The 110,609-nt window shown below is 68.4% G+C and carries 112 protein-coding genes and 2 pseudogenes (1 of these 114 only partly in view); 47 read left to right on the top strand and 67 right to left on the bottom strand.

Annotated elements, in window-relative coordinates; translation table 11 throughout:
• Positions 1–86 precede the first annotated feature (86 nt).
• The 8 genes from BKE41_RS07355 to BKE41_RS07320 are packed head-to-tail and all read right to left on the bottom strand — an operon-like array spanning position 87 to position 7,301.
• Positions 87–419: a hydroxyisourate hydrolase gene (locus tag BKE41_RS07355; RefSeq protein ID WP_012318244.1), complete on the bottom strand. Its 333-nt coding sequence runs from the start codon at positions 417–419 to the stop codon at positions 87–89.
• Entirely contained in the window at positions 416–1,849 is a 1,434-nt protein-coding gene (locus BKE41_RS07350) for an amidase (protein ID WP_070998947.1), read from the bottom strand. Before BKE41_RS07350 ends, BKE41_RS07355 begins: the two co-directional genes overlap by 4 nt.
• Entirely contained in the window at positions 1,846–2,598 is a 753-nt protein-coding gene (locus BKE41_RS07345) for an aspartate/glutamate racemase family protein (protein ID WP_070998945.1), read from the bottom strand. Before BKE41_RS07345 ends, BKE41_RS07350 begins: the two co-directional genes overlap by 4 nt.
• An 18-nt stretch (positions 2,599–2,616) precedes the next feature.
• Positions 2,617–3,435: an ABC transporter permease gene (locus BKE41_RS07340; RefSeq protein ID WP_012318241.1), complete on the bottom strand. Its 819-nt coding sequence runs from the start codon at positions 3,433–3,435 to the stop codon at positions 2,617–2,619.
• Between the two features lie 18 nt (positions 3,436–3,453).
• Positions 3,454–4,359 carry an ABC transporter permease gene (locus BKE41_RS07335; RefSeq protein ID WP_012318240.1) on the bottom strand — a complete coding sequence of 302 codons (906 nt, stop codon included), beginning with the start codon at positions 4,357–4,359 and terminating at the stop codon, positions 3,454–3,456.
• On the bottom strand, positions 4,356–5,399 hold the full coding sequence (locus BKE41_RS07330) for an ABC transporter substrate-binding protein (RefSeq protein WP_012318239.1): 1,044 nt from the start codon (positions 5,397–5,399) through the stop codon (positions 4,356–4,358). The genes BKE41_RS07335 and BKE41_RS07330 overlap by 4 nt, the downstream gene beginning before the upstream one ends.
• A 52-nt stretch (positions 5,400–5,451) precedes the next feature.
• Entirely contained in the window at positions 5,452–6,546 is a 1,095-nt protein-coding gene (locus tag BKE41_RS07325) for an ABC transporter ATP-binding protein (protein ID WP_012318238.1), read from the bottom strand.
• Positions 6,543–7,301 (bottom strand): aspartate/glutamate racemase family protein, encoded by a 759-nt coding sequence (locus tag BKE41_RS07320; RefSeq protein ID WP_024830660.1) that lies wholly within the window; start codon positions 7,299–7,301, stop codon positions 6,543–6,545. Before BKE41_RS07320 ends, BKE41_RS07325 begins: the two co-directional genes overlap by 4 nt.
• 167 nt (positions 7,302–7,468) lie before the next feature.
• On the opposite strand from BKE41_RS07320, the gene BKE41_RS07315 reads away from it, so the two are divergent.
• Positions 7,469–8,197, top strand: coding sequence for a GntR family transcriptional regulator (locus BKE41_RS07315; RefSeq protein ID WP_024830661.1), 729 nt, complete (start codon positions 7,469–7,471; stop codon positions 8,195–8,197).
• Between the two features lie 114 nt (positions 8,198–8,311).
• Here BKE41_RS07315 and BKE41_RS07310 read toward each other — a convergent pair whose 3' ends face one another.
• The 4 genes from BKE41_RS07310 to BKE41_RS07295 all read right to left on the bottom strand — a co-directional run bounded on the left by BKE41_RS07310 (position 8,312) and on the right by BKE41_RS07295 (position 12,503).
• Positions 8,312–8,560, bottom strand: a complete 249-nt coding sequence (locus tag BKE41_RS07310; RefSeq protein ID WP_012318235.1) for a PilZ domain-containing protein — start codon at positions 8,558–8,560, stop codon at positions 8,312–8,314.
• Positions 8,561–8,766: 206 nt separating this feature from the next.
• Entirely contained in the window at positions 8,767–10,299 is a 1,533-nt protein-coding gene (locus BKE41_RS07305; protein ID WP_070998943.1) for a sensor domain-containing diguanylate cyclase, read from the bottom strand.
• Between the two features lie 127 nt (positions 10,300–10,426).
• Positions 10,427–11,833 carry an ATP-binding protein gene (locus tag BKE41_RS07300; RefSeq protein ID WP_070998942.1) on the bottom strand — a complete coding sequence of 469 codons (1,407 nt, stop codon included), beginning with the start codon at positions 11,831–11,833 and terminating at the stop codon, positions 10,427–10,429.
• Positions 11,826–12,503, bottom strand: a complete 678-nt coding sequence (locus tag BKE41_RS07295) for a response regulator transcription factor (RefSeq protein WP_029360411.1) — start codon at positions 12,501–12,503, stop codon at positions 11,826–11,828. The genes BKE41_RS07300 and BKE41_RS07295 overlap by 8 nt, the downstream gene beginning before the upstream one ends.
• Before the next feature lie 301 nt (positions 12,504–12,804).
• On the opposite strand from BKE41_RS07295, the gene BKE41_RS07290 reads away from it, so the two are divergent.
• The 4 genes from BKE41_RS07290 (at position 12,805) to BKE41_RS07275 (ending at position 17,960) form a co-directional block, all read left to right on the top strand.
• A complete protein-coding gene (locus tag BKE41_RS07290; RefSeq protein ID WP_029360410.1) occupies positions 12,805–13,002 on the top strand; it encodes a polyhydroxyalkanoate synthesis regulator DNA-binding domain-containing protein in 198 nt (65 codons plus the stop codon).
• 76 nt (positions 13,003–13,078) lie between these two features.
• Positions 13,079–14,434 (top strand): efflux RND transporter periplasmic adaptor subunit, encoded by a 1,356-nt coding sequence (locus BKE41_RS07285; RefSeq protein WP_083374307.1) that lies wholly within the window; start codon positions 13,079–13,081, stop codon positions 14,432–14,434.
• Positions 14,435–14,442: 8 nt separating this feature from the next.
• Positions 14,443–17,616 carry a CusA/CzcA family heavy metal efflux RND transporter gene (locus BKE41_RS07280; RefSeq protein WP_070998940.1) on the top strand — a complete coding sequence of 1,058 codons (3,174 nt, stop codon included), beginning with the start codon at positions 14,443–14,445 and terminating at the stop codon, positions 17,614–17,616.
• Between the two features lie 116 nt (positions 17,617–17,732).
• Positions 17,733–17,960 (top strand): hypothetical protein, encoded by a 228-nt coding sequence (locus tag BKE41_RS07275; protein WP_070998938.1) that lies wholly within the window; start codon positions 17,733–17,735, stop codon positions 17,958–17,960.
• A gap of 19 nt (positions 17,961–17,979) precedes the next feature.
• On the opposite strand, the gene BKE41_RS07270 is transcribed toward BKE41_RS07275, so the two are convergent.
• Positions 17,980–18,255 (bottom strand): hypothetical protein, encoded by a 276-nt coding sequence (locus BKE41_RS07270; RefSeq protein ID WP_058607239.1) that lies wholly within the window; start codon positions 18,253–18,255, stop codon positions 17,980–17,982.
• 207 nt (positions 18,256–18,462) lie between these two features.
• Here BKE41_RS07270 and BKE41_RS07265 point away from each other — a divergent pair, with 207 nt between their 5' ends.
• Entirely contained in the window at positions 18,463–18,753 is a 291-nt protein-coding gene (locus BKE41_RS07265) for a hypothetical protein (RefSeq protein ID WP_029360403.1), read from the top strand.
• Between the two features lie 448 nt (positions 18,754–19,201).
• On the opposite strand, the gene BKE41_RS30075 is transcribed toward BKE41_RS07265, so the two are convergent.
• Positions 19,202–20,449, bottom strand: a complete 1,248-nt coding sequence (locus BKE41_RS30075; protein WP_083374306.1) for a HipA domain-containing protein — start codon at positions 20,447–20,449, stop codon at positions 19,202–19,204.
• 690 nt (positions 20,450–21,139) lie between these two features.
• Here BKE41_RS30075 and BKE41_RS07260 point away from each other — a divergent pair.
• On the top strand, positions 21,140–22,030 hold the full coding sequence (locus tag BKE41_RS07260) for a hypothetical protein (RefSeq protein WP_070998937.1): 891 nt from the start codon (positions 21,140–21,142) through the stop codon (positions 22,028–22,030).
• Between the two features lie 568 nt (positions 22,031–22,598).
• Positions 22,599–24,323 carry an AAA family ATPase gene (locus BKE41_RS31990; RefSeq protein WP_245295917.1) on the top strand — a complete coding sequence of 575 codons (1,725 nt, stop codon included), beginning with the start codon at positions 22,599–22,601 and terminating at the stop codon, positions 24,321–24,323.
• A 1,001-nt stretch (positions 24,324–25,324) separates the two neighbouring features.
• On the opposite strand, the gene BKE41_RS07250 is transcribed toward BKE41_RS31990, so the two are convergent.
• A protein-coding gene (locus tag BKE41_RS07250) for an IS3 family transposase (protein ID WP_245295966.1) occupies positions 25,325–26,583 on the bottom strand; the annotation gives its coding sequence in 2 pieces (ribosomal slippage) (positions 25,325–26,214 and positions 26,214–26,583; 1,260 coding nt in all).
• 165 nt (positions 26,584–26,748) lie between these two features.
• Between BKE41_RS07250 and BKE41_RS31090 the strand changes: the two genes are divergently transcribed.
• Positions 26,749–27,873 (top strand): hypothetical protein, encoded by a 1,125-nt coding sequence (locus BKE41_RS31090; protein ID WP_159392727.1) that lies wholly within the window; start codon positions 26,749–26,751, stop codon positions 27,871–27,873.
• 748 nt (positions 27,874–28,621) lie between these two features.
• On the opposite strand, the gene BKE41_RS07235 is transcribed toward BKE41_RS31090, so the two are convergent.
• The 4 genes from BKE41_RS07235 to BKE41_RS07220 all read right to left on the bottom strand — a co-directional run bounded on the left by BKE41_RS07235 (position 28,622) and on the right by BKE41_RS07220 (position 31,650).
• Positions 28,622–28,951, bottom strand: a complete 330-nt coding sequence (locus BKE41_RS07235; RefSeq protein WP_043073386.1) for a hypothetical protein — start codon at positions 28,949–28,951, stop codon at positions 28,622–28,624.
• Positions 28,952–28,961: 10 nt separating this feature from the next.
• Entirely contained in the window at positions 28,962–29,714 is a 753-nt protein-coding gene (locus BKE41_RS07230) for an FkbM family methyltransferase (protein WP_070998934.1), read from the bottom strand.
• A 10-nt stretch (positions 29,715–29,724) separates the two neighbouring features.
• Positions 29,725–30,096 (bottom strand): hypothetical protein, encoded by a 372-nt coding sequence (locus BKE41_RS07225; protein ID WP_070998932.1) that lies wholly within the window; start codon positions 30,094–30,096, stop codon positions 29,725–29,727.
• Positions 30,097–30,234: 138 nt separating this feature from the next.
• Complete coding sequence (locus tag BKE41_RS07220; RefSeq protein ID WP_058607234.1) at positions 30,235–31,650, bottom strand: phosphomannomutase; 1,416 nt, start codon at positions 31,648–31,650, stop codon at positions 30,235–30,237.
• 213 nt (positions 31,651–31,863) lie between these two features.
• Here BKE41_RS07220 and BKE41_RS07215 point away from each other — a divergent pair, with 213 nt between their 5' ends.
• From BKE41_RS07215 to BKE41_RS07195, 5 genes are all read left to right on the top strand, one after another.
• The gene (locus tag BKE41_RS07215) at positions 31,864–32,316 is read left to right on the top strand and encodes a DUF4214 domain-containing protein (RefSeq protein WP_041372277.1); all 453 of its coding nucleotides are present in this window, start codon (positions 31,864–31,866) and stop codon (positions 32,314–32,316) included.
• A gap of 233 nt (positions 32,317–32,549) precedes the next feature.
• Positions 32,550–33,551: a GHMP kinase gene (locus BKE41_RS07210; protein WP_026605183.1), complete on the top strand. Its 1,002-nt coding sequence runs from the start codon at positions 32,550–32,552 to the stop codon at positions 33,549–33,551.
• 67 nt (positions 33,552–33,618) lie between these two features.
• The gene (locus BKE41_RS07205; RefSeq protein WP_070998930.1) at positions 33,619–34,551 is read left to right on the top strand and encodes an NAD(P)-dependent oxidoreductase; all 933 of its coding nucleotides are present in this window, start codon (positions 33,619–33,621) and stop codon (positions 34,549–34,551) included.
• Between the two features lie 79 nt (positions 34,552–34,630).
• Positions 34,631–35,218, top strand: a complete 588-nt coding sequence (locus BKE41_RS07200) for a D-sedoheptulose 7-phosphate isomerase (protein WP_071000651.1) — start codon at positions 34,631–34,633, stop codon at positions 35,216–35,218.
• 10 nt (positions 35,219–35,228) lie between these two features.
• On the top strand, positions 35,229–36,467 hold the full coding sequence (locus BKE41_RS07195) for an HAD-IIIA family hydrolase (RefSeq protein WP_245295916.1): 1,239 nt from the start codon (positions 35,229–35,231) through the stop codon (positions 36,465–36,467).
• Positions 36,468–36,523: 56 nt separating this feature from the next.
• Here BKE41_RS07195 and BKE41_RS31565 read toward each other — a convergent pair whose 3' ends face one another.
• Together BKE41_RS31565 and BKE41_RS07190 are read right to left on the bottom strand one after the other, a co-directional pair.
• The gene (locus BKE41_RS31565) at positions 36,524–36,673 is read right to left on the bottom strand and encodes a hypothetical protein (RefSeq protein ID WP_199825833.1); all 150 of its coding nucleotides are present in this window, start codon (positions 36,671–36,673) and stop codon (positions 36,524–36,526) included.
• A gap of 98 nt (positions 36,674–36,771) precedes the next feature.
• Complete coding sequence (locus BKE41_RS07190; protein WP_245295915.1) at positions 36,772–37,317, bottom strand: NUDIX hydrolase; 546 nt, start codon at positions 37,315–37,317, stop codon at positions 36,772–36,774.
• 212 nt (positions 37,318–37,529) lie between these two features.
• On the opposite strand from BKE41_RS07190, the gene BKE41_RS07185 reads away from it, so the two are divergent.
• The 3 genes from BKE41_RS07185 to BKE41_RS07175 are packed head-to-tail and all read left to right on the top strand — an operon-like array spanning position 37,530 to position 40,682.
• Positions 37,530–38,789, top strand: coding sequence for a class I SAM-dependent methyltransferase (locus BKE41_RS07185; RefSeq protein ID WP_245295914.1), 1,260 nt, complete (start codon positions 37,530–37,532; stop codon positions 38,787–38,789).
• Between the two features lie 2 nt (positions 38,790–38,791).
• Positions 38,792–39,769, top strand: coding sequence for an NAD(P)-dependent oxidoreductase (locus tag BKE41_RS07180; RefSeq protein ID WP_070998923.1), 978 nt, complete (start codon positions 38,792–38,794; stop codon positions 39,767–39,769).
• Positions 39,756–40,682 (top strand): NAD-dependent epimerase/dehydratase family protein, encoded by a 927-nt coding sequence (locus BKE41_RS07175; protein ID WP_070998922.1) that lies wholly within the window; start codon positions 39,756–39,758, stop codon positions 40,680–40,682. Before BKE41_RS07180 ends, BKE41_RS07175 begins: the two co-directional genes overlap by 14 nt.
• 177 nt (positions 40,683–40,859) lie before the next feature.
• On the opposite strand, the gene BKE41_RS07170 is transcribed toward BKE41_RS07175, so the two are convergent.
• The 10 genes from BKE41_RS07170 to BKE41_RS07135 form a co-directional block, all read right to left on the bottom strand.
• Positions 40,860–42,365 carry an IS66 family transposase gene (locus BKE41_RS07170; RefSeq protein WP_024827169.1) on the bottom strand — a complete coding sequence of 502 codons (1,506 nt, stop codon included), beginning with the start codon at positions 42,363–42,365 and terminating at the stop codon, positions 40,860–40,862.
• A 102-nt stretch (positions 42,366–42,467) separates the two neighbouring features.
• Entirely contained in the window at positions 42,468–42,815 is a 348-nt protein-coding gene (tnpB, locus tag BKE41_RS07165; protein ID WP_024827170.1) for an IS66 family insertion sequence element accessory protein TnpB, read from the bottom strand.
• Positions 42,812–43,228 (bottom strand): transposase, encoded by a 417-nt coding sequence (locus BKE41_RS07160; protein WP_070998920.1) that lies wholly within the window; start codon positions 43,226–43,228, stop codon positions 42,812–42,814. The genes tnpB and BKE41_RS07160 overlap by 4 nt, the downstream gene beginning before the upstream one ends.
• A 152-nt stretch (positions 43,229–43,380) precedes the next feature.
• Positions 43,381–44,208 (bottom strand): hypothetical protein, encoded by an 828-nt coding sequence (locus BKE41_RS07155; protein WP_245295913.1) that lies wholly within the window; start codon positions 44,206–44,208, stop codon positions 43,381–43,383.
• A gap of 44 nt (positions 44,209–44,252) precedes the next feature.
• On the bottom strand, positions 44,253–46,298 hold the full coding sequence (locus BKE41_RS07150) for a glycosyltransferase (RefSeq protein ID WP_070998917.1): 2,046 nt from the start codon (positions 46,296–46,298) through the stop codon (positions 44,253–44,255).
• Entirely contained in the window at positions 46,298–48,004 is a 1,707-nt protein-coding gene (locus tag BKE41_RS07145) for a glycosyltransferase (RefSeq protein WP_070998915.1), read from the bottom strand. Before BKE41_RS07145 ends, BKE41_RS07150 begins: the two co-directional genes overlap by 1 nt.
• Before the next feature lie 1,356 nt (positions 48,005–49,360).
• Complete coding sequence (locus tag BKE41_RS30070) at positions 49,361–50,377, bottom strand: DUF4214 domain-containing protein (protein WP_083374304.1); 1,017 nt, start codon at positions 50,375–50,377, stop codon at positions 49,361–49,363.
• Position 50,378: 1 nt separating this feature from the next.
• Positions 50,379–52,652 (bottom strand): glycosyltransferase, encoded by a 2,274-nt coding sequence (locus BKE41_RS30065; protein WP_083374478.1) that lies wholly within the window; start codon positions 52,650–52,652, stop codon positions 50,379–50,381.
• Positions 52,653–52,721: 69 nt separating this feature from the next.
• The gene (locus BKE41_RS07140) at positions 52,722–56,729 is read right to left on the bottom strand and encodes a glycosyltransferase (protein ID WP_083374303.1); all 4,008 of its coding nucleotides are present in this window, start codon (positions 56,727–56,729) and stop codon (positions 52,722–52,724) included.
• Between the two features lie 239 nt (positions 56,730–56,968).
• On the bottom strand, positions 56,969–57,571 hold the full coding sequence (locus BKE41_RS07135) for an acyltransferase (RefSeq protein ID WP_070998914.1): 603 nt from the start codon (positions 57,569–57,571) through the stop codon (positions 56,969–56,971).
• Between the two features lie 353 nt (positions 57,572–57,924).
• On the opposite strand from BKE41_RS07135, the gene BKE41_RS07130 reads away from it, so the two are divergent.
• Positions 57,925–58,446, top strand: a complete 522-nt coding sequence (locus BKE41_RS07130; RefSeq protein WP_070998912.1) for a hypothetical protein — start codon at positions 57,925–57,927, stop codon at positions 58,444–58,446.
• A gap of 61 nt (positions 58,447–58,507) precedes the next feature.
• On the opposite strand, the gene BKE41_RS07125 is transcribed toward BKE41_RS07130, so the two are convergent.
• Positions 58,508–59,941 (bottom strand): SDR family NAD(P)-dependent oxidoreductase, encoded by a 1,434-nt coding sequence (locus tag BKE41_RS07125; RefSeq protein WP_070998911.1) that lies wholly within the window; start codon positions 59,939–59,941, stop codon positions 58,508–58,510.
• A gap of 198 nt (positions 59,942–60,139) precedes the next feature.
• Between BKE41_RS07125 and BKE41_RS07120 the strand changes: the two genes are divergently transcribed.
• From BKE41_RS07120 to BKE41_RS07090, 7 genes are all read left to right on the top strand, one after another.
• A complete protein-coding gene (locus tag BKE41_RS07120) occupies positions 60,140–61,747 on the top strand; it encodes an HAD-IIIC family phosphatase (protein ID WP_070998909.1) in 1,608 nt (535 codons plus the stop codon).
• The gene (locus tag BKE41_RS31085) at positions 61,713–62,030 is read left to right on the top strand and encodes a hypothetical protein (RefSeq protein ID WP_012318195.1); all 318 of its coding nucleotides are present in this window, start codon (positions 61,713–61,715) and stop codon (positions 62,028–62,030) included. The genes BKE41_RS07120 and BKE41_RS31085 overlap by 35 nt, the downstream gene beginning before the upstream one ends.
• Positions 62,023–63,063, top strand: coding sequence for a ketoacyl-ACP synthase III (locus tag BKE41_RS07110; RefSeq protein WP_070998907.1), 1,041 nt, complete (start codon positions 62,023–62,025; stop codon positions 63,061–63,063). Before BKE41_RS31085 ends, BKE41_RS07110 begins: the two co-directional genes overlap by 8 nt.
• Positions 63,060–63,287 (top strand): hypothetical protein, encoded by a 228-nt coding sequence (locus BKE41_RS07105; protein WP_012318193.1) that lies wholly within the window; start codon positions 63,060–63,062, stop codon positions 63,285–63,287. Before BKE41_RS07110 ends, BKE41_RS07105 begins: the two co-directional genes overlap by 4 nt.
• 4 nt (positions 63,288–63,291) lie before the next feature.
• Complete coding sequence (locus BKE41_RS07100) at positions 63,292–64,029, top strand: SDR family oxidoreductase (RefSeq protein ID WP_245295912.1); 738 nt, start codon at positions 63,292–63,294, stop codon at positions 64,027–64,029.
• Entirely contained in the window at positions 64,026–64,685 is a 660-nt protein-coding gene (locus tag BKE41_RS07095) for an acetyltransferase (RefSeq protein ID WP_070998905.1), read from the top strand. The genes BKE41_RS07100 and BKE41_RS07095 overlap by 4 nt, the downstream gene beginning before the upstream one ends.
• Positions 64,686–64,775: 90 nt before the next feature.
• The gene (locus tag BKE41_RS07090) at positions 64,776–65,927 is read left to right on the top strand and encodes a DegT/DnrJ/EryC1/StrS family aminotransferase (protein ID WP_070998903.1); all 1,152 of its coding nucleotides are present in this window, start codon (positions 64,776–64,778) and stop codon (positions 65,925–65,927) included.
• A 30-nt stretch (positions 65,928–65,957) separates the two neighbouring features.
• On the opposite strand, the gene BKE41_RS07085 is transcribed toward BKE41_RS07090, so the two are convergent.
• The 5 genes from BKE41_RS07085 to BKE41_RS07065 form a co-directional block, all read right to left on the bottom strand.
• Positions 65,958–67,475: a glycosyltransferase family 61 protein gene (locus tag BKE41_RS07085; RefSeq protein WP_083374302.1), complete on the bottom strand. Its 1,518-nt coding sequence runs from the start codon at positions 67,473–67,475 to the stop codon at positions 65,958–65,960.
• A 62-nt stretch (positions 67,476–67,537) separates the two neighbouring features.
• Entirely contained in the window at positions 67,538–68,131 is a 594-nt protein-coding gene (locus tag BKE41_RS07080) for a GNAT family N-acetyltransferase (protein WP_070998899.1), read from the bottom strand.
• 110 nt (positions 68,132–68,241) lie between these two features.
• A complete protein-coding gene (locus BKE41_RS07075; RefSeq protein WP_070998898.1) occupies positions 68,242–69,339 on the bottom strand; it encodes a DegT/DnrJ/EryC1/StrS family aminotransferase in 1,098 nt (365 codons plus the stop codon).
• Positions 69,336–69,749 carry an FdtA/QdtA family cupin domain-containing protein gene (locus tag BKE41_RS07070; protein WP_070998896.1) on the bottom strand — a complete coding sequence of 138 codons (414 nt, stop codon included), beginning with the start codon at positions 69,747–69,749 and terminating at the stop codon, positions 69,336–69,338. Before BKE41_RS07070 ends, BKE41_RS07075 begins: the two co-directional genes overlap by 4 nt.
• A gap of 152 nt (positions 69,750–69,901) precedes the next feature.
• Positions 69,902–71,791 (bottom strand): glycosyltransferase family 61 protein, encoded by a 1,890-nt coding sequence (locus BKE41_RS07065; RefSeq protein ID WP_070998894.1) that lies wholly within the window; start codon positions 71,789–71,791, stop codon positions 69,902–69,904.
• A 221-nt stretch (positions 71,792–72,012) separates the two neighbouring features.
• On the opposite strand from BKE41_RS07065, the gene BKE41_RS07060 reads away from it, so the two are divergent.
• The 5 genes and pseudogenes from BKE41_RS07060 (at position 72,013) to BKE41_RS07040 (ending at position 78,117) form a co-directional block, all read left to right on the top strand.
• Complete coding sequence (locus BKE41_RS07060; RefSeq protein ID WP_070998893.1) at positions 72,013–72,774, top strand: hypothetical protein; 762 nt, start codon at positions 72,013–72,015, stop codon at positions 72,772–72,774.
• Positions 72,771–73,778, top strand: a complete 1,008-nt coding sequence (locus BKE41_RS07055) for an NAD-dependent epimerase/dehydratase family protein (RefSeq protein WP_058607941.1) — start codon at positions 72,771–72,773, stop codon at positions 73,776–73,778. The genes BKE41_RS07060 and BKE41_RS07055 overlap by 4 nt, the downstream gene beginning before the upstream one ends.
• Before the next feature lie 79 nt (positions 73,779–73,857).
• Positions 73,858–74,493 (top strand): annotated as a pseudogene (locus tag BKE41_RS31985) (DedA family protein); the annotation flags it as partial.
• A gap of 606 nt (positions 74,494–75,099) precedes the next feature.
• Complete coding sequence (locus BKE41_RS07045; RefSeq protein ID WP_070998891.1) at positions 75,100–75,516, top strand: hypothetical protein; 417 nt, start codon at positions 75,100–75,102, stop codon at positions 75,514–75,516.
• Between the two features lie 195 nt (positions 75,517–75,711).
• Positions 75,712–78,117: a glycosyltransferase gene (locus tag BKE41_RS07040; protein ID WP_070998889.1), complete on the top strand. Its 2,406-nt coding sequence runs from the start codon at positions 75,712–75,714 to the stop codon at positions 78,115–78,117.
• 49 nt (positions 78,118–78,166) lie between these two features.
• Here the strand turns inward: BKE41_RS07040 and BKE41_RS07035 are convergent, their stop codons facing one another.
• The 8 genes from BKE41_RS07035 to BKE41_RS07000 form a co-directional block, all read right to left on the bottom strand.
• Entirely contained in the window at positions 78,167–79,825 is a 1,659-nt protein-coding gene (locus tag BKE41_RS07035; RefSeq protein WP_070998888.1) for a GDSL-type esterase/lipase family protein, read from the bottom strand.
• A gap of 22 nt (positions 79,826–79,847) precedes the next feature.
• Positions 79,848–81,095, bottom strand: coding sequence for a hypothetical protein (locus tag BKE41_RS07030; protein WP_070998886.1), 1,248 nt, complete (start codon positions 81,093–81,095; stop codon positions 79,848–79,850).
• 79 nt (positions 81,096–81,174) lie between these two features.
• Positions 81,175–82,518: a coagulation factor 5 8 type domain-containing protein gene (locus BKE41_RS07025; protein WP_070998885.1), complete on the bottom strand. Its 1,344-nt coding sequence runs from the start codon at positions 82,516–82,518 to the stop codon at positions 81,175–81,177.
• A 118-nt stretch (positions 82,519–82,636) separates the two neighbouring features.
• A complete protein-coding gene (gene argC, locus BKE41_RS07020; RefSeq protein ID WP_012318177.1) occupies positions 82,637–83,587 on the bottom strand; it encodes an N-acetyl-gamma-glutamyl-phosphate reductase in 951 nt (316 codons plus the stop codon).
• A gap of 171 nt (positions 83,588–83,758) precedes the next feature.
• Positions 83,759–84,244 carry a 30S ribosomal protein S9 gene (rpsI, locus tag BKE41_RS07015; RefSeq protein ID WP_070998883.1) on the bottom strand — a complete coding sequence of 162 codons (486 nt, stop codon included), beginning with the start codon at positions 84,242–84,244 and terminating at the stop codon, positions 83,759–83,761.
• 2 nt (positions 84,245–84,246) lie between these two features.
• Positions 84,247–84,708, bottom strand: coding sequence for a 50S ribosomal protein L13 (gene rplM, locus BKE41_RS07010; protein ID WP_012318175.1), 462 nt, complete (start codon positions 84,706–84,708; stop codon positions 84,247–84,249).
• Positions 84,709–84,918: 210 nt separating this feature from the next.
• Entirely contained in the window at positions 84,919–85,536 is a 618-nt protein-coding gene (locus BKE41_RS07005; RefSeq protein ID WP_053622730.1) for a CoA-binding protein, read from the bottom strand.
• 127 nt (positions 85,537–85,663) lie between these two features.
• Complete coding sequence (locus BKE41_RS07000) at positions 85,664–86,935, bottom strand: nucleotide sugar dehydrogenase (RefSeq protein WP_245295911.1); 1,272 nt, start codon at positions 86,933–86,935, stop codon at positions 85,664–85,666.
• A gap of 208 nt (positions 86,936–87,143) precedes the next feature.
• Here BKE41_RS07000 and BKE41_RS06995 point away from each other — a divergent pair, with 208 nt between their 5' ends.
• The 3 genes from BKE41_RS06995 to BKE41_RS06990 all read left to right on the top strand — a co-directional run bounded on the left by BKE41_RS06995 (position 87,144) and on the right by BKE41_RS06990 (position 88,120).
• Positions 87,144–87,425, top strand: a complete 282-nt coding sequence (locus BKE41_RS06995; protein WP_012318172.1) for a hypothetical protein — start codon at positions 87,144–87,146, stop codon at positions 87,423–87,425.
• 69 nt (positions 87,426–87,494) lie between these two features.
• Entirely contained in the window at positions 87,495–87,629 is a 135-nt protein-coding gene (locus BKE41_RS32400) for a hypothetical protein (RefSeq protein ID WP_020096204.1), read from the top strand.
• A 137-nt stretch (positions 87,630–87,766) separates the two neighbouring features.
• Entirely contained in the window at positions 87,767–88,120 is a 354-nt protein-coding gene (locus BKE41_RS06990) for a hypothetical protein (protein WP_234741492.1), read from the top strand.
• 258 nt (positions 88,121–88,378) lie between these two features.
• Here the strand turns inward: BKE41_RS06990 and BKE41_RS06985 are convergent, their stop codons facing one another.
• The 4 genes and pseudogenes from BKE41_RS06985 to BKE41_RS30060 form a co-directional block, all read right to left on the bottom strand.
• Positions 88,379–88,744 (bottom strand): cytochrome c family protein, encoded by a 366-nt coding sequence (locus BKE41_RS06985; RefSeq protein ID WP_012318169.1) that lies wholly within the window; start codon positions 88,742–88,744, stop codon positions 88,379–88,381.
• Between the two features lie 398 nt (positions 88,745–89,142).
• Positions 89,143–89,325 (bottom strand): hypothetical protein, encoded by a 183-nt coding sequence (locus BKE41_RS06980; RefSeq protein WP_024830700.1) that lies wholly within the window; start codon positions 89,323–89,325, stop codon positions 89,143–89,145.
• A 533-nt stretch (positions 89,326–89,858) separates the two neighbouring features.
• Entirely contained in the window at positions 89,859–90,758 is a 900-nt protein-coding gene (locus tag BKE41_RS06975) for a transposase (RefSeq protein WP_245295910.1), read from the bottom strand.
• A gap of 335 nt (positions 90,759–91,093) precedes the next feature.
• Positions 91,094–91,353, bottom strand: a pseudogene (locus tag BKE41_RS30060) (IS5/IS1182 family transposase); the annotation flags it as partial.
• Between the two features lie 152 nt (positions 91,354–91,505).
• Between BKE41_RS30060 and BKE41_RS06970 the strand changes: the two are divergent.
• Complete coding sequence (locus BKE41_RS06970) at positions 91,506–92,732, top strand: site-specific integrase (RefSeq protein WP_070998879.1); 1,227 nt, start codon at positions 91,506–91,508, stop codon at positions 92,730–92,732.
• Here the strand turns inward: BKE41_RS06970 and BKE41_RS30055 are convergent.
• Entirely contained in the window at positions 92,654–92,857 is a 204-nt protein-coding gene (locus BKE41_RS30055; RefSeq protein ID WP_245295965.1) for a helix-turn-helix domain-containing protein, read from the bottom strand. The genes BKE41_RS06970 and BKE41_RS30055 overlap by 79 nt on opposite strands.
• A 297-nt stretch (positions 92,858–93,154) precedes the next feature.
• Here BKE41_RS30055 and BKE41_RS06965 point away from each other — a divergent pair, with 297 nt between their 5' ends.
• Positions 93,155–93,421 (top strand): hypothetical protein, encoded by a 267-nt coding sequence (locus BKE41_RS06965; protein WP_159392726.1) that lies wholly within the window; start codon positions 93,155–93,157, stop codon positions 93,419–93,421.
• Between the two features lie 62 nt (positions 93,422–93,483).
• Here BKE41_RS06965 and BKE41_RS06960 read toward each other — a convergent pair whose 3' ends face one another.
• Together BKE41_RS06960 and BKE41_RS31080 are read right to left on the bottom strand one after the other, a co-directional pair.
• A complete protein-coding gene (locus BKE41_RS06960; RefSeq protein ID WP_070998875.1) occupies positions 93,484–93,888 on the bottom strand; it encodes a hypothetical protein in 405 nt (134 codons plus the stop codon).
• A 131-nt stretch (positions 93,889–94,019) separates the two neighbouring features.
• On the bottom strand, positions 94,020–94,337 hold the full coding sequence (locus BKE41_RS31080) for a hypothetical protein (RefSeq protein ID WP_159392725.1): 318 nt from the start codon (positions 94,335–94,337) through the stop codon (positions 94,020–94,022).
• A 97-nt stretch (positions 94,338–94,434) separates the two neighbouring features.
• Here BKE41_RS31080 and BKE41_RS06955 point away from each other — a divergent pair, with 97 nt between their 5' ends.
• Positions 94,435–94,674, top strand: coding sequence for a hypothetical protein (locus BKE41_RS06955; protein WP_159392724.1), 240 nt, complete (start codon positions 94,435–94,437; stop codon positions 94,672–94,674).
• A gap of 5 nt (positions 94,675–94,679) precedes the next feature.
• On the opposite strand, the gene BKE41_RS06950 is transcribed toward BKE41_RS06955, so the two are convergent.
• A complete protein-coding gene (locus BKE41_RS06950; protein WP_070998871.1) occupies positions 94,680–95,945 on the bottom strand; it encodes a phosphoadenosine phosphosulfate reductase family protein in 1,266 nt (421 codons plus the stop codon).
• Between the two features lie 146 nt (positions 95,946–96,091).
• On the opposite strand from BKE41_RS06950, the gene BKE41_RS31075 reads away from it, so the two are divergent.
• Positions 96,092–96,934, top strand: a complete 843-nt coding sequence (locus BKE41_RS31075) for a hypothetical protein (protein ID WP_159392723.1) — start codon at positions 96,092–96,094, stop codon at positions 96,932–96,934.
• A 35-nt stretch (positions 96,935–96,969) separates the two neighbouring features.
• On the opposite strand, the gene BKE41_RS06945 is transcribed toward BKE41_RS31075, so the two are convergent.
• The 14 genes from BKE41_RS06945 to BKE41_RS31065 form a co-directional block, all read right to left on the bottom strand.
• Positions 96,970–97,290 (bottom strand): hypothetical protein, encoded by a 321-nt coding sequence (locus BKE41_RS06945; protein ID WP_070998869.1) that lies wholly within the window; start codon positions 97,288–97,290, stop codon positions 96,970–96,972.
• Positions 97,287–97,664, bottom strand: a complete 378-nt coding sequence (locus BKE41_RS06940; RefSeq protein WP_070998867.1) for an SLOG family protein — start codon at positions 97,662–97,664, stop codon at positions 97,287–97,289. Before BKE41_RS06940 ends, BKE41_RS06945 begins: the two co-directional genes overlap by 4 nt.
• Positions 97,661–97,984, bottom strand: coding sequence for a hypothetical protein (locus BKE41_RS06935; protein ID WP_070998865.1), 324 nt, complete (start codon positions 97,982–97,984; stop codon positions 97,661–97,663). The genes BKE41_RS06940 and BKE41_RS06935 overlap by 4 nt, the downstream gene beginning before the upstream one ends.
• A complete protein-coding gene (locus tag BKE41_RS06930; protein ID WP_070998864.1) occupies positions 97,984–98,454 on the bottom strand; it encodes a hypothetical protein in 471 nt (156 codons plus the stop codon). Before BKE41_RS06930 ends, BKE41_RS06935 begins: the two co-directional genes overlap by 1 nt.
• 2 nt (positions 98,455–98,456) lie before the next feature.
• Complete coding sequence (locus BKE41_RS06925; RefSeq protein ID WP_070998862.1) at positions 98,457–99,551, bottom strand: AAA family ATPase; 1,095 nt, start codon at positions 99,549–99,551, stop codon at positions 98,457–98,459.
• Entirely contained in the window at positions 99,548–100,522 is a 975-nt protein-coding gene (locus BKE41_RS06920; protein ID WP_070998860.1) for a PD-(D/E)XK nuclease family protein, read from the bottom strand. The genes BKE41_RS06925 and BKE41_RS06920 overlap by 4 nt, the downstream gene beginning before the upstream one ends.
• Entirely contained in the window at positions 100,519–100,842 is a 324-nt protein-coding gene (locus tag BKE41_RS06915) for a hypothetical protein (protein ID WP_070998858.1), read from the bottom strand. The genes BKE41_RS06920 and BKE41_RS06915 overlap by 4 nt, the downstream gene beginning before the upstream one ends.
• A complete protein-coding gene (locus BKE41_RS06910; RefSeq protein WP_070998856.1) occupies positions 100,839–101,219 on the bottom strand; it encodes a hypothetical protein in 381 nt (126 codons plus the stop codon). Before BKE41_RS06910 ends, BKE41_RS06915 begins: the two co-directional genes overlap by 4 nt.
• Positions 101,219–101,455 carry a hypothetical protein gene (locus BKE41_RS06905; RefSeq protein ID WP_070998855.1) on the bottom strand — a complete coding sequence of 79 codons (237 nt, stop codon included), beginning with the start codon at positions 101,453–101,455 and terminating at the stop codon, positions 101,219–101,221. The genes BKE41_RS06910 and BKE41_RS06905 overlap by 1 nt, the downstream gene beginning before the upstream one ends.
• Positions 101,455–101,790 (bottom strand): YdaS family helix-turn-helix protein, encoded by a 336-nt coding sequence (locus BKE41_RS06900; protein ID WP_070998853.1) that lies wholly within the window; start codon positions 101,788–101,790, stop codon positions 101,455–101,457. Before BKE41_RS06900 ends, BKE41_RS06905 begins: the two co-directional genes overlap by 1 nt.
• A gap of 1 nt (position 101,791) precedes the next feature.
• The gene (locus tag BKE41_RS06895; protein ID WP_070998851.1) at positions 101,792–102,076 is read right to left on the bottom strand and encodes an acyl carrier protein; all 285 of its coding nucleotides are present in this window, start codon (positions 102,074–102,076) and stop codon (positions 101,792–101,794) included.
• Complete coding sequence (locus BKE41_RS31070) at positions 102,076–102,237, bottom strand: hypothetical protein (RefSeq protein WP_159392722.1); 162 nt, start codon at positions 102,235–102,237, stop codon at positions 102,076–102,078. The genes BKE41_RS06895 and BKE41_RS31070 overlap by 1 nt, the downstream gene beginning before the upstream one ends.
• Before the next feature lie 577 nt (positions 102,238–102,814).
• On the bottom strand, positions 102,815–103,675 hold the full coding sequence (locus BKE41_RS06890) for a S24 family peptidase (protein ID WP_159392721.1): 861 nt from the start codon (positions 103,673–103,675) through the stop codon (positions 102,815–102,817).
• A gap of 318 nt (positions 103,676–103,993) precedes the next feature.
• A complete protein-coding gene (locus BKE41_RS31065; protein ID WP_159392720.1) occupies positions 103,994–104,272 on the bottom strand; it encodes a hypothetical protein in 279 nt (92 codons plus the stop codon).
• 99 nt (positions 104,273–104,371) lie between these two features.
• Here BKE41_RS31065 and BKE41_RS32395 point away from each other — a divergent pair, with 99 nt between their 5' ends.
• From BKE41_RS32395 to BKE41_RS06840, 10 genes are all read left to right on the top strand, one after another.
• On the top strand, positions 104,372–104,503 hold the full coding sequence (locus BKE41_RS32395; protein ID WP_280944503.1) for a hypothetical protein: 132 nt from the start codon (positions 104,372–104,374) through the stop codon (positions 104,501–104,503).
• Positions 104,504–104,842: 339 nt separating this feature from the next.
• Positions 104,843–105,262, top strand: a complete 420-nt coding sequence (locus BKE41_RS30050; RefSeq protein ID WP_107645295.1) for a hypothetical protein — start codon at positions 104,843–104,845, stop codon at positions 105,260–105,262.
• Positions 105,259–105,603: a hypothetical protein gene (locus BKE41_RS06875; protein ID WP_070998845.1), complete on the top strand. Its 345-nt coding sequence runs from the start codon at positions 105,259–105,261 to the stop codon at positions 105,601–105,603. Before BKE41_RS30050 ends, BKE41_RS06875 begins: the two co-directional genes overlap by 4 nt.
• Before the next feature lie 45 nt (positions 105,604–105,648).
• The gene (locus BKE41_RS06870; protein WP_070998843.1) at positions 105,649–106,116 is read left to right on the top strand and encodes a DUF2312 domain-containing protein; all 468 of its coding nucleotides are present in this window, start codon (positions 105,649–105,651) and stop codon (positions 106,114–106,116) included.
• Positions 106,117–106,126: 10 nt separating this feature from the next.
• Positions 106,127–106,684 (top strand): hypothetical protein, encoded by a 558-nt coding sequence (locus tag BKE41_RS06865; protein WP_070998841.1) that lies wholly within the window; start codon positions 106,127–106,129, stop codon positions 106,682–106,684.
• Positions 106,681–107,382 carry a hypothetical protein gene (locus BKE41_RS06860; RefSeq protein WP_070998839.1) on the top strand — a complete coding sequence of 234 codons (702 nt, stop codon included), beginning with the start codon at positions 106,681–106,683 and terminating at the stop codon, positions 107,380–107,382. Before BKE41_RS06865 ends, BKE41_RS06860 begins: the two co-directional genes overlap by 4 nt.
• A gap of 4 nt (positions 107,383–107,386) precedes the next feature.
• A complete protein-coding gene (locus BKE41_RS06855; RefSeq protein WP_070998837.1) occupies positions 107,387–107,623 on the top strand; it encodes a hypothetical protein in 237 nt (78 codons plus the stop codon).
• Positions 107,620–109,071, top strand: coding sequence for a DnaB-like helicase C-terminal domain-containing protein (locus tag BKE41_RS06850; protein ID WP_070998835.1), 1,452 nt, complete (start codon positions 107,620–107,622; stop codon positions 109,069–109,071). Before BKE41_RS06855 ends, BKE41_RS06850 begins: the two co-directional genes overlap by 4 nt.
• A complete protein-coding gene (locus tag BKE41_RS30045) occupies positions 109,071–110,201 on the top strand; it encodes a DUF1376 domain-containing protein (protein WP_083374299.1) in 1,131 nt (376 codons plus the stop codon). Before BKE41_RS06850 ends, BKE41_RS30045 begins: the two co-directional genes overlap by 1 nt.
• On the top strand, positions 110,201–110,609 hold the 5' portion of the coding sequence (locus BKE41_RS06840) for a GcrA family cell cycle regulator (RefSeq protein WP_070998833.1). The gene runs 143 nt beyond the window's last position; the window shows 409 of its 552 coding nt (coding positions 1–409); the start codon lies at positions 110,201–110,203; the stop codon falls past the right edge of the window. Before BKE41_RS30045 ends, BKE41_RS06840 begins: the two co-directional genes overlap by 1 nt.

Raw genomic sequence — 110,609 nt, 5'->3', positions numbered from 1 at the left:
CCGGAGGCTCCGGTCACCGCACGGGGGAGGGCGGCGGCCGGGCCGCGCCGTCGCAGCGCGGGCCGGTCCCAAGGGCGGCCCGCGGCTCAGCAGCCGCGGAACAGCGCCACGCCGAAGGCGGTGAACTTCAGCGGCAGGTGGCAGTGGCGGTCGGGGTCGTCGAGCCGGAAGCGGATCGCGGCCTCCTCCAGGAACCCCTCCCCCGCGGCCCCGACGAAGTCCCCGATGACGAACACGACCTCGTAGAGCCCGGCCTCGAGCCGCGTCCGCACGACCGGATGGTCGAGGGTCCCGTCCGCCCCGAGGCGGCCCTCGGCGATCACCCGCCGCCGTCCTCCGGCCGTCAGGACGCGCACGCGCATCCCCTCGGCCGGCCGGCCCGTGGCGGCGTCGACGGCGTGGAGGGACAGGCCGGTCACGGGGCCTTGCCCTCCCAGACCATCCGCCAGGGATGGGCCGCCTCGTAGGCCGCCGCCATCGCCACCAGGGTCTCGTCGCCGCCCCAGGGCGTCACGAGCTGGAACCCGATCGGCAGCCCGGCGCTCGACGGTCGGCAAGGGATCGAGATCGCCGGACAGCCCGCAGCGTTGACGAAGCCCGTGAAGGTCGCCGAGCCGCGGGGGCCCACCGGCACCCCGGCGATGCGCGGCGGATGGGTGTCCTCCGCCCGCCAGGGCAGCGCCGCCGCGGCGGGCGTCATCAGCAGGTCGTGGCCGGCGAACAGGGCGGCGAGGTCCCGGCGCAGCGCCAGCGCCATCCGCTGCACGTCGAACAGGTCGGCCGCCGAGAGGGCCGCCCCGGCCTCCGCCAGGGCGCGGATGTCCGGGCCCAGGTCGTCGCGGCGGCCGGGATGCGCGCGCATCAGCCACGCGATGCCCGCTTGGCCGAGGACCGGCCACGCCTCCGTGATGGCCGTCGCCGCGTCGAAGCGGCCGGTCTCGACCCGGTGGCCGAGGCCGGCGAGGCGCCCGGCCGCCTCGGCGACGCTGTCGGCGATCTCGGGATCGACCGGGGCCGTCCCGAAGGCCGGGATGTGGAGGATCCGCATCGGGCGCTCCCGCACGGCTTCGCGCCCGAACGGGCCGAAGCCGTGCGGCGCGACGGAATCCGGGTCGGCCGCCCCGAGGACCCGCATCGCCGCCGCGAGATCCTCGACGGTGCGCGCCATCGGCCCGACCACCTCGAGGTCGAGCATGATCGGCGGCAGCCCGCCTTCCCGCGGCACCCGGCCGGCGGTGGGTTTCAGGCCGACGAGGCCGGTATGGGAGGCGGGGCGGCGGATCGAGCCGCCCGCGTCGGTCCCGAGCGCCAGGGGGCCGATCCCGGAGGCCACGGCCGCGACGGCGCCGCCGCTGGAGCCCCCGGGCGTCAGCGCCGGATCCCACGGGTTCCGGGTGACCCCGTGGACCGGGTTGCCGGTGTAGCCCTGGACGGTCAGCTCCGGGACGTTGGTCTTGCCCAGGATCACCGCCCCGGCCGCGCGCAGCCGCGCCACCGGCGTCTCGTCCCGGTCGACCGCGCGCGCGGCCCCCTCCCCCGCGAAGAGCCGGCTACCCCAGCCGGTCGCGAACCCGGCGACGTTCAGGCTGTCCTTGACGGTCAGCGGCACGCCGTCGAGGGGCCCGAGCGGCCGTCCCGCCCGCCAGCGCGCCGCGCTCGCGGCGGCGGCGCGCTCCGCGCCCTCGGGATCGACGGCGACGAGGGCGTTGAGCGTGGGGTTCACGGCCTCGGCCCGCTCCAGGCAGGCGCGGGCGGCCGTGACCGGGCTCGCCGTCCCGGCGGCGTAGCGGCGCCCCAGGGCCGCGGCCGAGAGGGTCCAGAGCGGGCCCGCCGCGTCGATCCGGGTCATGACTCCTCCTCGCGATGCGCGATCCAGCGGGCGAGCGGCCCGGTCAGGCCCGTAGCGGGCTTCGCGGGCGGCCGGGCGAAGCGGCCGGCCCGGGGCGGCCGAGTCCCGAGCCGCACCAGGGCCTGCGCCTGACCCAGGGCGGCCGCGAGCGGGTCGACGAGCGGCACCGGCACCGCGTCCCGCAGGGTCGCGGCGAGGCCGGCGAGCGGCGCCCCGGCCAGGATCACGACGTCGGCCCCCTCCCCGACCGCCCGCTCGGCCAGGGCCAGGATCTCGGGCCGCAACTCGTCCTGCACCTCGGTCACCGCCGCGAACGGCCGGCGCACCGCGTGGAGGCCGACGCAGCGGGCCGACAGGCCGGCCAGGGCCACCGCGTCCTCGTACCAGGGCAGCAGGGCGGGCGCGAAGGTGACGATCGCGAACCGCGCCCCGAGCTGGCAGGCGGTCAGCATCGCGGCCTCGGCCATGCCGACCACCGGCAGGTCGAACAGCTCCCGCGCGGCGACGAGCCCGGGATCGCCGTAGGCCGCGATCACCGCGGCGTCGTGGCCGGAATGGTGCGCCGCCAGCGTCTCCAGCACCGCCGCCCCGGCGAGCTGCGCCTCGGCCCGGCTGGCGATGTAGGGCAGGCCCGTCGCCGCGGTGAGCGCGGTGATGTGCGCGTCGGGGGCGAGCGCCGCCGCGGCGGCCCGGGCCATGCGCGCGGTCATCGCCGCCGAGGTGTTGGGGTTGAGGAGCAGGATCCGCATGCGAGGGCTCCGGGCACTTCAGCCGGCCATCCGGCGGGACAGGCCGGCGGCCCGCTCCATCACGGCGGCGAGCACCACGGTCGCGAGGATCAGCAGGCTGGAGGCCGCCGCCACCGTGACGTCGAGGCGGCCCTCCAGGTCCTGCCACATGCGGATCGGCAGCATGTCGGTGGCGGCGTCGCGCAGGAACAGCGAGACCGGGACGTTGTCGAAGCTCGCCATGAAGGCGATGAAGCCCCCGGCCAGGATCCCGGGCCGGATCAGCGGCAGGGTCACCCGGCGGAACGTGTAGAGGCGCGAAGCGCCGAGGGAGGTCGAGCTCTCGAGGAGCACCGGGTCCATCTGCGACAGGGCCGCCACGGTGGTGCGGACCACGTAGGGCACGCAGACCACGGTGTGGCCGAGGACGAGGGTCAGCGGCGAGACCGGGATCCCCGCGAGGCTGAACAGCATCAGCGCCGCGAGCCCGAAGGCCAGGGCCGGCAGGACCAGCGGCGACAGGAACAGGCTGTCGAGGAGCCGCGCGGAGAGCCGCCGCGACCGGGCGATGGCGAGCGCCGCGGCGGTGCCCAGAACCACCGACAGCAGGGTCGTCCAGCCCGCCACCACGAGGCTGTTCCAGGCGGCGGCCTGCAGCTGCTCGGCCTCCGCGAGCGCCGCGTACCAGCGCAGGGCGTAGCCGGGCGGCGGGAAGCGCAGGGAGAAGCCGCTGGTGAACGACACCACCACGACGATCACGGTCGGCGCCGCCAGCAGGACGAGGCAGAGCCCGGCGAGCAGCAGCACGGCGCCGTGGAAGCTGAACCAGTCGAGATCGCGCCGCAGGCTCGTCCGCATGGTGACCTCCAGGTGACCTCAGGCCTGCGCGTAGCCGCGCGACAGGCGGCCCGCGAGGTTGAGGAGCGTGACGCAGGCGAGCACCGCCACGAGGAAGACGATCGCGATCGCCGCCGCGAACGGCCAGTTGTTGAGCGATGAGGCCTGCTGGTACAGGTACATGGGCATGAACAGCATCTGCCCGCCGCCGATCAGCGACTGGGTGATGAAGGCGGTGATCGCCGCCGCGAAGGTCAGCAGGCAGCCCGCCACGATGCCGGGCAGGCAGAGCGGCAGGGTCACCCGCACGAAGGTGCGCCACGCCCCCGCCCCGAGCGCCGCCGAGGCGTCGGCGAGGTTGGGGTCGATCCGCGACAGGGCGGTGACCAGGGGCAGGACCATCAGCGGCAGCTGCACCTGCGCCAGCGCCAGGACGAGGCCGCCCTCGGTGTAGAGCAGCTTCAGCGGCGCGTCGGTGAGGCCGAGGCCGAGGAGCGCGGCGTTGACGATGCCCTGGCGCCCCAGGATCACGATCCACGCGAAGGTCCGCACCACCACGCTCGTGAGCAGCGGCAGCAGCACGATCAGGGTCAGCAGGCCGCGCAGCCGGCCGGGCGCCCAGGTCAGGAGCAGCGCCAGCGGCAGGCCGAGCAGGAGGGTCAGCGCCGTGACCTCGGCGCCGAGCCACAGGGTCGCGCCGAGCACCCGCAGGGAGAACGGGTCGAGCAGGAACCGGGCGTACTGGTCGAGGCCGAACCGGGTCATGGCCGGATCGGCGTAGAAGCTCACGAGCAGCAGCAGCGCCAGCGGCGCCAGGAAGAAGACGAGGAAGAACGCCCCGAGCGGCAGCGCGAGGCGGATGTCGTAGGCCGCCGTCCAGGCGCGGCCCGGGCGGAGGGGCGCGGCGACCGGGCCCGCCGCCGCGATGGCCGGCCCGGCCGTCACACCCGGATCTCGCGGTTGAAGCGCTCGATCCAGGCCGGCCGGCCGCGGTTGATCGCGGCCCAGTCCTGGAACACCGACTTGCGCTTCAGCTCCTCGGCGTCCTTCGCCAGGACCTTGGCGACCTCGCCCTCCATCGCGACCTTCCGGTTGGTCGGCACGATCAGGTAGGGGCTCTGCATCAGCTTGGCCTGCACCTCCGGCGACAGGGCGGCCTCGATCAGCTTGAAGGCCAGCTCCTTCACCGGGGTGTTCTTGACGATGTGGATCGTCGTCTTGAAGGCGATGATGCCCTCCTTGGGCGCGGCGAACTCCACCGGCACGCCCCGGGCCTTCAGGATCTGGATCGCGTTGAAGTTGCCCGGCCCGATGTCGACCTGCTCCTGCTGGTAGAGGGCCGCCAGGGCGCCCGGGTTGGCCGCGACGGCGGCGAGGTTCGGCTTGAGCGCCTCCAGCGCCTTGAAGCCCGGCTCGACGTCGGTCTCCGAGCCGCCGTGCATCCGGGCGATCTCCACGAGGAAGCCGGTGCCGAGCGTCGAGTTCAGGTTGGTGATGCCGACCCGGCCCCTGTACTCGGGCTTCCACAGGTCGGCCCAGGAGGTCGGCGGCGTCTTCACCTTCTCGGGATTGTAGGTCAGGCCGACGATCTGGAAGAACGGCGCCGGGCCCATCGGCTCCTGCGCGTCGGCGATCAGGTCGCCGTAATGGGCGGACTGGGCCGTTGGGTAGGGCTCGACGAGGTCCTGGGCGATGGCCGTGAGGGCGGGGCCCGGATCGTGCAGCATCACGTCGATCGGCGGGTTGGCGCGGGCGGCCTGGACCTTGGCGATCTGGTCGACCGAGAGCATCGGATCGAGGATGACGTCGCCGCCCGAGCTCTTGCGGAAGGCCGGCACCAGCACGGCCCGGTGCGCCTCCTCCCAGCTCCCCGTGAAGGTCGCGAAGACGAGCTTGCGCGCCTGCGCGCGGGACAGGCCCGGGAAGGCCTGGGCGGCGCCGAGAGTCAGGGCGCCGGCGAGGAGGCTGCGGCGGTGCAGGGTCATGGTCGGCTCTCCTGGCTCGGTGTCGACTGGCGCGGCTGCGGCGGGCGCGGCCTCAGTGGCGGGGATCGGGGAAGACGCTGACCCGCTCGGGGGCGGTCGGGCGCAGGCGCACACGGGTTCCGGGCGGCCGGGGCCGGGCGCCCGCCGCGCGCGGCTCGGCGGTCTTCAGGCGGGCGCCGCCGTCGAGGCGGATCTCGTGGACCAGGGTGGCGCCGAGCGGCAGGCCGACCTCGACCGCGCCGTCGAGCCCCTCCCCGTCCCCGGACCCCGCTCTCTCTTCCGCGAAGGCGACGTGCTCGGGTCGCAGGCAGGCGGCGACCCGGGTCCCGTCCGGCAGGGACGTGGCGGCGGGGAGCAGGCCGCCCGCCTCCAGGGCCACCGCGCGGGCGCCGCCTGGCTCCGTCGCGAGCCGGCCGTGCAGGACGTTGGCCGTGCCCACGAAGGTGTTGACGAACAGCGTCTCGGGGCGGTCGTAGACGTCGGTCGGGGGGGCGAACTGCTCCAGCCGGCCGGCGTTGAGCACGGCGACCCGGTCGGCCATCGACAGGGCCTCTTCCTGGTCGTGCGTGACGATCAGCGTGGTGGTGCCGGCGCTGCGCTGGATGCGCTTGATCTCGATCTGCATGTCGAGGCGCAGGTTCTTGTCGAGGGCCGCGAAGGGCTCGTCGAGGAGCAGGATCGACGGGCGCACGGCGAGCGCCCGGGCCAGCGCAACCCGCTGCTGCTGGCCGCCCGACATCTCCCGCGGGTAGCGCCCGGCGAGGTGCTCCAGCCGCACCAGCGCCAGCATCTCGGCGACCCGCGCCCTCTGCTCGGCCCGACCGACGCCCCGCGCCGCGAGGCCGTAGGCGACGTTGTCGGCGACGCTCATGTGGGGGAACAGGGCGTAGTTCTGGAACACGATGCCGACGGTGCGCCGGTTCGGCGGCAGGTGGTCGACCGCCTGACCGCCGATGATGACGCGCCCCTCCGTGGGCTTCAGGAAGCCCGCCACCGCCCGCAGCAGGGTGGTCTTGCCGCAGCCCGAGGGCCCGAGCAGGGCGACGAGTTCCCCGCCCCTGATGTCGAGGGTCACGGTGTCGACGGCGAGGGCCGAGCCGTAGCGCTGCGTGATCCCGTCGAGGATCAGGGTGGTCCCGGCGCTCACGGACGGCCCTCCCCGCCCGCCGCGAAGGCGCGGCCGTGCGCGGCGAGGTGCGCGGTCGGGCAGCCGGCGAGGTCCAGGCCCTTCCACAGGGTCACGGCCACCGAATCGACCACCGGCACGCCGAGCTCGGCCTCCAGGGCCGGGGCGAGCGCGGCGCCCGCGAGGTTCGTGCACACGATCGCCACCGCGTCGACGCCCTCGGACGCCACCGCGCGGACCATGCCGGCGATGGCCTCCGGACCGGTTTCCGCGAAGGCGAAGTTCTCCGACAGGCCGAGATGGCGCTCGGCGCCGCAATCGAGACCGGCCGCGCCCCAGTTGGCCTGGATCCGGCGCTGCACGTCGCCGGTATAGGGCGTGACGAGGCCGATCCGCCGGAAGCCCCGGGCGCGGAACAGGGCGCGGAAGGCGAGCGCGGCGGTGGAGGCCGGGCATCCGGTCCGGTCGGTGATCGCGGCGCTCAGGCGCTCGTCCGCGTCGAAGCCGAGCCACGCGCCGGAGGTGCCGTTCCACAGGATCGCGGCGACCCGGGCATCGGCGAGCAGGTCGGCCGCCGCCAGGATCGGCTCGGGGTCGAACTGGTCCAGGGCCGCCGGCGACAGGCCGATCTCCGTCACGCGGAAGCGGGCGAAATGGGCGCTCACGCCCGCGTGCCCGGCCAGCAGATGGGCGGTGGCCGGCTCGAGGACGCTGTTCGACGAGGGCGTCAGCATGCCCAGACGCGTCGTGCGGTTCGGTCGTTCCATCGCATCCATCCCCGATGCACCGAGCATCCGACAGGCCTGGACGGGCGACAAGGTATTTTCTGCATGCTGCATGCAATTTGCGCAACTGCATGATATGTCAGCGCAACAGGCTGAAAAATGGAACACCGATCGGGTGGCCGGACGCGCTAGGCTGGCGCGGTGGAACGGGAGGATCGATGGACGTGGTGGCACGCCGCCGGGGCCGGCCCCGCAAGGCCCTGGTCGTCCCGGCCGCGCAGGTGCCGCGGACCGCGCTGCACGCGCAGGCGGCGGCCCGGCTCAAGGACATGATCGTGCGCGGCGCGCTGCCGGCCGGCGCGACCCTGGTGGAGACGGACCTCTCCGCGGCGCTCGGGATCTCCCGGACCCCGCTGCGGGAGGCCCTCAAGCTCCTGGCGGCGGAGGGGCTGGTCGAGCTGCACCAGAACCGCAGCGCGCGCGTCCCGGACTGGACGCCGGAGGAGATCCTCGAACTGTTCGAGGCGCTCGCCGGGATCGAGCGGCTGACCGCCGAACTCGCGGCGCCGCGGATCTCCGAAGACCTGATGGACCTGCTGCGCGGCAAGCAGGCGCAGCTCGACCGGATGCACCGGGACCAAGTGCTCGACGCCTATTTCGCCCTGAACCAGGAGATCCACCGGACGATCGTCACGGCCGCCCGGAACCGCCCGCTGGCGGAGGCCCACGCGCCGCTCCAGGCCCGGGCCCAGTGGGCCCGCCTGCGCGCGCTCTCCAGCGGCAGCCGCTGGGAGGAATCGGCGCGCGAGCACCGGGACCTGTTCGAGGCCCTCGCCGCGCGGGACGCCGCCGCGGCCGGATCCGTCGCCCATCGCCACGTCCTGCGGACCGGCGTGGTGATCGCCGAGACGCTCCAGGCGCGGCGCGCGGACCCCGCGGCCCGATAACGAAGCGTTAACCCTGTCGCCGCATCGGTGGGTCACCAGCCGGACGCTGGCCTTCCACGCCCATCCGATCCGCCCCTCAACACGGGTGGGCGTGGAAGCCTCGGCCGCCGCCCGTCAGGCGTCGCCGAACGCGACCCCGAGCTCGGTCTCCTGGCGCCACGTGACGCGCGCCGGCCGCCGCTGGCCGTCGGCCCCGTAGGCCAGCACGAACGCGTCGGGCACGCCGATCACGCTGACGACCCTGAGGCGGGCGCCCCCGTCCGACATGTTGCGGATCGTGCAGTCGATCACGCCGCCTCCGGCGAGTTCGATATGGCCCTCGAGCAGGGTCCGTCTGCGGGGCGCGGCGCGTCTGTCGTCCATCCTCGTTACCCTATGGTTGCGGGCCGGACCCCACCGGATCCGCGCGCGCTCCGCAGGTCCGCGGCACGGAGGGTCGCCACCCACCCGCCTCGTCCCGACGCGACGACGTCGGGCCCTCTCCGGGCCGGCCGCCATCCCGCCCAGGAGACCACGAAGTTCGTGTCGATTCCGTCAAAGCGCTCCGCGAAAGCGCGCCGGCGCGCGGGTCAGGACGTCCGCACCAGTTGAAGGGCTCCCCGCGGGGGCGGCGGCGCGACGCTGCGGGTCTGGTTGCGGCCGCCGTTCTTGGCCTCGTACAGGGCGCCGTCCGCCAGCCGGTACGGGTCCGGCAGGGGCGCGCTCCGGTCGCTGCCCGGTCGCACGGAGGCGAGCCCGATGCTGACCGTCACGGTCCCCGCCCCGAGGCCGGCCGACTCGACGGTCAGCTTCGCCACCTCGGCATGGACCGTGTCGGCGACCCGCAGGGCGCCGGCCTCGTCCGTCTCGGGCAGGAGCAGGGTGAACTCCTCGCCGCCGATGCGGCTGACGAGATCCTGGGGGCGGTGCACGCTCGCCGCGAGGCAGCGCGCCAAGCCCTGCAGGATCGCGTCGCCCACCGGGTGCCCGTAGCGGTCGTTGAAGCGCTTGAAATGGTCCGCGTCGACGATGAGCAGCGACAGGGGCTGACCGTCGCGCCGGGCCGCGTCCAGGTTTCGCCGGAGGGCGTCCTCGAAGCAGCGGCGGTTCGGCAGGCCGGTCAGGGCGTCGGTGCGCGACAGTGCGGCCATCTCGGCCCTCAGCGCCTCGCGGCGGCGCAGCTCCCGCCCGAACAGGAGCGACAGCGCGATCGTGAGGCCGCACAGGGCCAGCACGATGCCGCCGATGATGGCCGCCTTCGCGGCCCAGTCCGCCTCCACGTCCTTCGTGGACAGGGCGACGTTCAGGATCAGCGGCAAGGTCCCGATCCGCGTGAACGTGTAGCTCCGCTCGACGCCGTCGCGCACGGAGGCGCTGACGAAGCTGCCCCGCCCGTCCCGCAGGAACCGCCTGAAGGTCGGCGCCTGCGCGATGTTCGCCCCGAGATCGGCCTCCACGTAGGGATAGCGCATGATGCGGGTGCCGTCGGTCAGGTACAGGTTGATGGCCCCGCCCGGCCCGAGGTCGATCTCGCTGAACAGGTGCGAGAAGTAGGACAGCTTCACGGTGCCGAGAACCACGCCGCCGAAGCTGCCGTCGGGCTTGTCGATGCGGCGGCTGAACGGCAGCATCCGCTCGCCGTTCAGCCGCGACACGATCGGGCGCCCGACGTAGAGGCCGAGCCCGGCGCTCGCTTGGTGGACCTGGAAGTACTCGCGATCCGCGTAGTTGCCCTTGCGGGGCGGGACGGCCGCGATGTCGGCGACCACGTCGCCCCGCTCGTCCAGGACCAGCATCACGCCCATGTCGCGGGCGGTCGCGGCGCGGTCGAACAGGATGAGCTGGCGCAGGCGCGGATCGGCCTCGGTCAGGCCCGGCACCTTCAGGTTGTCGACGGCGGCGCGGATCGAGAGATCGTACATCTCGATGTTGCGCGCGATGTCGCGTTCGAGGACCTGCAGGAGGTTCCAGGATGTCTGGTCCGCGCTGGCCCAGGCGTCGCGCCGCAGGTCGGCCAGCATCAGGCCGGACGTCACGACCATGCCCAGCGGGGCCAGGATGCCGAGGGCGATCCAGGTGCGCGCCGAGCGGAACCACGGGGCGACGCGTCGCCAGACGTTCATCGGCCCTCCGCGGACGGCGTTTCGTCGCCGCGCTCTGGCATGGAGAGCCTTAACCGCGGCTTTCGCGGTTTTCCGGCCGAGGCCGATGGGTGCGAATCGCGGTGGACGGCGGCAATCCGCGCCGCGGTCATCGCGCCGCCGCCCCCTCGGGATCGGCGCCGGCCGGCGGGAAGCGCAGCGTGACCAGACAGCCGCCGCCCGCCGCCTCGGCGATGGTCACGGGGGCCCCGTGGAGGTCGGCGATCGCCGCCACGAGGCTCAGGCCGAGGCCGTGGCCGGCGGTCCGGCGCGCCGCCTCCGCGCGGTAGAAGCGGCGGAACACCTGGCTGCGCTCCCCCGGCGGCAGCCCCGGGCCGGTATCGGCGACGGTCGCGACGATCGCGGTCTCGGTGCGCTGCAATCCGACCGCGACGCGGCCGCCGGGCGGCGTGAACTTCAGGGCATTGTCGAGGAGGTTCGAGAAGGCCTCGAAGCACAGGTCGCGGTCGCCGTGGACGGGATGCGGCCCCGGCGGCGCTGCGAGCGCGAGGTCGATGTCCTTCTCCTCGGCGAGCGGCGCGTGGAACTCGACCGCCACGGCCGCCACCTCGCCGAGATCGACTCGCGCGAACGCGCCGCGGCGCCGGCCGTCCTCCATCTCGCCGATCCGCAGGACGGCGGTGACCATGGCGAGCGTCTGGTCGATCCACACGAGCCCCTGGTCGATGGCCTCGTGAAATTCCGCGACGGTTCGGGCCTGGGACCGGGTGCGCTCGAGCCGGGCGCGCAGGCGGGTGAGCGGCGTGCGCAGGTCGTGGGCGACCGCGTCGCCGACGCTGCGGACCTCGCCCATGAGGTGCTCGATCTCGTCGAGCATCCGGTTCACGGTCCGGGTCAGCCGGTCGAACTCGTCGTCCCGCGGTCCGACCGGCAGGCGCTTGCCGAGATCGCCGCGCATCACCTCGGCCACGGCGGCCTCGGTGGCGGCGAGGCGGCGGCGGGCGCGGCTCGTGAGCAGCAGGCCGCCCAGCAGGGAGAGCGCCAGCGTCGGGACGAGCCCGAGGCCGAGGGCGCGCAGGGTCGTGGCCCGCACCCGGTCGATCTCGTCGGTGTCGTGCGCGATCACCACGGTGCTGCCGTCCGGCAGCCCGAGCGCGGCCGCCCAGATCTCGTCCTGGAGCCGGCGCCCGGCGAGGTCGACCGTCGCGCTCACCCGGTACGCGTCGCCGTCGCGCGCCAGGCGGTCCGGGATCGCCCCGAGATTGCCGACCCGGCGCGCCCCGTCCGGGGCGAACAGGCCGCCGTAATGGGTGGCGTGGACGTCCATGGCGATCCACGTGTCGACCCGGTTCGCCGCGGCGGCGGGGTCGGCCGCGGCCGCCCGCACCTCCAGCCGGAGCGTCTCGGCGAGCTCCTCGCGCAGGTAGTCGGCCGTCTGCCAGTAGACGAAGGCGAACATCGCCAGGGCGAGCAGGGCCGACCACAGGGCGATGCCGAGCGCCCAGCGCAGCGCGGTGGAGCGCAGCAGGTCGGCCGGGCGGGGCAGGTCAAGCATCGGGCGACAGCGTGAACCCGGTGCCGCGCACGCTGTGGATCAGGGGCGGCTCGCCGGCCGCCTCCAGCTTCCGGCGCAGGCGCCCGACATGGACGTCGATCAGGTTGGACTTGGGCGTGAACCGGTAGTTCCAGACCTCCTCGAACAGCATCGCCCGGGTCACGATCTGGCCGGGGCGGCGCATCAGATATTCGAGGAGCTTGAGCTCGCGCGGCAGCAGCTCCAGGTCGCGGGCGCCGCGCCGGCCCGTGCCGGCGATCAGGTCGATCGCGAGGCTGCCCACGTGCAGGACCGTCTCGCGGCTGTCGACCGGGCGCCGCAGCAGCGCCTCGATGCGCGCCGCGAGCTCGCCGAGCGCGAAGGGCTTGGCGAGGTAGTCGTCGCCGCCGGCCCGCAGGCCGCGGATCCGCTCGTCGACGTCGCCCAGCGCGCTCAGGACCAGGGCCGGGGTCCGGTCCCCGTCCCGGCGCAGATCCTGGAGCACGCTCAGGCCGTCCTGCCCGGGCAGCATCCGGTCGAGGATGATCGCGCCCCAGCCGCCGTCCCGTGCCGCCCGGGCCCCGTCCGGTCCGGTCGCGGCCCAGACGACGTCGTGGCCGCGCCCGCGCAGGTCGTCGCGGACGTCCCCGGCCGTCTCCGAATCGTCCTCGATCAGCAGCAGCTTCGCCACGCGCGGCCCCCGCTTCGGTGCGTGCTTCGCCCCAATGCCCTGCCCCGATCCCCGACGCGGGTCACCGACGCCCTTCCCTTGTGCCGGACTTCGCCGCGCAAATCGCCCCGGGCGGGCCACCATGAACCCGAATTTAATGGCACCGCATCGGCTTGGCCCCCTTTATTGGAATGACTCTATCCCGTACCGGCGCCCCGCTCGGCCGCCGGACGGCGCGCCTGCCGGATACCCCCGATGCCGACCCGGTCCCGCCGCCCCTGCCCGCCCCGCGGCCGCACGTCCCTCGCGCGGATGGCGGCGCATGCCTAGGAAGCGGCGCCCCCGGCGCCTGATCAACCGCTACGTCGGAAGCCGCCTCTACGATGTCGAGACCGGGACCTACGTCACCCTCGACCGGCTCAAGGAGATGCGCGGCGCCGGCTACGAGGTCGTGGTCCGCGAGGTCGAGACCGGCCGCTTCGTGACCGAGGACGTGCTCCGGCCGGGCCTCGACGCGTGAGCGCGCGCAGCACGAGCGCGCGCGCGCGGCGGGCCGGGGGAGCCGCCGGTGGCCGGCAGTCCCGGCGGGCGTACCCATGACGCTGACCACCGAGACGGATGCCGGCGACCGTGACGTCGGCCGCCGCGACGCCGGGCGCGCCGACGCGGGCGCGCCCTCCGGGCAAGAGCCGGACGCGGCCGGCACCGCGGAGGCCCGCGACGCCGGCCGCCGCGGCGGCGTGCGGGTCTGGCTGGCCCTCGTCCTCGTCCTCCTCGCGGCGGCGGGCTGGGTCTATCGGGACGCGCTCCGCGAGCGACTCGGGCTGGCGCCCGCGGCGCAGGCCGTGACCGGCGCGGCCGACACCGCGCCGGCGGAGCCCGACCGTGTCACCCTGGACGCGGCGGGGCAGAAGCGGATCGGCCTCGCCTTCGGGACGGCCGAGACCCGCCGGATCGTGCTGCCGGTGCGCGTCCCCGGCACCGTCGCCTTCGACGAGCGGCGGGTGACCCATCTCAAGCCGCGCACGCAGGGGCGGGTGCTGAGCCTCGTGGTCCAGCCCGGCGACCGGGTCCAGGCGGGCGAGACCCTCGCGACCCTCGACGCCGCCGGCCTCCTCGACGCGCGCAACGGCTATCTCGCCGGGCAGGCCTCCCTTGGCGAGGCGCAGGCCTCCGAGGCGGTGGCCGCGCTGCAGCTCAAGCGCGGGCAGGAGCAGCTCAAGTTCGGCGGCGTCGCGCAGGCCGAGGTGGAGCGGCGGCAGGTCGATCTCGCCAAGGCGCAGGCGGCGGTGAAATCGGCCCAGGCCAACGCCGAGATGTACCGGGCGCAGTACCAGCGCCTCGCCCCGACCGAGGGGGCGGCCCCGGGCACCAGCGCCGTCGTGACCCCGATACAGGGCGTCGTGACCAGCGTCGGCGTGACCCTGGGCGAGGTCGTCGACACCACCCGCGACGCCTTCACGGTTGCCGATCCGACCCGCATCCTCGTGCTGGCCAACCTCTACGGGCCCGATCTCGGGCGGGTGAAGGCCGGCGACACCGCCTCCGTGGAGAGCCCGGTTCCGGGTCACGCTCCCTTCGAGGGCCGGGTCCGCTCGGTGAACGCCGCCCTGGATCCGGCCACCAACACGGCGCCCGCCCGGATCGAGCTCGACAACCCCGGCGATCTGCTGCGCGCCAACATGTTCGTGTCCGTGACGATCGCGGCGGATCTCGGCCGCAACGGGGTCACGGTCCCGGCCGCCGCCATCCAGCAGACCGAGCAGGGGCCGATCGCCTTCGTGCGCGCGGCCGAGGACCGGTTCGAGCGGCGCGCCCTGAAACTCGGGATCCAGCGCTCCGACTGGGTCGAGGTGCAGAGCGGCGTCGCGGCCGGGGAGAGCGTGGCGACGCAGGGCAGCTTCGGGCTCAAGGCGATCCTGCTGCGCAGCCTGCTCGGCTCGACGGATTGAGGCCCCCGATGCGGTCGTGGTTCGCTCTCCTGGTCCGCCGCCGGTTCCTCGTGCTGATGATCGCGCTCGCCGCGGCGGCGGGCGGTGTGGCCAACCTCGAAGGCCTGTCGATCGACGCGGTGCCCGACATCTCGCCCAAGCAGGTGATGATCCTGACCCTGTCGCCGGGACTCGGCGCGCTGGAGGTCGAGCGGCTCGTCACCTTCCCGGTGGAGAACGCCATGGCGGGGGCGCCGAGTCTCACCGGGATCCGCTCGACCTCGCGGGCCGGGGTCTCGGCGGTCTACGTCACCTTCGCGGACGGGATGTCGATCACCGAGGCGCGCAGTCAGGTGTTCCAGCGCCTGCCGGCGGCCAAGGGCATGATGCCGGCGGGCGTCGGCGACCCGCAGATGGGCCCGATGGCGACCGGCCTCGGCGAGATCTACCAGTTCGAGCTGCGCGGGCCCGCCTACACGCCGATGCAGCTCCGCCGCACCCTGCAATGGACGATCGCGCCGAAGCTGAAGCTGACCCCCGGCATCGCCGACGTCAACATCTACGGCGGCCAGATGCCGACCTACGAGGTCCGGGTCTCGGCCGACGCGCTCCGCCGCTACGGCGTCGGCCTCGCCCAGGTCTTCACGGCGCTGACCGACAACAACGCCGCCCGCGGGGGCGCCTATATCGAGCACAACGACCAGCAGGAGACGATCCGCGGCCTCGGCCTCGCCAAGGGGCCGGAGGACATCGCCAACATCGTGGTCGCCACGGGACCCGGCGGCGTGCCGGTCACCCTCGGGACGCTGGGCCAGGTGGTCGAGGCGCCGAAGGTCCGGCTCGGGGCCGTGACGCACGACGCGCAGGGCGAGACGGTCGTGGGCATCGCGCTGATGCAGCTCGGGGAGAATGCCAGCGCGGTGGTCGGGCAGGTCAAGAAGACGATCGACGACCTGCGCCCGCAACTGCCGCCGGGCATGGAGATCGTGCCCTACTACGACCGCAGCGCGCTCGTGGACCGCACGATCCACACCGTCGAGCACAACCTCCTCGAGGGCGCGGTGCTCGTCATCGTCGTCCTGCTGCTGCTGCTGGGCAACCTCCGCGCCGGGCTGATCGTGGCGGCCGCGATCCCGCTCGCGATGCTGATGGCCTTCGCGGGCATGCGGCTGCTCGGCCTCTCGGGCAACCTGATGAGCCTCGGCGCCATCGATTTCGGCCTGATCGTCGACGGCGCGGTGGTGATGGTCGAGAATGTCCTGCGCGCCCGCGGCGAGCATCCGGACCGGCCGCCCGCGGACCTGATCCGCGACGCCGCCGCCGAGGTGGCCAAGCCCGTGATGTTCGCGGTGGCGATCATCATCCTGGTCTACGTGCCGATCCTCGCGCTGGAGGGCGTGGCCGGCAAGATGTTCGTGCCGATGGCGCTGACCGTCATCCTGGCGCTCTCGGGCTCGCTGATCGTCACCATGACGCTGATGCCGGCGCTCGCCGCGATCTTCCTCTCGGGCCGCGGCGTCGGCGAGCGCGAGACGCGCCTCGTCCACTGGATGCGGGCCGCCTACACGCCGATGCTCATGGCCGCCGAGCGGCACGCCCTCGTGACGGTGCTGGCGACGCTCGCCCTCTTCGCGGGCTCCTGCGTGCTGGCGACCCGGCTCGGCGGCGAGTTCCTGCCGAAGCTCTCGGAGGGCTCGATCGTGATCACCTCCGAGAAGCTGCCCGGCATCGATCTCTCCGCCTCGCTCGCCACGGTGACCCGCATCGAGCGGGTGCTGAAGTCGTTCCCGGAGGTGAAGCGCGTCGTCTCGCTCACCGGCAGCGCCGAGATCCCGACCGACCCGATGGGCGTCGAATCGACCGACAGCTTCATCACCCTCACCGATCCGGCCACCTGGAAGACCGCCGAGACGCAGGAGGGCCTCGTGGCGGCCTTCGACAAGCGCCTCAAGGAGGAGGTGCCGGGAGTGGCCTACAGCTTCTCCCAGCCGATCCAGATGCGCATGGACGACCTGCTGGAGGGCGTGCGCGGCGACGTGGCGATCAGCCTCTACGGCGACGACCTGAAGACCCTCAAGGACACGGCCGACGCCATCGTGCGCACGGTCTCCGGGGTCGACGGGGCGGCGGACGTGAAGGCCGAGGCGCAGGCCGGCATGCCGGCGCTCACGATCCAGGTCGACCGCGCCAAGGCGGCCCGCTACGGCATCAACGTCTCGGACGTGCTCGACATGGTCGAGAGCATCGGCGGGCGGACCAGCGGCGTCGTCTACGGCGACGACAACTCGATCACCGAGATCGTGGTGCGGCTCGACCCGGCCGACCGCAGCGACCTCGAGCGGATCCGCGCCCTGCCGGTCGGCCGGTCCGGCACCGGCGATCCGGGCCGGGAATCGGGCAGCCGCATGATGGTGCCGCTGTCGATGGTCGCCAGCGTGGACGTGGCCTCCGGCCCGGCGCAGATCAGCCGCGAGCGCCTGCAGCGGCGGATCTCCGTGCAGGCGAATGTCCGCGGCCGGGACGTCCAGAGCTTCGTCGACGCGGCCAAGGCCGCCGTCGACCAGCAGGTCAAGCTGCCGCCGCGCTACTCGCTGGTCTGGAGCGGGCAGTTCCAGAACCTCCAGGAGGCGACCGCCCGGCTGACCGTGGTGGTGCCCGCCGCGCTCGCGGCGATCCTGGTCCTGCTGGTGGTGATGTTCGGCGACATCCGCCTCGCCGGGCTGATCTTCCTCAACGTGCCGGTGGCGGCCACCGGCGGCATCCTGGCCCTGACGCTCCGCGACATGCCGTTCTCCATCTCGGCGGCGATCGGCTTCATCGCGACCTTCGGCATCGCGATCCTGAACGGCGTCGTGCTGACGAGCTACATCCGGGACCTGGAGGCGTCCGGCCTCGGACCCCGGGAGGCGGCGACGCGGGCGGCCGAGATGCGGCTGCGCCCGGTGATGATGACGGCCCTGGTGGCGGCCCTGGGCTTCCTGCCGATGGCGCTGTCCACCAGCGCGGGCGCCGAGGTGCAGCGGCCGCTCGCCACCGTGGTGATCGGCGGCCTGATCTCGGCGACCCTGCTCACCCTGGTGGTGTTGCCGGCAATCTACCCCGCGGTCGCCGGCCTGCGCCTGCCCTTCGCCCGGCCCACGCCCCCCGCCGGGCGGCGGCCCGGCGGCTCCGGGGCGCGCCGACGCGCGGTGGCCGACCCGTGACCGCGATCGGAGCGCGACAACGTATCCGCAATCGGTATGTGGATACGCAATTCTGTGCTGATGCCCGGACGATCCGCGGGGGCCTATGCTGGCCCGACACGGAGCGGGAGTCCGGCATGTTGGACGGCGACGCCTTTGCCCACGAGATCGCGGCGCTCCTGATCGCCGACATCAAGACCTCCGGCGCGCTCACGCGCGGCGAGCTCGAGGAGGCCTGCCGGATCTCCCTCGAGAGCCTGCTCGGCGGCACCGCGGTGCCGCCGCAGATCGCCGTGCTGATGCCGATCGGCCTGGAGCGCTGGCCGCGGGTGGTGGTGAAGGGGCGACCCCTGCCGGACGTGTAGGCCGGCGCGGCCTGCCCGCTCAGCGGCCGATGACGCCGGTGCCCCCGGTCGGGCCGACGGTGTTCGGTCCGGTATTCGGGGCGGGCGTCGCCGCCTGGTTCCGCTGGATGTCCATCCGCAGCGTGTTGCTCTGGCTCGTCTGCTCCTGGCGCAGGGCGCGCATCTGGCCGCCCGTCTCCATGGATCGGTTGGCGGCGTTGGGGTTGTTCTGCTGCACCTGGGCCAGGGCGGGTGTCGCGGCGGTCGCGGCGAGACCGAGGCTCGCGGCGGTGAGCGTGGCGATGAGGCGGCGCATGGAAAAGCTCTCGCGCTGAGGGATCCTGCCGCGTTGACCCACTGGGTCCCCGCCAAGTTCCATTCCCCTCGCGAGCGAGGGGGCATCTTCGCGACTCGCGGATGGGTTAGCCGATCCCTGCCGGCCGCCGGCGATCTTCACGCCTTGTTAACGCATCGGGTCAAGACTGGCTCTGGCGTCGAGCGCGGGACGTTGGAGAGGGGCGTGATGCGGGCCTTGTCGGCGGAAGATGAACAGGCTGTCGAGCGGCTGACGCTCCAGCTTCTTCACGACGCCTATTGCGACCTCGCGGCGGTCCTGCGCGGCGCCCAGCCCCAGGCGGCCGCGGCGATCCTCGGCGTCATGGAGCAGCGCGTGACCGACGTCCTGACCCGGATCTGCCGGCAGGGTTCGGAAGGGGCGGCCTCGGTGGAGATCGCCGTCGCCGTGGGCGAGCGGATCGGCGAGATCATGGATCAGGCGCACGGGCGGGACGTGGCCGGCACGCGGGCCGCCTAATTTGAAGGATTGCGGACGCCGGCGCTACCGGCAAATTTAACTCCGTGCATAGTCTATTATTCGCGGTTCGACTGAGATCAAGAGTCACGCAGTAATCAGATATTGTCCTGTTGTAAGCCAATGATTTAATTTAGGAAATTTGCACGTTTGCTTGAGGCTTTGTCAAATTGGTTATTTATCGGTCCAATCGGGTGAGATTTCTAATCGCGGGATAAATTCTAATGTTAGAAATATGAATCGAAAATACGACATGTCACTACCTGGGCAGATTCGGGCGTGATTTGAACTGACCTTATTGTCGAAATTAAATTTTTGGTAGAGATGCGAATCGGACTCTAATGTTTGCGGTATGTTTATTTGACGCAATTTTTTCCTCTCTAGGTTGAAAGCGTTCCGTCGAATGAGATCAATTTCAAGGAGGCGGCACTGATTCGCAACCGGAGTTTCGCTAGGACGTGATGGGTCTGGGCAGCAAGCCGAAGCATGCCAAGAGCATTTCCTGGTCCCGTCGAGATACCCCTCGGGCGTCTAAAAAATCCGGGATGCGTGAGGTTGCTTCATGAATTTCAACGAGAATCGATGTGGCTTCGGCAGCGGAGAGGCCAAATTTGGGATAGCTCGCGAATGCGATGCTCGGGTTGCACTCTCGACTCATACCGGGAGCTGGGGCGCAGACATGTTTGGTGCCCGAGGGATGCGGTACAACATCGAATACCGGTGAGAGTCGCCAGCCGGTCCCATCGTTGATTAAGGCGTGGTTGCGTAAATGATCATCGGTGTTCCGCAGATAGGCGTTAACCAGGAGCCTGCGGAACATCTCACGTTCCGGATCCTGAGCACCTATCTGGCGCGCGGCAGATGCGATGTCCAGGTAGGTTTTGCTTGTAGCATATCCATAGGCGGGTTCACTCAGCAGAGTGCCGGCGCTGAGGTAAGACAACCGAGCCCCATCCGAGGACCGGTCGAACCGCGATATCAAGAGAACCGACCGACCGTTGACGACATGCAGTTCGCGCTCTGGGACTCGAAGTCCTGCGGCCTCAGCAAAATCCAGACAAACCGCTTCAGCCCTGGGATTGTCGAACCTATCGTCCCATGTGGAGAATTTTGCGATCCATTCCTTGTCTGAAATCCGGATGCGGGCCTTCGGTCGAGCTCCTCCAATGTCTGAGCTATGCATGAGTAGCTTAGCGAGTTGATCCGCTGACGCTTCGCCTCCTTCATAGTTTTCTGCTGCGATGAGCATTTCTTCGAGAACGCCCTCGCTTTGAGCTAACCCAGGCGCCGCGTCCGTTCTGGGTGTCCACCTTTCAGGAGCCTCCGGCGTTGAGCCGAAGGCCAGATCGCCCGTACGCGACGAGCCGCCCAAAGCCAGAAACTCCGGCATGCCGAGTTCCAGTTCCGGATATGCGTGGGTCAGGATTCCCTTGCCCCAACCGTCAGGGCCTGCATCGTGAAAGGCGAGATGGACCTCTCCCACGGTCGCAGGCCGCCACTTATTTTTTAGCGGCAGGCCAATGGGGTCAATCGGCTTGCGTCCTTCTGAAGTTAGATAGTCGGAGCTATAGGCAAAACGACCGAGCCGCCGTGAGGAACCACCTTCGAAGACCAAGAGGCCGATGGGCACATAGCCGCTCTGCCCTGACCGGAACACGTGCATTTCTTCAATGCGGTTGTACTTAGAGGTTCGCCACATACCCGCTCACGATCATCCCGCGGCGATCCAGCATGGCATCCGCTGTGTCTCTGATGTGATCACACAGGCAAATGTCGCCACGTTGATCTGTGTGGATCGGTAAGATCAGTGCAGTGTGCAAGAATCTGCTGGCCACAACCGGCCACCCGGCCGTCAGGCGATCATGCGATGTGAAGCGCTCACCCGCAACAAGGAAAAGGTCGCCAGGCTTCCGTTAACGATCGCGACAGGAAGGACTTCCTCAAGACCATATTGCAGCATCTGCGGCCTTCTCAAAGGCGCCGATCCACGCCAAGTTTGTCCCTGGCAGACCACCCGCACACGCCGCGCCGCTCTTTAGCAGGGAGCGGCCGGCACCGGTGTTAGCAGCACCGAGCGCCGGCCTGACCACAATCCGTATCGGACAAGGATACCGACCATGGCTGAGACCTTCCCTACCGGCGTTATCGCGCCGACGAAACTGGCCCGATGCATGAAATCCGGGCAGTCCCACTCCCCGTCCCGAAAACCGGCCTGATCGCCTGAAGGCGCGCTGGCACGCGATACGCCGTGCCTCAGCATCCCCTCGCTATCCCGCAATCCTGACGCCCTCGTCACCGCAGGCCTGAGGCTGCGAAAAACGAATCCGTTCGTCGCCCTGCCATTCGGTTAAGGGCGCGCGGGTTGGCGTCGCCTGGACGGAAACCATCCATGACCATCGTCGTCCCCCACCCCGCCGTTAAGCGCGGCGGCCGACAGCGGTTGGCCGCGCGTAGGCAGCCTGAGTCCGCGACGCCCAGCCGGATCACCGTGCCGCTCGGGAGCGCCGCGGCCCTCGGCTGCGGCCATGTCCAGTTCGCGATCCCGCAGATCTGCGCACCCGAACTGATGGCCGCGGTCGAAGCAGCGCTCGACGGCGCGTTCCGGGCGACCTTTGTGCCCGATCCCCTGCTCGGACCAGGCTTGTCGCAACTCGGCTCCGTGCTGGCTTCCATGGTCAAGAGGCACGGGGGCCTCATCGAGGCGGCCATCACTGACGTCCTGGAGCGAAGCGGGCGCTACATCGTGCTGCGCAATGTCGCTATGCCCATCACCGTTCCGACCCAGGAACTCGTCCGCGCCAGCAGCGTCGCCCAGCTCAACCAGACCTCGATCGAACTCGCGGGCGCCGTCGCGCAGTCGGTATTTCTCGACCTAATCGTCGTCGACCGGAAAGAGAGCCGAGCCATCATCGCCGAGGTCAAGAGAGGCTCCGGAAAAAATGAGGCTAGGAAAATACACCAAGTCGAGTGGGTGCTGCGGTGCGCGCAGGTCCAAGGCCGCTCGTTTCTGACCTCACTCGGCTATGAGGTCGCGCAGATCCGCGCAGTGCTGATCGATGTCTATGGACGGGCCGGGTACGGCGATGACCTTACGGTGAGCGGACCGGCTATAGATCAGCTGTTTGCGACCCCGGTCTTGGCAGCGCTCGACACTGTGACGGCGGCGCTTCAAGCTCGATTGCGCGCGGCCGTGCCCGACCTGCTGACGATGGCGTTGGCGAGCCTCGCCGTTCCTGAGAACGCCAAATACCCGCACTCGCCCGGGCCGCTCGCGCCCTGATCGCAACACGTTGGCATCGGGTCGCGGCCGCGACCTGATGCGTCCATCCCGCTCGCCATCGATCCCGCACCGTGCGCCTGCGCGCCGGCGTGCTCTCCAGGTCTGCCTCAATGACACTCGCCCGTGACCCTGCTCCCAGCCTCTCCGGCACAACTGACGCAGCCAACCTCTCGCTGCCCCTGTCCTGGTGGCGCGTCCTGGCCCCTGAGGCCCTCGATATGGCGGCGCAGCGTCGCCTGTCCGCTGCCCTGAATGCCGCGCAGCCCCTACCGTCCCCCCACTGGTCCGCTGCACGCCGGGGCGATCCGGCGGCTGCGACCCATGTCGCCCTCAGCATCCTCGCTGAGGCCGTCGCCTCTCCTGGGCGCCTCGATCCGGCGATGTCGGCGATCTGTCTGTGCGCAGCGCGGGGTGACGGCTCCTGCATCGATCTGCTCGTGCACGTGCTCGGGCGGCGAGCTCGACGCCGGGCCGATCTCGAGGTGCTCTGCCTTGCCCACGCTTGGTGCTCCGTTCCGCGCCGCGGTGCCGACCGCGTCGGCGTCGCCCGCTGAAAGGGAAGAAGCTGATGGCGTTCTCTTCGACCCCGCCTGCCCTGCAGATCGACCCCGAGGCGGCACGTCGCCTGCTCGAGCCGATGCTTCCACGCCGCCTGCGCCCCTGCCTCGCTCAGGATCTGCGCGTGGCTTCTGCTTGCTCCGAGCTCGCTTTCGAGATCACTACCCTTGCCCCGGATGCCGAGGCGCTGGTCTCCGCCTGGATCGTGGCGGCCTCTTCCGAGCGGGACTTGTGGCGCGACCGTCGCTGGATAGCCCGAAGATCCGCTCTGATCCGGTTCCTCGACGTGTGGGGTGTGGAGCACGATCAGCCGGTGGCGCGGGCGTTGGCCGATGTCGTGACGCTGCTTTCTTGCGCCGGCGATGATCGTAGAGCTGCGGCGCGCTTGGCCCCGCCCCTCTGGCTGGAACGCGAAGCTGTTCTCGACCTCCGTAAAGGGCTCGCGGCCTTGGCCGAGACGCAGACGCGCCTCTGTATCGGACGCGTCGCCGAACAGGGCGCCGAGTCGGACAGCACCGGTGCGACCGATCTCGCTGTCGCCCTGCAGGCAGCTTGGCACGACGCGCTCACGGACGCGCTTCTGACGTTCTCCGAGAAGACGAGCAGCGCCATCGCTGCTGCTGCCACCTTGGCCTGTGGCGCCAATGATGCCTTCGCCAGCGACGTGGCACTCGTCCACGCGCTCGTGCCCGTTGGGGAGGTCTTGACACGACCCGTCGCAGACAGCGCAGCGACGCGGGAGCGGCGCAGATGGAAGAAGATCGAGGCTCAACTCGTCGAAAAAAGCGAGGCGCGCCGGCGCGAGAAGGCGGCAACCGTCGACAGCACGCCAAAGCTGCCGGATGCCGATGCCCCACCCGCGGAAGTGCCCAAAGGCCACGTCCTCGTCGTTCCGGCAATCCAGGAAACCGGGAGCGACCGCGGCCGCTCCATCGCCCGCGGCTACGAGCACGTCATCGGCAAGGCGCTCCCGCTGGTCGCCGTGCCGGATCTCGCAGCCGTGCGCACGCGGCTCGTCTTCGAATTTCCTTACGCTCAGGTTACGATCGACAGGCTTCTGGCCGACCTGATCGGACGTGAGTACACCACGTTCCGGCCGACCCTGCTGATCGGCCCGCCGGGAGCCGGCAAGACCCGCCTCATCGCCAGGATTGCCTTCCATCTCGGGCTGGGGTTGTGGCGCGTCGATGCGACGCGCGACGCCGGCGCATCGCTGGGTGGCCTCGACCGCCGTTGGGCGACCTCGGAACCGGCGCATCCGATCATGGCGGTAGCTCGGACCGGTAGTGCCAACCCGCTGATGCAGATTGATGAACTGGAGAAATCCGCAACCCGTTCGGATCACGGTAGGCTTTGGGATGCCCTGCTTTCGATGCTCGAACCGGAAACCGCCCGAACCTACCAAGACCCTTGTTTCCAGACGGAGACTGATATCAGCCGCGTCTCGTGGCTGGCCACTGGTAATGAGATCGGCAACTTGCCCGCCCCTCTGCTTGATCGCCTGCGCGTGTTGGAAATGCCGGCCCCGAGCCACGCAGATCTCGATGCTCTGCTCGAACCGGTCCTGGCAGGAATCGCGGCCGATCACGAGCTCGCTCCCGCCTTCATTGCGCCGCTCGACGGCGAGGAGATCGCGTTGCTTCGACGATCCTGGCGAGGCGGCTCGGTCAGGCGACTGATTCGCTTGGTCGAGGCTGTTGTCAATGCGCGCGAAACTCTCGCTGTGCGACAATAGATTAACATGATCGATTGCCGGTGAGGGTATATCGCTCTCCGGTGCTATTCTGTCAGCCGCATGAGCCGTGACTCTGAAATGATTGTGCATTCTGCCGTGCTGAATAGATTGCGAATTACTTGCGCAATCATCGAAGCTGCAACTCTCAGATATTTCTGGTGAATTCTCTTCATCATTAAAGATGGTAACTGATATCGATATTTCTTCTTCAGATTCGTTTGAGCCCTCTCGGATCCTCCCTCGAGACACTTTTTCCCCGACGTCGCCAGCCTGCGAAACTGCGCTGCCGGAAACACCGACCTTTACGGAAGTCTCACGCCACAAGGGATCGAATGCTCGGCGTGCACGGAACTGTTGATCCTCAGGTTCGAGCATGACTACGACGATAGGTTCTGGCCCATCACGGTGGAGAATCGCCGCACGGGCGGCTTCCCCGTGTTGTGCCAGGATCGAGGCGCGAATCGTGGATGGCGATAGTTCGCCGCCCGTGCTGGCGTCGAGCGCCGGGCCGATATCGACAGTTGCGACCTTCATGTGGGCCGGCAATCGCTTGACGACGCCATTCGTGGTCACGGTCCGAGCCTCATGGACCCGCGCGTCGAGATCAGCGGCATATCCAATGGTGTCGCCAAGGATGGTGATCGAAGCTCGGGCGCCCTCTCCGCGTGGACTCAGAATCCGGGAAGCCTCCTGCAACGCCGCTGCCTTCGCAACGAAGAAGCGCTTCAAATTGAAGGTTCCGGCAGCCATGGTTGGGACCTCGCGGTATGCCGGGAGGATAGGCGCTGACGGCGATGAAAATCGGAAGCGAAAAATTTAGATCGGCGTGACCTCGGCCATGGCGCTCACTAGGTCCCCTAGTGGGTCCTGAACCTATCCCTGAACCCGCTCGGGATTGGGATAAAATTTTTCCGCTTCGCATCGGACGGGGGATGTTGCCCAGGAGCGATCCCTCCAAGCATGAGGTGCTCATGAACGAGGTCCGACGCTGTTGTTGCCCCCTAAAAACCGGACAGGGTCTCCTGGGTTGATCGGGTGATGAACTCGCGCGGCGAGCGGTAGCCGAGCGCGCGATGAGGATGAAGGTCGTTGTAGTGCGCCAGCCAAACGGGGAGCTGGCGCAGCACGCTCTCGGCATCCGGTAGCACCGAGACACGCACGTAGTCGCGTTTCAAGGTTCGCACGAACGCTTCGGCCATGCCGTTGCTCTGCGGGCTCTCCAGCGGCGTCGTCTTCGGTATCAAGCCGAGTTCGCGGGCGAAGCGGCGAGTGTCGCGGGCGACGTAGCAACTGCCGTTGTCAGTCAGCCACTCGATCAGGCTCGGTAGCTGGTTGACCGCCCCGAAGCGATGCTCGACGGCCGCCACCATCAGGTCGCGGACGTCCTCGCCCGTGATGCCCGCCGTGGTCGCCACGTAGCTCATCGCTTCCCGATCGCAGCAATCGAGCGCGAAGGCGACCCGCACACGCTCACCGTTCTCTGCTGCGATCTCTAGCCCGTCCGAGCACCAGCGCGTGTTGCGCGTGGCCACCGCCACCTTGCCCTCGTGACGGCGCGTCTCGGCTCCGCCCACATGTCGCTGCAGCAGGAGACCGTGCACCTTCATGACCCGGTAGACCCGCTTGGCGTTCGGTGCAGGCCGACCGTCCCGCTCGGCCTGCCGGCGCAGAAGGGCATGGACGCGCCGATAGCCGTAGGTCGGCAGATCGGCGATGAGCGCCTGGATCGCGCCGAGCAACGCGGCGTCGGGTGCAGGCGGACGGCCGCGTCGGCCCCTGGGCTTCCAGGCGGGGGAGGCCTGCCTGGACGAGGCGAGGTGCGGGCGTGACACGCTCAAAGCTGCGGCCACAGCGCTCACCGGCCGTCCTCCGGCCACGAGGTCACGCGCGAGGGCAACTTTTTGGGGGCGACGACCCGCTCCATCGCCTCGCGCAGGATCTCGGTCTCGAGCGTCTTCTTGCCCAGGAGCCGCTGCAGTTCGCGGATCTGCTGCTGGGCAGCCCGCAGCTCGGAGGCTGGCACCACCTCTTCACCGGCACCGGCGGCCGTGAACGCGCCGCGCTCCATCAGCCGACGCCACGTGAACAGCTGGTTGGCGTTCAGCCCGTGGCGGCGGGCGACGAGCGAGACGGACTGACCGGGCAGATAGGTCTCCTCGACGAGGCGCACATTCTCCTGCGTGGTCCAATGCCGACGCCGCTGGACGGAGGTGATCACCTCGACGCGTTCGGCGCGGGGCGGGTCGTTAGAACTCACCATACGGTCGGTCATAGGCACACACTTCCATAAGCGTGAGCCCCTGTCCGGTCATTTTGGGGGCTACTTCAGACGCTGACCCTTGAGGTTACGACTCATCAGGGACCATCGCGATTTTCGTCGCACCTGGCCAAGCTAGAGAAACGAACAGGCCAGGGGGCGCGAATCATGACACATTTCACATGTGTCCGTGTCGAACGTATCCGAGACCGCAGTGAGCTAGCCCGCATCGCGTCGCACGGTCTGCGGTTTGATCCCAGCAGCAAGCAGCGTGTGGACCCGGCGCGAACGCCGCTCAACCGCTCGGGATCGGACTATGCGGAGAATCCGCTGGATCTCTCAACGGCGCTCGAAGGCTTCCTCAAAGCCAACGGAGCCCGACTATACGGACGCGCGCCGATCGGCCTCCACATCCTTGTGAGCGTCAGCCCCGGCTGGATCACTGAAGTCGGCGAATTGCACGATCCCCAAAATACGCGGAACGTTCAGTTGGCGCATCAAGCTGTGGAATGGGTCCAGCGAGCACTTGGAGGGGGGAGACCCTGCGTCGTGGCCTGGCGGCAGGACCTCGATGAGAAGGGCGGCGGGGTCGTGGACATCGTGGCCGCGCCGACCCGCGCTGCAAAGCTGAATCGGTTCAAAGATGATGTCACCATCGTGTCGGTGACGGCCGCACTCGAGGCGCACCGTGTTTTACATCCTAACGACCCAACCGCGTTCGGCGCGCTTCAGACCTCTTGGGCAGCTCACGCCGCCAAGACTCTAGATCGCATGCTTTGTCGCGGCACGCGCAAGGTCGATCAGCCCGCCAGGCACCTCGATCCAGAGCGTTACGGCCGGCTGGTAGATGCGGCTCGCGACGAGGCCAAGGCCATAGCGGCGCAGGATCTCGCCGAAGAGCGGGCAGTTCTGGATGCCCGCGAGAGACGGCTGGAAATCGCGGAGGAGAAGATCACCCGGTTCGTTGCTGGGATGGCAGCCGAAAGAGAAGGGATCATGGCGGAGGCCCGAGCTAAGGTTGATGACGCCCTCAACGCTATCGCGATCGGGATCGATGCGCTGACCGATGGTAGGATCGTCGCCGTTGAGCATTGTGCAGAGAGCGGTGAGCTTCTTCTCATTCCCGACATGAACCTTGATGCCGCCGAAAGATCCGCGTTGTGGGAGGCAATCACTCCGGGCCTGCCCGCTGGACTAATGACGGTCCTTGGATACATCCAAGCTGAGGCGGCTCGATCAGGAGAGGCCACAAATGGCGACCATGCTAGGCATCCTTCCCCGAGCCACTTCTGAGTTTGATTTCAGAATCCATGTGTAATGCGCTTCGATAAAGGGGCGGACCACGCCAGTTATGCGGCTGTAGCGGCGGGAGAAAACCCGGATGGTCTCGGCCAGATCGTCCTGGCTGTGATAGAATGCAACGCTTGCAGCCTCGGGTTTAGGCCGAAGCTCAAGCAATCGCTCGGATGAGCCATGGACTGTGCTTTGGAAGATGCACCGTGGTCGGTTAGCGACGCTGCACTATTCGGGTTCGATTGCATCGTCCTCGCGCGTGCTGAGATTTGCGCAGGTGATGTACACAGTTCTGGTCGGACCATCGACCAAAGATCGCTCCGCGTCGGTCTGCAACCTCGCGGCGCCGTTTTTGGTGACGGAGAGGGCTAATTTTTCAACTGCTCTACCGCGAGCTCATGCGCAGGCCTGCCTACTCCGCCGGATAGTCCGCGAGGCAGGCAGCGTTCCCAGCCACGGAGCTGATTTCAATTTCACGGTCGATGTAAGGTTGGCTGGGTTCTGCCTATGCACCAAGGATAATCATGAGATTTTGATGGCTAGCGTGGAAAAATTGGAATGCTTATACTAAACGATCATTTTGCTGAAATCGCCTGTGCCCAAATATTTGACATTGATAGGCCGCCGTTAAATTTGGCGCGCATCTATCACATTATGCTGGCTTGCGCCAAACGTATTTTCTCATCCTAATTTCGCCGGCTTTGATCGACTTACGACCAACCTCAATTTACGATTTAAATCGTACGTTTCAGGCATGCTGAGCTAAGGGAATTTGTTGCTCAAGATGTGCGCGTAGGATCGAGTAGCATTTGACAACCTCCTCGAGCTTCTCGGCGTTGAGTCGCCGCATATGCTCGGACCCGTCGGGCTGCCTGTAGGCCGCCGCATAATAGGCAGCTTGAGCCTTCAGCTTGGTGGCGACAAAATCCAAATCGCCCGACCATGTCGCTTCGGCGCGTACACGGTGAAGGCGCTGGGCGATCTCTAGCCAGTGCAAGTCGAGTGCGATCCCGCTGCCCATCTGCTTGAAAAGGTCGAACATCGAGTCCAGGATCTCGATCGCGGTCTGTGCTGACATGCCGGCTCCGTTAGGTCGATGCTGCGACCAGATCAGGTCGGACGTACCAATCATCGAACAGAGAGAGTTGCTGGAATCGGCGGCGATAGCCGAGTCCGGTCAGAAGGCCATATATCTTGTCGCGGCTGTCGGAAAAATTGTGTTCGACGCTTATTAGCGCGATGTCGTAGCTTGTAAAATCGAAGCTCTCCAGGACGTCGAACTCGCCGCCCTCCACATCGATGCTCATGTAGTCGATCTGCTTCGGCGCCCGCGCCTCCGATAGAAAACGGTCCAGCGAGATTGTCTGGACTGGGTATTGTCGCCTATCTTGGCGAAATTGGGAATGAAAATCGCCTGCTGCAAATTCATCCATCCCGGACAGCTCGCCGATATCAACCTCATTGAACAAGACTTCGACGCCATTGGTCTTGTGAACGCACTTGTCAGTGATGTAGCAGTTGCGATTATCATACAATGCCGCATGCCAAGCGCGGGCAGGCTCGGCGAGAGCGCCCTGCCAGCCATAGGCCTTCTCGAGAAGAAGCGTGTTGCTCAGGCTTATACCATCGCAGGCACCAAATTCGACGAAATATCCGTTCCGCTTCTCATTCAATTCGTACAGCGCCCAAAGATCCTGTAGAAGCTGCGCGTTGGAAAGGGGCGCTCTCTTCGCCGCAAATGACAGGAAATCGAGCTCCGAGCTCACGATATGCGGCGGCGATTCCAGATTGTCCCTGAGATTGACCAGTGCATTGAAAACCGTCAGGAGCTCGACATCCATGGCTCTCTGCTCAACCTGTTACTTGGGATCGATGGGGTCGGGTCTTGAACGGGTGGATCGAGGCGCCGTACCGCGTCTGTAGGATCCGATTTGAGCCGTCGAACAGGACCGTGTGCTGAACCGAATCAACGCCGTGATCGGGGATGGTCTGGGCCGCCCTACGAATAGCGGACAGGAACCCTTTACGGCTGAACCCGTAGGGACGAAGGCTCTCCAACAAGGCGTCGATTAGCTTCGTATGGCCTTCGGACCGCGCCTGGGCCAGATCGCGGTCGCGCACGGCGCTGTCGCGTTCGGCCCGCAGCAGCGACAGTTCGATCTGTTGCTGCTGGATCTGGTGAATGAACTTCGTGTCAATGTCGTGAGCGAGATTCTTCGGCATTCGGTAGCTCAACAGGCCCGGGAGGGGACGGGTTCGGAACGCGGTTGGTGACACGTCGGCGTCAAGCGACAGCGGCCTTACGTGATCACAGCCACCGAGGTGGATCGGTTATCGAGATGGCACGGCAATCCCTGTTCTCTAGCTCGCTTCGGCCATGGCGGTGGCGGCTGCCGCGAGGCCCCATCGCACGAGATCCTGAGCCTCGGTCACCGACTTGGCCTCAGCGTAGCAGCGCAACTCCGGCGCGTTGCCGGAAGCCCGGAAGTGGATCGTCCGCCCGCCGTCCAGCTCGATCCGAATTCCATCCTGCTCGTCGATGGATCCCGGCGCTCCGATCGGTCGGAGGAACGACACCCGGAAGGCCTCCTCGCGCAAGCGGCCCAGGAAGGCGCTGCTCCGTTCGGACGGCGTGTTGGGGAGCCGGTCGCTCGCCATCTCCCCCGCATCGAGGGAGGTCACGAGGTCGGCCAGCGAGGTGCCGGCCGCGCGCGTCGCGGCCAGTGTCGCCAGGATCGGCAGCATGGCATCGCGCGTCGGCAGGGCCGGGAGGGTCCTGCCGTCGCGTGTGATGTCCGAGCCGAGCAGGAAGCCGCCATTCGCCTCGAAGCCCGCCACGATGGCCGCACCGGAGCGCCGCACCTGTTCCATGCCGGCGATGACGTAGGGCGAGCCCACTCTCGTGCGCAGGACCTGCTTGAAGCCGCCGGAACGCTCCAGCGCCGAACCGGCCGTCACGGGCACCACGACCGCGTCGGCCCCGAGGAAGCGTGCCGTAATCAGGCCGAGCACATCGCCTCGCACGATCCGGCCCGCCTCATCGGCGATGAGAGGCCGGTCGGCGTCGCCATCGGTGGTCACGAGCGCGTCGAAATCGCCCGAGGCCATCGCGTCACGAATGAACGCGATATCCTCGGGCCGATGTGCCTCGGTGTCGATGGGCACGAAAGTCTCGGACCGGCCAATCGTCGTGACCTGTGCGCCGAAGCCGGTGAGCAGATCGGCCAGGAGATCGCGGGCGACGGAACTCTGCTGGTAGACCGCGATGCGTAGGCCAGCCAGCATCTCGGACGGGAATGCGTCGATATAGCGGTGCTGGTAGCGGGCCAGGGCGCGGGGTTCGGGTGTGGCAGAGGTCCGTTCCGCCGACACGCCGGCGTGTGCGCCGCGGTCCAGAGCGGCCAAGATTGCCGCCTCGTCCGCCTTCGTGATCTCTCCGTCGGGCCGGTAGAATTTGAGTCCGTTGCGATCCTCCGGGATGTGGCTTCCCGTGATCATGACTGCCCAGGCGCCGCGCCGCATCGCCTCGAGGGCGAGGGCCGGTGTCGGGAGGGCGCCGCATTCGATCGCCGTGAAGCCCGTTGCCGCAGCGGCATCCGCCACCGTCGCGGCGATGCTCGGGCTACTGTCGCGCAGGTCCCGCCCGATCACGACTGCCCGGGGGGCTTCGCCCGACATGGAGCGGAAGAACGCGCTGGCGTAGGCGTAGGCCGGCCCTCCGACGAGGTCCGTCACCAGACCCCTCAAGCCACTCGTACCGAATCTCAGGCTGCTCACGGCGGTTCCGTCAGTGTCGATTGAGTTGGAATCGATCACTGATGCCGCGAAACGCCGTGCATCACAACGTCCCGTGACGGGAGCCGGGCTCGCGCACGGGATCCTTCACGGAGGCGCCGCACCCGCCTATGCGCAATACCGTTTACCCTCTCTTAACCATGATTCCAGCATTGAGTCCTACGAGCTCACCTCCAAGTTTCGGCTGTGGTCAGGATGCATTCGCAGGGTCTCGATCTCTCGAACGTGGTCAGTTTGACGATTGCCTTGTCGGAGCGTGTCGCCGAAACGCGGCGACTGGGGCACCTCGTGGCGGTCGATGAGATTGAGGCGATTGGGAACGTGGCCTCCTTTCTGCGCCAGAACCTCGACGAGTGGCCCCCTCAATTGAGCCGCGCGATCTGCGACGTGATCACAAGCTCGCCGCGCGGGCGAAGCCGTTCGCTGCTGCTTGTCGAGTACATCCAATCCGGTGCCTTCGATCAGCAGCAGTCGGGGAAGCACACCATGCCGTTCGTGATGGATCTGTACCGTATCGTTCTGGGACGGGACGCGGAGGACGATGCGCTGCGGCATTGGTCTGCCCAGCTGAATGCGGGAAAGATCTCCCGAAGGCAACTTCTGGGGACCGTCATCAGTTCAGAGGAATTCCGTGCGTCGCTGAATTAATCCAGAGTCGCCTATGTTCGTTATGTGTAGGTCAATACATGTGATTGAATCATCTTTGACAATATGAGGCGTCGCGAGGCCGTATTCGATAGAGCGCTAAAATATGTCTCCCGCGCACAAGAATGTGTTGATAGAGTCGAGATATGGGTCGATAGATCGAGCGCTGTCGCCTGTCGCGTGGGGGCTGTGCGTCTGAGATCTGCCTGGGCGGATAGGAGCGGCGGAATACCTTCATGCTGACCGTGACTCGGACGCCGCTTCGAATAAGCTTGTTCGGCGGCGGCACAGATTACCCGGAATATTTTGAGCGGGCGCCTGGAGCGGTTGTCGGCGCCGCTATTGATAAGTACATCATCATAGCCGCGCTGGATTTGATAGGGTGTCAGGATTATAATTATAGATTGAGCTATTCCCGCGTCGAGCACTGCGGGCACATCGACGAGATCGAGCATCCGGTGGTGCGGGAGGTGCTCAAATATTTCGACGTCAACCGACGGCTCGATATGAGCATCATCTCCGATTTGCCCGCGGCAGGTAGCGGTCTTGGCTCGTCCTCAGCGTTCACCGTGGGATTTCTGAGAACGATATACGCGATTCAAAATCAGAAACCGACGAAGATCGAACTCGCGAAGAAGGCGATACACGTTGAGCGCGAGATCCTGCGCGAGAACGTCGGCGTGCAGGACCAGCTCCACGCCGCCTTCGGCGGGATCAACCGGTTCGATTTTAGCGGCTCCGCCATACGGATCTCGCCCGTTCAGATGAGTTCTGCCGCCATTCAGCAACTCAACGCGTCGATGGTGCTGGTCCATACGGGCATCGCGCGGCGCGCGACGACGACGGTCGCCGCGCAGATCGCCGTGACGCGCGCGCGCGCGATCGACAAGGAGTTGTCCGAACTCTACCGCCTCGTCGAGGAATGCGTCTCTCTGCTCGAAGCGGGGACGAGCGGCTGGCTCGCGCAGCTCGGCGAGATGCTCTCCGCCTCGTGGCGCATCAAGCGGACCCTGTCGCGTGAGGTCTCGAACGCGGTGCTCGACGATCTGTTCGAAGCGATCACCGCGTCGGGGGCTTACGGGGCGAAGCTGTGCGGCGCGGGCGGGGGCGGCTTCTTCCTCGCTCTGATCGATCCCGATCGGCTTCCGGCCCTGATCGAGCGGGTCGCGCCGCTGTCCGTCGTTCCGATCGGCATCGACGTCGACGGGTCCACCCTGATCTATCGCCAGACGCGCTGAGCGGCGTCCTCACAGGCCCCAGCCCGGCTGCAGCCGGGCCGCGGACCCATCGCGACGAGAGGCAACGATGCGAATTCTGATCACCGGCGGCGCGGGCTACATCGGGACGATCCTGGTGCCGATGCTTCTGGAGCGCGGGCATCACGTGACGGTGCTCGACACGTTCAAGTCCGGCGCCCCGGACCTGTTCTCGGCCTGCCAGTACGACACGTTCGAGCCGATCAAGGGTGACGCGCGCGACACGCGCATCCTGGACGAGCTGATCTCGGAGCACGACGTGCTCATCCCCCTCGCCGCCCTGGTCGGCGCGCCCCTGTGCAAGGAGGACGCGATCGGCGCTACGACGCTCAACCGCGACGCCGTGGTGGCGCTGGCGCAGCGCGCGGGCGGCGACCAGAGGATCGTCTACCCGACGACCAACTCGGGCTACGGCGTCGGCGAGGCCGGCAAGTTCTGCACCGAGGACTCACCCCTGCGGCCGATCTCGCTCTACGGCACCACCAAGGTGGAGGCCGAGAAGGCCGTGCTCGACAGCGGGCGCGGCGTCAGCCTGCGTCTCGCGACGGTGTTCGGCATGGCGCCGCGCATGCGGCTCGACCTCCTCGTCAACGACTTCACGCACCGGGCCGTGACCGACCGGGCGCTCCTGGTCTTCGAGGGCCACTTCAAGCGCAACTACATCCACATCCGCGACGTCGCCAAAGGCTTCATCCACGCGATGGACAATTTCGACCGGATGCGCGGCGAGGCGTACAATCTCGGCCTGTCGAGCGCCAACCTGTCGAAGCTGGAGCTCTGCGAGCGCATCAAGGCGCACGTTCCGAACTTCGTCTACGTCGAGGCCCCGATCGGCGAGGACCCGGACAAGCGCGACTACATCGTGTCCAACGAGAAGCTGGAGGCGACCGGCTGGTTCCCCGATTTCGACCTCGACCGGGGCATCAAGGAACTGATCAAGGGCTTCCGGATGATCCGCAACTCGCGGTTCGCCAACGTTTGATCGGGATGGGCGGCCTGCAGCGAACGCGCCGCCGGTCCGCCCGACACGGCGGCCGACGCGGGAACGGACCGAGGTGATCATGAGCGCGATCGTCGATTTTCTCACGCGGACCCGTGACACCTTCCAGGCCGCCCTCGACGATTCCCGCTTCCACGCGACCCTCGCCGAGACCGCCGATCTCGTGACCGCGTCCCTGCGCGGCGGCGGCAAGCTCTTGACGATCGGCAACGGCGGCAGCGCCGCCGACGCGCAGCACATCGCGGGCGAGTTCGTCTCGCGGCTCAACTACGACCGGGCGCCGGCCGCGGCCGTGGCGCTGACCACCGACACCTCGGTGATCACCGCGATCGGCAACGATTACGGCTACGAGCACGTGTTCGAGCGGCAGGTTCTGGCCCTCGGGCGGCCGGGCGATGTCCTGCTCGCGCTCTCCACGTCGGGGCGGTCGCCGAGCGTGCTGAAGGCGATGGACGCGGCCCGCGGCCTGGGTTTGCGGGTCGTCGCCTTCACGGGCGCGACGGGCGGGGCGATGCCCGAGCGGGCGGATGTCTGCCTGCACGCGCCGTCGGACGCCACACCGCTGATCCAGCAGATCCACATCACCGCCGCGCACATCGTCTGCGGCCTCGTCGAGGAAAGCCTGTTCCCGCGCGGGACGGCAGCGTGAGGGACGGCCTGTGACCGAGCCAGAGTGGAAGGGTGGAGGCCCCGTCCGGCAAGCCATGATCCTGTGCGGCGGCTTCGGCACGCGCCTCGGCGCGCTGACCTCGGCGATGCCCAAGCCGCTGCTCCCCGTGGCTGGGGAGCCGTTCCTGGACTTGCTGTTGTTCGAGCTCGGCCGCCACGGCTTCACCGAGATCGTGCTGCTGGCCTCCTTCCACAGCGAGAAGATCCGCGCCTACGCCGCCGACAACCCGGTCGCGCGACGCTTCGGCATGACGCTGCGGGTCTCGGTCGAGCCGGAGCAGGCCGGGACCGGGGGCGCCGTCGTGCACGTCCTTCCCGAGGCCGACGAGACCTTTCTCCTGCTGAACGGCGACTCGTGGTTCGACGTGAACCTATTGTCCTTGCCCGCTATGGCGGCGCGTCACCCCGATGCGGCGATGGTCCTGTCGCTCCGTCGGGTGCCGGACGCCGCGCGTTACGGCGTCGCGCTCCTCGACGGCGTCCGGATCACAGCCTTCCTCGAGCGGCCGCCTGAGCCGGGTCCCGGTCTCGTCAACGCCGGCGTCTACTTGGTGCGCCGCGACGCGCTGACCGGCCTGCCGCCGGCCTGCTCACTGGAACGGGACGTCCTGCCCGCGCTGGTCGCCGAGGGCCGCGTGGTGGGCGTGGTCCACGACGGCTACTTCCTCGATATCGGCGTGCCCGAGAGCTACGCCCGCGCCCAGGAAGAGATCCCGGCCCGTCGGAAGAGGCCCGCCGCTTTTCTCGATCGGGACGGCGTTCTCAATCACGACCACGGATATGTCGGTTCCGTGGACCGGTTCCAGTGGATGGCGGGCGCGCGCGATGCCGTCCGCGCGCTGAATGATGCCGGCTACTTCGTGTTCGTCATCACGAACCAAGCGGGGGTCGCCCGCGGCTTCTACACCGAGGCCGACGTCGCCCGTCTGACCGCCTGGATGCGGGACGATCTGCGCGAGGCCGGCGCGCATATCGATGATCTCCGCTACTGCCCCTATCATCCGGACGGGACGGTCGAGGCCTACAGGGCGGTCCACGGATGGCGAAAGCCCGAGCCCGGCATGATCCTCGACCTGATGGCCCATTGGGACATCGACTGCGCGCGCAGCTTCCTGGTCGGCGATCAGGAGACGGATCTCGCCGCCGGCCGTGCGGCGGGGCTCGCCGTGCACCACTTCAGGTCGGACGACCTGCTCGCCTTCCTGCGAGAGGTCGCGCTGACGGGGTAGGAAGGGACCCAGGAGGGGTGGGCCCTCGCCGGGGCGCGCTTCGCCGTCCGGCACGCTCAGTCGTGCGACTGGATCGAGAGTTCCGCTTCCGCGGCCTCGCGCATGGCGCGATCCCAGTCGAGCTTGCGCTTGGGCGGAGTCTCGCGCTCCGCGTCCGCGGCTTTCCGATCTCGCGGATCGACGATCTTGATGTCGTACTCGGGCACGCTTGGATCCGCTCTTTAACCGACAATTAATTGTATTGGCGGAACGCGCGGGTCTTGTCAGCGGTTCGATCGCTCGATCCACAATCCGGTGATGGACATCATCCTGTGTCGGACAGGCCGATCAGGAGCATGGCGGCGTGCACGGCTCCGACGATGGCGCCCGACTGGGCAAGCTGTAAGGCCTCGGCCCGCGGTACGCGCAGCACGGCGATGTCCTCGTCGGGATCCGGCTGCGCCGGTCCGGCCGCTGTCAGGCGCGCGCGGACGAGATGCATGCGGTTGGCGTAGCGGGCCGGATCCGCATTCAGGGTGACCACGTGCTCGGCATCCGCGAAGATGTAGCCGGTCTCCTCGCGCATCTCGCGCTCGGCGGCCGCGAGGATATCGGGGTCGGCGGGGTCGATGGCCCCGCCCGGAAGCTCCAGGCTCGGGCCGCCATAGGCGTGACGGTACTGGCGTACGAGGATGACGTGATCGGCCGCGTCGATGCCCAGCACGAGGGCGATGTCCGGCGTCTCGAGCACGTAATAGGGATCGACGATGTGACCCGACGATGTCACGCAGTCGTCGGCACGGAGGCCGAGCCAGCGATCCTTCATGACGTGGTGGGATTTGCGGACTGTCCAACTCAGTGTCGAGATCATTGCTCTCTGCGGACCCGGGGTTTGTGCTTGCGGATATCCCCCCACGGTCATTGTGGATCTTCGCCGCTGAGGGACATGCGCGATGGCAAAACTGTCTCGTCTTTCGGCTCTGACTTCGATCGAGCTGCGACCGCGCGTTGCGCTGCCCTGGCTCAGCCGATAAGCCTCGCGGGGTCGTAGAGCCTCGCGCCGCGGATGTCACAGGTCGTAGGATGACGGGAACGAAACTCGCCATGGCATGCCGCGTCTGCGATGGACGCGATGTCGAGCTGTTTCTCGACCTGACCGATCAGCCGCACTGCAACCGCCTGATCCCGCCGGAACTCGCGGACCGCCGCGAGCCGCATTTTCCCCTGCGCGCCGGCTTCTGCCACGACTGCACGCTCGTCCAGATCGATCACACGATCCCGAAGGAGAGCATGTTCAGCGACTACCCCTACGTCTCGGGCACGACGAAGACGCTGGTGGAGCATTTCCGGCAGACGGCGGCCCGTCTCGTGGAGCGGTACGGCCTCGGGCCGCAGGACCTCGTCGTCGACATCGGCAGCAACGACGGTACGTGGCTGCGGCAGTACGAGCCCTTCGGCCTGCGCCGCTGCGGCGTCGAGCCCGCCTCGAACGTGGTGGAACTGGCCCGCGCCGCCGGCGTGCCGACGCTGAACCGCTTCTTCAACGCCGAGACCGCCGAGATCGTCCGCGCGCAGGACGGGCCGGCGAGCCTGATCACCGCCGCCGGCGTCTTCTTCCACCTGGAGGAGCTGCACAGCGTCGTGAAGGGCATCGTCACGCTGCTCAAGCCGGACGGCGTCTTCGTCGTGCAGGCGATCTACCTGGGCGGCATGATCGAGAACACCGCCTTCGACCAGATCTACCACGAGCACCTGTGCTACTACACGCTCCGCTCCCTGGAGCAGCTGTTCGCGCGCCACGGCCTGGAAGTCTTCGACGTCAGCGTCGTCCCGGTCCATGGCGGTTCCCTCGAGGCGCATGTCGGCTTCCCCGGCGCCCATCCGGTCAGCGACGCGGTCAAGCGCATGCGCGCCGACGAGGAGGCCCGCGGCTACGGCAAGTTCGAGACCTATGTCGGCTTCGCCGAGAACGTCCGCCGCCTGCAGGCGGCGCTGCTCGACCTGCTGAAGCGCATGCACGCCGAGGGGAAGACGGTCCACGCCTACGGCGCCCCGGCCAAGGGCGCGACGCTGCTCAACGCCTTCGGCATCGGCCCGCGGCTGGTCCAGTACGCGGCCGAGAAGAATCCGCTGAAGTTCGGCCGCCTGATCCCCGGCGCCCGCATCCCGATCGTCGAGGAGGGCAGCGTGCCCGCGCCCGACGCCTACCTGGTGCTCGCCTGGAACTTCATCGACGAGTTCCTGGCGCGCGAGCGCCGCTACCTCGAGAACGGCGGCGCCTTCATCGTTCCTGTGCCGGAACTCAAGGTGATCACCGCCGCCGACCTGCCGAAGGCGGTCTGAGCGTGGCCGCCCTCCCCTTGTCCGCGTTGCCCGACACCGTCGTCGTCGTCGGTGCGTCCGGCTTCGTCGGCCGCAACCTCGTCGCGCACCTCGCCGGCCGCGTGCCGCGGCTGATCGCGGTCAGCCCTTCCGGCCAGTCGATACCGGGGGCGACCGAGGCCGCGCGCTTCGACGCCCTGGAGGCACTGTCGGTCCCCGCCGACGCGATCGTCGTCAACGTCGCCGCGCAGCGCTACGACGCCGACAAGTTCGAGACGGCGCAGAGCGACCTGCTCACCGGCAACGCCGAGATCGCCAACCGCCTCTACCGGTTCTGCCTGACGAAGGGCATCCGCGAGGTGCGCGCGGCCTCGAGCGTCGCTGTCTACCCGGCGGCCTGCGATCCCCTCGACGACGCGCAGGCTGTCGACCTCAACGCGCCGCCCAACCGGAACGAGGCCTTCTACGCCTGGTCGAAGCGCTGGTCCGAGGTGATCGCCGACCTCCACGCCGAGCGCTACGGCATCCACACGATCAGCTTCCGCCTGAGCAACCCCTACGGTCCCCACGACTCGACGGATCCGCGCAAGGCGCACGTCCTGCCGGCCTTCGTGATGCGCGCGCTGGCACCGGGAGAGCGCTTCGAGATCAAGGGCAACCCGCTGGTCGAGCGCGACTTCATCTACGTCGGCGACGTCGTCGACGTGTTCACCCGCTCCCTGGAGATGCGGGAGACGAGCGACGCGCTCAACCTCTGCCGCGGCGAGACCACGACCCTGCTCGACCTCGCCCGAACCATCCTGGAGGTGGCCGGGGAGGACCGGCCTGTGCACGCCCCCGACACGGCGACTCACGGCGTGCTCGCCCGCCGCTCGACCAACCGGCGGCTGCGGGAGCGCTTCGGGCTGTCGAGCTTCACGGGACTCGCGGACGGGCTGCGGCCGACGATCGCGTGGTATCGCGAGGCCTATCGCGGGGGGGCTGACCATGCCGGGGCCTGAGCGCGACATCGTCATCGGGGCGGACGGTTTCCTCGGGCGCAACCTCGTCCCGCGGCTCCGGGCCGAGGGCCGCGAGGTCGTCGGGATCGGCCGCGCGGCGGGCGACCTCTCCGACTGGGCGAATGTCGAGCGGGCGCTGCGCGCGGCGCCGCCGGCCGGCCGGATCTTCCACGTGGTGACCCGCCAGCGCACCGGCGCGGTGCAGTACGACATCCAGGGCGAACTCCTGGCGATCAACGCCCGGGTCCACCTGAACGTCCTCGAGGCCTGGCGGCTGTTCCAGCCGCAGGCCAAGCTCGTCTCCACGGGCTCGTCCTGCACCTATCCGGAATCGGCGGAGCCGCTTTCCGAGGCGCGGTTCGGCCAGGGACCGACGCACCCGTCCGTGATCGGCTACGGGCTCGCCAAGCAGGTCCTGGCGACGGGCTCGGCGGCCTACGCGCACCAGTACGGCCTGACCTTCCTGCACTGCGTGCTGGCGACCCTGTACGGACCGCACGACAACAAGGCCTCCGACCGCAGCCACTTCGTCGGCGCCCTGCTCGACCGCGCCGTGCGGGAGAAGGCGGCGGGCGCTGAGCAGTTCGAGGTCTGGGGCAACCCGCAGACCGTCCGCGAGGTGCTGTACGTCGACGACCAGATCGACGCGATCCTGGCGGCCGACCGGGCGTTCGACAACGAGATCCTCAACTGCGCCGCCAACACGCCCGTCACCGTCGAGGCGGTGGCGCGGGCGGCCCTGGCCGCGCTCGACTGGTCCGTGCCGCTCGTGAGCCCGCCGGGCTCGTTCCAGGGCGCGGCATACAAGATGCTCGACTCGACGCGCTTCCTCGACCGGACCGGCTGGCGGCCGCGTATCGATCTTGAGGCGGGCCTGCGCAGGCTCGCCGCGGCGGAGTACGCCGGCCATTGAGGCCGCGCCGGCGCCGGCCGTACCGCTGGTTGATCGATGTTGGACATCGTCAAGAGCATCAAGGTTCCGCCGTCCATGCACGCGCGAAGCTTGTATGCTTGGAGCGTTCGAAAGTTGCCGTGCTGACAAGCTTCGTACGCCTGTGGTGAAGGCCGCGATCTTCGTTGAGGCGGCGTGTCAGGCGGCGATCGGCTGAGGGTGGGTCTCGGTCCAGTTCCAGGGGAGCAGGTCGTCGAGGCCTCGAGCCGGATGGTCGGGCAGCCGGCTGAGCACATCGGCGAGCCAGGCCTGCGCATCGATGCCGTTGAGCTTGGCGGTCTCGATCAGCGTGTAGAGGGCGGCCGCGCGATGGCCGCCGGCATCCGAGCCGGCGAAGGTCCAGTTGCGGCGGCCTACCGCGATCGGCCGGATCGCCCGTTCGGCGGCGTTGTTCGACAGGCAGGCGCGCCCGTCGTCGAGGAAAAGGATGAAGGCGCTCCAACGCTTGAGCATGTAGTCGATCGCTTGCGCCACCGGAGCCTTGGCGGAGAGCTTGGCGCGGTTCTCCCGTAGCCACGCTTCCAGTTCGGCGACGAGGGCGGCCGAGCGGGTGCGACGGTGCGCGCGGCGTTCATCGGCGGCAAGACCGTTGGTGGCGCGCTCGGTGGCGAAGATCGCATCGATCCGCGCCACCGCCTCAATGGCGATCGGAGCCTTCCTGAGCTCGGCCAGCTCGAAGAACTTGCGTCGGGCATGCGCCCAGCAGGCCGCCTCGCGCAGCGGGCCTGGTTTACGGCCGGGTTCGTACAGCCGACCGAACCCGGAGAAGGCATCCGCCTGCACGATGCCGTGGAAGTCGCCCAGCCAAGTCTCGGCATGCGCGCCGGAGCGGTCGGGGGAGTAGAAGTAGGCCACAGCCGGCGGCTCGGGACCGCCGAAGGGACGGTCGTCACGCACCACCGTCCAGAGCCGGCCCGTGCGGGTCTTGCCCTTGGCCAGGACCGGGACGGGCGTGTCGTCGAGATGCAGGCGCTCAGCCCCTCGAACATGGGCCTCGATCCGGGTGACCAGGGGCGACAGGGCGGTGGTCACCGCTCCGACCCAGCCGGCCAGCGTCGAGACGTCGATCGGTACGCCCTCGTGGGCGAAGCGCTGGCTCTGGCGATGCAGCGGCAGGTGCAGGCCGAACTTGGCCATCATCACCTCGGCCAGAAGGTTTGGGCCCGCTCGTCCGCGCGGGATCGGATGGAACGGGGCCGGTGTCTGCGCGATCGTCTCGCAGTCGCTGCACGAGAAGCGCTCGCGTACGTGCTGGATCACGACCCAGCGCGCCGGGATCCGCTCCAGGGTCTCGGTGACGTCCTCGCCGAGGTGACGAAGGCGCGCTCCGCCGCAACAGGCGCAGGTCGTCGGGCCGGGATGGACGACGCGCTCGCGCGGCAGGTGCTCGGGCAGAGGCCGGCGGGCGGGCTTGCGCCGAGAGGAAGCCGCACCGGAGAGCGCTTCGGGCTCGGCGGCCGCCTGCACTTGGGTCTCGGCCAGCGTCTCCTCCAGATCCTCCAGGACGAGTTCGAGCTGGTCAATCCGGGCGCTGCGCTCCGAGGAGGTCCCAAACCGTTCTCGCCGCAGCCGGGCGACCTCCAGCTTCAGCCGTTCGACCGCGATCTCCGAGGCGAGCCGGGCCGCCCGCTCGGCCAGGATCATGGCATGGGCGGCGGCAAGATCGGTGGGAAGCGGCGGGGGCTCGGGCGCGTTCGGCACGCTTGAGAGAAGAACATATTCTTCAAGCGCTGTAACGCGTTATCCTCAGCCGAGAGCGCTCGGACGCCAGCTCTCCTGCGGCATCCGCCAGTCGATACCCGAGAGCAGGTAGCCGAGTTGCGCCGTCGAGATCGTCACGGCTCCATCCGCCACCGAGGGCCACAGGAAACGGCCGCGGTCGAGCCGCTTGGTGTAGAGGCACGCGCCCTGGCCGTCGTGCCAGATCACCTTGATCAGGTCGCCGCGCCGTCCGCGGAACACGAACAGATGCCCGCCATGGGGATCGCGCTTGAGCGTCTCCTGGACGATCAGGCCGAGACTGGAAAAGCCCTTGCGCATGTCGGTGTGGCCGGTGGCCAGCCAGACCCGGACATTGGCCGGCAGCGGGATCATCGGCCCTCCAGGGCATCGAGCACCCGGCGCAGCGCCGCGGCATCGACATCCCGGTCGACCTTGAGACGACGGCCGCCGCCGAGATCGATCTCGATGACACCGGTCTTGCGCCGTGCGCGACGGGGCTGGGCCGCAGCACCCGGATCATCCGACCGCGGCGCCAAAACCGCCGACGACGGCTCCGGAGTGATGGCCACGGGGACGAACACCGGAGCCTGCCCGTCCCCGCCCAGACGGCCTTGCCGAGCCTGGCGTCGCCACGTGAACAGCAGGCCCTGAGCGATCCCGTTCCGGCGGGCCACCGAACACACCGACACGCCGGCCTCGTACGAGGCTTCGACGATCCGCGCCTTGTCCTCGAACGACCAACGCCGCCGTCGTTCGATCCCCTCCAGTACCTCGACCCGCATCATCCTGACCCGCCGACCTTAACGCCAGCATTAAGGTCAGGCTTCAGCCGAGCGCGCGATGCCTCCGGGGGCGGCCTTCACCGGACGCGTACCAAGCTTCCATCCTAGGGCAATCACAGATGCACGGCCGGCTTACGCCCTGGGTCGGGAGCGACTCAGATGCGGAACTCCACGGCGCCGGCCGGGAAAATCTCCGCTACCCGGGCTTCCTCTTCTCGTAGATCCCAAAGCCGGAATTCTGCGTACTTGATTCGAATGCTGTTGCCCTGCACGGCCACATAGCAATGCTCGAAAGCGAAGAGCACCGTATCGAGCTTCGGTCGTGCGTCGTGGGTCTCCGGCTTGCCCCTTGTGTCCGCGTCGGCCAAGACCTCCAGCGTGATCGCCGCGTGGCCGCTGGTGGGCATCGTATCGAACGCGCCCACGAGCAGGGCGATCTCGCCATGGGTCAGCTTGAGCAGGAAGCAGAAGCGCTTCACCGACTCGAACGTGTCCCCGGCCGGGAATGCGCGCAGCAGCGTGATCGAGAAGGCACGTCCCTCCTCCGGCAGGCTGCGCAGGTGCCGGGAGGGGACCGAGCGCAGGGCCGAGATGTTCATGGTCTTGGCCGCCGACGGCTGAGCCACGCGGCCCTCGCGCCGGCCGTTCGTCCGATAGTGCAGCAGCGGGTTGACGCCCGAGGCCGTCACGTCGGGGTAGCGGATCAGGTAGGAGGTGCTGCTGAATCCGGGATGCGGATCGAGCCCGGCGGCGGAACCGAACCGCAGGTAATGCCGCACCGGATCGAGCCGGGTCTTGCCGCTCTGATTGCGGAAGAAGGCCGTGTCGAAATCCTCGGCGGGATCGCGATTCTCGGCGGCGCCGCGCCAGACGTAGTGGAGGTAGGGGTCGATGCCCGAGGCCGCGACGTCGCCGTTGTGCTTCAGGTAGTAGGCCGTATCGAACAATCCCGGTACGCGCCCGATGACGACGCGCCGGAACACCTTCGAGATCGTCCGGAGCGCGGCCCGCTTGAAGGGTGGCTGGCTCATGCGAAGACCGGCGCCTCGCAAAGGGACCGGAGCTTCTCCGCGTAGGCCACGGGTGAGCAATCCTGCGCCACCTGCGCCAGCCCGGCGCGCTGCAGTCGCCGCCAGGTCTCGGCATCCTCATGGAGCTGGATCAGCCCAGTGATGAAGGTGTCCGGATCGCGCCAGTCCCGGGTCAGGTATCCGGAGCCCTCGGGCCAGCCGAGCTGTTCCGCCAGGATCGGCGTGACCAAGCACGGGAGGCCCTGCGCGACGGCGGCGTGGACTTTGTGCGGCATCCCGGCGGCGAAGCGCGTGGGGGCGACGAACACGCGCGCCCGGTCGAGGTGCGGCGCTGGGTCCGGGACCCGGCCCATCACGGTGACGTTGGGTGCCGACAGGCGCGCGCGCAGATCCGGTGTGACCTGTCCGATGATGGTGAACGGCGCGCGCGGCAGGGCGCGATGGACGTCCGGCCAGACGGTTTCGAGGAACCAGATCAGCGAGTCGACGTTCGGCGAATTCTCATGCTCCAGCGACCCGATGAAGACGAAGCCGCTGCGGCCGTCGAGATCGGAGGAAATCTCCGCCTGCGTCGCGAAGGCGTGGCCGAGCACCGCGGTGTTGGTCACGCCATGGAACTGCAGCAGGCGCGCTTCCGCCTCCGAGACGCAGACGACATGATCGGCCTGCGCGAAGTTGCGCGTCTCCCGCCGCGCGGAGGCCGCCAAGCGCGCGCTGAATCCGGACCCATCCTGCAGGGTCCCTTCCAGGAAGGCGCGCAGACAGAACAGGGCCTCCGAATCGAAGATCACGCGGCTCTTCGCGAAATCCCGCAGCGACAGGTCGCGGTTCTGAAAGATCTGGCAGACTAGATCGATGTTGTGCGGGCGACTGACCCAGAGCACGTCGTAGTGTTCCTGCCGCTCCTCGATCAGCCGCGCGAGCCCCATCCCCTCCTCGGCATCCAGGATCTCGACGGTGTCGGGTAGATCGCGATACCGCTGCGCGATCTCCGGATCCGCGCGATAGACCGGATACACGGTCACCTGATAGCCGAGCCGAGCCAGGGTGGCGACGATGAAGTTCGCCCGCGGCATGCCCGCACCGAGATCGATATGGGGCACGCCGTCGTCGACGTAGAGCACCTTGAGCGCCCAGGTATTGTGCGTCCGATCGCCGAAGCGTGGGCCGGCCTGCGGGAACAGCCAGGACCGATGCCGCTCCAGGAATCGTGCCCGATTGCGGTCGATGAGGGCTTCGACGTCGGCCCGGACCGGCGTCGTGGCATTCTCGAAATGGATCGCGCTCGCCCGCGGCTGGTAGACGACGCGCCGCCCCGCTTGGTGGCAGCGGACGCACAGGTCGGTGTCCTCGAAGTAGGCCGGGGCGAAGAGGTCGTCGAAGCCACCCAGATCCTCGAAGAGTCCACGCTCGATCATGAGCACAGCGCCCGAGACATAGCCGACTTCGCGCTCGAACGTGCTTTCTGCCAGAAGCGGATTTGTATTCCCGCGGAGATAGGGATGGGTGATCTGCGCATCATTGCGGAAGAACGCGCCGCTCTCCTGCAGATAACCCCCGGGAAACACGAGGTGGGCTCCGACAATGCCGACGGTTGCATCCGAGAATGGAGACACTAGGGCGCCGATCGCACCGGGCATCAGTTCCACGTCAGGATTAAGGAAGAGGAAGTAGCGTCCCCGGGCTGCTGCGGCACCCTGATTGCACGCCGGGCCGTAACCGACATTCTCCGCATTGCGGATCACCATGGCCCCGTCGAGCAGATCGAGGACGGTCAAGGTCTCCGCGTCGGAGGCGTTGTCGACGACAATCACTTCGAACGATGCGCCCGCGAAAGCCTGTTGCGTAGCGAGGCGATAGAGCGTCAGCGTCAGCAGATCCCGGGCATTGAGCGATACGATAACGATCGAGACGTCCGGTGCCACGACCGGCGGGAAGGCGATCCGGAGGCCGTTGCGCGCGATGGCGTTCCCGATGAGGCGTGCCTCCGCGATCGCGGCAAGCCTCCCGTAATGTGGATCAACTGCCTCAATTTTTTTCATCAATGGACTTCAAAGCGGGTGTTGCACGCCGAAGCGAGGCGAATCAGGCCCATGAGGTCATCGCTGAGAAACAGTACCGCCGTCAGCCCGGACGGCGTCTTGCACGCTGCAGGGATCGGGGAGGCGGATCCGTCGATCTCCAGCGGCTCGAAGGTGAGACTGGCCGGCACTGGTGTCAGCGTGCCTCGAGTCGCGGCAAAGGGGAGGCCGGGAGAGCGCGCCAGCGCTGCAGTGCTGGTCAGCCGCAACTCCCGTGCCCTCTCGCCGTCCCCGATTAGGAAGGCTGCGGTCGCCCGCGACCTCCCGACGAGGAAACTCGGGACGCAGGTTACCAACGTCAGCCCATCGGCCTCGTACCCGATCAGGCGACCGTCCGCCGTCCAGTCGGCCTGGGCATCGCCGAGTGACTTGGCGATCGCCTCTCGTGCCGGCTGCGGAAGAGAACGGCGGTGGATCCATTCCGGGGATAGGCTGACCGGACCTCCGTGCAGGGCCGGGGCCGGGCCCGCAGATTGCAGGCTTCCGTCCGGCTCCGGGCTCACGAACCAGCGTCGCCGCTCCGACGGGTAGCCCGCTTCACGGGCGGTCGCGGGCGAGGGATTCTCGGTCGCCACGAGGATTCCGCCGTCCTCGTCCGCGGTTGGCAGGGAGCGCAGGGAGCGTTCCTCCCGCACAATGATCCCCGCTCCAACGGTGATCGACACGTCCGGCGCGCGCGCAGCTGACGGAGCGGCGCGTCGCGCGGACCGGCGCGGGATCGCGTTCAGCCAAGCGGCCTCGCAGGCCGTGGCCTTGGCGTTGTAGCGCGCGAGCAGATCTAGGCAGGCCGCGGTCAGTGTCGCGAGGCCGTCCAGATCGTCATGCAGGCGCCTGATCGCCGCTACGGTGTCCGCAATGCCGTCCAATCGGTGAGCGGGATAATCGGTGTCGAACCCCTCGAAAGCGATTCGAGTGCCGATCACCGGCCGACCCAGCGACAGCGCTTCGGCGACCTTCATTTTAAGACCGCTTCCCATCAGCATCGGCGCGACCACCGCGTCGACGCCCGCGTAGAAGGTTTCGACGGCGTCGACATATCCCGCCAGCTCCACGCCGGGTAGATCCAATCCGCTCAAGCTTCCGCAGATTTCGCCGGCGATGACGAGAACGGGCAGGTCCGGATTCCAGGTTGCCGCCCAGCCATGGGCAAATCTGCTGATAGAGAAGAGATTCGGATCGTTCCCGTGGCCGATGAATCCAAAGCGAGTCAGCCGGCGGGGCGCGCGAAACTTCGCACGCTCGGCGAAGACGGGCGGAAGCAGGTATACGTCGCGATCGACAAGGTCGCGGAAATAGTCCGCCTCCGCCGACTGGATCGCGAGGATCATGTCCGCGCGTAACAGACCGACACCTTCAGACGCGCGGTCCGTAAAGAAGAAATTCGGCTCGGCACGGAAAGGCCGGTATTGGAGATGCCTGTCGGCGAAACGATCATGCGTGTCGATGACACGCAGCACTCCATCCGGAACGGCATCAAGGCACCGCGACAGAAACACGTAATTGACGACTATCGCGCACGTATCGGGATTTCTCCCGAAATACCAAGTCACGAACTCGTCGAGTTCGGGCGGGCACCAGGCGTCGATCATGAAGCCGCCCGCCCAAGTTTTCAGCGGAATCTGCGCTGCTGCGGGAATATAGAAAACGCGGTCGAAGACAGCGGCCATCCCGGCCGCATCCGTCGGCGGATGATTTCCGAAGCGACGATAGATCTGATCCTCGTGTTGAAGGTAAGCTAAATCGATTGCAAAACCGCCCCGCCGAAGAACTTCGCATAACGCCAAAAGCCGCCGTCGATTGCCAGCGCTTGCTGGTGCCGCAGGCATCGGTGTCACTACCAGAACGGTCGGCCTATCAAGAGTCGCCATGCGATTATACCGCTCAAACAACGCAAAATGTCGCGTATCGGCCCTGCCCACTGAGGATGGCTCGGCTAACTGAATGCGTGTCGAATAGACTGTCAGCTGTTAGAGTTATAGCCGCTCTATGAGGTGCTTGGAACCGAATAGATGTAACCGGGCTGCAGGCGTAGCCGGCGTTCGATCGAACAATCGCGTAATCTGGAATGAAATCGATGCCATCCACTAGCCAAGTGACCGTTTCATGGCTGCGCGTGTAGTTCAGACTACTTGGTGCGCTGTTAACCAAAATCGCGTCCAGACCTGCGCTCAAGATCGGTGCTAAGGCATTGAAATAAGAGTGGCCAATTGGCCGCAGCGAGGAAATTAGAGCCTCTGCAATTAAACGGCACTCGGCGGCCGACAGTGGCGTTGATCGCGATGCTAAAATGGTATGCCTGTCACCAAAGTGTGTGCGGAATAAGATCGAGGAAAGATCCGATAAAGCTCCTTCATCTCGACTACCCAAGATTAGAAAGCAGCTCGGGCCCATTATCTTTTGATTGGAAAATCCCGTGAAGCACCAAGCAATGAGATCAATGTGACTCGGATCTAGTACTTCGAGAGGTACGGCGTAGGATCCATTCATTGGAATTTCGAGAATGGCAGCCTGGCAATCAATACTAATAACAGATCCATGTGCTGGCGGGGCTAGCGGTAGCATTGATGTACGGACCCAGGGCTCACTCAGTTCGAATTTTATAAGTGTTTGGATTGCATGTCTCGCGTCAGGTCACCTAAGCACAAAAACATCATGACCAGCTAGAGGGAACCCCTCATAACAGCAGCGGATCACACACATGGCAGTGCCTCGACATAGGTCTGAATCCCCCTTCATCTAGCCCGCCGAGCCCCAAACTGATCGAAGAATGATTGCTATCGGCGCTGCTCGAGCAAAGAACTCAAAGCTTCACGCCTCAAGTGGTGCCACTTCTATCATGGTCTTAAATTGGATCCGACGTGAGCGTTTTCAATTATCCCAATCTGCATAACCTACCATCTAATCTTTCTCTCAAATCAGTTAGCCATGATTTTGCTCGCGAATATTTTCATCAAGGGCAAGCCTACCCCTAGGATTGCCTTTATACACCGTGAACTAGCAAACACCACCGCAAATGAGCCCCGTTATTCGCTCTCACTTATAAGTCTGATGGAGATCTCGTTGATCTTTAGCGTTGCAGCTATCGCGGCCAAATTGAGAAGCCGCACTTCAAAATCTAAAACGTCATGTCGGATCGGAATGCAAAATGTAATTTTTGAGGATCCCTTGTGAGTGCTATGAAATATGATCTCATGCCCTTCGCTGTGGCATGTATCAAAGTAAAACCGGAAGTTGCTGGGCGCTTCAATGTCTAATTCAATTTCATATAGACCGCTTCGCAGATTAATTTTCGGCCCGAAAACGATCCAATCGGTTCCACATACGAAGTGACCATCTTGATCCCAGTGTCCGACCAGATTCATACCCATTGCAAGGATTGGTCTAGCACGTGCCTCCGCTTGATAGATTAAATAACTAGAAGTACTATGAGAAATCCCACCGATAGACATGTTCGGTCTCGGCTGGAGATAGTCCGCTCGGCCGAGGAAGCGATACAATAAGAGGTCGTCCTGAATGAGCTTTTTTACGTGAACAAAATCGCTTTCTGCAAGGCTTGCTAATCTAGTGTTGCGCCTAGCCTCATTAAACTCGTCCGAAGCGAGGACGTGGTCTATTAATTCATCACGAGATACTCCGCTTCGCAGCTGAAAGTCGTAATGTTGGCGGCCTGCTTCATCGGGGGCACGGCCCAACAACAAACTATACAGCGCATCCGTAAATATTCCGTCGGGCACGCTATTGAGATAACCTCGACTTATGATATTACCGCTAATTGCAATACTGCCCTTTCCGAGGAACACGCTTCCAGGCCAGCAACGGTCAAGCATTTTGAAAAACATCATCGGCGTCAGTATTCCATTGCGAGATATTGCTCTTTCGAACCAGGGCATGGCTGAGGCATCAAAGACATGCTCGCAGACCCAGGTTTTACAAAAAGCTACATCGGAGAACTGAGATAACGAAATGGACCGGAGGCCCGTGGCCGTATTCCCGATTTTATCAACGGTTGTCCCCTTTTCTGTAGCGTTGGATCTATACATGCTAGCCTCGGGTCATTCCGGAAGAATTAATTTGCATAGAAAATAATTTAGTCAGTCTCATTACGTGCTGAGTCCATGATGAAAACGATATGTAGTCATTCTGTAGCTCAACCAGCCGAGCTGTTTTAGCGGGATTGGAAACAAGTTCTTGGATTGCGTTTGCGGTTAAGATGCTGTCGCTGGTGTCGATCTGAGTACATATGCCAGAAAGATCTGCAAAGATGGATGACGGCGAAGTTATAGTTGGTACTCCACAGCTCAATGGGACTCTTATCGCGCCGCTAGCTCCCTCAGTGACGTCAGCGTAGCAAAAGACCGCAACATGCGATGAGCGAGCAATCGCGAAAACTTCCTCAATTGGGAGAAAATTAAAGTTAAGTTCTATTTCTTTTCTGAGACCTAATGCATCTCTAAGTTGATAGAGGAAGTGGCTATAATCGATGCTTGCGGCGTTTTTTGGATCCACGGAGGTCAACACATTAAGGCTGACAGGAAGGCCCCTGTGTTTTAATTCGTAGACGGCGTAGAACAGGTGTTCGAAGTTTTTATGACGGCTGCATAGGCCAAAAGTAAATATCTTGTATGATCTATTGGACGCAATTGCTTCTTGTTTCACCTGATGCGCTGGATGTGGGAATAGATATAGAAAATTAGACTCGGGGCATATTTCTATCAATTTGACATAATCAAGATTATTGTGAACAATAAGAGCGGCGCGCCCGGACACAATTGTTAAAAATCTTTTGATTTGTGCCACGCCACCATCAGTGGAGTGCAATTCGACAATTAAACCTGATGCAAAGCTTAGGATCTCATTGCAAAGATAGGCGAGGTCCTCCCAGCCTATAATCCCCGGATGATGCTGGATTATAAAAAAACTCCCAGCCTCGCTTTTATAAATTTGCTGCAGTAGGTTATTGACGCCTTGCCTCGATCGGCTCCAGCTGCGCTTTACCTCGACGCCGTCATTTCTTATAATTTTGTCTTTTGATACGATTTCCGAATAAACTGCAACGTCCAACGAATAGTTGTCAGACAGATATTTAACAAGATTGCCAGAGAATGTCGCGATCCCACACTGCTGATTGAAAGTACTAACTAATGCAATTCGCTTGTCTTTTATCAGGTCGCGACGAGTCTCCTTGATCGATGTTAGCTGCTGAAGTCCTTTGAAATAATAATCCGCTGTCCGCTGCCACGTGTAGGATTTCACTTGGGTATAGGCTTGCTGCTGAAGTGTTTCGTCTCTAGCTTTGCAAAGCTCATAAGCTCTGCGCAGTCCGCTGCGTAGATCTTCGTGAGTTGCCTCAAGCCAAGCAGCTTTCCCGAAAGAGATCGCCGAGGAGGAGCGAACAAACTTTGTGGGGATAAGGACGCAAGTGTCTGGAGTGCAAAACTCGCGATTGCCGCCTGCGTCAGTTGTGCAGACTAAGGTTCCAAGTAGCATCGCTTCGGCGGCGGGCAGGCTAAATCCTTCTCCTTTGCTAGGCAAAAAGCAGCAATCGGCGTCCATTATCAGCTTTTGAATTTCGGCAGAGCTGAGATAAGAGTCATCGAAAACAATTTTCTTTTTACTGGCGGCATCAAGTGAGGAAAATAGTTCATATAATTCGTTATGAGTGTTGTAGTGAGTTTTTATTATTAGTTGGACATCGTCATGATCATGGAATTCATCGAGGAAAGCTCTGAGTCCTGCTTTCATACCTTTCCGCGGCAAGCCGGATGAAACGTGAACAAAATTTATTACTTCGCCACGTTTCGCGCGATCGTTGGGATTGGAAACTAAAGCCATGTTCTCGATATGATCGACGCCGTTGCCCATATAGTACATTGTTCCAGTGTAGCCGCTGGAACTCAGTGCTTCAATGGTATATCGAGATGTACAGAAAATGGCATCGAATTTGTTTAATTGAGCGATCACTGCTGTAGGGAAGAGACTCTCTTCCCAAGCGTAGCAGTGAGCTGTCAGTATTGGGGCGCAGCGTGGAGCTTCCGCCATGGGCCAGTCGTTTTTCGTATGGACGTCAAATTCGTGCAATGATATTTCACAATACGGTATGTATTTTTCCTTCAACCCCGGCTCTTGTAGAAAGAATTGATCTGTTGTAGGATCTGGACCTTCTCGTTGAGTAACGAATACATCGAAACCGAGGTTGCCTAGGGCAACTGCGAATTTTCTGTTGACCAGCGCCAAGCTGTAAGTTCCTGCCATCGGGCCGTCGACAAGAATTTTAGTTCGCGACGTTAAGCCTTTTTCCATAGTAATTTGCTTCATTGCTTTTACCGCGCCTGTCCAAGGATAGGTCTAATTCTGCGTTGCGTCACATGCCTCGAACAAAATTCCCTAAATTGTTTTTGCGTTGCGCGCGCCTAAGGCAGCTTCAACTTCCAAGCTGTAAGAGACGCCAATCTGATCGGTGAAGGCGCCGTTCTGAACCGTGGCCGAGCTCCGGCCGGAGTTCGCGATTTCTATATCCAGAAGGCGGTCGTTGCAGGTGGCCGGATTGGTGGCGAGTGCGTACGGAAGGAGATGGCCGCTCGGTACGCCGCGCAGCCGCTCGGCCGGCGCGCCGAGGTCGAAGGCCGCCACCGGCAGGCCGGTGCGCAGGGCCAGTGTCAGCGCGTACGCGTAGGTCTCGGGCCAGATCGACGGCAGCAGCACCAGGTCGGCCGAGACCTGGGTGACGAGATCGAGGAATTCGTCGTCTTCCCAGCGGCAGCCGGTCTCGGCGATCTGGAGGGCCGCCCGGGCGACCCGGTCGAGGGTCGGATCGTCGGTGGAGTACCGCCCCGTCTCGGTCACGCCGGCGCGCGCCAGCCCGCCCGTCAGGGCCAGGTCCGAGTAGCCCACGATCGTGAAATGCAGCGGCAGGTCCCGGTCCTGCGCGTCGGTGGCCAAGGCCTGCAGCAGCAGGCCACCTTCGGGGTGACTGATGCCGCCGAGCACGGCGACGCGGCGGACGCGGCTGGGCCGCTGCAGGGCGGTCGAGCGCACCGACTGCTCCGGCTCGACGTGCGGCCGGACCGTGACGGCGAGGTCCGGGTACACCGCCCGGATCCGGGCCGCCGTGTCGGACGACGGCGCGAACACCCGCGCGGCGCCCGCCAGGAACGCCCCGAACGCCGCCCGCCGCTCGCCCGGGTCCGGCTCCTCGAACCCGTCCGCGTCCACCGCCAGGCACGACCGGCACTCGCTGACCGGCGCCAGGCCGCAGTAGCGCCCGTCCGGCTGCACCAGGTGGTTGCGGTGGCACACCGGCGAGTAGTCGTGCAGCGTCCACGCGTACGGACGCCCCGACCCCGCCACCAGATCCATCAGCGCCCGCGCCGCGCCCCAGCGCAGCCCCGCCAGCGAGTGCACGTGGATCAGCACCGGCGCCAGCTGCCCGACGAAGTCCGCGAGTTCCGCCGCGTCGCGCGGCAGGTACAGGCTGTCGAGGTTGGGCAGGTACAGGAACTCGGGGCCGCGATAGGCGACGTGGACCTCGAGGTTGCGGGTCCGGTCGATCTGCAGCAGCACCACGCTCAGGCCCTCGGCCCGGGCCTGGGCGACCATGTCGTCGATGTGCCGCTGGATGCCCCCGCCCCAGCTGTGCGTCACGTACAAGAGCGCCCGCCCCGAGAAGTGCCGGGCCAGCCGCGCCCGGTCGAGCCGCGCCCGCCCGCGCCGGCCGGGATCGGCCTGGACGAACTGCCCGACCCGGGCCGGGTAGTCGGGGTGCTTGGCCAGCAGCGCCGCCTGGCCCTGGTCGTACTCGCCGCCCGCGTCGAGCCCGAACGAGATCTGGCCGGCATGGTGGACGAACACGTCCTCGGCGAGCAGGTTGACGAAGCCGGCCTTGGTGGCGCGCAGGCACCAGTCGTTCTCCTCGCCGTAGCCCTTACCGAAGGCCTCGGCGTCGAGGTCGCCGACCGCGTCGAGGGCGGCGGCGGTCATGTACATGCAGAAGCCGACGCCGGTGGGCACGGGCACGGCGCGGCCGCGGTTGACCTGCGCGGCCACGCGGTCGAGGTCGGGCCGGGCGATCTCGAGCGGCATGGTGTTGTTGGCGTTGAAGCGCGGGTAGGAGCAGATCGTGGCGTTGTTGGACAGGGGCGTGACGCTGCCCACGGGCAGCCCCGCGCCCATTCCCGCCCCTGCGCCTGCCCCAGCCCCTGCCTCCGTGCCGGACCCGGCCCGAGGCTCGGCGTTGTGTTCGGCGTGGGCGACGAGGCGGTCGAGCCAGTCGCCGAAGACTTCAGCGTCGGAGTTGAGCAGGACGACGGCGCGGCCCTGGCGCAGGCCGAGGGCGCGGTTGACCGAGCGGACGAAGCCGAGGTTGTGCTCGTTCTCGACGAGGTGGAACAGGCCGCGGCCGGCGAGGGCGGCCAGCTCCGCGGTGAGTTCCGGGTCGGGGGAGCGGTCGTTGACGGCGAGCAGGGTGAAGGGGGTGGCCTGGGGCGCCGACAGGCAGGCATGGATGGCGCGCAGGGTCTCGCCGCGGCCCTTGTAGACGGGGACGATGACGACGACGCGGGCCTGCGCGATGGGCAGGGCCCGGGGCAGGCGGTCCCACGCGTCGGCCGCCGGGGCCTCCATGGGCGGGTAGGTGCCGAGATCCTCGGGGCAGCCCATCAGCCCGGCGGCCCGGCCGGTGCGCACGTAGTGCAGGAACGGCGACTCCCCGGGACCCAGCAGATGGCCGTAGGCGCGGCGGTAGAAGCGCGTCGAGAAGGTCTTGCTCGGGTCGCGGTCCTCCTCCTGGCCGTGGGACAGGAAGTGGATCGCCGGCCCGTTCTCGAAGCCGCCGGTGTCCGGGTAGCGCTTGAGGTACCAGGGCGCGTCGAAGAACGGCTCGATCAGGCGGGCCTGCTCGAACAGCTCCGTGTCCTCCTCGGCCGGCGGCGCGCCGTAGCGCGGATCGAAGGCCTCGCCCGCGAGGTCGTCGCCCCGCAGCAGGGCCCGGGCGAGGTAGTGGACGAAGGGCGCGAGGCCCGTCGCCTCCGCGGAGGGATGGTGCGCGCGGTAGGCCCAGCCGTTGAAGTCGGGCCTGGGATTGCGGCCCTTCCGCCAGCCGGTGTCGCAGTAGTCGCGCACCGCGTCCTCCGCCTCCGACAGCCCGTAGCGCGCCCGGTAGAAGCCGTGGTCGAAATGCCCCGCCACCAGCCGCGCCTGCAGGTCCAGGAGCGCGTCCCGGTCGAGGGTCTCCCGCCCGATCGCCCCGAGCCAGGCCGTGTCCTCCACCGGCGCCCGCGCCGGCCGCAGCCCGCAGACCCGCAGCAGCGCCGCCAGCGTCGAGCGCCCCGGCCCCGGATCGCGCAGCTCCCGCCAGCCCGCCTCGGCGAAGTGCAGGAACGGCTCGCGCCCGCCCGCGTCCGGGTAGGTCGCCCGGTACCAGTCCGCGTCCACCGCCGGCAGGTTCAGCCGGTGCGGCTCCGAAAACGGCTCGGCCCCCGTCAGCCGCGCCTCGGCGACGTAGCGGAAGAACGGGTCGTCCGCGACCGCCCGGCTGCCGGACCGCGCCTGCACGTAGCCGGCCGGGTCGAAGTCCGGCCGCGGGCCGATCCGCCCCCGCCAGCCCTCCGCCACGTAGTGGCGCAGCAGCGCCGCGTCCGGGGCCCCGGCCAGCGCCTCGGCCTGCGGCTCGGGCAGGCGGCGCCGGTAATGGGCGGCGTCGAAGTAGGGGGCGAGCGTCTCGATCCGCAGGGCGAGCGCGGCGTCCGGGCCGGGCCGGGCGGGACCGCCGTGGAGGACGTAGTGCACCAGCGGGTTCTGTGTGGCGAAGGTGATCCCGCGGGTGAGGCAGTAGGCCAGGGTGTCGAATTGCGGCGCCGGCTCGCGGCCCTCGCGCCAGCCCGAGGCCATGTAGTGGTCGACCGGGTCGACGCCGGCGGCGGCGAGGTCGGGATTGCCGGCGAGATAGAAGGCGCCGTCGACGAGGCGGCGGGCGAGGCGGTGGGCCTCGGCCGTGTCGGGCTTCGGCAGGGCTTCGGACTCCCCCTCCCCGCCGGCCCCACCCGCCCTGCCGCGGCGGCGCGCCAGGGCGTGCAGGAGCGGGTTGATGCCGGCGCGGGCGATGTGGGGATGCCGGGCGAGGTAGGCGGCGGAGTCGAAGTCGGGGCGCGGGTCGCGGCCCGCGCGCCAGCCGTGGACGAGGTAGTCGCGCACCGGGTCGGCCGCGATCCCGTACCAGCTCGCGTAGAACGCCGCGTCGAAGTGGGCTGCCAGGGCGGCGATCTGCGCGTCCGCGGTGACGAGATCGTCCGCCGCCGGCAGGCCGCGGCGGGCGGCCAGCCGGATCAGCGGGTTGCCGCTCGCGCGGACCGGGCCGGAGCGCGCCCAGCGATGGTACAGGCCGCGGATCCGCTTCAACGCGCGGCGCCCGCTCTGTCGCGCGACGGCCGCCGATCGCGGTCGGAGGCCGTGCCGGAAGCGGCGCTTTGTTCGAGACCTGAGGCTCGGGTGAGCATGTGTTCGCGCGGGCTGGATCGAAGGCGTGTCGGCGCGCCGGGCAAGGGGCCGCGCCGACGGCCCATCGCCCTAACGGAACGCGCGCGCGGGGTAAACAACGGCGCCCCCTGCCCCGCGTCCCGCGCGCGCCGCCGGTGCGGTCAGATCAGGTCGGAGCGCCACGTCACGTTCTCCCGCACGATCCGCGCGGGGTTGCCGGCGGCCACGCAGTGGGCCGGCACCGTCCCGGTGACCACAGCGTGCGCGCCGACGATCGCGTTGTCGCCGATGACCGTGCCCTTGAGCAGGGTGGCCTGATTGGCGATCCAGACGTGGTTGCCGACCCGCACGGGCTTGGCCGGGTTCAGCCGCGTGCCGGTGTCCCGGGTGACGATGGAGTGGAAGTCGCTCGTCGTCATCCAGACGCCCGACGCGATCGAGCAGTCCGTGCCGATCTCGATCACCTTCCCCTCGACGGGGTTGAGATGGACGAGCCCGGTGAAGCCGGTCCGGTCGCCGATGCGCAGCACCGAGCCGGGGCCGATATAGATGTTGGCCATCGACAGCCGCACGTCCTCGCCGACGTCGAACCGGCAGTTCGACTCGATGACGATGTGCATGTCCTTGTCGGACACGCAGCCCCTGCCTATGCGGATGTAGTTGTTGTCGCCGTTGACGTAGATCTTTCCCGCCTGGCTGTGCTGATCCCGCGGATCAATGTCGATGACATTATTCTCCCCTTTATCGAAGATATTCAAAGACATAATTCGCTCTGCGGGATCTATGAACGCCCCTGGGTACGGCGCGGCCGGCGCCCCGGAACGGACGGCCGCACATCGAACCCGCGGAAGAAAGCTCGCCTTCTGACATGACGATTACGGTATCGCCGTGCCGAAATCGGGATCCGTTCGCATTCGGCGGTCGCGCCGACGCCCCCGGGCCGGCAACGGCGTTTCAGGAACGTCTCTAAGGCATCGGGCGCCGTCCTCACAACTCGCGCGGCGAATCGGGTCCGCGTGGCCGGGTCCGGTCGGCCCGGCTCCGCGCGGCTGTTGACGCCGGAAGGCGCCTGTGACGTATGCCGTCAGCCATCGAAATCGTGGGATGAGGCCGTCCGATGGCTGAGGACAACACCCTGACGAAGGCCCTGGTGGACGTTCGGGCGCGCCGGGCCGCGCTGCAGAGCGACTACGACCGGATCGCGGCCGAGCTGACCAAGCTCCGGGCGGCGGAGGCCGCGCTGACCTCCATCGTCGAGGGGATCCCGCTCGACGCCACCAATCTCCACGCGCCCGAGGGACCGCGGACCGCCGCGGACCGCGCCGCGCCCGCCTCCGGCGGACGGCGCGGCGCCCGCGGTCCCCGGGCCAACTCGGCCAAGGGGCGGCTGAAGGCGCTGCTCGGCTCGGCCGGCCCGCAGGGCCTGTCGCACGCCGAGATCGCCGAGCGGCTGCCCGACGTCGCGCCCAACACCCTCAACACCTATCTCAGCATGCTGGTCACCGGCGGCGAGGCGATCCGGAACGGCGACTTCTTCACCGCCGCCGCGGCGCCCGACGGGGCCGAGGACGGTGAGGGCGAGGTCGAGACCGACTCGGACGCGGACGAAGAGGTCCGGCACGACGCCGCCGCCGAGTGAGGCCGGCGCCCGGCTCGGACAGGGCCGTCCAGCACCGTCCCGTGCCCGCCACGCCTTGAGGTCAGGCGGCCGCCGACATCCGGCGGATGATCGGCAGCATCAGCGCGCTCGGCGCGGCGGCCGGCACGGGGAAGATCGTGGCCGTCTGGTCGGTCTTCACCCGGGGCAGCCGCTCGATCACGGTCCGCAGGTTCGGGAGCGTGCGCGCCAGGGTCGCGGCGAGCGTCTCGCCGGCGATCTTGGCCATCACGTATTCCAGGGTGTCGCGGGGCGCCTCGTCGATGGCGCTGGTCGACGGGTAGAAGGCTGCCACGGCGTCGCCGCGCTCCAGGCAGAACTGGCTCAGCTCGTAGAAGGCGGTGTTGTAGACGCGCATCATCTCGTCCAGGCAGGCCGGCTCGAAGGGGGCACGCTTCTGGCGGAAGATGCGGGGCGTCGCGAAATGGTAGAGCTGCGACGGGCGCATCGCCAGCGCCGCGAGCTGCGCGGCGGCCGGCTCGGCGGCGTCGTAGCGGAGGACTTGGCAGCGCCCGCCGGCGTCCCGGATCTCCCGGGCGACGGCCTCCGCCTCCTCGGCGCCGGACGCGTAGGTGATGCAGACCGCCCCGCCCCCGGCGGCGATCAGCTTGGCGGTCGCGGCGCCGAGGCCCCGCGACCCGCCGACGATCAGCGCGGACACCGCCGCGAAGGCGCCCGGCTCCACGAGCGCCGCGAGGTCGCGCAGGCTCTCCTGCTCCACCGGCCGCGGTCGGACGAAGCCCTCGACCCGGGCGACGAGTCCGGGGCCGACCGCGTCCAGCGTCACCGATTGCAGCATCGGCTGGAACCGCTTCACCGCGTAGCCGAGGCTCGCACCGGTGTCCCCCTCGGTGACGGTCACGTCGATCTTCGAGAGGATCGAGTGGAGGCCGGGCACGAACATGCCGACGAGCGTCGAGAGGCCGCCCAGGGCCGCGACCTGGCCGGGACCGAGGGCGCGGGCGAGGCGCGGCGCCAGCGCGCCGATCGCCGCCGGGTCCGGCAGCGCGAAGGCGCCGGCGAGGCCCGTCAGTGCCGCCGGATCGCGGGCGATCGGCTCCGCGGGGATCGCGGTCGGCGCCTCCTCGACCCGTCCGGCCGGGGCCCTGTCCGCCGCGAAGGTCGCCTGAATCGTCAGGGTGCGGACGCCGTCCACCGCCACGGACAGGCGCAGCTGCCCCGCGTCCGCCGCGTGTACCGTCAGGACGGTGCGGTCCCCGACCAGGACGAACCGCTCGAACCGCATCTGCAGCGTCGCGAGCCGGTCGAGGGGATGGGTGTCGGCGCAGGCATCGAGGGCCCAGAGGGCGGCGTGGACGCCGTGGACGGCCCGCTCGCCGGCCAGCGTCCGCCGGGCCATCCGCGCGTCCATGTGCATCGGGTTCACGTCGCCGGTCGCCCGCGCGAAGGCGGCCTGATGGGCCTCGGTCCAGGTCCGCGTCGTCGCGGCGGCCTCGTCCGAACCGGATCCGTACATCGCACAGCTCCTCCACGCCCGGTCCCCGCCAGGGCCCCGCCCGACCGGGCTGACCGGGCTGACCGGCCGCCGGATGCCCGGCCCCTTGCTTTATGACACGCGATCTCGCAAGAGGGCGGCGCTCGCACGCACGGAAAGGGGCCGGTCGATCGCCGGAGGGCAGGCATCCGCAGGGTGTCGCAGGGACCGGTATCGAGGATGACCACGGCTCGCGCCCTGTCGATCGGTTTCGTCGGAAACGTCGTCACCAACCCGTTCGGGAAGGTGGCGGGCCGCCTCGCGGATCTCGCCACGGTCTCGTGCGAGCATCTCCCCATCGGACAGATCGAGCAGGTGCTGGCGGGACCCGCAGCCGCCGACGTCCTGATCGTGCATCTCGACCACCGCTGGTTCTTCGACGTCGCTCCGGACGAGGCGGCCGTCGCCCGCGCGCGCGGCCTCGCCGACTTGGTCTCGGCGCGTCTCGCCCGCGCGCCGGGGACGATCATCCTCAACACCGTGCCGTTCGTGCCGGTCTCGTCCGTCGAGAGCGACCTCCACGACCAGCTGGAGGCGCTCGCGCGGGTGAACGCGGTGCTGTTCGACCTCGCCCGGGCGCAGGAGCGGGTCAGCGTCGTCGACGCCGCCGGCGCGCTGGCGCTGCTCGGCTTCGCCAACGCCTTCCGCGAGCGCAACCGGTACATGTACCAGATGCCCTACGCCCCGGCCGCCGTGGACGCGCTCAACGAGCGCTACGCCGACGCCGTCGCGGCGCGGCTGCGGGCGCGGCGCAAGGTGGTGGTGGTCGACGCCGACAACACGCTCTGGGGCGGCGTCGTCGGCGAGGACGGCGTGGAGAACCTGGAGGTCGACAGCGACTATCCGGGGATCGTCCACACCCAGCTCCAGCGCCAGCTCCTGCGCCTGAAGGGCCTCGGGATCCTGCTCTGCGCGGTGACGAAGAACAACGAGGAGGATTTCCGCGCGGTCTTCGCCCAGCGCGCGATGCCGCTCCGCCTCGACGATTTCGTGGCCTACCGCAGCAACTGGACGGAGAAGAGCGAGAACATCCGCGACCTCGCGGCGACCCTGAACCTCGGCCTCGACAGCTTCATCTTCCTCGACGACAACCCCTTCGAGATCGAGGAGGTGCGCGCCCGGCTCCCCGGGGTCGAGTGCCACCTGTTCGACCGGACGCGCCCCGAGCAGGCGCTGACCCTGCTCGACGGGATCGCGTCCCTGCGCGCCCGGAACGTCACCGCCGAGGATCTGGCCAAGACCGAGCAGTACCGCGGCGAGGCCCAGCGCCAGGAGCTGCAGCGCTCCGCGGCCTCGATGGACGAGTACCTCGCCTCCCTCGAGATCCGGGTGCACGTCGCCCGCAACAACCCGGGCTCCCTGCGGCGGGTCACGCAGCTGATCAACAAGACCAACCAGTTCAACCTGACGACGCGGCGCTACACCGAGGACGAGGTCGCCACCGCCATGCGGGAGGGCGGCGTCTACGCGGCCCGGGTGGTCGACCGGTTCGGCGACATGGGCATCGTCGGGGTCGCCATCGTCCGGGGCGGCGAGCTCGAGACGTTCCTGATGAGCTGCCGGGCCCTCGGACGCCGCATCGAGGCCCAAATTCTGCGCCACGTCTGCCAGCAGGAGGGTGATCGGGACCTGAAGGCCCAGTATCGCCCGAGCGCGAAGAACCGGATGGTCGAGAGCTTCCTCGACGACAACGGCTTCGAACCCCTCAGCGCTGGCCCCGAGGGCAAGACGTACCGACTGACACGAGGACCGGATGACACCCCCTACATCCACATCGTCGCGGAGTGACCGCGGCGCCGTCGAGGCGGCTGCCCGCGCCACCTTCGCGCGGCTCGTCGAGACCTGGGGGCGCCCGGACCTGGAGAATCCCGGGCCCGAGGACGACGTGTACGAGCGGCTCGACTCCTTCGCGGTGGTCGAGCTCCTCCTCGAGACGGAATCCGAGATCGAGCGGACGGTCGGCCGCTACGTGCCGCTCGCCAACGAGAGCATCCTCGACAGCACGAAGTCGCCGCTCCGCCGCTTCCAGGGCTGGATCGACTACGTCGCCGAGACGGTCGAGCATGGCTGACCTGCGGTTCTCGCGCGCGACCCTCGCGGGGCTCGTCACCACGGTCGGCGCGCGCGTCCAGGCCTTCGACGACGAGGCGGCCGCCCTCGGGCTCGCCCCCGAGGAGGCGGAGCGCCTCAAGCGGGCCATGGGCTTCTCGACCCGGCACGTCGTCGCCGATCCCGGCACCACGACGGCGGATCTCTGCCTGCACTCGGCGCGCCACCTCCTGCGCGGCCTCGACCTGCAGCCCGACGCCGTCGACGGCCTGATCCTCGTCACCCAGACGCCGGATTACAGCTCGCCGTCGACGTCGATCGGGATGCAGCACCGCCTCGGCATGCGGACCGACACGCTCTGCTTCGACATCCGCCTCGGCTGCAGCGGCTTCGTCTACGGGTTGTCGGTCGCCTACAGCCTGGTCGAATCCGGCCTCGAGCGCGTCCTCCTCTGCGTCGGCGACGTCGCGAGCCGCATGGTCGCGACCGGCGACCGGTCGATCACGCCGATCATGGGCGACGCCGGCGCCGCGGTGCTGATCGAGCGGCGCGAGAGCGAGAGCTTCTTCCAGCTCCACAGCGACGGCTCGGGCGAGAAGGCCCTGTTCATCCCGCACAGCGGCCTCCGGGCCGACGCCGAGGACGCGGGCAAGCCCGGCACCATGCACATGGACGGGGCGCAGGTCTTCAACTTCACCCTCAAGCGCGTCCCGCCGCTGATCGAGGGCATCCTGGCCTTCTCGGACACGCGCGCCGAGGACGTCGACTTCCTGGTCCTGCACCAGCCGAACAAGTACATCCTCAAGAACCTCCAGCGCCGCCTGGGGCTCGACGACAGCAAGCTCCCGACCGGCACCCAGTCGGTCTACGGCAACCAGAACTCGGCCTCGATCCCCGGCACGATCTCGGGCTTCCTCGCGGAGGCCTACGCGGGCCGGCGGGTGCGCTCGCTGCTCGCCGGCTTCGGCGTCGGGCTGAGCTGGGGAGCCTGCACGATCACCACCGACCGGATCTTCGCGCCCCCGGTCATGACCTACGAGGAGACCACCCGATGACCGAGGGCGCATTCCTGGACGAGCTCGGCACGATCCTCGACCAGCCGGGGCCGCTCGCCCGCGGGCAGAGCCTCGGGGCGATCGAGACCTTCGACTCGCTCGGCATCCTTAACATCATGGCGCTCTACGACACGCTGGGCCTCGAGGTGGATCCGCAGCGGATCGCCGGGGCGGCGACCACCGACGACCTGATCGCGCTGGCCGGCGCGAAGCTGCAGGCCTGAGCCGATGTCGGAGCCGATCGCGGAGCCGGGGGGGCACGTCCTCGTCGTCGGGGCCAGCAGCGGCATCGGCCGCGCCGTCGCCGAGCGCCTCCGCGCGGGCGGGGCGCGGATCACCGCCCTCGCCCGGCGGGCGGACCGGCTCGCCGAGCTGGAGGCTCTCGGCTGCGCCGCCGTCGCGGCCGACGTCACCGACCTGCCGGCGATCGGCGGCGTGCTGCAGGCGGCCGTGGCCGAGCGGGGGCTCCTGACCGGGCTCGTGTACTGCGCGGGCGTCCAAGTCATCAAGCCGATGCGCAGCCTCGGCGTGGAGGAGGTCGAGCGCCTCTACCGCACCAACCTCGTCGCGCCGACCCTGTTCGCCGCCGCCTTCGGCAGCGCCCGGGTCTCGACCCGCGACGCGGTGTTCTGCGCGGTCTCGTCCGTGGCGGCGCAGCGGCCCGAGCCGGCGATCGTGCCCTACGCCGCCTCCAAGGCGGGGCTCGACGCCCTGATCAAGGGGCTCGCCCGGGAACTCGCCCCCCGGCGCGCCGTCGGCGTCGCCCCCGGCTGGCTCGACACCGAGATGACCCAGGCCCATGCCCGCCTGTACGGCGCGGAGTTCAAGGAGGCGCTGGAGAAGCGCAGCCCCGCGGGCGCCGCGACCGTCGAATCCGTGGTCGACGCCATCGCGTTCCTGATGTCGCCCCAGGCCCGGCACGTCACCGGCGAGATCCTGCGCGTCGATGGCGGGGCCGTGCTGTGACCGGGCCTGGGCAGCGGCTCGCGCTGATCGGCGGCGGCGGATTCTCCAAGGAGATCGCCGAGATCGCGCGCGCCCTCGGCCACACGGTCGAGGATACCTACTCCACTTCTCCGGAGGTCCAGGTCGGCCGGTACCGCGGCTATCTCGACGCGCTGCTCGCCGACCGGGCGGAGTTCGACGGCGTCGTGCTGGCGGTCGGCGGCGTGAGCCGGCGCGCGATCCGGGCGCGGGCCGAGCTGATCGCGTGGCTCGACCGGCACGGCCTCCCCTGCCCCGCCCTGGTCTCGCCCCGCGCGATCGTGAGCCCGGACGTCGCGGTCGGCGCCGGCGCCTTCGTGGCGCACGGGGTGATCGTCAACGCCGATGCCCGGCTCGGGCGCTTCTGCGTGCTGAACTCGGCGGCCATCGTCGGCCACGACACGGTCGTCGGCGACAACACCACGATCTCGCCGGGCGCCTTCGTCGGCGGCCGCTGCACGATCGGCGCCGACAGCCTCGTCGGGCCGCTCGCCAAGGTTCTGCAGGGCCTCACCCTCGGCCAGGGCGTCACGGTCGGCATGGGCTGCAACGTCCTGCGCGCCCTGCCCGACGACGCGACGATCTGGCCCCGGGCGGACATCGTCGCCCCGGCGCCGAAGCCGGCCGGTCAGGCCTGATGGGCGCGCGTTTGCTGGGCGTGGTCGGCCACACTAAGCTATTCGTTTCGCGATGAACGGGCTCCGGTCCGCGCATCGGCAGGAGTCATCATGAGCGCGCAGCCGCGGCCGTTCGAGCAGCCGATCTACGTCACCCGCCCGATGCTGCCGGAACTCGCGGTGTTTACCCGGCATCTGGAGGCGATCTGGAGCAGCGCCGTCCTGTCGAACGGCGGCCCGCAGCACGTGGAGCTCGAGCGGCGCCTCCAGGCACATCTGGGCGACGGCCACATCGCGCTGTTCAACAACGGCACCAACGCGCTGATGACCGCCGTCAAGGCCCTCGACCTGTCCGGCGAGGTGATCACGACGCCGTTCACCTTCGCGGCGACGCCGCACGTGCTGTCGTGGCACGGCATCGATCCCGTCTTCGTCGACATCGAGGAGCGGTCCATGACGCTCGATCCGGAGCGGATCGAGGCTGCGATCACCCCGCGGACCACCGGCATCCTCGCCGTCCACGTCTACGGCAATCCCTGCGACGTCTGGGCCATCGAGCGCATCGCCCGCAAGCACGGGCTGAAGGTGCTCTACGACGGCGCCCACGCCTTCGGGACCCGGGTCGAGGGGCGCGCGATCGCCGCCTACGGCGACGCCACCATGTTCAGCTTCCACGCCACGAAGCTGTTCCACACGGCCGAGGGCGGCGCGGTCGTGATGAACGATCCGGACCTGAAGCGCCGCATGGAGCTCCTGAAGAACTTCGGCATCGCCAACGAGGTGTCGGTCCCGGCGGTCGGCATCAACAGCAAGATGAACGAGCTGCAGGCGGCCCTCGGCCTCTGCCTCGTCGACGCCGTCGCCGGCGAGAAGCTGAAGCGCCGGGCCGTGGCTGAAGTCTACGACCGGCACCTCGCGGACCTGCCCGGCGTGACGCGGCCCAAGCTGGCCGACCCAGCGGTGGACAGTCTCCAGTACTACTGCCTGCGCATCGACCCGCGGGAGGCCGGCATCGCCCGCGACGCCGTGTACGAGGGGCTGAAGCACTACAACGTGTTCGCGCGCCGCTACTTCTACCCGCTGTGCAGCGATTACGGGCCTTACCGGGACCTGCCGAGCAGCGCGCGGGAGAACCTCCCGGTGGCCAACCGGGTCGGCGAGCAGGTGCTGTGCCTCCCCCTGTTCGGGGATCTCGGCGTGGACGCGGCCGAGCGGGTCTGCGCCGCGCTCCGCGCCGTGATGACGGGGCCGGACCGGCGCTGACCGGCCAGTCAGAGCGGCGGGCCGCCCCGATCAGGCCTCGCGGAAGACCTTGAGCGCGTCGGACAGGTAGGTTGGATCGACGCTGAAGCTGCCGTGGGAAACGTGCAGGGGTGGGCGCCGCACGTCCATCCTCGCCCTGAACTGCGGGTGCGTCCCCGGCAGCGCGTAGTACCGGGCGCCCGCGAAGTCCGACAGGCTCTTGAACAGGGACATCTGAACTGCGAACGGCGAGACGATGCCCAGTATCTTGGCCTCGGGCGCGCAGAAGATGAGGTTCGAGAAGGCGGCGCCGACCGGGCCGGCGATATGGGACGCGGTCGCGAAGGTGACGACCTGTTCCGCGAAGGTCATCTTGGCCGTGTCGACGATCTCGAACCCGCTCGCCCTAAAGATCTCGGTGACCGCCTCCGCGTTCTCGATGTTCCGGCCCTGGAACCGCGCCAGAAAGATCTTCCTGTTCCGCGGCGTTCCGGTCGGGATGGCGATCGCCGCCAGGACCCGGTCCCGCAGCCAGGCCAGGCTGTCATGGTTGACGGCCGAGACCTGCCAGAACGGCGTCTTGGGGCAATCCGGCACGTACGTCATCGTCGACGGCACGTGCAGCTTCGCGACGTCGATCCGGGTCCCGCGCCTGTGGCGCACCAGCGCTCGACCCGGGAAGACGATCTCCAGCAGTTCCAGCTCCTGCGGATACAGGTCGTCCGGAACGATCAGCGGTAGGCCGTCGAGCTCGGGCAACCGCTCGATGATGAAGCCTTTGGTGACGTACTCGACGAGAAAATGGAAATAGTTCACGCCGCAGCGGCCGCCCAGCAGGATCGCTTCCGGAACGTTCATCTCCGCGGTGTCGGGCAGGCGGGCGAAGGCGCTCTTCCGAGATCGGATCCGATTGAGCGGATGGGTTGTCAGGAACTCATGCTGTCCGGCCACGAAGCTGAACTGCGGATCCGCCGCCGGCTCGGAGACCAGGAACGTGCCGCGCGATGCAATCTGAAGGGATCCGAAGACCTGAGCCTGGTCGATCGTCGCGCACCAGAGGCTCGGCCGCTTCACGGTCCTGTGCCGGGCTGGCTGCTCCGAGAGGATTACGTCCGGGTCCGTGAACGCGAAATCCCCCTCGGGAGCGATGATGCGCCGCGCTTCGGCATACGGAGCGTCCGCGTAGATTCGCACGATCGTCAGCGGCTGACCGACTTCCGCGGCCTGCATGGCCGCGTAGATGCGGAACACCATGAGGTACAGGAACGGGCGCAGTTTCCTGCCGCGCCCCTGCAGCGTGATGATGTGCTCGCGCAGGAGATCGAGAAAATCCGGCCGGACGACGCCGAACAGGATCGAAACCGCGACGAGCAGCGCGGAACCGGCGAGCAACGCCTTCTCGAAGCGGTCGCTCGGCGACCGCATCGGGGTGCGGAACCCGTACTCCGCGAAGTGCGCGACCGGATCGACCCCCGCCAGCGCAACGTCCTGATACCGGCTCAGGTAGAACTGCCGGTCGACGAGCGCCCGGGCCAGCCAGATCTTCATGGGTTTGGGTGATTGGCTCATCGGGGTGTGTCCTGCATCCCGTTCAGCGGCGCGCCGGTCCCGTGCGACACCGGCCCGGCCCGTTATAGGATCGCTCCATGGTGGCGGGCCGCGTCGGCCTTGTCGGCCAGCAGGCGGGCGTAGCGGTCGCGCTCGAAGACGAAGTAGAAATTCTCCGCGTCCTCCGAGACGATCCTCGCACCGGTGCTGGTGTGGAAGCCGAGGACCTTCGTGTTGCCCTTCCGGACATCGAAGTGGCTCTGGTCGAATCTGAAGCCCGCGAAGCCGATCTCGTAGATGGCGAGGGCCGAGTAGCTTGCGAGGCCGGGTACCGGCGGCGGCGGGATGATCCAGCTGCCCCAGGAGAAGGAGTCACGTCCCTCGAGGCTCTGGATGTCGTAGAGCCGGATTAGGCCGCGTCGCCGGCCCTCGTGCATGATGACGAAGTAGAAATCCTCGCCCCGCTGCTCCCGCGACTTGTACGCCTCGATCCACTGCGCCTGTTCCGCCACGGTAGGCGCGGGCTTATTGAGGTAGCGGCCGATCGCGGCATCCTGTCTGAGGTCGAAGATGAAGGCGGCGTCCGCGACGTCGACCAAGCGGAAATGCGTTCGCGCCCGCGGGTCGAGGGCGCGAAGATGCCCGCAGGCACTGAGATCTCTGCGTGGGCTGTCCATGCTGCGCTCCGGCCTCTGCGGCCTCGCCGATGTTCGTCCTCGCGGGCGCGCTCCTGCCTGCCGGTTAAGGCGGGGCGTCCCGGTCACGGATTCTATCTCGTGGGCGCGGATCAGAGGGCCGCCTCGCGGCACGCCGCGACGACGTGCTGAACCTCCTCGTCGCTCAGGTGCGGGCCGATCGGCAGGCTGAGGATCTCCCGGCCGAGTGTCCGGCCGAGCTCGCTCGAGCCGAGCTTCGGCGCGTCGCGGTAGGCCTTGGAATCGGCCGGCGCGATCGGATAATGGATCTGCGTGTCGATCCCGTCCTGCTTCAGCCGGGCCGCGAGGGCGTCGCGGCGCTCCGTGCGGACGACGAACAGGTGCCAAACCGGCTCGGCGCGCGGATCGACCTGCGGAAGGGCAAGGCCGCAGCCCTCGAGGGCATCGCGGTAGGTCTGCGCGATCGCCCGGCGGCGCGCGTTCCAGGCATCGAGGTGGCGCAGCTTCACCCGCAGGAACGCGGCCTGAAGTTCGTCGAGGCGCGAGTTCAGGCCCCTCTGGCGATGGATATACTTCTCGCTCGAGCCGTAATTCGCGAGCTCGCGCATCCTGTGCGCCATCGCGCTGTCGGACGTCGTGATCGCGCCGCCGTCGCCGAGAGCGCCGAGATTCTTGCCCGGGTAGAAGCTGAAGGCCGCTGCGTCGCCGAGGCTGCCCGCTGGGTAGCCGTCGAAGGTCGAGCCGTGGGCCTGGGCGGCGTCCTCGATGCACAGGAGGCCGTGACGGCGGGCGAGGTCGCGCAGGGCCACCATGTCGGCCGGCTGGCCGTAGAGGTGAACCGGAATGATCGCCTTCGTGCGCCCGTTGACCGCGCGCGCGGCGGCCGCCGGGTCCATGTTGTACGTGGCTGGGTCGGGCTCGACGGCCACCGGCGTTGCGCCGACTTGGCTGACAGCGAGCCACGTGGCGATGAAGGTGTTCGACGGGACCAGAATTTCGTCGCCCGGGCCGATGTCGTGGGCCCGCAGGATCAGGTGCAGGGCGTCTAGGCCGTTCGCGACGCCGATGGCGTGCTCGGCCCCGCAATAGCGGGCGAACTCGGTCTCGAAGGCTTCGACCTCTTCACCCAGGATGTAGCGCGAGCGATCGAGGATCCGGTGCCACGCCGCGTCCAGATCGGCGCGGATCGTGTCGTGCGTCCGGCTCAGATCGAGGAACGGAACCTTCATTGCAAACCCTTGGCGCGGAGGAACGCGTCGTAATCCCGGTAGTAGTCGCTCTCCTCGTATCGCTCCGAGGCGAGAGCAAGGCAGACCGCGCCGCCCGAGAATTCGTCGATATCGCGCCAGGTCATGCGCGGGACGTAGAGGCCCACATTGGGACGGCTCATCCGGAAGCTCTGGCGTTTCTCGCCGTCATCGAGATGCACAACGAAGCTGCCGGATATTGCGATCAGGACCTGATGCAGGGCCTTGTGGCTGTGTCCGGCCCGCATGGCGCCGTCGGAGACGTCGTAGATGAAGTAGACGCGCCGGATCGGGAACGGCACATCCGCTTCCGCCTCAATGGGCGTAAGGGCGCCGCGCGGATCTCGGATCTGGCGAAATTCGATGAGATGCGGCTCGTCGGTCAAATCCATGGAAAACTCCAGCCCGGATCCTGTGCGCGCCGGGCGACAATGTCAGCCCGATACTGCGGCCCGTGGACCTGATGTGGCTCTGCTGCGCATGCCGGCACAGCTTCCCGCGCCGGGCCGTCCTAAGCCGGCAGGGACCGGTCCGCAACGGTGGCTCAGGAATCGGCACGCGAGGCGAAGGGCAGTGCCCGGACCACCCGTCGGAGCAGAGAAGGTCTGTCCAGTGCGGTCTGGAATGGCGGCGCGGGCAGGGTTGCGGCAGGCGCAGGGCTAGCAGGCATGCGCGCCGTCGGCTCCAGTTCGGCGACGGCCGCCGTAACGGCCTGGGGTGACACGCGATAGTTCGCGTGGAAGGCGTGACCGTCCTCGTTCGTGGTCGCACCGCGCAGGAACGTGATCCGCGCGCCGCCCGCCTCGATGAAGCTCGTATAGCCCCGGAAATTGAAGCTCAGGTTGGCGTGGATCAAGCCGAGGATCCGGCAATCCGGGCGGCAGAACAGTCCGTTGGTGAGCGCCGAACTCGACGAGCCGACGATGATGTCGGCGGCGTAGAACGCCTCGACCTGTTCGAGGAACGTCATCGTCTCCGGGGTGATGACCTCGAAGCCGTGCGGCCTGAGCGCCTCGGCGATCTCGACCTCGTTGACGAGCTGGCGCTGCGCGAAGGCCTTGCGCGAGATGAACAGCCGGCGGCCGGTGCGGCCGCTCAGGGCCCCGCGCGCGCGGGCGCTGTCGAGGATGCGGGTGCGCAGATCCACCAGGATGTCGGCGGGCCAGATCGTGTCGTAGACCCGCTGCCCCGGCCGCATCTCGAACGGGAAGAAGGCGGGCACCGGCGCGAGGCCGAGCCGGCCGAACGCCACCGGCCGGGGTGGCAGCTTGATGATCGGGCGGTCGCGCGTGTCGAGGAGTCGGACCACCTCCTCGTGGGTCGCCGGCATGTGGTCGTCGATGCAGAGCGGGATGCCGTCCGGGCAGCGCGGGTCGTTGTAGGCCAGCATGCGGGGGACGAACTCGCAGAACCAGTGGCCGTAATTCCGGCTCTGGAGCCCGAACATCGACAGGCCGGCCTCGATCGACAGGCTGTCCTCCGGAACCTCGACGAGGGCCCGCCTCTCCCCGAAGGCCGCCATCACGATCTGGTCCGGGTTGACCCCGTCCTGGAGCAGCACGTCCCGCCGGCGGGGATGGGCGGCGAGGTCGTAGATCAGGTGGCCGTCCTTCACGACGAGGTTGCTGCGCGGGAAGGCGTGGCAGCCGTCGACGAACGCGAGGTACTGGCTCGGCGCTTCCAGGTCCCCCGGTTCCGAGGTGAGGGGCGGCGGCGGTTCGGTGAACTTGAGCTCCGGTGCCTGGATTGGCCTGGGCGGCCGAAGCTCGGCGTAGTCGATGCCCGGCCGGCCGGCCAGGGACGCGGCGGCAACCATGTCGTAGCAGGCCAGGGGGCCGGCGCCGATCAGCCGGCGGGTCGTCTCGTGCAGCGCGACGGCCGCGTCGAAGTCGCCGGCCTCGATCAGCGCGTCGAGCTGCAGCCGGCGCAGGTTCTTGATCTTCTTGGCGAGCAGGTCCCCGTCCCGCGAGACGAGACCGGGGGCGCCGCCGTTGAGGTCCAGGGCGAGGCGGTAGCACTGGACGCTCGCCTCGGCCTCGCCGCGCAGCTCCAGCAGCCACGCCCGGTCGATCAGGTCCTCCATAACCCGGGGCCGCAGCCGGTTCGCGTCCGCGGCGCGCAGCCGCGCGACGACCGGATCCGCCTCGGCGAAGCGTCCGCGGGCGCAGAGGTCGCGCAGGCGCGCCTCCGCGGCGGCCAGCGCCCAGCGGCCGTCGTCGCGACCCGCCAGGGTGGCCGCGAGGTCGTAGGCCTGGGCCGCGAGATCGGGCGCGCCGCCCCCGTCCAGCCGGAATGCCAGAGCGTCGAGATGGCGGATCATCGTGCCAGGACTGGTCCCCGCCGCTTCCGGATCGGCCGCGAGCGCGCCGAGCCGCGCGATCAGGTCGGCCTGGCCGCCGCGATGATCTCTGATCAGGTCCAGGAAGTGTGACATGTTCTGCGCGCTCGACCGGCCCGTTCCCGGCCTCGACGTGGTGCCAACCTCGGACGGCCGCCGGCAGGTGCGGGCCGCGCATCGGGCGTCGTGGCAGGAGCCCACCCTTAGCGTCCCGCCGCGGAACTGGTAAATCCCCATCCCGAACCGGTCGGGGCTTCGGGTGCCGGCCGGAGGCGGCGGCGACGGTCCGGCGCGGATGGGAGAGGGAAGGCCTTCGGATGCCGGAGTCGGGGAGTCTCGAGATCGACGGTGATCGGATCGCGGCGGTCCGGACGCTTGCGGCCGGCCGGCAGGCGGGTCGCGACGGGGCGCTGTGCGCCATGGAAGCGGTCGCCCATCTCGCCGGCGAGCCGCTCTCGGACCGGCCGGCCTGTGCGTCCCCCGTGATCGCCGCCTTCGTCCGGACCTGGAGCGACGGCCTGCCCCAGGAGGAGCGGGACGGCCTCATCCTCCCGCTCCTCCCCCGCCTCGTCGGGACGCGCGGTCCGGAACCCGTCGAGCGGCGCCGGGCCGGGATGGTGGCCGACTGGCTCGTCCGCGTTCACCTGCCGGCGTGGTTCCACCTCGCCAAGCTGAACGTCGAGGCCGACGTGCTGGCCGGCCTGCCCGAGATCCGCGATCTGAGTGACCTCGCCGGGCTGTGCGACGACCTCCGACGCGCCCGCAAGCGGGCGGCGATCGCCAACCTCACCCTGCGCCAGACCGGCCCCTCCGTGCGGGCGGCGGCCTGGGACGCCGCCCAGCGGGCGGCCTGGACGGCGATCCGCGACGATCTGGAGGCGGCTGGCGAGCCGATCCTCTCCGCCGGCTGGGACGCCTCCTACGCGGCGGCCTACGCGGCGGCCCGCGCCTCCGGCAAGGCGCCCCTGGAGCCGACCCGGCGCGCGCTGCAGGACACAGCCCGGACGCTGCTCGAGCGCCTGATCGCGGCGGGCGAGGCCGGGCCCGAAGGGGCCCGCCCCGCCGATCCGCGGCCGTGAGCGGCGACGCCGCCGGCGGGCCGCCCGGGCCGGGGCTCGCGGGCGCCCGCTGCCTCGTGCTGGGCGGCGGCGGGTTCCTCGGGCTGAACCTGTGCAACCGCCTCGCGGCGGCGGGCGCCGAGGTCACGTGCTTCAGCCGCAGCCACCCGCAGGCCGAGGTCCTGGACCGGCGCGTCGCCCGGGTGTCCGGCCAGTTCTCCGACCGCCTCGCCCTCGCCAACGCGGTCGAGCGGCAGGACGTCGTCTTCCACCTGATCGCCGGCTCGATCCCCGAGAGCTCCAACCGCGACCCGTCGGCGGAGCTCTCGGCCGCGCCGATCGCCACGCTGCACCTCCTGGAGATCTGCCGCTCGGCCCGGATCGGGAAGCTCGTGTTCGCGTCCTCCGGGGGCGCGATCTACGGGATCCCGGGCGCCATCCCGATCCCCGAGCGGGCGCCGACCGACCCGATCTCGGCCTACGGCATCAGCAAGCTGATGATCGAGAAGTCGCTGCACCTCTACCGGCACCTGCACGGGATCGACTACCAGATCCTGCGGATCGCCAACCCGTACGGACGCTTCCAGCTCGGCACCAAGCACCAGGGCCTGATCGGCAGCTACATCCACCGCGTCCTCACCGACCAGCCGCTGGAGGTCTGGGGGACCGGCGCGGTGGTGCGCGACTTCCTGCACATCGACGACGTCAGCGACGCCTTCCTGGGCGCCGTCGCCTACCGGGGGCCGCACAAGGTGCTGAATGTCGGCAGCGGCCGGGGCCTCAGCGTCAACCAGGTCATCGCCGAGCTGAAGGCGGCCTTCGGGCGGGACCACCTCCCCTGCCTGCACCGGCCGAGCCGCGCCGCCGACGTGCCGGCCAACGTGCTCGACACCGCGCTGATCCGGGCGGAGCTCGGCTGGCAGCCCCGCGTCCCCCTGCAGGCCGGGCTCACCGGCACCATCGCGTGGATGCGCGCCCATCTGGCGCGGTCGCGGGCGGCGGGCGCGCCCTCCGGCACCGGCTGACCGGCCGGATCGTCGATCCGCCCCGGAGCGGCCACGTTTGTCGGCGACAGCGCGCGGCACCGATCCGCGAGGAGACCCCATGTCCTTCCTGCACGATCTGCCGATCGCCGACCTGATCGCGCATTACGGCTACCTGGCCATCTTCGTCATCATCACCCTGGAGAGCGCCGGGCTGCCCCTGCCCGGCGAGACGGTGCTGCTGACCTCGGCGGCCTACGCGGGCAGCACCGGCAACATCAACATCGCCGTCGTCGTGGCGATCGCCGCGACCGCCGCCATCCTGGGCGACAATGCCGGCTACTGGGTCGGCCGCCGCTGGGGCCTGCCCCTGCTCCTGCGCAAGGGGCACCTGATCGGGCTCGACCACGGCCGGCTCAAGCTCGGCCAGTACCTGTTCCGCCGGCACGGCGGGAAGATCGTGTTCTTCGGCCGCTTCACCGCGATGCTCCGGGCCTACGCGGCCGTCCTGGCCGGCGTGAACAAGCTCGACGCGCGCCGCTTCATGGCCTTCAACGCCCTCGGCGGCGTGGCCTGGGCCTCGATCATGGGGTTCGGCGCCTACCTGTGCGGCCGGTCGATCGAGAACGTGATGGGGCCGGTCGGCCTCGGGCTGCTGGCCTTCGTCCTCCTGGGCGCCGTCGCCCTGTGGCTGTTCATGCGCCGGCACGAGGCGCGCCTGATGGTCGCCGCCGAGGCCGAGATCCCGGGTCCGCTCGGCGGGGGGCTCGGCGAGGCGCGGGCCGAGCCTGTCCCGGGGCCTGTCCCGGCGCGCGGCGGCGTGGACCCGGACAGCCCCGTCCAGGCGGAGTTCCAGAATCAGATCGAGGCGCTCCTGGCCCAGCGGTCGCGCGCGGCGCCGCAGGCCCCCGCGCGCGCGGCCGTCCGGACCCGGCGCGCGCCCTGGCCCCTGTGGTTCAAGATCCCCGTGCTGCTCGTCGCCGCCGGCGCCGGCATGGCGGTGATCTCCTGGCACGACGGCGTCACCGGCGGCTTCTACGGACGTCTGATCGGGCATGTCGGGATCCTCGGCATCGCCCTGATCCTCGTCGTCCCGGCCCTCCTCCTCCTGGTGGTCGGCCGGCGGCTCCCGCGTCCGGAGGACGAGGCCGACGCGGAGTCCGAGGAGGCCGTCGGGCTGGCGGCGTGACCGCCGCGCCGGACGGCCCTCGCGCTCCCGGTGCAGGGTTGACCGGTCCCGGAGCCGATCGTACAGCCGGCCTCGACCCGACAGGGGCGCCCCGTCGCGCCGGCCTCCGGCCGATCCCGCCGGCGGCCGCGTGCCCGAGACCCGTCGGGCCCCGCGACTGAGACGGAGCCGACCTTGGGCGAGGACGTAGAGGCGCTGCGGGCGGAGCTTGCCGAGACCCAGGCGCGGCTCAAGGAGGCGCAGGGTGAGCTGGCCCGCTTGGTGCGCCTCGCCGAGGCGGATCTCCAGCGCCGGCGCCCCGGCGAGCAGTCGAGCGTCGTCGCCTCGTCGGTGCGCCGCCCCGCCGCCAAGGAGGTCGCGGCCCGGATCGCCCGGTTCGCTCACCTGTACCGGGAAGCCGCCGAGGCCACCCCGGACCGCGCCCCGGTCGTCCCCGAGCCGACGATGCTCGCGTGGCTCGAGACATCCGGCCTGTTCGACCGCCAGTTCTACCTCGCCTGCAACGACGACGTCGCCAATGCCGGGGCCGATCCGATGATGCACTACTACAATCACGGGTCGGAGGAGGCGCGCCTGCCCTCGACGCTGTGAGACCGGTCGACGGCGCGGGTGCGCGGCGGGATGACTCTCTCGAAAGTCTTTACCCGATCCGTGATCGATCGAGACAAGTATAAAGTCAGAAGAACGGCCGATAGACTTCGTGATCGTCTCTATCGGCCGCGTTGACCCTCCCCGCCCCGTGATCTAGGGAGCGGCCGGACGGGGCGCGTGCGAGGGATCAGACCGATGCAGGACGGTGCAGGCGCGAGCGCGCCGGGCTCGACCACGGCTCCGCCCGCGCTCGAGCCCTGGCAGGACGACTTCGCCACGATCTACGCCAGCGGCCTGTTCGACCATATCGGCTACGCGACGCGCTATCCCGATGTCGGCCTCACCGACCTGTCGCCCCTCGAGCACTACGTGAAGTACGGCGCCCGGCTCGGGCGCCGGCCCCGGGCCGACTTCACCGCGCCGCCGGACGAGACCTTCGACGGCAGCTTCGTCAATCCCTTCGCGGCCTGGATCCGGGCGCGCGCCGAGACCCAGCCCGCGCCGGCCTGGAACCGGCCGGTCGTCTCGGTCCTGTGCATCAGCTACAACCAGGCGGCCTTCATCCGGCAGACGCTGGAGAGCATCCTCGGCCAGGCGACGGACTTTCCCTTCGAGCTGCTGGTCGGCGACGACCGCTCCACGGACGGGACCGCCGAGATCATCGCCGAGTACGCCGCGCGCCACCCCAACCTCGTGGCGGTCCTGCGCAGCGAGAATCTCGGGCCGAACCGGAACTTCGCCGACCTCGCGGCGCGCGCCCGCGGCGAGTTCGTGGCGATCTGCGAGGGCGACGATTACTGGACCGACCCGCGCAAGCTCCAGCGGCAGGTCGATTTCCTGCGGGCGCGCCCGGAATTCACCCTCTGCTTCCACCGGGTGCGCGTCGTCTACGAGGACATGCCGGGGGTCGACGAGCTGTACCCGAAGCAGTGCAGCCCGCAGCCGTCGCTGTCGGACCTCGTGGCGCACAACTTCGTCCAGACCAACAGCGTGCTCTACCGCTGGCGCTACCACGGCGAGGAGGCGTTCGTGTTCGACGAGGGCATCGCCCCCGGCGACTGGTACGTCCACCTGATGCACGCCGAGGTCGGGCGCGTCGGCTTCCTGCCGGAGGTGATGGCGGTCTACCGCAAGCACGCCGCCGGGATGTGGGCGACCTACGCCACCGAGCTCGCCCGCCACAAGAAGCTCGGCAACTCCGAGATCGCGTTCTTCCGCAAGCTGCGCGGCCATTTCGGCGGCCGCTACGCGGCGGGCTACGAGGCCGCGCAGAAATCGATCTTCCGGCGGCTGGCCGAGGCCTATCTCGACGAGGAGGACGTGCCGAGCCTCGGGCGCCTGATCGACGCCAACCCCGACATCGCCCGGACGGCCCTGCACGATATGGGCCTCGACGCCCCCGAGGCGCTCACCGGCGACCCCGACGCCCTGCGCGCGTGGCTCATGGAGCAGCTCACGGTCAGCGTCATCGTCACGGCCTACAACCACGCCGCCGATATCGGCCGCTGCCTCGACGCGGTGCTGGGCCAGCGCGGGCTGTTCCGGCTGCAGGTCGTGATCGGCGACGACAAGTCGACCGACGGCACCGCGGAGATCGTCGAGCGCTACCGGGCGCGCGACCCGGAGCGGATCGCGGTGCGGCCCCGGCCGCACAATCTCGGCATGCTGCGCAACATGCAGGACTGCCTCGCCGCCTGCACGGGCCGGTACGTCGCCTTCTGCGAGGCGGACGATTACTGGCTGTCGGACCGCAAGATCGCGATGCAGATGCGGATGCTGCGCAACGACCGCAAGCTGGACATGTGCTTCAACTGGGTGCTGCTCCACTACCCGGCGACCGGCTCCTACGTCCCGCACGACGAGCAGGGCCGCTATCCGACCGGCACGATCAGCTTCCCGGTCCTGGCCAACTCGCCGCTCACCGCGAACTTCTCGTGCTGCTTCTACCGCGCCGAGGCCCTGCGCCGGGTGCCGGAAGCCTATTACGCGAACGCCTCGGCGGCCGACTGGCTGATGAACCTCTACGTCGCCGACAAGGGCCGGATCGCGTTCCTGCGGGAGCTGCTCTCGGTCTACACGGTCCAGGAGAAGGGCCAGTGGTCGGGCCTGCCGGAAGACATCAAGAACGCCCGGATCGCGCAGTACCAGAAGGAGTTCGCCGCCATCTTCGGCGAGGGGCGCGGCTTCGAGAAGTACGAGGTCGGCTGCACGGTGGCCGAGCTCGACGGCGAGCTGCCGGATTCCTTCGCCCGCGCGAACCTGGAGGCCCCCCAGGACCGGGTCTGGGCCGAGATCCAGGACGGGCAGGTGGTGCTGGCCGGCTGGGTCGTCTCGGCGAGCCGCGCCAAGGCGACGCTGATCGTGGAGGCCGACGGCGAGGTCCAGCGCATCCCCGCGGACGTCCACCGGCCGGACGTGATCGCGGCGGTGCTGGGCGACCTGCCGACCACGATGGAGGAGGCCCGCTGCGGCTTCCGCTTCACCCTGCCCTACGCGCTCCACCTCGAAGTGCTGCTCTCCATCGAGGTCGAGCACGAGGTCGTGCCCTGGCTCTCGGTGATCTTCACCCACCGGGTGAAGCGGGCGGCCGAGCGCGGCTGATCGCGGGCGGGGCGTCGCGACACGCGGGGTGGCGCCCTTCGAGCCGGCCCTATCGCCGCCGACCGCCGAGGAGGTGGCGCACCCGGGCCAGCGGCGTGCGGGTGCGGGCCCGGTCCAGGGCGCCGCGGATCTCGGCGGCCAAGCGGGTCGCGACGATCTCGCGGGCGGGATCGTCGTAGTGGACGACGTCGTAGAACGTCCCCTCCTCGCGGTCGCGGAAGATGCCGCTGAGGTCGAGGGCCGTGAAGGTGCGCCGGTACGGGCGCCGCGCCGCGAGCTGCGCGGTGAATGCCTCCAGCTTGGCGTACTGACGGTCGAGATAGGCCAGGAACGCCCCCGAGGCGACGCCGCGCTCCACCTCGGTGAGGTGGCGCTTGCGCAGGATCGTCGGTTGCAGGACGCTGACGATTGGCACCCCGTGGTCGTGGGACAGCTTGGTCAGCCGGTGCGCCGCCAGTTCGTAATGGTGGACGATCGCGTCCTCCCAGCCGGGGCTCTGCCAGCCCACCTCGGCCCGCAGCCGCTTCAACTCCTCGTAGATCAGCGTGATCAGCGCCTCGTAGGACAGGCCGTCCTCGCGGGCGCGGGGATCGTGCGTGTCGAAGAAGTGGTCGTAGAGCCGCTGGGTGATGAAGGCGTTGTAGGGGTGGCCCGGCCGGGGATCGTAGGTCCAGGGCTGGAACAGGTCGGTGCTGCCGCTGAGCACGAGGATCGCGTCGGGGCTGTAGGTCACGAGGCGCGACCAGATCAGGTGGGTCATCTGCGTGAGGCAGCTCGACATCACCCCGAAATTGTAGACCTTCGCGCCGTCGAGGCCGCCCGCCCGCAGGATCCGCTCGAGGCGGCCCGGCAGGGTGTTGGCGATGTCGCCGCCGTCGATCGTGGTCGAGTCGCCGACGACCAGGATCCGGGTCTCGCCCTCCGGCTTGCGCGCGACGATCGGGACGGCGTTCAGGAAGCCGTCCGCGTCGAACGGGACGCCGTAATGGCTCGCCCCCGGCTTGCCGGCGAACTGGATGAACGGGCTCGGATAGCGCGTGTTCGAGTCGAGATAGCCGAAATGGTGCAGGAACTTGCGCCGGCGCGCGGCGTCCTCGCTCTCCGGCGGCGGCCAGATCGGCTCCAGATCCGGAACCGTCAGAACCGCCAGCGTCGCCGCCTCGAGCGCCGCGCGGCCGGCGGCGTTGAGGCCGATCCCGTCGTCGCTGTAGTCGGGCCGCAGCGCGCCCGTCTCCGTGGCCAGGACGGGATCGTAGTCGATGAAGTGGGCCCCGTATTCCTGCACGTGGTCGCGCAGCCACGCGTTCACCGCGCCGATCAGCGCAATCGGCCGCCCGGCCGCTCCGGGCGCGGTCGGATCGACAGGCGCGATCGAGCCGACCCAGGTCCGCACGTACAGGTCGCTTGTGTCCCGCAGCATCGCGGCGATATCGGCCACGATGCCGTCCAGCGTGGGCGTGCGCGCGCCGTCGAGGATGTCGTCGCGGCCGCAGAGTAGGTGCAGGCCCTTAGCGCCGTAGAGGGCGATCTCCGAGCGGAGCCGGCGCGCCGTGTCCCGGACCGACTGGCCGGCGATGCCGCGGCCCACGGCCTGCGGTCCGGAGAACAGGGGCGGGTTCTGCGCCGTCCATCCGGCTGTCACCGAATCGCCCAGGAATAGGAAGGGCCCGAACGGGAACAGCGGCTTGTCCTGCATCGGCGTGCTCATGCCGTCGCGATCCGGGGCGGCGTCAGCGCGCCGCGAAGACCTCGATCCCGTCGAGGTGCAGGTGCTGCTCCTCGTCGAGATCGATCTTGAGGTAGCGGAACCGCGCGTTGTCGAACCGGAGGTGGAGGGGCAGGCCGGGATGGCAGTGGGCGTCCACGGCGTCGAAGACGAGGCGGTAGTCGTCGCCCTCGGTCTCGCCCAGCCAGACCCGCATCAGCTGCGCCCGCTCGCTGAGCTGCCCCCAGCGGTTGTAGATCCGGATCTCCGAGACCCGCTCGACCGCGCCGAGGTCGAGGACGAACCAGGGGTTCCGGTCGAGCCCGGTGTGGAAGAAGAACGACGGGTCGCCGGTGGTGCGTTCGCCGTAGGTGCCGCTGGTGCCCGACCAGGGCGAGGCGGAGCTCGCCGTCCAGGTCTTGCCCAGCGCGATGTTCTCGGAGGGGCGCGTCGCCACCAGCGTGTCCATCTCCAGCTCGTCGATCAGCGTCCGGATCTGCTTGGACGGCTGGCGCAGGGGCGGGATCTCCAGGTCGAGCTTGTAGATCAGGTTCGACAGGATGCTCTGATCGAAGCGGTGGTCGATGAAGCCCTCGAGATCCGGCAGGCCCATCTGGTTCGGGATGTCGGTGACGACCCGCGGATCGCCCGCGTAGCGCAGCCACTCGGCCACGAGCCGGCGGGTGGCGGGGCTCACCATGAAGGCGATCCAGGAGGCCTGGATCTGGTCGGCGTCCCAGTAGCGCGCCGCGTCGCACTCCATCAGCACGAAGCAGTCGCGCTTGGTCCAGGCCCGCTGCGGCTTGCCGTGCAGCACGCCCACCGCGACCCGGCGCTCCGAGCCGTCGAGCCAGGTGAGCAGCGGCGCCACCGGCGGCAGCGGGTCGTCGCCGACCGCCTGCATGCCGGTGTCGCTGAAGACGATGAAGTCGCCGTCGCGGCGCTTCTCCAGCGCCTCGGCGATGACGTAGGGCTTCCAGGCCCAGTTGCCGGCACCCCGGGACCGGTCGAGGATCTCCCGGTGCTCCCGGTAGAACGGCGTCTCGCGCAGCCGGTCGGGGGACCAGCTCTCGATCGTGTCGAAATCGCCCGTGGCGGCGGCCGAGGCTACCAGCCGGCGCTGGCTCTCGACGTAGTGGTACTTGGCGGCGAAGCTGACCAGGGTGGTGTGGCGCGGCCGGAGCCGGCGCCGCAGCCGCGTCACCACCTCGGCCCGGTGCATGTCGAAGGCGTTGACGCGCAGGGCTTCCGGGGATGGGTCAGCGCTGGCCAAGTCTGTCCTCCGGCGGTGGCTCGAGGGCTTGTCACCGGTTTTGCCGGCTTCGGCAAGGCGGCCCCGGCAGGGGGCGGGCTCAGGCGTCGTCGAACGCGAGCTTCTCGGCCGGATACTCGAGCATCAGCGCGCGGCGCTCGAGCGAGTTGTCCCACTCGCCGACCTTCGTGTAGCCGCCGGCGACGTCCAGCACCTCCACGACCCGCCCGATTGTCGGGATGCTCTTGAAATGCTGCGGCCAGCCGGAGGCGAAGTAGAAGACCTGCTCGACGTGCTCGGAGAGCTGGCAGACCCCCGGCCCGAACGTGCCGAGCCCGAAGACGAGGTAGCGCCCGTTCATCAGCGCCGCGACGTCGTCGATGAGGGTGCCGCTCTGGGTCGTCAGCGGCACGCCGATCTCGGCGATCCACGCTTCCAGCACCGGGATCACCGGATTGAGCCGGTTCTCGAACACCATCTTGATCCGGGTGATGCGGCCCTCTGCCAGGAGCCGCCGGATCACCATCTGGTAGAAGGCGAGCGGCGGCTGCGGGTAGGTCGGCGCCACCCAGGTGCTGAAGATGTCCCCCGAGCGGATGTGGATCAGCAGCTCGTCGTCGGGCTTGGCGGGGATCTCCGCCGGCAGACGGTTGAACAGCGGCCGGATGCAGGTCCGCACGATGTCCCGTGTCTCGTCGGGGCCTAGGGTGCCGGCGAGCTGCTGGATGCCGAGGTCGAAATACATCCCCGACAGGAAGGCGCCCGCCTCCGGCAGCGGCTCCGAGCCGGGGATGAAGGTGAGGCCGCCGCAGGTCAGCGGGCCGGTCAGGCCGATCACCTCGCTCCGGTCGGCGGCTGGGAGCTTGATGTATTTCAGGTTCAGGTTGCGGGCGATGCCGATGGCGAGCAGCAGCTGGATCAGGCAGTTGCCGAAGGCGCCGCATTCGTAGAGCGCGAGCCCGACCAGGGCGCGGGAGCGCGGCCGCTCGGCGCCGACGAGGCGGTAGGAGACGTAAACGTTCGCGCCGGGCCGCTCGTCGGCCATGTCGAAGGGCACGTCCAGCACGCGCCGCAGGGCGATGAGGTCGAAATCCGCCCGGTCGCACAGCACCCGCGCCTCCGGCGGCGCGCCTCCGGCGGGGCCGTCCGGGGTGACGCGGACGTGGCGCGCCCAGGCGCCCTCCCCGGTGGCGAGCACCAGGGTCGCGGGCCCGCTCCGGGCCGCGTCGAGGTCGGCCGCGCGCCAGGCCTGCCCGTCGTCGGAGAGGGCGAGGCGCGGCGGCGAAGCCGAGATGGCCGCGATCTCGACGCGGCGGATCGGGCAGCGGAAGCCGAGATCGACCTGGAAGCCCGGTGCGCCGGCCGGGTGATCGGTCGCGCCGGCCGCGGCGTCCGCGCGGTGCCAGGGCCGGCCGAACGCCGCATCGATCAGGTCGCCGTTCATCGCGTCTCGCGGTGCGAAGGGAGCGGTCCGGGGCCCGTGCCCCGACCCACACTCTGTCGAGGCGGGCGCCCGGGTCCCGTCACCCGGGCGTGCGCGGGCGGGCGCCGGCGCCCGTGGGCTAGCCGTCGAGCCCGAGCATCAGCCCCAGATTCTGCACGGCCGCCCCGGAGGCGCCCTTGCCGAGATTGTCGAGGCGCGCGACCAGCACCGCCTGCCCGTGCTCGGCCGAGCCGAACACGCGCAGCTCCAGCCGGTCGGTGTCGTTGAGATCCTCCGGCTCGATCTTCTCGCGGTGCGCGCCGGTGGCGGCGCCCGGCACGACCTGCACCAGGGGCTGCCCGGCGTACCAGTCGCGCAGGGCCGCCTCGAGGTCGGAGGCGCTGGGCCGGCCCGGCAGGGTCTCGAGGTGGAGCGGCACGCTCACCAGCATGCCCTGCCGGAAGTTGCCCACCGACGGCACGAAGATCGGCCGCCGGGTGAGCCCGCTGTAGCGCTGCAGCTCCGGCAGGTGCTTGTGGGCGAAGCCGAGACCGTAGAGCTGGAACGGCGGCGCCGTGCCCTGCTCGTAGGCCTCGATCATGCTCTTGCCGCCGCCGCTGTAGCCGCTGACCGCGTTGACGCTGATCGGGTGGTCGGCCGGGATCAGGCCGCCCTCCACCAGCGGCCGCAGGAGCGCGACGCCGCCGGTCGGGTAGCAGCCGGGATTGGCGACCCGCCGGGCGCGCGCCACCGCCGCCCCCTGCTCCCGGGTCAGCTCCGGGAAGCCGTAGGTCCAGCCCTCCGCGACCCGGTGGGCGGTGCTGGCGTCGAGGACGCGGGGGCCGCCGCCGGGCAGGCTGTCGGCCAGCGCCACGGTCTCCTTGGCGGCCTCGTCCGGCAGGCAGAGCACGACGAGGTCGACCTCGGCGAGCAGGGCGCGCTTCGCCGCCGGATCCTTGCGGTGCTCCGGCGCGATGCTGCGCAGGGCGACCCGCCCGTCGCGCTCCAGGCGCTCGCGGATGCCGAGACCGGTGGTGCCGGCCTCGCCGTCGATGAACACGGTGGGCTTCGTCGCGCCTGCGCCAGACATCGCTCGTCTCGCTCTCTCGAATGTGCCTCGCCGCCCGAGTCGGGCACCGCGGCCGGGGATCAGGTGCGCGCGGTGCGACAGCCTGTCAACGGCCGTGCCGCGGCCTGAAAACGCGAAAGGGCGGCCCCCGCAGGAGCCGCCCTCTCCGTGACACCGGTGTGACCGGGTGTCTTAACGCTTGGAGAACTGGAAGCTGCGGCGGGCCTTCTTGCGGCCGTACTTCTTGCGCTCGACGACGCGGGCGTCGCGGGTGAGGAAGCCCTCACGCTTCAGCGGGGCGCGCAGCTCCGGCTCGTAGTAGGTCAGGGCCTTCGACAGGCCGTGGCGCACCGCGCCGGCCTGGCCGGAGAGGCCGCCGCCCGTCACCGTGACGGTGATGTCGTACTGGTCGACGCGGCCGGCGATCTCCAGCGGCTGGCGCAGGATCATGCGCAGCACCGGGCGGGCGAAGTAGGTCTCCACCGGGCGCTTGTTGATCGTGACCGTGCCGTTGCCGGGCTTGATCCAGACGCGGGCGACCGCGTCCTTGCGCTTGCCGGTGGCGTAGGCGCGGCCCTGCGCGTCCAGCTTCTGGACGTGGACGGGGGCCTCGTTGGCGGGGTCGACCGCGCCGGTGTTCGACCGGTTGAGGTCGGCGAGGGACTGCAGGGTCGCCATGATCAAGCGCTCACGTTCTTGCGGTTGAGGGCGCCGACGTCGAGCGCCTGCGGCTGCTGGGCCTCATGCGGGTGCTCGGTGCCCTTGTAGACGCGGAGATTGCCGAGGATCTGGCGGAAGAGCGGGCCGCGGGGCAGCATGCGCTCGACGGCCTTCTCCACCACGCGCTCGGGGAACCGGCCCTCGAGGATGAACTTGGCAGTCCGCTCCTTGATGCCGCCCGGATAGCCGGTGTGGTAGAAATAGCTCTTCTGATTGTACTTACGCCCGGTGAACTTCACCTTCTCGGCGTTGATGACGATGACGTTGTCGCCGCAATCGACGTGGGGCGTGTAGGCGGCCTTGTGCTTGCCGCGCAGGCGCATCGCCACGATCGACGCGAGGCGGCCGACGACGAGGCCCTCCGCGTCGATCACGATCCACTTCTTGTCGACCTCGGCGGGCTTCAGCGAGGTGGTCTTCATAGCCAAATCCCAGGGGTTCCGACGGACCGGACCCCGACGCGTCGGGATCCGCGGACATCGGGGTGCCGAAAAACGAGCCGCCGCGTGGGGTACACGCGGCGGCGGTGCCGGGTCCATAGACGGCCCCGGACGCTGGGTCAACAGGGAAGTTCAAGATCCCGGAAAAGCTATTTTATTCAGCGTGTTGGCGGATGAGGTACCAGAGTACCGCTAGCCGTCGGAGCGCCGGCCCCGCTCCGCGATGGTCAGCTTCTGGACGCCCCTGGCCGCCAGCACCGGCTTCCGGGCGCTGAGGATCCGGGAGTTCACGCCGGTCCAGCCGATCTCGCCGGAGAGCCGGCCGTACTCGATCTTGGGGCAGCGGTTCATGATCACCGTCAGTCCGCGCGCCTCGGCCCGGGCGGCGGCCGCGTCGTCGCGCACGCCGAGCTGCATCCAGATCATCTTCGGCGGCGGCGTCAGCGCCAGCGCCTCGTCGACCAGCGGCCCGGCGGCGGCGGAGTTGCGGAAGATCTCGACCATGTCGATCGGCTGGTCGCCCAGCCCGGCCTGGACCTCGGCGAGGGAGGCGGCCACCCGGCGCCCGAGCAGGTCCTGGCCGGCGAGGCCGGGATTGACCGGCGTCACCGCGTAGCCCCGGTCGAGCAGGTATTTCAGGACGATCCAGCTCGGGCGCGCCGGATTCGCCGAGGCGCCCACCAGCGCGATCGTGCGCGTGCCGTTCAGGATCGTGCGGATCTGCGCGTCGGGGTAGCGGGCGTGCCGCTCCGCGAGCGCTGCCGCGTCGCTGGGCGCGGGTGGCCGGTTCTCGTGGCCCGTCTCGTCCATGGCGTCTTCCCTCGTCGTCCGGATGATCGCGGGTCGTGTCGCGCTTCTCGCCGCGTTCTGTGCCGCGTTTCTGGCCGCGCGTCGCGCCGCTGTCGCGGCCCCGGCGCGGCCGCCGTCACAGCCACCGTCACAGCCGCCAGACCTCGTAGCCCAGCCGCGCGAACGGCGCCTTCTCGAAGAGTGCCTTCACGTCCACGATCAGGCCGCCGGGCTTCACCCGGGCGGCGATCGCCTCCGGGCCGAGTTGGGCGTAGTCGCGGTGCGGGACCGCGATCACGGCCGCGTCGGCCTCGGTGGGCAAGTCGGCCCAATCGACGAGGGCGATGCCGTACTCGGCCCGGGCCTCCGCCGCGCCGGCGCGGGGATCGTGGACCGACACGGCGCAGCCGAATTCCTCCAGCTCCCGCACGAGGTCGGCGACCTTCGAGTTGCGCAGGTCGGCGCAGTTCTCCTTGAAGGTCAGGCCGAGGACGATGACCCGCGCCCGCCCGGTCCCGCCGCGCCGGACGATCCGCTTCACCGTGCTGCGGGCGACGTGGGCCGCCATGCTGTCGTTGATCCGCCGCCCGGCCAGGATCACCTGCGGGTGGTAGCCGATCATCGCGGCCTTGTGGGTCAGGTAGTACGGGTCGACGCCGATGCAGTGGCCGCCGACCAGCCCGGGGCGGAACGGCAGGAAGTTCCACTTGGTCCCCGCCGCCGCGAGGACCTCCTGGGTGTCGAGGTCGAGCTTGTCGAAGATCAGCGACAGCTCGTTCATGAGCGCGATGTTCAGGTCGCGCTGGGTGTTCTCGATGACCTTGGCGGCCTCGGCGACCCGGATGGACGAGGCGGCGTGGAGCCCCGCCTCGATGATCGACCCGTAGAGGGCCTTGAGCCGCTCCAGGGTCTCGGGGGTGTCGCCGGCGACGATCTTCACCACCCGGGCGAGGCTGTGCTCCCGGTCGCCCGGGTTGATCCGCTCGGGCGAGTAGCCGACGAAGAAATCCGTCTTCCAGCGCAGGCCCGAGGCGCGCTCCAGGACCGGGATGCAGACCTCCTCGGTGGCCCCGGGATAGACCGTGGATTCGAACACCACGGTCGCGCCCGGCCGCATGTGCCGGCCGACGAGGTCCGAGGCCCGGATCAGCAGGTCGAAATCGGGGCACTGGGCCGCGTCCACCGGGGTCGGGACCGTGACGACGATCACGTCCGCCGCGCCCAGCGCGGTCGGGTCGTCGGTGATCGCGAGGTGCGCGGCGGCCCGGAACGCCTCCGCGTCGATCTCCCCGGCCGGGTCGTGCCCGGCCCGGTAGGCCGCCACCTTGTCGGCGGCGCGCTCGTAGCCGATCGTGGCCCGCCTCCGGCCGAACGCCAGGGCGAGCGGGAGCCCGACATAGCCCAGGCCGACGATCGCCACGCTGTCCGCCGAGCGGTCCGCCGGGCCTTCCCCTGAGCCGTCTGCCGCTCCGTCAGCCACGCCGGATCCCTCTGCGGGCTCGGAGGGCGCCGATGACGATCCGGCCGCCGGGCGCGTATAGGGGCGGTCCGCGCCGGCGTCGACTCGCCTCGGCCCGCGCGGTGCGCGGCCCCGGACCGCTTACGGGGCGAGACCATGGGGCGTGACGATGCCTGATCTCCGCTGGACCGAGGGGCCGGTCCACTGCACCGACCTCGTCGATGGGACCGGAAAGGTCTTCGGCTACGTCGGTCCCTGCGCCGCGGGCACCCGCGGCTACGTCGTCCAGTCCGGGTCGGAATGGCCGCCGCGCCCCGCCGCCTTCGCCGATCACCCCGCGGCCGCGGCGGCCCGCGCCTGGGTCGAGGCCGCCGTGTCCGCGCGCGCCTTCCGGCCCGTCCGCATCCTCCGGGAGGACGTTGCTCGGGAGGACGGCGCGCCGGAGGCCTGATCGCCCGGCGCGGTTCAGGAACTCGTCAGGTTCGCTCGGCTTTGGTGTGGCGTGGAGTGGAGGCGCCCGATGGCCGAAATCTGCATCACGGAAGACCAGAACGGACGGTGGACCGTCTACACCGCCGGACTGGTGGTGACGGACCTGACACGCGAGGCCGCCGAGGCCTTCGCGGCGAGCTACCGCCGCGTCACGGCCGGCTGAGCGACGGGCCTTCCGACACCCCGGAGCCCGAACGCGCGGCCCCCGGGAGCGCCGGCGCGCTCGGGCTCCGGGGCGCGTCGTGCTATGAGGCCCGCCGAGCCCCGATCGCCCTGTCGCGGGCAATGAGGTCGATCACCATGCGCCTGTTCCTGCTCGCCGCCGCCCTGCTGGCGCTGCCCGCCCCCGCCTCGGCGCTCTGCCGCTGCACGTGCATCCGGGGCGAGATGAAGGCGATCTGCCAGGAGACCGACCTGACGGTGCCGATCTGCCAGGGTCTCTGCGAGACCACGATCCGGCAGGAGCGGGTCATCATCCCGCTGGCCGGCGGCCGGCAGGCCTTCGAGCCGGCCCAGTCGACGAACCCGGCGCCGGGCGGCCTCGTGTCCCCCGATCTCAGCCTGGACACCAACCCGAACGGCACCCAGCTGGGCACGCCGAGCCAGCTCTCCGGCAGTGTCGGGTCGAGCCTCTCCTCCGGCAGCGGCCGCTGAGCCACGAAAAAGCCCCGCGCGGCGGGTGCCGGCGGGGCTGAAGGTTGAGGACGCCCGGTGCGTTACGCCGAGCGACTGCGCCTAGAGTAACACCATTCTACGGGATGGGAAGCTCCGGCGAAGAAAAATCAAGACTCTTTTCGGTCGATCGCCCTCGGGTAAACGGAAAAGTCCCCGCTCGGCTGGGCCGGGCGGGGTCTATCGCGGCGGGTGCGCGGCGGGAGGCCGCGCGTATCCTTGGTCCGGGACCTGTCCGACTTAGGACTGGGTCTTCAGGTAGGCGATGAGGTCGTTGATCTTCTTGTCGTCCGCGATGCCCTGGAAGATCATCTTGTTGCCGGGCACCTTCGCCTTCGGGTTCTTCAGCCACTCGTGCAGGTTGGCCTCGTCCCAGGTGATGCCCGAGTTCTTCAGGGCGGCCGAGTAGTTGTAGCCCTCGTAGGTGCCCGCCTTGCGGCCGACGACGCCCTTCAGGTCGGGGCCCACGCCGTTCTTCTGGAAGTTGTGGCACGCCTTGCAGGGGGCGAACGCCTTCTCGCCGGCGGCGGCGTCACCGGCCTCCTGGGCCTGCGCGGCGAAAGGCAGGACGACGGCGAGAACTGCGCCGATTGCGAGCATACGCATGTATAAACCCCAATCCAGAAGATAAGCTTCGCGGTTTTGGCAGAAAAAACGCGCGATGCAAGCGAAAAAATCTGAGCCTGAGCGCAGATTATATTGTGCGCTGTCTCACATCATCTCGAAAACCGTGCCGGCCGCGGTGCAGCCCTTCGGGTCCGGTCGCCGCCCGTTGGCGGTCCGCCGCCCGCGCACGGCCCGTCGCGCCCGCAGAGGGACACGGACGGGGACGGCGAACCTGAGAACTCTTCCAAGTTTGGCATGTCGGGATGTTGACGTGCGCCGAGGCACGATAATCCGCCCCGCGCCGGAAAATCCGTCTCGCCCGGGGAGCCGAGGACGGCGCGCACGAGAGAGGGCCCGCCGCGGCGAGCCCTGCCGAGTCCCTGGACGGGCGCGCGACGCTAGGCGGCGAGCGGCAGCCGGATCGCCGGCGGGCGGGGCTCCGGCACCGCGGTGGCCCGCGCCATCGCGGCGCCGGCATTCCACGCCGCCGGCGCCGCGACCCACGCGGCGAGGATCGTCGTCTCCAGGACGCGGGGCGCCGCCGTCAGCGGGCGGGGTATCGTCGGTCGTTGGTTGATCATGACGGCTCCGCGGCTTGCTCCGAGGGCCATGCGCCCGAATGGTTACCGCTGAGCCTCCGCCGGGACGGCGCGCGCAGATGTGATGCGCCGGCCCAATCCCGCGATAATCGATATTGGTGAGGTCGATTCACTAGCGCAAGGCGCCACTGTCTTTCGTCGCAAGGTGTGGACGCCGCCCGGTGGAAAAACCTGTTTCGGCGATACGCTCGAGGCTCATGCGAGAAACCTGCTCGTGGCATATAAGCTCGACTTTGGCCATTTATGCGGCGTAGCAGAGCGCATAGGCCCAGGGCGCTGGCAAACGGAAGCGGAGTTTTGTTCGGGGGCGTCGGCGCGGTGATGTTGCCAAAGTCCGCTCGCGCCAGATCGTACAGCGCACGGCGGCCAGAGCGTCGGGGAAGGTCGGGCGCGGTTTGGGGTACCACGCGGTCGCCGTGACGCGTCGCCGTTGGCGAGCCGAGAGGCGTGCGGTCAGCAGCGTGACGATCGAGAACAGAGCGAGCAGGCAGGGCGTGGTGCGGGCGATCGCCGTGTCAGACCACTGACGCTGCGTCTCGACCCCGAGATGGGCATGCGCTTCCTGGAAAGTGACCTCGATGGTCCAGCGCCGCACAAACCACCCTACGATCTGCGCGGGCTCGCGCGTCGGATCTGTGCAGAGCAGGGCCTGGGGTGGGAAAGCGCGCCTCGGGATCGCGGATGAGGACCCAACGGATCGGTACGACGGGCAAGCCACCGTGCCGCCACACCGCGGTGTCCGAGGCAATCTCGATCGTGCGCTCGCCTGCCCCGTACCAGCCGGGCACCACGACCGCGTGCCAGCGCGTGTCCTTGGCCGCGAGGATCGCGGCGAGCGTCGGCAGTCGCGCGCCCTTGGTCCGCGGGCGCCCAATCGTGCCCGGCGGGGCGGGATCGTAGAGTGCTGCGTCGAGCCGCCGCAGGCGGGTGATCGCCGCGATGCGGGCGCGGCGCATCGCGTCGAGGAACAGCAAGGCCGAGAAGTCGCTGTCGCCCACCACCACGAGGTCGCGCCTCGGCAGCCAGCGTCGGGCCTGGAGGGCGAGTTGGCCGCCGACGTTGAGCAACGGCTTGTGCCGACGGTCCCGTTCACGACAGGCGCGTTCGGACGGCACCAGCGCGGTCAGAAACGGCAACGCCCAGACGCGCCCTGCCCAGGGGATCGGGGCGAGCACCATCAGGCTCATCCAGCGCAGCCCGCTCGCCTTGACGAAGTGGCTGTCGGAGGAGCGAACCGGATCACGGTAGATGCCCTTGGCGGCGATCCGCTTGCCGCGGCGGCGCTCGATCGTGTCGTCCAGTCCCAGGACCAGGGGGCCACGTTGCGCAAACGCATCGACGAGGAGCCCGAGCAAGATACGGCTGCCGGAGCGCGGGCACCACGCCGCTCGGTTGAAGATGCGGTGGACGTTCACGAACCGCCGCTCCTGCCGCGCGGCCCATGATGCGCAGGACGCTTGTCATCGTGCGCTGCCCCCGCGTGAGGATCGCGCCGACCAGCAGGTTCTGGGCGTGTCGCCACGAGCGGTGGACGAACAGCGGTGCGAACGCCAGGATGATCACGGCGAAGCGGGCGGGCAGGGGAAGCATCGCGGTGTCTCCTGGCGGGGACGCCACCAGCCTATCCGTCACGCCCGCTTCGTCACCTCACATCCTCGACGCGCCGCAAATGGCCAAAGTCGAGCTTAGAGGATCTGACGCGACCTACGTCGCCAGCCTGATCTGGGTCGGATCGCCTCGCTCCTGGTCCTCAGACCGTCTTCGTTCGGGAGCTGTTGAGCCAGGCCGCCCGGTTCATGTTGTAGACGAGGTTGGCTAGCCCGATCTTCGCGGCGGCTGGGGCCAAGCCGATGGTGCGCACAAGAGCCCCATCGGCCACTTTTGACGGGCGAAGACGTGCTCGACAGCGGCGCGGACCTTCGACTTCCCACCGTTGGCGCGGGCGACGTTCCCCGCCTTCGGCTTACCTGGCGGCTTCTTGCGATGGATGCGGGAGCGTCAACTGAACCCCCATCCCGGCCGGTCCACAAAGGTCCAATGGCGTCGGGAAAAAACCCTTCTTTATCAACCTCTTGCCGAGTGGTATAGGAACATAGGTCCAAACCGGTTCGGCGTGATCTGTTCCGATCTTGGTGGGGTTGGTGGGGTAAATGGTGGGGTAGATGGCGCGAGCGATCAACCGAATGTCGGCGCGGACGGTTCAGACGCTCGCCGAGCCGGGCCGCCACGCCGACGGAGATGGGCTTTACCTCGTCATCGACCAGAACGGCGGAAAGCGCTGGGTCTTTCTCTATCGCCTGGCCGGCCGACGCCGTGAAATGGGACTTGGGTCGCTACGCACCATCTCCCTCGCGAAAGCCCGCGAATTAGCAAGTCGTGCCCGGACGATGGTGGCCCAGGGGCAGGACCCTGTTGAGGCTCGACAGGCCGAAGCGCCCTCCCCCGATCCGGCACCCACACCGAGTGTGCCGACCTTCGCCAAAGTGGCCGAAGCCTTCATGGACGAGCATGACGGCGGTTGGCGCAGCGCCAAACACCGCCAGCAATGGCGCACCAGTTTGATGAACTATGCCGCAGGGCTCCAAGAGAAGCCGGTCTCCGAGGTCAGCACTTCTGACGTTCTGGCCGTGCTGCGTCCGATCTGGCGCGAGAAGCCTGAGACAGCGATCCGGCTTCGAGGCAGGATCGAGCGCATCCTCGATGCAGCGAAGGTCGAGGGTCACCGGCAGGGCGAGAATCCGGCGCGCTGGCGGGGGCACCTGGAGCACACGCTACCGAAGCCCGGCAAGCTGTCCCGCGGCCACCACCCTGCCCTGCCCTACGCTGAGGTTCCTGCGTTTGTCGCAGCCCTGCGCACCCGCGTGGCCGCTTCCGCTCGGGCCCTGGAGTTCATCATCCTAACGGCCGCTCGCTCCGGCGAGGTCCGCGGCATGCGGGCCAGCGAGGTCGATCTGGATTCGGCTGTCTGGACAGTGCCGGCGGAGCGCATGAAGGCTGGCCGGCAGCACAGGGTTCCGTTGTCGCGCGCAGCGCTCGACCTGCTCGCCCCCCGCCTAGCCGTGATCGACCGCAACGACTTCGTTTTCGCGAACGGTCGAGGCGACATGCTTTCAGACATGGCGTTTAAGAGGCTGAACCTTCGGGCCGGCGTCGAAGGCATCACGACCCACGGGTTCCGGTCCAGCTTCCGTGACTGGGCCGGCGATGAGACGGATTTCCCGCGCGAGGTGATGGAGGCCGCCCTCGCCCACATGGTCGGTGACGAGGTCGAGCTCGCCTACCGACGCGGCGACGCTCTTGAGAAGCGCCGTCAGCTGATGGAACTCTGGGCTTCCTTCGTTGCGGCCGAGAACGGCGTCCCGTCGAGGAAGGCTTCCAGATCGCAGTGACGGATGACGGTGCTGCCGCCGATCTTCCGCGACGGAATCCGTCCGTGCTTGATGTACTCGAATAGGGTCGAGCGACTGATGCCGATCGCCGCCGCAGCATCTTCAACTCGGTAGGCCAAGGGCATGAGAACCATGCCACGGCGCCGCTTCGCCTGACTTGTCATTGTCCACTCCCTTGTCATTCAGCCAGGCGTCGCACGCCCGATTCAAATCGACCATCATCTTGGGCGCCCGGCGCTGCCGGATGCGCTCGCGGTCTCCCGCCTCGCACGCGATGTGGCGTGCCGCGGTTCGACAGGTTGGGCAGATGCGGGCGGTCATGATCTCGCCACTGCAACCGCTGCCGTCGTTGCTGCACTGCAACAGACGGTTAAGCATCGAGTCCCTACGCTGGTATCTCCCGCATGGAGGACATACGCAGCATGGCCAACAAGCACTTCGTCCACGCGTCCACGCACCCGACGGCTACGATCCGCCTCGGCAGCTTCGACGTGCCGTGCACGGTGCTCTCGTCCACCGAGGCCACGGCCCACGTCCGCGTCATCACTACCGGTGGTATTCCGGAGCACCTGACCTTCGTTCGTGACGGCGAGGTTCGCCGCGGCCGGGTTGCGCTGCGCAAGCAGGGTCCGCTCGGTCTCGATCTTTGGCTCGACCTGCAGGTGTCGCAGGATGCGCGCGCGGCCTGATAGAGGCCGGGACCTGAGAATGCTTCGAAACGCCGGGCAGCAGGCCTGGTAATACGCCACGGTCATTCTGCTGCCTCGGCGATCGGCGCGAGCGGCTGCCAGCGGATCAACACGCCCTCGAACACGTCGACGCCCGGATGCTCGGCCGCCCAGAAGGCGACCATCGCGGCCCAGTCGCGGAAACCGTCCTGTCGGGCGAAGGCGTCGAGATCCTCCTCGGTCCGGATCCAGCCGCCGTTGGCGAACACGATGCCGTCGCGCAGGTGCAGCTCGATCGGCCAGACGGCGGTGCAGGGCGACTCGCCGAGCTTCGTGCAATGGCGGGTCCGCATCCCGGTGTAGAGCTGGACCTGCTCACCTGGGCGGGCATGACGCGATCGGCCGAGGCGCTCGGCGCGGATGGTCTGGGTCTTCGTGTTCGCCAGGATCGGCGGACCGAACTGCTTCTTGAAGCTGTAGGCAACCACGATCAGGCCTCCCTGCCGGGCGCGGTTAGGGAGGCTGCGGTCGAACTCGTCGTGAACAGTCTCTTTCCGCCGCTGCGGGCGAAGTCCTCAGCCATCGAGCTACTCACATTTATCAGTATCGAGGGGGGCTTTTAAGCGGCTGTTTCACTGGTAAGATCGGCTTGTTGGCGCCCGGATAAAAAGAGCGCCGACGTTGGGAAGCGCCATCGTGGAGGCTCGACATGATCGACGCCAAAAATCTCTGGCTGGTTCGAACTGGCTGTCGCGTGCGCCGAACTGACGATGGCGAAGAGCTGATTGTCTTGAGCAGTCATCAGGATTCGGATGGACGCGTTAGGTTTCGATGCCTCAAGCAAAGCGCCCATCGATACGTCACCATTCAGGGCGCAAAGCTTGAGTTGACAGCCTGATCGTCCGCCCCCGCGCGTCATGGTGCTGGACTCGGCCATGCTGCTACTCCGCGGCTTCGGTGATGGGGGTGAGCGCAGCGTTCATGCGACGGCAATCCGTTGCGTGCAGAACGGCGGGATCAGGAAGAGGTGGTTGATGACCCGCGAAACCAAGACCCAGGCCGAGATCGAGTCGATGCTCCTCGAGCAGATCAAGACCTTGCCGAACGGCAGGTACGTTGAAGATGTCACGCTTGAGTTTGGCTTGACGGAGAGCGGCCATCCGGTTGTTGGCGTCGGATACATCGAGAATGATGGAGATATGCGGCAGATCCTGCAGCGCGCGATCACGCTCAACGAGCAGTACTGGCGCGAATACGACGTGCAGCCCGACTGAGTCCGTCATGTCTCATCTCCGATGAGCAGCGGCTGCACAGAGCCGTCCGAGAAGACGGCATCGAGCGGGACGTCCGCGGTTGGCTCATTGCCGGTCCACCGCTGCGGCCAGGTGCCGGCGGCGATCAGCTCGCGGATGCGCGCATCCTCCTCGGCGTTGAGCAGGTCGACGTGCGGCCGGCCGAGCCGGTCAGCCTCGGCGTTGCAGGCTGCCTGGATGGCCAGGATCCGGTCGAGCGCGTTGAGGCGCGCCGGCAGCGTGATCGGGCCCATGCGCTGCTGGTTCGGCACCAGCGTCCCGTCCTTGCGGGTCTCGCCGCCGGGCTGGCGCAGCCGGTTCCGGGCGAGCCGCAGCTCGCGGTAGATCGGGCGCAGGCCGAGCAGCGGGGCAAGGTACGACCACGCCGGCAGGGCGACGACCGCCTCCAGCGCCTTGTCCCGGGCAGCCAAGGGGCAGCCGACGCAGCCGGTGCGTGCGTTCGCCTCCTCGGCCTCGTCTCCACCGTAAGCGTCGGCCAGCATCGCCGTCGCCCAGCCGCCATAGGCCCGCATCGGCGCGTAGACCCGCAGCCAGTCCCAGACGTTGCAGACGCGCCAGTGCAGGATCGGCGCGAGGGTCGCGAGGCGGCCGCGGACTCCCTTCATGTCGGGCAGGACCTGCTGATACCAGCCCTGCCCACACTCGGCGCCGTCCTTCGAGCAGCTCATCTCGATCCGCTTGTCGCGGATCGCGCTCTCGCCCTGGCGGACGCCGGTGATCGTCAGGACGGTGTCGGTCTCGGGCAGGCCGGCGAGGTCGGCCTCGATCGCGGCCGCCATCGGGTCGATCTTGATCTGCCGGGTGCACCAGCGGAGCGTGTTGTTGTTGGGCGGCGGCACGCCCCGGCCGAGGATGTAGACGAGGAAGCGCCGGTCGAGCGGCGCGGTGACGACGCGCAGCCGGATCCACGGGAAGCGGGCGAGCCGCGCCATGACGTCGGCCGCTGCGATCGCGAGCGGCGTCAGCTCCTGGCGGGTGTCGGCATAGTAGACGGTCAGCGTCTTCGGCGGCGCGAGCCGGCCGGCCTCGATCAAGTGGACGATCAGGGTCAGCGTCGCGGTCGAGTCCTTCCCGCCGGACCACGCCATGGCCCAGTGCTCGTGCAGCGGGCCGTAGGCCTGGAGCGAGGCGAGGGTCATCTCGACCGCGTCATCGTAGACCAAGCGCTCTGCCGTCAGCGCGAACAGGTCGTGCTGCTTCGAGCCGCGGAGGATCGGTCCGGGCGCGTTCATGCCGCCGCTCTCAGATCTGCGAGGATGGGACTATGATCGGCGGGACGCTGGCTCGCAGCGGCTTGTGAATCCAATGCGAGGCCCGGGTAGAAGCCGGGCCTTGCGGTCCGATGCCTACACACGCCATGAGGCAGCCGGAGGCACTCATGGACACCGCTGAGCCGGTTCGGGCCGATCATGTCTGGCGCACGATCGCGCTTCTGTGCCTGATCGGCCTCGCTGTCTTTGCGGGCCAGTTGCTTCTCCCGGGCCAGATGTGTCCCGTTCCGGACAATCTGCTCACTGACGAGCAGCTGAAGCTTATTGTTCCAAAACCTGATGGCCGCGGAATGCTCCGGCCGAATTGCTTCGAGTTTTGGGTCAACCGATATCAAGCTTTCATCGGCTCGATTATCGCGCTCGGCGCGGCGATAATCGCAGTTATTCCCGCACGCGGGCAACTGAAGCAGATGCTTCGTCAAACATCTGCATCGGCAAGGCAGCCGATGATAGATCTGGCGAAAGCTCTTGAGGATGAAATAGATTTCCTTCACCGGCTGCAAAGCTATGCAAGTAAAGTCCGTGAATTGATTGAGATTTATGACGAGGCGCACCCCGAAGACGTAGGTCAAATGGTCGGCGACCTCATACAAGCATCGCTCAGAGCTATAGATGAAGGTCTGCTGGAATATCGAGCGATCGAGGCTCGGCATCCGATCTTTTCTGCAACCTCTGAAGCTCGGCTCGAATTTATTGAAGCGACTATCGATCTTGAGGTCGCCCTTCAAAATTTCGACCTCGCATTTCGTTCCGGTCTGGACCAGATCGATGAGGGAAGTGGCGAGACCAGAATGTCGCCAAAGGAAATCCAGACATCTCGTCGTGAGATAGTGATGACAAGAATTGCCTGGAGCAAATCGAATAGGGAACTGAGAAAGCTTTTGGTGATGGATCTGCGTTCTGCTTGGACGCAGGTGAGGACGCTCGAAAAACAGGTGCTGGCGACCTAAAAATTTCGCGACTCGATCGGCCTGGATACCAATCATCATGCCGCCGCTCCCTCGCCGCTCGCGGGGGCGGAGGCGCTCGCATCTCGCGCGCGGAGCCGAACGCACAGGCTCCAGCCGCGGCGCAGCGGGACGAGCTCGCCGCGGCACAGCAGCGCCACGACAGTCCGGATCGGCAGGCGTCGGCCGCCGCATTCGGCGCGATAGGATGTCGGCTCGTCGCTAAGCTGCGGCCGCGCCATACGGAATTGGCCGTGCGAGCCTGGGCGGCGCTGCGTCTTGCGGACCGCGATCCGGCACACGCCCGCCTCGCGAATCGTCGCCAGCACCGTGATCTGGCGCGGAGTGAGCGTCTTCATATCCGCGCCTCCACTACCGGCAGCCCGGCCGCGCGCGCCTTGCGCACCATGTCGGCCGTGCCCGCGCCGCCCGGGAACGCGATCACCGCGTCGGGCCGGCCCTCGGCGATCATCTGGGTGTTCCGAAGCGGCCCGGCCTGCCGGCCGTACTGCTGCCAGTCCGCGCGGAAGCACGTCACCGGGATGCCGCTGGCCCGGGCCCACTGCTCGGCGCCCGCATCAGCGCCGGGCGCACCGCCCTGGATGATGTGCTCGATCTGGACATGCTGGGCGCGGCCGAGCACGTCGGCGCACTCCTCGGTCGCGTTCGACTCAAGCCAGTTCCACACCAGCGCCGGGTTGAGGTCGCGGCCTCCGCAGACGAGGATCCTCATCGCGCCACCACGGCGAGCGCGGGCCGCTCGTCCCTGCTGGCGCGCGTCGGCGCGGCTTCCTCGACGGCTATGACCGAGCCCTCTTGGAGCGCCAGGAACACCGGCAGCAGGGTCTCGTAGTGCTCGGCCACGAAGCCGATCAGCCGGGCGAGGCTCGCCAGCGCCTGGCCGTGCTCAATCTTCCGGACGGCAGCCCGCATCGTCGAGCGCTCCGGGCAGGCGCCGAGGATCCCGGCGGCCGCGAGGTTGACCCGGGCCGCGGTCTCGGCCGCGAGGGCGAGGTGCGCCGGATCGATCGTCGAGAGGTCGAGGGCGGCCATCAAAACGGCATCCCGTCGTCGCGGTCGTCCGCGAGGTCCGCGTCCTCGATCTCCCGTAAGCGGTGCGAGAGCAGGGCCGGCCGCTCATAGGGCTTGTTGGCCGCTAGTACGGCCTCGCGAGTGCAGGGTGTCTCGCCGAACAGCGCCGAGCCCGCATAGAAGTGCGTGCGCCAGCCGTTCGCTTCGGGATCGCCATCGACCGGCACGTCCACCCGGAGCATCTTCGTGCCGTAGCGCTCCTCCTCTCGAACGCGCCCGACGTGACGGCGATGGCCCATCACCTCGACGATGGCCCAGGACCAGCCATCGGCGGATTCCTCTGCGCGCGCCGCCGCTTCCATTGCGGCGATGGCGCGGGACGCTGCGAGCTCTGCGGGCTTCATCGCTCGCTCGGCGTCGGTAAGGCTGCCGCGGGCCTCGTAAGCGTCGAAGATGGCTTCGGCGGCTGCTTGCTGCGGGGTACGGGTCATGATCAGGCAGCCCTCTCGCTGGCCGGCGTGTCGCCCGGGAAGCCGTCGTCGGCCGCGTTCGCGTTGGAGGCGAGGCGGTCGAGCTCGGCGGCGATGCTATCGAGGGCTCGAATGGCGCGGTCCGGCAGGTCCGCCTTGAAGGCCTCGAGCGCCGCCGTTCCTTGGCGCGCCGCGTCCCGGGCGTCGGCGAAGAGCTTGTCCCGGCCGCCGCGCGACTGCTGCGAGGCAGACTTGGTGCCGGGCTCTGCCGGCGCGGCGCCGCCCCGGGCCCAGGCCGCCAGTCCTGCGCCGGTCTCCTCGGACAGCGGGCGATCGAGCGGCACGGCTGCGCGGTGTTGCTCCTGGAGCTTGATCGGCACCGGGTAGCCCGGGCGGGCCGGCGTCAGCACGAACGACGTCGTCAGCTCGTAGGGGAACCGCTTCTCGACGATCGGCACCCACCGCTCGGCGTCGGGCAGATCCTTCGCCTGCGTGATGACCGTCTTGCGGTAGGTCTTCCCGTAGCGGCCTTCCTCCTCGACGGTCTCCATGCGGAGCTTCTCGTCGGCGCGCATGCAGATCACGAGGTGCGCGCGGCACTGGAGCAGGCGCGAGACGACGCGACGGTAGGGCGTCTTCACCCGCCACGCGCCGACCGACGCCTTGTCCCTTGCGGCGAACTCGTCGAACCGCCAGCCCTTCTCGTCCGCCTTGGCCTTGGCCTCCGCGACGGCCCGGTCGACCGCGTCCGCGTGCTGATCCTGAAGGCCGCCGGGCCCGTCCCAGGAATGCGAGAACGAGTCGATGACGATCACCTCGAAGCCGGCGCTGTCCGCGGCGTCGATCGCAGCGATGTACGCCTCGGGCGTGAACGGGGCGCGCAGGTCGCCGTGCCGGAAGCCGAACCGGGCGGGCCCGGGCGCCTCGCCGGGCGCCGGGGCGTAGTGCTTGCCGCGACCACCCTCGGTGTCGATGAAAGCGATCCGGCTGTCGTCGCCACCGGCAAGGCCGCGGGCGATCTTAAGGGCGGACAGCGTCTTGCCGGATCCCGACGGCCCGGCGAGGCCGATGACGAGGCCGACGCGGTCGCGGACGGCAGGTGCGAAGGTGAAGCTCACGCGGCGTCTCCCATGTCGAGGGGACGGAAGGGGCTCTGCGCGACGTCGTAGGAGACGGGGGCGAGCTGCGGATCGAGGGACTCGCGCTCGGTCCAGCGGCGCTCGGCCCACTCCGGGTAGTCGACGCGCACAATCTCGGCGGGGTAGCCTGGCCAGTCGTCGGCGGCCCGGCAGCGGTTCCACAGGTGGAGCGCGGCCGCGACCTTCCGGGCGCCGACCTCCATGGCGACGCCGTCCGCCTCGGCCACGCAGAGGCCGTTCGGCTCCTCGGATTCCACGAAGATCCAGCGAAAGCGGATCCGCCCGGCGACGTGCGGCAGCAGGGTGGCCAGCACGCGCACGTAGAGCGCGGCCTGGACCTCCATGCTCATCTGCTCGAGGCGCCGGCCTAGTCCCTGCGGCGCCGCCGCTTGGCTCGACGTCTTCACGTCCCAGATGATCGCGTGCGTTGGGTGAAGCTCGACGCGATCCATCATGGTCCGCAGCCAAGCGCCGGAGCGGTCCTGCACGACGGCCACGACCTCGGCCGGTGCCGACCTGAACCCCTCGCAGCCCGGAATCTGCGGCAACCGGGCGAGCACCCGGTCGGCGATCCGCTCGGCCGTCACGAGGTCGGGCATCAGGATCGGGGCCCGCCCTCCCGCGTAGGCGGCGGCGCGCGCAGCCTTGGCGTCGGCCTTCTTGTAGTCGTCGAAGTTGATCGCCACGATCTCGGCGCCCTGGCCGAGGATGAGCTTGTGCGCGACGGTGCCGATCTCCTGCGGCCGGGTGGCCTCGCGCTCATCCGGCTTCTCGGCCCGCAAGCGCGGGTGCGCCAGAGCCGCGTGTTCGGGGCTCTGCTCCAGAAGCACCTTCGCGATCGACGATGACAGCGAGGGCTCTGGCGCGCAGTCGGCGTGGTAAGTGTCCGCCGGCATCCGATAGAGACCCGGCCCCGGCACGAAGCCGGCGAGGTGAGGGACGATCTTCACTGGCGCCTCCCGCCGGCCTGCCGGGCGAAGTGCGCGGTCTCGGCATTCACGGCTTCGATGTGCTCGGGGTCGTAGGGCGCAGCGATCGCGGCGGCGCAGATGCGCTGCAGGTGGTAGCGGACCGCCTGCATGGCCGCGGAGCTGTTCAGCCCGTCGCCGTATCGGACGTCCGTGCCGCGAAATGCCCGCGTAATCAGGACGGAGAGCTGACGGTCGGGCATCCCGGCCGAGAGCGTCCGGTGCCCCGCGGCGTAGAGCTGCTGCGCCGCGCGCTCGGGCGTGACGCCGTCGACACGCGTGAGGCGCGTGGCGGCGCTCATCGGCGGCCCCCCTTCTTGCTCGGGTTCAGGTCGTCTTCGATCTCGCGGCGCGCGGAGGCGTTCTCCGCGAGACGGTGGACGTGGATCTCGGTGCAGCCCTTCCGCCGCATCTCGCCGAGCCACTGATCGCCGGCGCCGTGGCCCAGCCCGACGGCGACGCCCTGCATCTGAGCGATGCCGTTGCTGTCGCGGGACACGCCAATCGCGACGGCCTCGGCCATCTCGTCGACGTCGACATGCCGGGCGTCGTGCACGCCGACGACGTACCGGCGCCCCGAGGCGCCGCGCCAGGCGGACAGGGGCAGCGCGGGCGTGCCGCGCAGGCCTGTGGTGGTGCGGAGGCGCTCCTCGCGGGGGATGTCCTGAGCAGCCGACATCAGGCGGCTCCTCGAAAAAGCCGCTGCGCCTCACGGTGCGCGGACAGGATGCGGTCGACCGCGGCCTCGGTGATGGTGTCGTCGCCCAGAGCGATCCGAACCTCGTCTCGGATCGTCAGCGTGTCGGCGTTGCCGAAGCGGCGCAGGACGCACCGCCTCAGCTCCCACGGCTCCCGCGCGGCGCGCTGGATCAGCCCGTCGACCGCGATCCTCGGATCGTGCAGGTGCGCGGCCATCAGCGCGACTCCGACGAGAGGCACCGGCCAGTGCGGGCGAAGTGATCGCCGGCCGCGAGATGCGCGGCGACGGCCTGCTCGGGACTCAGATCGCGAGCCTTGCCGACGCGAGGGTAGAGGTCCGGTCGCAGATCGTGCCGGGACACGCCCGATGCAGCCTCGACCGCCTCGACGTGCTGCGTCGGGCAGAACGTCCATTGCGCGACCGAGACGGCGTGCATGCCGAGGCTATGCCCGAGGCGAGGAGCCCCACCGGCTGCGGCCAGGGCGCGGCGCACCGAGGACGCGGCGCGCATGGCCTGGGCGGTGCTGGCGAAGCGAGGGCGGGCGGCCATGTCAGGCGGCCTCCGCGGGCACAGCCCGCGCGTCAACGACACGACGAACGGCAGCGATGACGTCGCCGACAGTGAGCGCGGATGTGAGGTCGAGCTCGTCCATGCCGAGCTCGAAAGCCTCCTCAAGCTCGAACCCGAACTCCACGGCGTCGAGGCTGTCCGCGCCGAGGTCTTGGACGAGGTAGGCCGCATCCACCTGCCGCTCCGGCTCGGTGGCGAGGACGTCGAAGAGGATGATGCGGACGCGATCCTCGAGCGTGCCGCTGGGAGCGGGCGCGCCGGCCATCAGCGGATGCCCTGCGACGCGCGGCGGGCGGCAAGCGCGTGATCGGCGACCTGATGCACGGCGAACGGCGCAAGGCCGATCGTGATGGCGGCGAGCAGATCAAGGACGATCAACTCGAAGCAGGAGCAATGGGTGAGGTAGTGGACGACGGTGTCGAGCAAGGCGGCGCTCCATCGCGGCGATGGCGATGAGTCCAAGGTAAGTGCGGGAGATTGCCCGCGTCAAGTCATTATGCGGGCTATGTCCCTTATTTCTGCTCGCCGCCTCACGCTCGATCCAGCACTATGGCCATCTCGTCGATCCCCGGCCGAAACGTATCGTCTGAAATTATCCATTCAAAACAATATGTTACCGGTATCAGTACACATCTATCCACAGAACCCGGGAATATTCCCGCACGTCGTTGACTCGCTCCGAGGTTGCGAACGTAATGAGAACACCGGCAACGGAGGAAGCGAATGACGCTCATGTTCCCGCCAACCAGCCATTCCGCTGCAGCGGCTCGGCCCATCCTGCAGGAGCGCTGCTTCAGCGTTCGGCTACGCTGTAGCGAGTGCGATCGCGAGCGGTCGCAGATCGTCTCGATGGTCGACGAACCGAATGACCCGGCCACGGGGCACGACTTCTATGAGTCGGGGGCTGTCGACCGGATGGACCCGACGTGCCCCTCATGTGGATGGGGAGGGGCGCTGATCCTTGGCGTCGTATATCTCCGACAGCCCGGCGACGATCCGAAGTCTATCGAATAGGCTGGTTGTCGAAAACGTACCGAACGAGCGCGATAATTTTGACTTCGCGCCCGTCTTCCGGGGCGTAATTGCGGGGAACGACGATGCTTCGATGCTCCGGATTGGATGACATCGGGATAAACTCACGGCGATCGTTGTACAGCTTGAGCGCTTTCACGGATCGTTCGCGGAGCTGCTCGCTTGCGAGGGTTTGCTGAACGACGACGATTTGGCCGTCGCGCTCCTCGAGGTCGAGATCCTCCCAGGCGGCGCAGATGATGAAGTCGCCGTGTCGGATCGGGCGGGGCTGCGCCCTATCCATCGAATCGCCCTCGACGCGGTAAGCGATTTGGCGGGCAAATGGGTACTCAGGATCACGGGGCGCCGAGATTACCTCGCCAAGGTCGTCGTCGAAGGCCGGCTTTGCGAGGAACATCCCCGCTGCGACCGGGCCGTCGACCTTGGCCAGCGTGAAGGATCGGTTCGCATTCACAAGCGACGATCCGCGTTGTCCGCCCAGCGTCTTCGGGCCAGCCTCGAACGCGAGCCATGCCGGAGTGGTCTGGAGGCCGTCCGCCAGCTTCGTGACAGTCTCTAGCGTCGGCGAATCGTCAGGACGGCGCATCAGGTCGCGAATGGCGTCGGCGCCAAGTCCGCCGTCCAGGCTCGCGGCCCGCTTTGACTTGCCGGTCTCTTCCAGGCGCTCCTGGATCCGCTCGCGAATGTCTCTCGGCATGCGCGGGAAGATACCCGCGAGGTGACGGGCGAGAGAGCGGGAAGTGACCCTTGACATATGCGGGCTATCTCCCGCATGTTTTGCGTCATGCTCACGGCCGACCACCTGCTGACTGTCGTCGACGCCTTCTGCCAAGCAAGAGGGCTCTCCGACTCGCGCGTGTCGACGCTCCTGTTTAACGACGGGAAGCGGCTCAGGCTGGTGCGCAACGGCGGCGATGTGGGGTCGCGACATCTCGCGGCGGCCTTTCGTTGGCTCTCCGATAATTGGCCGGAGGCCGCGATTTGGCCGGCGGATGTGCCTCGGCCGGCGCCAGCCGAGACCGAGGCCGCCTGATGCGCGCCCTCCTGGCCATCCTCCGCGCGCCGTCTCGCTGGCTGGACCGGCGGATCGACGCGCGGATCGGCAGATCCGAGCGCGAGGCAGATCGGAAGCGGTCAGCACAGGACCGCTTTAATCATCATTTCGCGCGGCTGGAGTCGAAGGCTTCGAACTTATCCTCTCCATCGCAAGATACCCAATTAAGTCGTGGAGGCTCCTCGCAGCTATACCGCGCGGATCGGACTCCGGAGACAAAGGCTGCCGCCGGGAAATTACAGCGATGATCATGTCGCGTTGCCTCGCGTCGAGAAATGAAATTGCTGTGCCTAGGGTGGCGTGCAGTACCTCTACTCGTATCGACAGGTCTTTCATCTGCTCGGCGAGAACGTCGATCGCGTCTTTCTCACTCATTCACCGCTCCATCGGTCCGGTTCGCACCTCCGATGTAGCGCGCCCGGCTCTCGTCGCCCCCTCGCGGGGCCGTGGCGTCGCCCTTTCCGAGGAAGGCGCATGACGGCGCTCCTCACCGCCCCATTGGTCGCCTCTGTCGCCGTCGGTCTGGCCGCGCTCCTCTGGTGTCGCGGCTTTGTGCCGTTGGTCGGCACGGCGATCGGCTGCGGCCTTGTCTGGGTGCTCGTGTGAGCGCCCGTCTCTCTTCGCGCTCCTGCGCGTCCGATCTCGACCAGGGCGTCCGTGGACTCGCCCTGAGCGGAACCCGTTTGCTGGGCACGGGCCGAGAAAGCCCCGGCGACCTTTCAGCTCGCCACGCCGTCGGACCCGGCGCGGCTCGAGCGCCCCGCGGTCTCGCTGTTCGCAGCAACCCCCGCGGGGTCGCCCTTTGCTCGCACACGTCGCTCTTCCGCCAAGTCGAAGACGTGCGCGCGCCTGTAAATGCGGATCAGAGTTTGGCGTCCCGCATCCTCCTGCCTGTTCATGTCTGCCTCCTCGGGTGTCCTCAAGACACCATAGGTCGGATTGCAGATGTGCAAGAAGCTTTTGCGAGATACGCAAATGGCGACTGCTGAAGTTGTCCAATCAAAAGAGCGCCTTAGCGATCTGCTTCGCTGGGAGAGCCGTGGCCCTGGTGACCTCGACAACGCGATGCGGCGGCTCTCTCGGCGCCATGGCGTCGAGTACGGCACGCTCTGGTCGCTGCGTTACCGGGCGCCCAAGCGGATCTGGGCCGACGTCTACACGGCGATAGCCAACGCCTACGCAGCCGAAATCGAACGCCAGCGGGGGAAACTCGAAGATGCCGCGATCGCCGCCGAACCGCTCCTCGGGGCTGATCGCGCTTCTGTGCGCGCGGCTCGTGCTCTGTCTGGACGTTCAGAGGGAACGTCTCCTTCGCTGGTGGACGAGGACCGGCAGCGACTGATCAGCGTCGAGCGCCGGCCATGAGCGAGGCACTGCGCACCATCAGCACCGATGACCTGCTCGCCCCCACGCACGTCATCAGCCGGCCGGTCACCGCCTTTCGGATCTGCGCGGCCGACGAGATCGCCACCCATCGGCGCGTCACGGTGCTGGCCGACGGCGAGGTCGCGCACGTGCATGTGCCGGACGGCTTCTGCCGCGACGTCACACCGGTGACGGGCGACTGGCTGCTGGTCTCGCTCGACGGCGACGTCTCGCATTGCCGCGCCGAGCTGTTCGAGCAGGAGTGCACGCCCGTCGCGCGCGCGGCCGCTGGCTGCATCGCGGACGAGGTCCGTCTCCGCAATCCCCTCTTCCCCGGCTGAAAGGCCCGCCCACGCGGGGCGCGCCCGCGCGACCTGGAGGTGATCATGGCAGCGGCACAGCACGGCAACGGATTCGACCCGAAGCGCACGAAGGAGTGCGTCGACCGCATCGAGGCGCTCGCTGCGAAGAAGCAGTCGCTGCACATGACCTACATGGCGGAATGCGCCGTGATCAACGAGGACATCGGCGACGTCTACCAGGAGGCCAAGGACGCTTGGCACATCCCGAAGAAGGCGCTCCGGACCGTCATCAAGGCGCGCGCGACCGAGCGGAAGCTCGTGGCAATGCGCGACGATCTCGACCTGATCGACCGCGAGAGCTTCGACCAGATCCGGCATTCGCTCGGTGATCTGGCTGACACGCCGCTGGGCAGTGCGGCGCTGTCCGGCGCCGAGGAGGCCGCCGACAGCAAGGGCAGTCGCCAGACCCGGAAGCAACGCGACGCCGCCCTCGATGCGGTCTCGACCGGAAACGGTGCCGAGAAGCTCGCCGGTCTCAGCAAGCTGAACTGAGCGGGCGCCTGTGGCCTATTCCGGCATCATCCTGTCCCTCGACCTCGCCAGCAACACCGGCGTGGGCGAGGGCCGTCCCGGCGCAGTGCCGCGCCTCTACGACGCCGAGCTTCGTCGCGAGGGTGACGACTGGGAGGACACGTGGAGCCGAGCGGTCGGCTGGATCGCGGACCGCCTCTACCTCGAGCGCCAGGCTGTCGAGGACGGCGATTTCCGCATCATCGTCGAGGCGCCGATCTTCGTTGGCAAGGCCGGCGCGAAGAACGCCAATTCCGAGCTGGTGACCAAGGGCCTATGGGCCTGCATCACCGGCTTCGCCCGGGCCCGGGGCGTGATGGTGCACCGGGTCCACGTCTCGACCGTCCGCGCGCAGTTCTTGGGGAACGGCCAGATGCCGGGCGAGGCCGCCAAGCGAGAGGCGCGCCGCGTATGTCGGGCGCTCGGCTGGAATCCGCCGAGCCTGGACGCGGCCGATGCCGGCGCCCTCTGGTGGTACGGCTGCAACCTCTGGGCGCCGAATGCGGCGCCGGTCGTCGATCCGCGCGTGCTGAAGCGGAGGGCGGCATGATCCCAGCCGGCCACACCGCCGTCATGGCGTCGCGGCGCGAGCCGCCGGACAGCCTCGACTTCTTCCCGACGCCGCCCTGGGCCACCCGCGCGCTGTGCGAGCACGTGCTGCCGCACCTCGACCTGCAGCGCGCCATATCGACGTGCGCCTGCTGGGACCCGGCCTGTGGCGAGGGCCACATGTTCGAAGTGCTGCTGGAGTATTTCGGCGGGGGCGGCTGGGGCTCCGACATCTTCGACTATGGCCGCGGCTACCGCGTCGAGGACTTCCTCGACGAGGGCACGGCGATCGGGTCCCCCGAAGACGGGATGGCGCCTGAGTTCATCATTACCAACCCGCCGTTCCGCCCGGCCACCGCCTTTACACTGCGCGCGCTGACGCTGGCCCCGGTGGTCGCGATGCTGCTGCGCACGGTCTGGGTCGAGGGCGTCGAGCGCTACGAGACCCTGTTCCGAGATCGTCCGCCGACGCTGATTGCGCCCTTCGTCGAGCGCGTTCCGATGACGAAGGGGCGATGGGATCCGGATGCCGGCACGGCCACGTCCTACGCTTGGTTCGTGTGGGTGCGCGGGCGCGCCCCGCAGGCAGTGTTCTGGATCCCTCCTGGCTGCAGGCAGCGCTTGATCAAGCCGACCGATCGCGCGCGCTTTGCCGTGCAGACGGCCGCGCCCCTCCTCGACCTCGCAGCAGCGGAGTAGCGCCATGCGCTGGGCGATCATCCACCAGCAGCAGGTGCTTTACCGCGGGACCCAGGAACAGGTCCTGGCCGCAGCCGAGCGCTTCGACCTCATCTGCCACACCGTGCCGGGCATCCAGCAGCCGCTCGACGGCCGCGGCTTCTACCCGGACGGCGCCGAGATCCCGCCGCGCCTCCGCCAGGGCGCGGTGATTTTGCCGGAGGACATGCTTCCGGCCCGCCACCGGAGGCGCGCTGCATGAGCTGGGACAACGAGAACGTCGTGGCCTTCCGGCCGCCTGTCGATCAAACCGCGCTGCCGCACAGCGTGGACGTCGAGCGGTCTCTGCTCGGCATCCTGATGATGCGGCCCGAGGTCGTGGCTGCCGTCGCGCAGATCGTGCGGCCCGAGCACTTCCACTTCCAAGACCACCAGGAGGTGTTCGCCTGCATCGAGGCGCTGGTGGCCGCCGGCTGCCCGCCGTCGCCGATCGCGGTGAATGGCTACCTCCAGCGGCCGCAGATCGGCGACCAGCCCGCGCTGACTTACCTCGCGGACTGCGCCGCCGACACGATGGGCCTCGACGCCACCGGCTACGCGGCGATCGTGCGCGACCTGGCCTCGAAGCGGGCGCTGCTCACGGTGGCCGAGCGGCTCACCGAGACGGTGCGCACGGCCGGCCCGGGCGGGGCGCAAACCATCATCGACGAGACTGAGCAGGCGCTGCTCGATGTCCGGGCCGTCGTCCCGCAGGCGCACCTCGCCGGCCAGTCCGCGCCCGAGGCCATGCGCTGGATGCTCGACCGCATCACTCAGCTGAGGACCGGCATGATGGAATCGACCGCGATCTCGACGGGGCTTCACGAGCTCGACCGCGTCACGAATGGCGGCTTCCAGCGAGGACAGCTCTGGCTGCTCGCCGGACGTCCGGGCATGGGCAAGACGGTCGCGATGACGACGCTGTCCCGGCTTGCAGCGAAGACGGCCGGCGTCCTCGTCTACCAGTGCGAGGTGACCCGGGATCAGCAGATCGCCCGCTACCTCTCGGACCTCTCCTACGTCCACAACCGGCCGCTGCCCTTCGGCAAGATCATGGCCGGCGTCGGCCTCGACGACGAGGAGGCCTGGCGCATCGAGCAGGCCGCGCAGAGCTTCGAGAAGCTCCATCTGCGGCTCGAATGCGAGCCTGGCGTCTCGGTGCCCCAGATCGCCTTCGGGGTGAAGGCCGAGAAGCGGCGGCTCGCCAAGCAGGGCGTGCGCCTCGGAGTCGTGTTCATCGACTACCTGAAATTCATCAAGGTCTCGGACCGCTACCAGAGCCAGCGCGTCCTTGAGATCGGCGAGATCTCCGGCTCGCTGAAGCAGCTCGCGAAGGCCGAGGACATCTGCATCGTCCTGCTCGCCCAGCTGAACCGGGGCGTCGAGAAGCAGGAGCGCGAGGATCGGCGCCCGACCCCGGCCGACCTGCGCGATTCCGGCGAACTGGAGCAGGACGCCGACGCGGTCCTGCTGCTCTACCGCGAGGCCGTCTACGTCGAGCGCAAGCTGAAGGCCAAGGCGACGCCCGAGCTCGCCGACCGCTTCACTGAGGTCCAGCACCGCCTCGAGCTGATCCTCGGCAAGAACCGATCCGGACCGCCGTCCACCCTGAACCTCTGGTGCGACGTGGCCCACTCCGCCATCGCCCAGACCGCCCGAGGGGGCTTCTGATGACAGACCGCACCGACCTCCCGGCGCCGCTGGTGCCCGCCGACATCGACGTCGACGGGATCAACGGCTTCCTCCTGCACACCGACAAGCTGTTTCACTCCGAGCTCTGGGCGCTGTCCACGGGCGACGAGTTCAAGGCTGCGGTGGCGCTCTGGGGCCACGCATGGCGACAGCGGCCGGCGGGATCGCTGCCCAACGATGACCGTCTCTTGGCGGCCTTTTCTGGGACCGGATCGCGCTGGAAGAAGGTCCGCGCGATGGCGCTCCGGGGCTTCATCCTGTGCTCGGATAATCGGTACTACCACCGAGTTTTGTGCGAGGACGTCATCCGCGCCGCGCAAGCGAAGGATTCCAGGCGCGAGCGAACCGCTGCGGCGACCAAGGCCCGTCAGTCGAAGACTGACCCGGACCAGACACCTCCGTCCGGGGGCAAAAAACCGAATGGAATCAACGAAACGGCCCCACGTAACGTTGGTCGTGACGATGCACGTAACGATCAACGTAACGAAGTACGTCACGAGCAACGTCACGAAACCGTGGCGTCGACGTTACGCGGACCGTTACGTTCACCAATAGAAGTAGAAGGGAAAGGAAGAGAAGAAGAAGATATACCGGCGGCCGCCTGTGAACCTGTACCCGTCGCGCCCGCCGCCGCTGCCGCGCTGCCGTCGTGGAACAGCCGAGCGAACTTCGACCGGGTCGAGCGTCGGTGCCGCGAGGTGCTGCCCCGGGACTGGGTGCAGGACCTCGTCGTCAGCCCGATGGCTCGGCTGATCGCCTCGGGCGTCGATCTCGAGGCCGAGATCATCCCGGCGCTCCTCGACCTCGCCGCGGCCCGCCGGGTGCCGATTCGGACGTGGTCGCTGCTGGCGGACACCGTCGCCGAGCGCATCGCCGTGCAGCGCCAAGGCCGGGTCGCTCAGGGCCTCGCCGCCGTGCCGGAGGCCCCGACACCGGCCGAGGACCTCGTCGACCTCGGCGCCTCCGGCCGCTGGCCCGAACCGACGCTGCGGAAGTGGCTGGAGCGGTATCACCAGGACGCTGGGACGTGGTCTGAATCGGTGCTCGGACCGCCGCCGGGTCAGCCCGGATGCCGCATCCCGCCCCGGCTTCTGCTGGAGGCCGCGTGATGGTCGCCGGGCAGACGAGCGCCGACGCCGCCGAGGTCCTGCTGCGCCGGCTCTGGCTGGAGGACGGCCAGAGCTTCAAGCAGATCGCCCAGGCTCTGACCGAGGTCACGGGCAAGGCGGTAACACGCGGCGCCGTCGCTGGGCGCGTCCGGCGCCTCGGCCTAACCGGGATGCAGGCGGCGCGCCCTTCTGAGGCGGCAGTGACGGTGTCGCCTTCTGCCCCCTCCGATGAGGTCGAGAAAAGCGACACAGCCGCTGTGCCAGCGCCGACCTACACGCTTGGCACGTGGCCCATGGCCGCCACCACCGCCGGCCAGTGCAAGTTCGCCTGCACCCCGCACACCGCCCGGCCTGAGCAGCACCGCTTCTGTGGCGAGCCGGTCGCATGGCGCGGCGGCAAGCCGACGA

Source organism: Methylobacterium sp. C1, assembly GCF_001854385.1.
Classification (GTDB): domain Bacteria; phylum Pseudomonadota; class Alphaproteobacteria; order Rhizobiales; family Beijerinckiaceae; genus Methylobacterium; species Methylobacterium radiotolerans.
This window is presented reverse-complemented; position numbering and strand designations above follow the sequence as displayed.

Coding starts and splice junctions, on each gene's coding strand:
- BKE41_RS07210 (WP_026605183.1), top strand. CDS start 32,550: ATGCTGACCGTGACTCGGACGCCGCTTCGAATAAGCTTGTTCGGCGGC.
- BKE41_RS07075 (WP_070998898.1), bottom strand. CDS start 69,339: ATGAAGGTTCCGTTCCTCGATCTGAGCCGGACGCACGACACGATCCGC.
- BKE41_RS07125 (WP_070998911.1), bottom strand. CDS start 59,941: ATGTACGGATCCGGTTCGGACGAGGCCGCCGCGACGACGCGGACCTGG.
- BKE41_RS07215 (WP_041372277.1), top strand. CDS start 31,864: ATGCATTCGCAGGGTCTCGATCTCTCGAACGTGGTCAGTTTGACGATT.
- BKE41_RS07135 (WP_070998914.1), bottom strand. CDS start 57,571: ATGTCTTTGAATATCTTCGATAAAGGGGAGAATAATGTCATCGACATT.
- BKE41_RS30055 (WP_245295965.1), bottom strand. CDS start 92,857: ATGCCCTTGGCCTACCGAGTTGAAGATGCTGCGGCGGCGATCGGCATC.
- BKE41_RS07120 (WP_070998909.1), top strand. CDS start 60,140: ATGACCACGGCTCGCGCCCTGTCGATCGGTTTCGTCGGAAACGTCGTC.
- BKE41_RS06985 (WP_012318169.1), bottom strand. CDS start 88,744: ATGCGTATGCTCGCAATCGGCGCAGTTCTCGCCGTCGTCCTGCCTTTC.
- BKE41_RS07150 (WP_070998917.1), bottom strand. CDS start 46,298: ATGAAAAAAATTGAGGCAGTTGATCCACATTACGGGAGGCTTGCCGCG.
- BKE41_RS07350 (WP_070998947.1), bottom strand. CDS start 1,849: ATGACCCGGATCGACGCGGCGGGCCCGCTCTGGACCCTCTCGGCCGCG.
- BKE41_RS07005 (WP_053622730.1), bottom strand. CDS start 85,536: ATGGACGAGACGGGCCACGAGAACCGGCCACCCGCGCCCAGCGACGCG.
- BKE41_RS06910 (WP_070998856.1), bottom strand. CDS start 101,219: ATGTCGGCTGCTCAGGACATCCCCCGCGAGGAGCGCCTCCGCACCACC.
- BKE41_RS07315 (WP_024830661.1), top strand. CDS start 7,469: ATGGACGTGGTGGCACGCCGCCGGGGCCGGCCCCGCAAGGCCCTGGTC.
- BKE41_RS07070 (WP_070998896.1), bottom strand. CDS start 69,749: ATGGATTTGACCGACGAGCCGCATCTCATCGAATTTCGCCAGATCCGA.
- BKE41_RS31085 (WP_012318195.1), top strand. CDS start 61,713: ATGACACCCCCTACATCCACATCGTCGCGGAGTGACCGCGGCGCCGTC.
- BKE41_RS06905 (WP_070998855.1), bottom strand. CDS start 101,455: ATGGCCGCGCACCTGCACGATCCGAGGATCGCGGTCGACGGGCTGATC.
- BKE41_RS07100 (WP_245295912.1), top strand. CDS start 63,292: ATGTCGGAGCCGATCGCGGAGCCGGGGGGGCACGTCCTCGTCGTCGGG.
- BKE41_RS06900 (WP_070998853.1), bottom strand. CDS start 101,790: ATGGCCGCCCGCCCTCGCTTCGCCAGCACCGCCCAGGCCATGCGCGCC.
- BKE41_RS06955 (WP_159392724.1), top strand. CDS start 94,435: ATGACCCGCGAAACCAAGACCCAGGCCGAGATCGAGTCGATGCTCCTC.
- BKE41_RS06850 (WP_070998835.1), top strand. CDS start 107,620: ATGAGCTGGGACAACGAGAACGTCGTGGCCTTCCGGCCGCCTGTCGAT.
- BKE41_RS07330 (WP_012318239.1), bottom strand. CDS start 5,399: ATGACCCTGCACCGCCGCAGCCTCCTCGCCGGCGCCCTGACTCTCGGC.
- BKE41_RS07300 (WP_070998942.1), bottom strand. CDS start 11,833: ATGCTTGACCTGCCCCGCCCGGCCGACCTGCTGCGCTCCACCGCGCTG.
- BKE41_RS30065 (WP_083374478.1), bottom strand. CDS start 52,652: ATGAAGCAAATTACTATGGAAAAAGGCTTAACGTCGCGAACTAAAATT.
- BKE41_RS07345 (WP_070998945.1), bottom strand. CDS start 2,598: ATGCGGATCCTGCTCCTCAACCCCAACACCTCGGCGGCGATGACCGCG.
- BKE41_RS31080 (WP_159392725.1), bottom strand. CDS start 94,337: ATGGCCGAGTCCAGCACCATGACGCGCGGGGGCGGACGATCAGGCTGT.
- BKE41_RS07290 (WP_029360410.1), top strand. CDS start 12,805: ATGCCTAGGAAGCGGCGCCCCCGGCGCCTGATCAACCGCTACGTCGGA.
- BKE41_RS07285 (WP_083374307.1), top strand. CDS start 13,079: ATGACGCTGACCACCGAGACGGATGCCGGCGACCGTGACGTCGGCCGC.
- BKE41_RS07110 (WP_070998907.1), top strand. CDS start 62,023: ATGGCTGACCTGCGGTTCTCGCGCGCGACCCTCGCGGGGCTCGTCACC.
- BKE41_RS07310 (WP_012318235.1), bottom strand. CDS start 8,560: ATGGACGACAGACGCGCCGCGCCCCGCAGACGGACCCTGCTCGAGGGC.
- BKE41_RS31090 (WP_159392727.1), top strand. CDS start 26,749: ATGACACATTTCACATGTGTCCGTGTCGAACGTATCCGAGACCGCAGT.
- rpsI (WP_070998883.1), bottom strand. CDS start 84,244: ATGGCGACCCTGCAGTCCCTCGCCGACCTCAACCGGTCGAACACCGGC.
- BKE41_RS06940 (WP_070998867.1), bottom strand. CDS start 97,664: ATGAGGATCCTCGTCTGCGGAGGCCGCGACCTCAACCCGGCGCTGGTG.
- BKE41_RS06945 (WP_070998869.1), bottom strand. CDS start 97,290: ATGAAGACGCTCACTCCGCGCCAGATCACGGTGCTGGCGACGATTCGC.
- BKE41_RS06915 (WP_070998858.1), bottom strand. CDS start 100,842: ATGAGCGCCGCCACGCGCCTCACGCGTGTCGACGGCGTCACGCCCGAG.
- BKE41_RS07235 (WP_043073386.1), bottom strand. CDS start 28,951: ATGTCAGCACAGACCGCGATCGAGATCCTGGACTCGATGTTCGACCTT.
- BKE41_RS06875 (WP_070998845.1), top strand. CDS start 105,259: ATGAGCGAGGCACTGCGCACCATCAGCACCGATGACCTGCTCGCCCCC.
- BKE41_RS07090 (WP_070998903.1), top strand. CDS start 64,776: ATGAGCGCGCAGCCGCGGCCGTTCGAGCAGCCGATCTACGTCACCCGC.
- BKE41_RS07040 (WP_070998889.1), top strand. CDS start 75,712: ATGCAGGACGGTGCAGGCGCGAGCGCGCCGGGCTCGACCACGGCTCCG.
- BKE41_RS06965 (WP_159392726.1), top strand. CDS start 93,155: ATGGCCAACAAGCACTTCGTCCACGCGTCCACGCACCCGACGGCTACG.
- rplM (WP_012318175.1), bottom strand. CDS start 84,708: ATGAAGACCACCTCGCTGAAGCCCGCCGAGGTCGACAAGAAGTGGATC.
- BKE41_RS07260 (WP_070998937.1), top strand. CDS start 21,140: ATGACCATCGTCGTCCCCCACCCCGCCGTTAAGCGCGGCGGCCGACAG.
- BKE41_RS07340 (WP_012318241.1), bottom strand. CDS start 3,435: ATGCGGACGAGCCTGCGGCGCGATCTCGACTGGTTCAGCTTCCACGGC.
- BKE41_RS07130 (WP_070998912.1), top strand. CDS start 57,925: ATGGCTGAGGACAACACCCTGACGAAGGCCCTGGTGGACGTTCGGGCG.
- BKE41_RS30045 (WP_083374299.1), top strand. CDS start 109,071: ATGACAGACCGCACCGACCTCCCGGCGCCGCTGGTGCCCGCCGACATC.
- BKE41_RS07225 (WP_070998932.1), bottom strand. CDS start 30,096: ATGCCGAAGAATCTCGCTCACGACATTGACACGAAGTTCATTCACCAG.
- BKE41_RS07170 (WP_024827169.1), bottom strand. CDS start 42,365: ATGATCCTGGCCGAGCGGGCGGCCCGGCTCGCCTCGGAGATCGCGGTC.
- BKE41_RS07025 (WP_070998885.1), bottom strand. CDS start 82,518: ATGAACGGCGACCTGATCGATGCGGCGTTCGGCCGGCCCTGGCACCGC.
- tnpB (WP_024827170.1), bottom strand. CDS start 42,815: ATGATCCCGCTGCCGGCCAATGTCCGGGTCTGGCTGGCCACCGGCCAC.
- BKE41_RS06870 (WP_070998843.1), top strand. CDS start 105,649: ATGGCAGCGGCACAGCACGGCAACGGATTCGACCCGAAGCGCACGAAG.
- BKE41_RS07035 (WP_070998888.1), bottom strand. CDS start 79,825: ATGAGCACGCCGATGCAGGACAAGCCGCTGTTCCCGTTCGGGCCCTTC.
- BKE41_RS06930 (WP_070998864.1), bottom strand. CDS start 98,454: ATGACCCGTACCCCGCAGCAAGCAGCCGCCGAAGCCATCTTCGACGCT.
- BKE41_RS06970 (WP_070998879.1), top strand. CDS start 91,506: ATGGCGCGAGCGATCAACCGAATGTCGGCGCGGACGGTTCAGACGCTC.
- BKE41_RS30075 (WP_083374306.1), bottom strand. CDS start 20,449: ATGTGGCGAACCTCTAAGTACAACCGCATTGAAGAAATGCACGTGTTC.
- BKE41_RS30050 (WP_107645295.1), top strand. CDS start 104,843: ATGTGCAAGAAGCTTTTGCGAGATACGCAAATGGCGACTGCTGAAGTT.
- BKE41_RS07185 (WP_245295914.1), top strand. CDS start 37,530: ATGACGGGAACGAAACTCGCCATGGCATGCCGCGTCTGCGATGGACGC.
- BKE41_RS07275 (WP_070998938.1), top strand. CDS start 17,733: ATGTTGGACGGCGACGCCTTTGCCCACGAGATCGCGGCGCTCCTGATC.
- BKE41_RS30070 (WP_083374304.1), bottom strand. CDS start 50,377: ATGTATAGATCCAACGCTACAGAAAAGGGGACAACCGTTGATAAAATC.
- BKE41_RS07085 (WP_083374302.1), bottom strand. CDS start 67,475: ATGAGCCAATCACCCAAACCCATGAAGATCTGGCTGGCCCGGGCGCTC.
- BKE41_RS07230 (WP_070998934.1), bottom strand. CDS start 29,714: ATGGATGTCGAGCTCCTGACGGTTTTCAATGCACTGGTCAATCTCAGG.
- BKE41_RS06980 (WP_024830700.1), bottom strand. CDS start 89,325: ATGATCAACCAACGACCGACGATACCCCGCCCGCTGACGGCGGCGCCC.
- BKE41_RS07160 (WP_070998920.1), bottom strand. CDS start 43,228: ATGATGCGGGTCGAGGTACTGGAGGGGATCGAACGACGGCGGCGTTGG.
- BKE41_RS07280 (WP_070998940.1), top strand. CDS start 14,443: ATGCGGTCGTGGTTCGCTCTCCTGGTCCGCCGCCGGTTCCTCGTGCTG.
- BKE41_RS06950 (WP_070998871.1), bottom strand. CDS start 95,945: ATGAACGCGCCCGGACCGATCCTCCGCGGCTCGAAGCAGCACGACCTG.
- BKE41_RS07200 (WP_071000651.1), top strand. CDS start 34,631: ATGAGCGCGATCGTCGATTTTCTCACGCGGACCCGTGACACCTTCCAG.
- BKE41_RS07080 (WP_070998899.1), bottom strand. CDS start 68,131: ATGGACAGCCCACGCAGAGATCTCAGTGCCTGCGGGCATCTTCGCGCC.
- BKE41_RS06895 (WP_070998851.1), bottom strand. CDS start 102,076: ATGGCCGGCGCGCCCGCTCCCAGCGGCACGCTCGAGGATCGCGTCCGC.
- argC (WP_012318177.1), bottom strand. CDS start 83,587: ATGTCTGGCGCAGGCGCGACGAAGCCCACCGTGTTCATCGACGGCGAG.
- BKE41_RS07190 (WP_245295915.1), bottom strand. CDS start 37,317: ATGATCTCGACACTGAGTTGGACAGTCCGCAAATCCCACCACGTCATG.
- BKE41_RS07265 (WP_029360403.1), top strand. CDS start 18,463: ATGCGGGCCTTGTCGGCGGAAGATGAACAGGCTGTCGAGCGGCTGACG.
- BKE41_RS07305 (WP_070998943.1), bottom strand. CDS start 10,299: ATGAACGTCTGGCGACGCGTCGCCCCGTGGTTCCGCTCGGCGCGCACC.
- BKE41_RS06855 (WP_070998837.1), top strand. CDS start 107,387: ATGCGCTGGGCGATCATCCACCAGCAGCAGGTGCTTTACCGCGGGACC.
- BKE41_RS06995 (WP_012318172.1), top strand. CDS start 87,144: ATGCCTGATCTCCGCTGGACCGAGGGGCCGGTCCACTGCACCGACCTC.
- BKE41_RS31075 (WP_159392723.1), top strand. CDS start 96,092: ATGGACACCGCTGAGCCGGTTCGGGCCGATCATGTCTGGCGCACGATC.
- BKE41_RS06860 (WP_070998839.1), top strand. CDS start 106,681: ATGATCCCAGCCGGCCACACCGCCGTCATGGCGTCGCGGCGCGAGCCG.
- BKE41_RS31990 (WP_245295917.1), top strand. CDS start 22,599: ATGGCGTTCTCTTCGACCCCGCCTGCCCTGCAGATCGACCCCGAGGCG.
- BKE41_RS07060 (WP_070998893.1), top strand. CDS start 72,013: ATGCCGGAGTCGGGGAGTCTCGAGATCGACGGTGATCGGATCGCGGCG.
- BKE41_RS07320 (WP_024830660.1), bottom strand. CDS start 7,301: ATGGATGCGATGGAACGACCGAACCGCACGACGCGTCTGGGCATGCTG.
- BKE41_RS06935 (WP_070998865.1), bottom strand. CDS start 97,984: ATGGCCGCCCTCGACCTCTCGACGATCGATCCGGCGCACCTCGCCCTC.
- BKE41_RS07065 (WP_070998894.1), bottom strand. CDS start 71,791: ATGTCACACTTCCTGGACCTGATCAGAGATCATCGCGGCGGCCAGGCC.
- BKE41_RS07205 (WP_070998930.1), top strand. CDS start 33,619: ATGCGAATTCTGATCACCGGCGGCGCGGGCTACATCGGGACGATCCTG.
- BKE41_RS32395 (WP_280944503.1), top strand. CDS start 104,372: ATGACGGCGCTCCTCACCGCCCCATTGGTCGCCTCTGTCGCCGTCGGT.
- BKE41_RS07145 (WP_070998915.1), bottom strand. CDS start 48,004: ATGGCCGCTGTCTTCGACCGCGTTTTCTATATTCCCGCAGCAGCGCAG.
- BKE41_RS07175 (WP_070998922.1), top strand. CDS start 39,756: ATGCCGGGGCCTGAGCGCGACATCGTCATCGGGGCGGACGGTTTCCTC.
- BKE41_RS07270 (WP_058607239.1), bottom strand. CDS start 18,255: ATGCGCCGCCTCATCGCCACGCTCACCGCCGCGAGCCTCGGTCTCGCC.
- BKE41_RS07105 (WP_012318193.1), top strand. CDS start 63,060: ATGACCGAGGGCGCATTCCTGGACGAGCTCGGCACGATCCTCGACCAG.
- BKE41_RS32400 (WP_020096204.1), top strand. CDS start 87,495: ATGGCCGAAATCTGCATCACGGAAGACCAGAACGGACGGTGGACCGTC.
- BKE41_RS31065 (WP_159392720.1), bottom strand. CDS start 104,272: ATGAGTGAGAAAGACGCGATCGACGTTCTCGCCGAGCAGATGAAAGAC.
- BKE41_RS06990 (WP_234741492.1), top strand. CDS start 87,767: ATGCGCCTGTTCCTGCTCGCCGCCGCCCTGCTGGCGCTGCCCGCCCCC.